The organism is Sphingomonas melonis DAPP-PG 224 (assembly GCF_000379045.1).
GTDB classification, from domain to species: domain Bacteria; phylum Pseudomonadota; class Alphaproteobacteria; order Sphingomonadales; family Sphingomonadaceae; genus Sphingomonas; species Sphingomonas aquatilis.
The window spans coordinates 3,012,514-3,125,857 of sequence record NZ_KB900605.1 but is presented as its reverse complement, the minus strand read 5'-3'; the positions used below and the strand labels follow the sequence as shown (position 1 = coordinate 3,125,857).

Annotated in this window: 103 protein-coding genes and 2 pseudogenes (2 of these 105 running past the window's edge); 45 read left to right on the top strand and 60 right to left on the bottom strand. The window is 64.7% G+C overall.

Translation table 11 applies throughout. The features are described 5' to 3' along the window. The 4 genes from SPHME3_RS0115125 to SPHME3_RS0115110 form a co-directional block, all read right to left on the bottom strand. Positions 1–864: the 5' portion of a globin-coupled sensor protein gene (locus SPHME3_RS0115125; RefSeq protein WP_017978472.1), read on the bottom strand. Its footprint begins 678 nt before the window's first position; 864 of the gene's 1,542 nt are visible here — the first part of the coding sequence; the start codon lies at positions 862–864; its stop codon lies off the left edge, out of view. 461 nt (positions 865–1,325) lie between these two features. Continuing rightward, complete coding sequence (locus tag SPHME3_RS0115120) at positions 1,326–2,540, bottom strand: histidine-type phosphatase (RefSeq protein WP_020486462.1); 1,215 nt, start codon at positions 2,538–2,540, stop codon at positions 1,326–1,328. A gap of 34 nt (positions 2,541–2,574) precedes the next feature. Beyond that, the gene (locus SPHME3_RS0115115; RefSeq protein WP_017978474.1) at positions 2,575–3,672 is read right to left on the bottom strand and encodes a phosphatidylinositol-specific phospholipase C1-like protein; all 1,098 of its coding nucleotides are present in this window, start codon (positions 3,670–3,672) and stop codon (positions 2,575–2,577) included. After that, positions 3,672–6,380: a TonB-dependent receptor gene (locus SPHME3_RS0115110; protein WP_029720902.1), complete on the bottom strand. Its 2,709-nt coding sequence runs from the start codon at positions 6,378–6,380 to the stop codon at positions 3,672–3,674. The genes SPHME3_RS0115115 and SPHME3_RS0115110 overlap by 1 nt, the downstream gene beginning before the upstream one ends. Positions 6,381–6,744: 364 nt before the next feature. On the opposite strand from SPHME3_RS0115110, the gene SPHME3_RS0115100 reads away from it, so the two are divergent. After that, a complete protein-coding gene (locus SPHME3_RS0115100) occupies positions 6,745–9,372 on the top strand; it encodes an ATP-binding cassette domain-containing protein (RefSeq protein ID WP_257785351.1) in 2,628 nt (875 codons plus the stop codon). A 185-nt stretch (positions 9,373–9,557) separates the two neighbouring features. Here the strand turns inward: SPHME3_RS0115100 and SPHME3_RS0115095 are convergent. From SPHME3_RS0115095 to SPHME3_RS0115075, 5 genes and pseudogenes are all read right to left on the bottom strand, one after another. Continuing rightward, positions 9,558–9,827: pseudogene (locus tag SPHME3_RS0115095) on the bottom strand (MarR family winged helix-turn-helix transcriptional regulator); the annotation flags it as partial. A 526-nt stretch (positions 9,828–10,353) separates the two neighbouring features. Beyond that, a complete protein-coding gene (locus tag SPHME3_RS0115090) occupies positions 10,354–10,677 on the bottom strand; it encodes a UrcA family protein (RefSeq protein WP_081609126.1) in 324 nt (107 codons plus the stop codon). A gap of 175 nt (positions 10,678–10,852) precedes the next feature. Then, positions 10,853–11,380: a hypothetical protein gene (locus SPHME3_RS0115085; RefSeq protein WP_145957861.1), complete on the bottom strand. Its 528-nt coding sequence runs from the start codon at positions 11,378–11,380 to the stop codon at positions 10,853–10,855. Between the two features lie 141 nt (positions 11,381–11,521). Continuing rightward, positions 11,522–12,160 (bottom strand): hypothetical protein, encoded by a 639-nt coding sequence (locus SPHME3_RS0115080; protein WP_156002612.1) that lies wholly within the window; start codon positions 12,158–12,160, stop codon positions 11,522–11,524. Between the two features lie 2 nt (positions 12,161–12,162). Continuing rightward, on the bottom strand, positions 12,163–12,435 hold the full coding sequence (locus tag SPHME3_RS0115075; RefSeq protein ID WP_017978482.1) for a PadR family transcriptional regulator: 273 nt from the start codon (positions 12,433–12,435) through the stop codon (positions 12,163–12,165). A 358-nt stretch (positions 12,436–12,793) separates the two neighbouring features. Between SPHME3_RS0115075 and SPHME3_RS0115070 the strand changes: the two genes are divergently transcribed. Further along, positions 12,794–13,951 carry a GGDEF domain-containing protein gene (locus SPHME3_RS0115070; RefSeq protein WP_156487367.1) on the top strand — a complete coding sequence of 386 codons (1,158 nt, stop codon included), beginning with the start codon at positions 12,794–12,796 and terminating at the stop codon, positions 13,949–13,951. Here the strand turns inward: SPHME3_RS0115070 and SPHME3_RS21130 are convergent. From SPHME3_RS21130 to SPHME3_RS0115055, 3 genes are all read right to left on the bottom strand, one after another. Then, on the bottom strand, positions 13,948–14,361 hold the full coding sequence (locus SPHME3_RS21130) for a hypothetical protein (protein WP_145957863.1): 414 nt from the start codon (positions 14,359–14,361) through the stop codon (positions 13,948–13,950). The genes SPHME3_RS0115070 and SPHME3_RS21130 overlap by 4 nt on opposite strands. 66 nt (positions 14,362–14,427) lie before the next feature. Then, positions 14,428–15,216 carry an SDR family oxidoreductase gene (locus tag SPHME3_RS0115060; RefSeq protein WP_017978485.1) on the bottom strand — a complete coding sequence of 263 codons (789 nt, stop codon included), beginning with the start codon at positions 15,214–15,216 and terminating at the stop codon, positions 14,428–14,430. After that, entirely contained in the window at positions 15,213–15,542 is a 330-nt protein-coding gene (locus SPHME3_RS0115055) for a nuclear transport factor 2 family protein (RefSeq protein ID WP_024310518.1), read from the bottom strand. Before SPHME3_RS0115055 ends, SPHME3_RS0115060 begins: the two co-directional genes overlap by 4 nt. A 96-nt stretch (positions 15,543–15,638) precedes the next feature. Between SPHME3_RS0115055 and SPHME3_RS0115050 the strand changes: the two genes are divergently transcribed. Then, positions 15,639–16,550, top strand: coding sequence for a LysR family transcriptional regulator (locus SPHME3_RS0115050; protein ID WP_017978487.1), 912 nt, complete (start codon positions 15,639–15,641; stop codon positions 16,548–16,550). Between the two features lie 758 nt (positions 16,551–17,308). On the opposite strand, the gene SPHME3_RS0115040 is transcribed toward SPHME3_RS0115050, so the two are convergent. The 4 genes and pseudogenes from SPHME3_RS0115040 to adh form a co-directional block, all read right to left on the bottom strand. Further along, on the bottom strand, positions 17,309–17,821 hold the full coding sequence (locus tag SPHME3_RS0115040; RefSeq protein ID WP_017978489.1) for a GNAT family N-acetyltransferase: 513 nt from the start codon (positions 17,819–17,821) through the stop codon (positions 17,309–17,311). Positions 17,822–17,881: 60 nt separating this feature from the next. After that, positions 17,882–19,396 (bottom strand): acetyl-CoA hydrolase/transferase family protein, encoded by a 1,515-nt coding sequence (locus SPHME3_RS0115035; protein WP_017978490.1) that lies wholly within the window; start codon positions 19,394–19,396, stop codon positions 17,882–17,884. Positions 19,397–19,446: 50 nt separating this feature from the next. Then, positions 19,447–20,481 (bottom strand): alcohol dehydrogenase AdhP, encoded by a 1,035-nt coding sequence (gene adhP / locus SPHME3_RS0115030; protein ID WP_017978491.1) that lies wholly within the window; start codon positions 20,479–20,481, stop codon positions 19,447–19,449. A 69-nt stretch (positions 20,482–20,550) separates the two neighbouring features. Continuing rightward, positions 20,551–22,070, bottom strand: a pseudogene (adh, locus tag SPHME3_RS20185) (aldehyde dehydrogenase). A gap of 186 nt (positions 22,071–22,256) precedes the next feature. On the opposite strand from adh, the gene SPHME3_RS0115020 reads away from it, so the two are divergent. Next, complete coding sequence (locus SPHME3_RS0115020; RefSeq protein WP_017978493.1) at positions 22,257–23,294, top strand: sigma-54-dependent Fis family transcriptional regulator; 1,038 nt, start codon at positions 22,257–22,259, stop codon at positions 23,292–23,294. A gap of 83 nt (positions 23,295–23,377) precedes the next feature. Next, the gene (locus tag SPHME3_RS0115015) at positions 23,378–23,914 is read left to right on the top strand and encodes a hypothetical protein (RefSeq protein WP_017978494.1); all 537 of its coding nucleotides are present in this window, start codon (positions 23,378–23,380) and stop codon (positions 23,912–23,914) included. Here SPHME3_RS0115015 and SPHME3_RS0115010 read toward each other — a convergent pair. From SPHME3_RS0115010 to SPHME3_RS0114995, 4 genes are read right to left on the bottom strand one after another with little or no spacing between them, the layout of a single operon-like run. Then, on the bottom strand, positions 23,911–24,621 hold the full coding sequence (locus SPHME3_RS0115010) for a Crp/Fnr family transcriptional regulator (RefSeq protein WP_017978495.1): 711 nt from the start codon (positions 24,619–24,621) through the stop codon (positions 23,911–23,913). The two genes, SPHME3_RS0115015 and SPHME3_RS0115010, sit on opposite strands and share 4 nt — an antisense overlap. 57 nt (positions 24,622–24,678) lie before the next feature. Continuing rightward, the gene (cydX, locus tag SPHME3_RS20805; RefSeq protein ID WP_017978496.1) at positions 24,679–24,795 is read right to left on the bottom strand and encodes a cytochrome bd-I oxidase subunit CydX; all 117 of its coding nucleotides are present in this window, start codon (positions 24,793–24,795) and stop codon (positions 24,679–24,681) included. 14 nt (positions 24,796–24,809) lie between these two features. Continuing rightward, positions 24,810–25,949, bottom strand: a complete 1,140-nt coding sequence (gene cydB / locus SPHME3_RS0115000) for a cytochrome d ubiquinol oxidase subunit II (protein WP_017978497.1) — start codon at positions 25,947–25,949, stop codon at positions 24,810–24,812. A gap of 13 nt (positions 25,950–25,962) precedes the next feature. Then, the gene (locus SPHME3_RS0114995) at positions 25,963–27,531 is read right to left on the bottom strand and encodes a cytochrome ubiquinol oxidase subunit I (protein WP_017978498.1); all 1,569 of its coding nucleotides are present in this window, start codon (positions 27,529–27,531) and stop codon (positions 25,963–25,965) included. Positions 27,532–27,654: 123 nt separating this feature from the next. Here SPHME3_RS0114995 and cydD point away from each other — a divergent pair, with 123 nt between their 5' ends. Both cydD and SPHME3_RS0114985 read left to right on the top strand, forming a co-directional pair. Then, positions 27,655–29,286: a thiol reductant ABC exporter subunit CydD gene (gene cydD, locus SPHME3_RS0114990; protein WP_020486466.1), complete on the top strand. Its 1,632-nt coding sequence runs from the start codon at positions 27,655–27,657 to the stop codon at positions 29,284–29,286. After that, positions 29,283–30,884, top strand: coding sequence for an amino acid ABC transporter ATP-binding/permease protein (locus SPHME3_RS0114985; protein WP_017978500.1), 1,602 nt, complete (start codon positions 29,283–29,285; stop codon positions 30,882–30,884). Before cydD ends, SPHME3_RS0114985 begins: the two co-directional genes overlap by 4 nt. Position 30,885: 1 nt before the next feature. Here the strand turns inward: SPHME3_RS0114985 and SPHME3_RS0114980 are convergent, their stop codons facing one another. Further along, positions 30,886–31,575, bottom strand: a complete 690-nt coding sequence (locus tag SPHME3_RS0114980; protein WP_020486467.1) for a Crp/Fnr family transcriptional regulator — start codon at positions 31,573–31,575, stop codon at positions 30,886–30,888. Continuing rightward, complete coding sequence (gene hemN, locus SPHME3_RS0114975) at positions 31,565–32,887, bottom strand: oxygen-independent coproporphyrinogen III oxidase (protein WP_024310519.1); 1,323 nt, start codon at positions 32,885–32,887, stop codon at positions 31,565–31,567. The genes SPHME3_RS0114980 and hemN overlap by 11 nt, the downstream gene beginning before the upstream one ends. Before the next feature lie 128 nt (positions 32,888–33,015). Between hemN and SPHME3_RS0114970 the strand changes: the two genes are divergently transcribed. Beyond that, positions 33,016–33,717, top strand: a complete 702-nt coding sequence (locus tag SPHME3_RS0114970; RefSeq protein ID WP_081609127.1) for an OmpW/AlkL family protein — start codon at positions 33,016–33,018, stop codon at positions 33,715–33,717. Between the two features lie 632 nt (positions 33,718–34,349). On the opposite strand, the gene SPHME3_RS0114965 is transcribed toward SPHME3_RS0114970, so the two are convergent. The 6 genes from SPHME3_RS0114965 to SPHME3_RS0114935 are packed head-to-tail and all read right to left on the bottom strand — an operon-like array spanning position 34,350 to position 43,745. Beyond that, positions 34,350–35,021, bottom strand: coding sequence for a hypothetical protein (locus tag SPHME3_RS0114965; RefSeq protein WP_231292001.1), 672 nt, complete (start codon positions 35,019–35,021; stop codon positions 34,350–34,352). A gap of 41 nt (positions 35,022–35,062) precedes the next feature. Continuing rightward, positions 35,063–37,237 carry a TonB-dependent siderophore receptor gene (locus tag SPHME3_RS0114960; protein WP_231376766.1) on the bottom strand — a complete coding sequence of 725 codons (2,175 nt, stop codon included), beginning with the start codon at positions 37,235–37,237 and terminating at the stop codon, positions 35,063–35,065. Positions 37,238–37,292: 55 nt separating this feature from the next. Continuing rightward, positions 37,293–38,339: a sulfite exporter TauE/SafE family protein gene (locus SPHME3_RS0114950; RefSeq protein WP_017978507.1), complete on the bottom strand. Its 1,047-nt coding sequence runs from the start codon at positions 38,337–38,339 to the stop codon at positions 37,293–37,295. Continuing rightward, positions 38,336–41,392, bottom strand: coding sequence for an efflux RND transporter permease subunit (locus SPHME3_RS0114945; protein WP_017978508.1), 3,057 nt, complete (start codon positions 41,390–41,392; stop codon positions 38,336–38,338). The genes SPHME3_RS0114950 and SPHME3_RS0114945 overlap by 4 nt, the downstream gene beginning before the upstream one ends. Next, complete coding sequence (locus tag SPHME3_RS0114940; RefSeq protein WP_017978509.1) at positions 41,389–42,429, bottom strand: efflux RND transporter periplasmic adaptor subunit; 1,041 nt, start codon at positions 42,427–42,429, stop codon at positions 41,389–41,391. Before SPHME3_RS0114940 ends, SPHME3_RS0114945 begins: the two co-directional genes overlap by 4 nt. Then, positions 42,426–43,745, bottom strand: a complete 1,320-nt coding sequence (locus SPHME3_RS0114935) for a TolC family protein (RefSeq protein WP_017978510.1) — start codon at positions 43,743–43,745, stop codon at positions 42,426–42,428. The genes SPHME3_RS0114940 and SPHME3_RS0114935 overlap by 4 nt, the downstream gene beginning before the upstream one ends. A gap of 306 nt (positions 43,746–44,051) precedes the next feature. Between SPHME3_RS0114935 and SPHME3_RS0114930 the strand changes: the two genes are divergently transcribed. From SPHME3_RS0114930 to SPHME3_RS0114920, 3 genes are read left to right on the top strand one after another with little or no spacing between them, the layout of a single operon-like run. Further along, positions 44,052–44,921, top strand: a complete 870-nt coding sequence (locus tag SPHME3_RS0114930) for a YncE family protein (RefSeq protein ID WP_231376765.1) — start codon at positions 44,052–44,054, stop codon at positions 44,919–44,921. A 21-nt stretch (positions 44,922–44,942) separates the two neighbouring features. After that, the gene (locus SPHME3_RS0114925; protein WP_017978512.1) at positions 44,943–45,620 is read left to right on the top strand and encodes a response regulator transcription factor; all 678 of its coding nucleotides are present in this window, start codon (positions 44,943–44,945) and stop codon (positions 45,618–45,620) included. Beyond that, positions 45,613–46,962, top strand: a complete 1,350-nt coding sequence (locus SPHME3_RS0114920; RefSeq protein ID WP_017978513.1) for a sensor histidine kinase — start codon at positions 45,613–45,615, stop codon at positions 46,960–46,962. The genes SPHME3_RS0114925 and SPHME3_RS0114920 overlap by 8 nt, the downstream gene beginning before the upstream one ends. A gap of 8 nt (positions 46,963–46,970) precedes the next feature. Here SPHME3_RS0114920 and SPHME3_RS0114915 read toward each other — a convergent pair whose 3' ends face one another. After that, positions 46,971–47,360 carry a phosphatase PAP2 family protein gene (locus SPHME3_RS0114915; protein WP_017978514.1) on the bottom strand — a complete coding sequence of 130 codons (390 nt, stop codon included), beginning with the start codon at positions 47,358–47,360 and terminating at the stop codon, positions 46,971–46,973. 24 nt (positions 47,361–47,384) lie between these two features. Further along, positions 47,385–47,675, bottom strand: a complete 291-nt coding sequence (locus SPHME3_RS21125) for a hypothetical protein (protein WP_145957864.1) — start codon at positions 47,673–47,675, stop codon at positions 47,385–47,387. A gap of 406 nt (positions 47,676–48,081) precedes the next feature. On the opposite strand from SPHME3_RS21125, the gene SPHME3_RS21390 reads away from it, so the two are divergent. From SPHME3_RS21390 to SPHME3_RS0114855, 11 genes are all read left to right on the top strand, one after another. Continuing rightward, positions 48,082–48,279, top strand: a complete 198-nt coding sequence (locus SPHME3_RS21390) for a hypothetical protein (protein ID WP_167692814.1) — start codon at positions 48,082–48,084, stop codon at positions 48,277–48,279. Between the two features lie 28 nt (positions 48,280–48,307). Continuing rightward, the gene (locus SPHME3_RS0114900; RefSeq protein ID WP_017978517.1) at positions 48,308–50,359 is read left to right on the top strand and encodes a S8 family serine peptidase; all 2,052 of its coding nucleotides are present in this window, start codon (positions 48,308–48,310) and stop codon (positions 50,357–50,359) included. Next, positions 50,307–51,041 (top strand): hypothetical protein, encoded by a 735-nt coding sequence (locus SPHME3_RS0114895; RefSeq protein WP_231376764.1) that lies wholly within the window; start codon positions 50,307–50,309, stop codon positions 51,039–51,041. Before SPHME3_RS0114900 ends, SPHME3_RS0114895 begins: the two co-directional genes overlap by 53 nt. 8 nt (positions 51,042–51,049) lie before the next feature. After that, positions 51,050–51,799 (top strand): hypothetical protein, encoded by a 750-nt coding sequence (locus SPHME3_RS0114890; RefSeq protein WP_145957865.1) that lies wholly within the window; start codon positions 51,050–51,052, stop codon positions 51,797–51,799. Positions 51,800–51,807: 8 nt separating this feature from the next. After that, entirely contained in the window at positions 51,808–52,332 is a 525-nt protein-coding gene (locus SPHME3_RS0114885) for a hypothetical protein (RefSeq protein WP_017978520.1), read from the top strand. A 199-nt stretch (positions 52,333–52,531) separates the two neighbouring features. Then, a complete protein-coding gene (locus SPHME3_RS0114880; RefSeq protein WP_017978521.1) occupies positions 52,532–55,228 on the top strand; it encodes a hypothetical protein in 2,697 nt (898 codons plus the stop codon). Positions 55,229–55,360: 132 nt separating this feature from the next. Further along, complete coding sequence (locus SPHME3_RS0114875; protein WP_145957866.1) at positions 55,361–55,861, top strand: hypothetical protein; 501 nt, start codon at positions 55,361–55,363, stop codon at positions 55,859–55,861. Continuing rightward, positions 55,861–56,520: a hypothetical protein gene (locus SPHME3_RS0114870; protein WP_017978523.1), complete on the top strand. Its 660-nt coding sequence runs from the start codon at positions 55,861–55,863 to the stop codon at positions 56,518–56,520. Before SPHME3_RS0114875 ends, SPHME3_RS0114870 begins: the two co-directional genes overlap by 1 nt. A gap of 37 nt (positions 56,521–56,557) precedes the next feature. Further along, complete coding sequence (locus tag SPHME3_RS0114865) at positions 56,558–57,115, top strand: hypothetical protein (RefSeq protein ID WP_017978524.1); 558 nt, start codon at positions 56,558–56,560, stop codon at positions 57,113–57,115. Beyond that, positions 57,112–57,465 (top strand): hypothetical protein, encoded by a 354-nt coding sequence (locus SPHME3_RS0114860; protein ID WP_017978525.1) that lies wholly within the window; start codon positions 57,112–57,114, stop codon positions 57,463–57,465. Before SPHME3_RS0114865 ends, SPHME3_RS0114860 begins: the two co-directional genes overlap by 4 nt. Positions 57,466–57,500: 35 nt before the next feature. Continuing rightward, the gene (locus SPHME3_RS0114855) at positions 57,501–57,989 is read left to right on the top strand and encodes a hypothetical protein (protein ID WP_017978526.1); all 489 of its coding nucleotides are present in this window, start codon (positions 57,501–57,503) and stop codon (positions 57,987–57,989) included. A 452-nt stretch (positions 57,990–58,441) separates the two neighbouring features. Here SPHME3_RS0114855 and SPHME3_RS0114850 read toward each other — a convergent pair whose 3' ends face one another. Next, positions 58,442–60,793, bottom strand: coding sequence for a DUF4238 domain-containing protein (locus SPHME3_RS0114850; RefSeq protein ID WP_017978527.1), 2,352 nt, complete (start codon positions 60,791–60,793; stop codon positions 58,442–58,444). A gap of 232 nt (positions 60,794–61,025) precedes the next feature. Between SPHME3_RS0114850 and SPHME3_RS0114845 the strand changes: the two genes are divergently transcribed. Beyond that, positions 61,026–62,360 (top strand): DUF5677 domain-containing protein, encoded by a 1,335-nt coding sequence (locus SPHME3_RS0114845; protein ID WP_018251010.1) that lies wholly within the window; start codon positions 61,026–61,028, stop codon positions 62,358–62,360. A 13-nt stretch (positions 62,361–62,373) separates the two neighbouring features. Further along, positions 62,374–63,387 (top strand): HNH endonuclease, encoded by a 1,014-nt coding sequence (locus SPHME3_RS0114840; RefSeq protein ID WP_018251009.1) that lies wholly within the window; start codon positions 62,374–62,376, stop codon positions 63,385–63,387. A 165-nt stretch (positions 63,388–63,552) separates the two neighbouring features. Here the strand turns inward: SPHME3_RS0114840 and SPHME3_RS0114835 are convergent, their stop codons facing one another. The 5 genes from SPHME3_RS0114835 to styA all read right to left on the bottom strand — a co-directional run bounded on the left by SPHME3_RS0114835 (position 63,553) and on the right by styA (position 69,723). Further along, a complete protein-coding gene (locus tag SPHME3_RS0114835) occupies positions 63,553–65,340 on the bottom strand; it encodes a site-specific integrase (protein WP_017978530.1) in 1,788 nt (595 codons plus the stop codon). 1,197 nt (positions 65,341–66,537) lie between these two features. After that, complete coding sequence (locus SPHME3_RS0114830; RefSeq protein ID WP_081614872.1) at positions 66,538–67,245, bottom strand: OmpW/AlkL family protein; 708 nt, start codon at positions 67,243–67,245, stop codon at positions 66,538–66,540. Between the two features lie 68 nt (positions 67,246–67,313). Then, positions 67,314–67,856, bottom strand: coding sequence for a styrene-oxide isomerase StyC (styC, locus tag SPHME3_RS0114825; RefSeq protein WP_196801629.1), 543 nt, complete (start codon positions 67,854–67,856; stop codon positions 67,314–67,316). 39 nt (positions 67,857–67,895) lie between these two features. Next, positions 67,896–68,396, bottom strand: coding sequence for a flavin reductase family protein (locus SPHME3_RS20800; protein ID WP_026189122.1), 501 nt, complete (start codon positions 68,394–68,396; stop codon positions 67,896–67,898). A gap of 58 nt (positions 68,397–68,454) precedes the next feature. Continuing rightward, the gene (styA, locus tag SPHME3_RS0114815) at positions 68,455–69,723 is read right to left on the bottom strand and encodes a styrene monooxygenase subunit StyA (RefSeq protein ID WP_018251005.1); all 1,269 of its coding nucleotides are present in this window, start codon (positions 69,721–69,723) and stop codon (positions 68,455–68,457) included. A gap of 117 nt (positions 69,724–69,840) precedes the next feature. On the opposite strand from styA, the gene SPHME3_RS0114810 reads away from it, so the two are divergent. The 3 genes from SPHME3_RS0114810 (at position 69,841) to SPHME3_RS0114795 (ending at position 72,756) form a co-directional block, all read left to right on the top strand. After that, positions 69,841–70,809 (top strand): LysR family transcriptional regulator, encoded by a 969-nt coding sequence (locus SPHME3_RS0114810; RefSeq protein WP_018251004.1) that lies wholly within the window; start codon positions 69,841–69,843, stop codon positions 70,807–70,809. 104 nt (positions 70,810–70,913) lie between these two features. After that, positions 70,914–71,219 carry an EthD family reductase gene (locus SPHME3_RS0114800; protein WP_018251003.1) on the top strand — a complete coding sequence of 102 codons (306 nt, stop codon included), beginning with the start codon at positions 70,914–70,916 and terminating at the stop codon, positions 71,217–71,219. Between the two features lie 34 nt (positions 71,220–71,253). Continuing rightward, positions 71,254–72,756 carry an aldehyde dehydrogenase family protein gene (locus SPHME3_RS0114795; RefSeq protein ID WP_018251002.1) on the top strand — a complete coding sequence of 501 codons (1,503 nt, stop codon included), beginning with the start codon at positions 71,254–71,256 and terminating at the stop codon, positions 72,754–72,756. 61 nt (positions 72,757–72,817) lie between these two features. On the opposite strand, the gene SPHME3_RS0114790 is transcribed toward SPHME3_RS0114795, so the two are convergent. From SPHME3_RS0114790 to paaG, 4 genes are read right to left on the bottom strand one after another with little or no spacing between them, the layout of a single operon-like run. Next, a complete protein-coding gene (locus SPHME3_RS0114790) occupies positions 72,818–73,570 on the bottom strand; it encodes an NUDIX hydrolase (RefSeq protein WP_037476633.1) in 753 nt (250 codons plus the stop codon). Positions 73,571–73,581: 11 nt separating this feature from the next. Further along, on the bottom strand, positions 73,582–74,862 hold the full coding sequence (locus SPHME3_RS0114785) for an AMP-binding protein (protein WP_018251000.1): 1,281 nt from the start codon (positions 74,860–74,862) through the stop codon (positions 73,582–73,584). Positions 74,863–74,889: 27 nt separating this feature from the next. After that, positions 74,890–76,926 carry a phenylacetic acid degradation bifunctional protein PaaZ gene (gene paaZ / locus SPHME3_RS0114780; RefSeq protein WP_018250999.1) on the bottom strand — a complete coding sequence of 679 codons (2,037 nt, stop codon included), beginning with the start codon at positions 76,924–76,926 and terminating at the stop codon, positions 74,890–74,892. Between the two features lie 26 nt (positions 76,927–76,952). Next, the gene (gene paaG / locus SPHME3_RS0114775; RefSeq protein WP_018250998.1) at positions 76,953–77,744 is read right to left on the bottom strand and encodes a 2-(1,2-epoxy-1,2-dihydrophenyl)acetyl-CoA isomerase PaaG; all 792 of its coding nucleotides are present in this window, start codon (positions 77,742–77,744) and stop codon (positions 76,953–76,955) included. Positions 77,745–77,844: 100 nt separating this feature from the next. Between paaG and SPHME3_RS0114770 the strand changes: the two genes are divergently transcribed. The 10 genes from SPHME3_RS0114770 to SPHME3_RS0114725 all read left to right on the top strand — a co-directional run bounded on the left by SPHME3_RS0114770 (position 77,845) and on the right by SPHME3_RS0114725 (position 86,328). Continuing rightward, positions 77,845–79,287, top strand: a complete 1,443-nt coding sequence (locus SPHME3_RS0114770; protein ID WP_018250997.1) for a 3-hydroxyacyl-CoA dehydrogenase NAD-binding domain-containing protein — start codon at positions 77,845–77,847, stop codon at positions 79,285–79,287. Then, the gene (gene paaI / locus SPHME3_RS0114765) at positions 79,284–79,724 is read left to right on the top strand and encodes a hydroxyphenylacetyl-CoA thioesterase PaaI (protein WP_018250996.1); all 441 of its coding nucleotides are present in this window, start codon (positions 79,284–79,286) and stop codon (positions 79,722–79,724) included. Before SPHME3_RS0114770 ends, paaI begins: the two co-directional genes overlap by 4 nt. Further along, positions 79,717–80,919: a 3-oxoadipyl-CoA thiolase gene (gene pcaF, locus SPHME3_RS0114760; protein ID WP_018250995.1), complete on the top strand. Its 1,203-nt coding sequence runs from the start codon at positions 79,717–79,719 to the stop codon at positions 80,917–80,919. The genes paaI and pcaF (SPHME3_RS0114760) overlap by 8 nt, the downstream gene beginning before the upstream one ends. Then, a complete protein-coding gene (gene paaA, locus SPHME3_RS0114755; RefSeq protein ID WP_231376763.1) occupies positions 80,916–81,986 on the top strand; it encodes a 1,2-phenylacetyl-CoA epoxidase subunit PaaA in 1,071 nt (356 codons plus the stop codon). Before pcaF (SPHME3_RS0114760) ends, paaA begins: the two co-directional genes overlap by 4 nt. Positions 81,987–82,019: 33 nt before the next feature. Continuing rightward, the gene (gene paaB, locus SPHME3_RS0114750; protein WP_018250993.1) at positions 82,020–82,304 is read left to right on the top strand and encodes a 1,2-phenylacetyl-CoA epoxidase subunit PaaB; all 285 of its coding nucleotides are present in this window, start codon (positions 82,020–82,022) and stop codon (positions 82,302–82,304) included. Then, a complete protein-coding gene (paaC, locus tag SPHME3_RS0114745; protein WP_018250992.1) occupies positions 82,304–83,152 on the top strand; it encodes a 1,2-phenylacetyl-CoA epoxidase subunit PaaC in 849 nt (282 codons plus the stop codon). Before paaB ends, paaC begins: the two co-directional genes overlap by 1 nt. A 5-nt stretch (positions 83,153–83,157) precedes the next feature. Beyond that, a complete protein-coding gene (gene paaD / locus SPHME3_RS0114740) occupies positions 83,158–83,652 on the top strand; it encodes a 1,2-phenylacetyl-CoA epoxidase subunit PaaD (RefSeq protein WP_026189119.1) in 495 nt (164 codons plus the stop codon). An 8-nt stretch (positions 83,653–83,660) separates the two neighbouring features. Next, positions 83,661–84,737, top strand: a complete 1,077-nt coding sequence (locus SPHME3_RS0114735; protein WP_018250990.1) for a 2Fe-2S iron-sulfur cluster-binding protein — start codon at positions 83,661–83,663, stop codon at positions 84,735–84,737. 7 nt (positions 84,738–84,744) lie between these two features. Next, on the top strand, positions 84,745–85,518 hold the full coding sequence (locus SPHME3_RS0114730; protein WP_018250989.1) for an enoyl-CoA hydratase-related protein: 774 nt from the start codon (positions 84,745–84,747) through the stop codon (positions 85,516–85,518). A gap of 204 nt (positions 85,519–85,722) precedes the next feature. Then, positions 85,723–86,328, top strand: coding sequence for a TetR/AcrR family transcriptional regulator (locus SPHME3_RS0114725; protein WP_018250988.1), 606 nt, complete (start codon positions 85,723–85,725; stop codon positions 86,326–86,328). 156 nt (positions 86,329–86,484) lie between these two features. On the opposite strand, the gene SPHME3_RS21115 is transcribed toward SPHME3_RS0114725, so the two are convergent. Next, positions 86,485–87,357: a LysR substrate-binding domain-containing protein gene (locus tag SPHME3_RS21115; protein WP_196801628.1), complete on the bottom strand. Its 873-nt coding sequence runs from the start codon at positions 87,355–87,357 to the stop codon at positions 86,485–86,487. Between the two features lie 177 nt (positions 87,358–87,534). On the opposite strand from SPHME3_RS21115, the gene SPHME3_RS0114715 reads away from it, so the two are divergent. From SPHME3_RS0114715 to SPHME3_RS0114705, 3 genes are read left to right on the top strand one after another with little or no spacing between them, the layout of a single operon-like run. Continuing rightward, positions 87,535–88,473 carry a 3-hydroxyacyl-CoA dehydrogenase NAD-binding domain-containing protein gene (locus SPHME3_RS0114715; protein WP_018250986.1) on the top strand — a complete coding sequence of 313 codons (939 nt, stop codon included), beginning with the start codon at positions 87,535–87,537 and terminating at the stop codon, positions 88,471–88,473. Between the two features lie 29 nt (positions 88,474–88,502). After that, complete coding sequence (locus SPHME3_RS0114710; RefSeq protein ID WP_037476630.1) at positions 88,503–89,996, top strand: CoA transferase; 1,494 nt, start codon at positions 88,503–88,505, stop codon at positions 89,994–89,996. Positions 89,997–90,049: 53 nt separating this feature from the next. Further along, a complete protein-coding gene (locus SPHME3_RS0114705) occupies positions 90,050–90,952 on the top strand; it encodes a hypothetical protein (protein ID WP_018250984.1) in 903 nt (300 codons plus the stop codon). A gap of 106 nt (positions 90,953–91,058) precedes the next feature. On the opposite strand, the gene SPHME3_RS0114700 is transcribed toward SPHME3_RS0114705, so the two are convergent. After that, positions 91,059–91,895, bottom strand: coding sequence for a pirin family protein (locus tag SPHME3_RS0114700; RefSeq protein ID WP_018250983.1), 837 nt, complete (start codon positions 91,893–91,895; stop codon positions 91,059–91,061). A gap of 38 nt (positions 91,896–91,933) precedes the next feature. Next, positions 91,934–92,530, bottom strand: coding sequence for an NADPH-dependent FMN reductase (locus tag SPHME3_RS0114695; protein WP_026189116.1), 597 nt, complete (start codon positions 92,528–92,530; stop codon positions 91,934–91,936). Positions 92,531–92,594: 64 nt separating this feature from the next. Here SPHME3_RS0114695 and SPHME3_RS0114690 point away from each other — a divergent pair, with 64 nt between their 5' ends. The 3 genes from SPHME3_RS0114690 to SPHME3_RS0114680 all read left to right on the top strand — a co-directional run bounded on the left by SPHME3_RS0114690 (position 92,595) and on the right by SPHME3_RS0114680 (position 94,557). Next, on the top strand, positions 92,595–92,987 hold the full coding sequence (locus tag SPHME3_RS0114690) for a winged helix-turn-helix transcriptional regulator (RefSeq protein WP_018250981.1): 393 nt from the start codon (positions 92,595–92,597) through the stop codon (positions 92,985–92,987). A gap of 123 nt (positions 92,988–93,110) precedes the next feature. Beyond that, positions 93,111–93,680 (top strand): TetR/AcrR family transcriptional regulator, encoded by a 570-nt coding sequence (locus SPHME3_RS0114685; RefSeq protein ID WP_018250980.1) that lies wholly within the window; start codon positions 93,111–93,113, stop codon positions 93,678–93,680. Positions 93,681–93,729: 49 nt separating this feature from the next. After that, the gene (locus tag SPHME3_RS0114680; protein ID WP_018250979.1) at positions 93,730–94,557 is read left to right on the top strand and encodes an SDR family NAD(P)-dependent oxidoreductase; all 828 of its coding nucleotides are present in this window, start codon (positions 93,730–93,732) and stop codon (positions 94,555–94,557) included. 34 nt (positions 94,558–94,591) lie between these two features. Here SPHME3_RS0114680 and SPHME3_RS0114675 read toward each other — a convergent pair whose 3' ends face one another. Continuing rightward, positions 94,592–95,551: an alpha/beta hydrolase gene (locus SPHME3_RS0114675; RefSeq protein WP_018250978.1), complete on the bottom strand. Its 960-nt coding sequence runs from the start codon at positions 95,549–95,551 to the stop codon at positions 94,592–94,594. Between the two features lie 78 nt (positions 95,552–95,629). Beyond that, entirely contained in the window at positions 95,630–96,481 is an 852-nt protein-coding gene (locus SPHME3_RS0114670) for an SDR family oxidoreductase (protein ID WP_018250977.1), read from the bottom strand. 99 nt (positions 96,482–96,580) lie between these two features. Here SPHME3_RS0114670 and SPHME3_RS0114665 point away from each other — a divergent pair, with 99 nt between their 5' ends. Next, positions 96,581–96,994 (top strand): winged helix-turn-helix transcriptional regulator, encoded by a 414-nt coding sequence (locus tag SPHME3_RS0114665; protein ID WP_037476628.1) that lies wholly within the window; start codon positions 96,581–96,583, stop codon positions 96,992–96,994. Positions 96,995–97,096: 102 nt separating this feature from the next. On the opposite strand, the gene SPHME3_RS21710 is transcribed toward SPHME3_RS0114665, so the two are convergent. From SPHME3_RS21710 to SPHME3_RS0114590, 15 genes are all read right to left on the bottom strand, one after another. After that, entirely contained in the window at positions 97,097–97,219 is a 123-nt protein-coding gene (locus SPHME3_RS21710; RefSeq protein ID WP_018250975.1) for a hypothetical protein, read from the bottom strand. 235 nt (positions 97,220–97,454) lie between these two features. Next, positions 97,455–99,722 (bottom strand): NADP-dependent malic enzyme, encoded by a 2,268-nt coding sequence (locus tag SPHME3_RS0114655; protein ID WP_018250974.1) that lies wholly within the window; start codon positions 99,720–99,722, stop codon positions 97,455–97,457. A 184-nt stretch (positions 99,723–99,906) separates the two neighbouring features. Continuing rightward, positions 99,907–101,532, bottom strand: coding sequence for a GMC family oxidoreductase (locus SPHME3_RS20175; protein WP_037476626.1), 1,626 nt, complete (start codon positions 101,530–101,532; stop codon positions 99,907–99,909). Between the two features lie 177 nt (positions 101,533–101,709). After that, positions 101,710–103,167: a benzaldehyde dehydrogenase gene (locus SPHME3_RS0114645; protein WP_018250971.1), complete on the bottom strand. Its 1,458-nt coding sequence runs from the start codon at positions 103,165–103,167 to the stop codon at positions 101,710–101,712. Between the two features lie 13 nt (positions 103,168–103,180). Beyond that, the gene (gene pcaD, locus SPHME3_RS0114640; RefSeq protein WP_231376761.1) at positions 103,181–103,969 is read right to left on the bottom strand and encodes a 3-oxoadipate enol-lactonase; all 789 of its coding nucleotides are present in this window, start codon (positions 103,967–103,969) and stop codon (positions 103,181–103,183) included. Next, complete coding sequence (pcaF, locus tag SPHME3_RS0114635) at positions 103,966–105,168, bottom strand: 3-oxoadipyl-CoA thiolase (protein WP_018250969.1); 1,203 nt, start codon at positions 105,166–105,168, stop codon at positions 103,966–103,968. Before pcaF (SPHME3_RS0114635) ends, pcaD begins: the two co-directional genes overlap by 4 nt. After that, a complete protein-coding gene (locus tag SPHME3_RS0114630) occupies positions 105,168–105,827 on the bottom strand; it encodes a 3-oxoacid CoA-transferase subunit B (RefSeq protein ID WP_018250968.1) in 660 nt (219 codons plus the stop codon). The genes pcaF (SPHME3_RS0114635) and SPHME3_RS0114630 overlap by 1 nt, the downstream gene beginning before the upstream one ends. Then, positions 105,824–106,552: a CoA transferase subunit A gene (locus SPHME3_RS0114625; RefSeq protein ID WP_018250967.1), complete on the bottom strand. Its 729-nt coding sequence runs from the start codon at positions 106,550–106,552 to the stop codon at positions 105,824–105,826. Before SPHME3_RS0114625 ends, SPHME3_RS0114630 begins: the two co-directional genes overlap by 4 nt. 8 nt (positions 106,553–106,560) lie before the next feature. Next, a complete protein-coding gene (gene benD / locus SPHME3_RS0114620) occupies positions 106,561–107,337 on the bottom strand; it encodes a benzoate diol dehydrogenase BenD (RefSeq protein WP_018250966.1) in 777 nt (258 codons plus the stop codon). After that, on the bottom strand, positions 107,334–108,356 hold the full coding sequence (gene benC, locus SPHME3_RS0114615) for a benzoate 1,2-dioxygenase electron transfer component BenC (RefSeq protein ID WP_018250965.1): 1,023 nt from the start codon (positions 108,354–108,356) through the stop codon (positions 107,334–107,336). The genes benD and benC overlap by 4 nt, the downstream gene beginning before the upstream one ends. Before the next feature lie 24 nt (positions 108,357–108,380). Continuing rightward, positions 108,381–108,905 carry a benzoate 1,2-dioxygenase small subunit gene (gene benB, locus SPHME3_RS0114610; protein WP_018250964.1) on the bottom strand — a complete coding sequence of 175 codons (525 nt, stop codon included), beginning with the start codon at positions 108,903–108,905 and terminating at the stop codon, positions 108,381–108,383. Beyond that, a complete protein-coding gene (locus tag SPHME3_RS0114605) occupies positions 108,902–110,254 on the bottom strand; it encodes a Rieske 2Fe-2S domain-containing protein (RefSeq protein WP_018250963.1) in 1,353 nt (450 codons plus the stop codon). The genes benB and SPHME3_RS0114605 overlap by 4 nt, the downstream gene beginning before the upstream one ends. A gap of 30 nt (positions 110,255–110,284) precedes the next feature. Then, on the bottom strand, positions 110,285–111,211 hold the full coding sequence (catA, locus tag SPHME3_RS0114600; RefSeq protein WP_018250962.1) for a catechol 1,2-dioxygenase: 927 nt from the start codon (positions 111,209–111,211) through the stop codon (positions 110,285–110,287). A 58-nt stretch (positions 111,212–111,269) separates the two neighbouring features. Further along, positions 111,270–111,560, bottom strand: a complete 291-nt coding sequence (gene catC / locus SPHME3_RS0114595) for a muconolactone Delta-isomerase (protein WP_018250961.1) — start codon at positions 111,558–111,560, stop codon at positions 111,270–111,272. Continuing rightward, the gene (locus tag SPHME3_RS0114590; RefSeq protein WP_408021007.1) at positions 111,560–112,717 is read right to left on the bottom strand and encodes a muconate/chloromuconate family cycloisomerase; all 1,158 of its coding nucleotides are present in this window, start codon (positions 112,715–112,717) and stop codon (positions 111,560–111,562) included. The genes catC and SPHME3_RS0114590 overlap by 1 nt, the downstream gene beginning before the upstream one ends. 112 nt (positions 112,718–112,829) lie before the next feature. On the opposite strand from SPHME3_RS0114590, the gene SPHME3_RS0114585 reads away from it, so the two are divergent. Next, positions 112,830–113,344, top strand: the 5' portion of a protein-coding gene (locus SPHME3_RS0114585) for a LysR family transcriptional regulator (RefSeq protein ID WP_018250959.1). It continues 412 nt past the right edge of the window; only the first 515 of its 927 coding nucleotides appear in the window; the start codon lies at positions 112,830–112,832; its stop codon lies beyond the right edge, outside the window.

Here is a 113,344-nt window from a genome sequence, read left to right as displayed (position 1 = left end):
CGCGCCACCCTGCGTCGCGTCGGCATGCGCTTCGCTGACCGATCGGTTGACGTGCGCGGCGCCTTCGGCGGTTTCGCGGACGCCGCCGGTCAGTTGATCCATCGCGGCGGCGGTCTGTTCCAGCGACGCGGCCTGCTGTTCGGTGCGTTCTGACAGATCGTCGGAGGCAGAACTGATTTCCACCGACCCAGTGTTAATGCTCTTCGCTGTGTCGGCGACCTGCACCAGCGTTTCGCTGATCTGGCTGCGCATGAACTCGAAATCCTGTTCCACCTTGCGGAACGCTTCGGGCAGATCGTGCAGCGACGCGGTAAAGTCTCCCTTGGCCAGCCCCTCCAGCGCCTCGCCGACTTGCGCGATCACGGCGAGCCTCTGTCCTTCCTCGGCGCGGAAATAGCTCGAGAGCGCGATATCCATGTCGAGTAGCGCGCATTTCACGAGAGTGCCGATCACGCGGCTGAGACGCTTGCCGGCCAGCCGACCGATGGGGGAGGCGGCGACGACCGCATGGATCACCTGCTCCAGCACCATGGCGTAGCCGCCGATATACCATGTCGGCGCCAAGCCTATCCGGGCGTGCACATTGCCGATCTGTTCCGCTTTTTCGAAATAGCTGGCGCCAAGTTCCCGCGAAAACAGCTGCGACCAATGGTCCAACTGCTTGTCGCGCGCATGATCCATAACGGCTTTGGATGTGAAGAAGCCGGAAACTTCCGGCGTCGTCGCAATCTTCTTGTAGAACAGGTCGAGCGCCTTCGGCGCGCTTTTCGACACGACGGACAGGATGCGCGGGAAGTTCGCATAATCCTGTCCGTCGAGACCGTAGAATTGTACGCGCTTCGCATTGGCTGCCGGGTCATGCATGGGATGTCTCCAGTTCGTCGTGCGAATTGGGGCCTCGCGTGGTTTCCAAGCGGTAAATCATCGTAGTTTTACGGTGGTCCCGACACCGGAAGCATCGTAGCCATGGGTTGTCGATCATGACGGAGGTCAAAGCGGTTTCGGAGGGCGCGCATTGTGGGTGCCGAACCAGAATTGACGTCGTTGCGACCGCATGATGCGGGCAAGCGCTGCCATGAGCGAAGGCAGCCCCGGCACGTCAGTTTGGGATCACAGCCATCCGTTTTGCCGCGTGGTGCGGCCCGCCTCGATGCGGTCCACCTTCGGCCGCGTGCTGGCGACCCACCACGTCCTGCCAAGCATAGCCCCCTTCGAGTACCTCGGCGTACTTCCCCTCACTCCGCATGACTGCTGCAGCAGCGACCGCGGCCGTGCCGCCGTCCTGATTGACGGTCTGCGGGGACAGGTGGAAAGCTCTGCCGAAGTTACTTTGGTAGTGTTGTTTCGCGTTCAATGACGCTCTGAAATTGCGGCAGCGAGCAAGGCGTGCCGCACCGTTCGATGGGGAGATGCCGCACGATAATCGGACCGCGCTGTCCAGCTATGCTGAGATGTCGTGCCGCTGAAGGTGTCTGGGCAATATACGATAGCCGGATAACATGGTTGTGGGTGCGACGGTCGGTCAGGCGCTCGAACAGGAGGCCGCCGCCGATGGGCGGGTCGTCGGCGCCATAGCCCGGCATTGTAAAGTGAACGCCAAGGATCGCAGTGACGGCCGCGATCGTGTTGTCGTGACCGACATAGACGCGGACCGCAGGTGCCTTGGGCTGTGACAGGTCCGCAGCGATCGCTCGCGCGATCAGACCACCGACACGCGGCGCCATATAGGCCGAGCGAGCGAAGACGTCGAAGAGGCGGGCATGCAGGAGCGACATCGCCTGAATGTCCTTGGCCGATGCGCGGCCCCAGCCGACCCGCTGCATCGGAAAGCCTTCCGCATATTGCAGCAGGAAAACCTGCGCGGTGCCGGAGGTCAGATCGATCGCGCCCGACAGGCTGATGCCCTTGCCATCGGCGGACGGCGTGATCCGGTTGGGCATTGCCGCGAATGTGCAGGGTGGCACCGACGACGCACAGCCGAGCACCCGCTCCATTGCGGCGAACCCCGCGGCGGTGCCGCGCATCAGGGCGGTCCCATCCTGCAATTCGGCGTTGATACTGGCGGCCGCTTGGGTAGCGTCGAAGGGGACGGCGCGGGCTTCCAGCGCGTTGAACAACGGGTCCGTGTCGCCCTCGCCGCGATGATCGACCGCAACGGGGCAGCCCGGCGCCAGGCCCTCGGCCAGGGCATGGCCGCTGGCGATCGTCCGCGAGAGGCTGTTCGTCCAGATCGTCAGGGCATTCGGGGCTGGACAGCGCCCGGCCGGCAGTAAGCCTTGCCGGAGCAACCGACCCCTTTCGAACTGCGCCAGGATGCGCAGCGCCGCGGCGCCATGCGGGGTCAGATGGCTGGCCGGCGTGTCCCATTGCGGAAATGGTGCGCGGGCGAGGGGAGCCGCCGCGGCTTCACCCTCCAAGGGCGCGCGGATGCCGTGGCGGATCAGCATCACGGCCCGGTCCATCGTGTAGCGGGGCCTCGCCGAGCAGGGACTGGCGACCAGACTGGTCGCCAGCGTCAGTGCGAGCGCACGGACTAGCATGTCGAGCATCTTTCCCAGTCGCACGGCGCCCCTCTCACTTCGGCAGCTTGCAGCCCGCAGGCTGGGTCACCGGGTTGCACCGCTCCATCACCCCGCCCGGCAGGGTCACGATGAAGCCATTGTTCCAGCCCCGCGTTGGCGCGCCGGGATAGTAATCGGTCGACACCGCCTGTGCGCCGCTGTCGATCGCGGCCTGCTGGCGGGTGTGGTCGTTGTCGCGCGCTTCCTTGGTGTCGGCGTCGCTGCGGGTACGGACGACGAAGCCCTGTTTCACCCACTCCTTGATCTTCGCCCCATCGGTGCGCGGATCGCCGACGATCTCGACCGAGGCCTCGGGCTGGTCGGTGTCGTACCAGCCGAAGATCGGGCGACCCTTCAGCGAAGGATGCCCCGTGCGGTAGATGTCGGACACGTCCGAGGGCGTGTCGAGCACGAAGAAGATTTTCCCGCGAGCGCTTTCCAAGGTCGGCCAGCCCTTGGTGGTCACCGCCTCGCGCAGGGTCTTCGCATTCCCGCGCACGTCATCGGGCGTGATCATCCGGTTGGGCTTCAGCACGTCGCGAATCTCGCCGTCCAGCGCATCGAGCAACGGTGCGGTCAGCGGCAGCGGGTCGGTGACGCCGGGCTTGTTGATCGGTCGGTCGGCGGCGTTGATCGTCACCATGATCGGCACGTGGCGCGGGTGCGCGCGCGACCAGGCGTCGATCTGGCCGATGCACTGTTTGAACGTGCCGCAGGAGCGGTAGTCGACTTCCGGGATGTGGAAGACCTTGAAGCCCGGCTTCATCATCGCCGCTTCGTCGAAACCGGTCTGCTCACCCGCCGCCTTCGCGATCGCCTCGCCCTTGGGATGCGCGAAACGGCCGCCTTGCGGGTCGGCGAAGATGTCGATCTCCAACTGGCGCACGCCCCGGTCGAGCTGCTGCGCCAAGGTCAGGTGATCATAATCCAGCGCGGCGGCGAGCTTGGGATCGCGCTGTTCGAGCGCGGCGAAGACTGCAGGCGCGATCCGCTTCTTATAGCTGTTGTGCGAGCCGACCACCTGGATGTCGTTCATCCGAAGGGCCGCCCGCGGCGCCGGAGCGGCGGCGGTCGCGAGGACCGCCGCCAGGGTGAGGAAGACCTTCGTCATCAGAACTCTGCCCGAATACCGAACAGGATCGTCCGGCCATAATAGTTGATCTCGCCGAAGCGCATCTTGCTGTCGTTATAGGTGTCCTGATGCGCGCCCGCGATGTTGATGCCCTCCAGGCTGAGCGTCAGATTGTCGGCGGCGCGCACCGACAGCTGGCCGTCGAGCGAGCCGAAGGCCGCGACATAGGTCGGCGCCTGTACCGTGCTGCCTGTGCTCGACAGATATTTGTCGCGCCAGACATAGGAGAGGCGGGCCGACAGCGGGCCCTTGTCGTAGAAGCCGACCAGGTTGAAGCTGTTCTTCGACAGGCCGATCAGCTGGTCCTTGATGTTGCGCGAACCCGCCGTGTAGTCGGCCTTCACTTCCGTGTGGGTATAGGACCCCTGGACGCCGAAGCCATCGAACGGCGCGGGCAGGAAGGTGAAGACCTGGCTGTATGCGGCTTCTGCGCCGTACACCTTGGCATTGCCGCCATTGACCGAGCTGGAGAGGCGGACGGTGCCGCGACCCGGAATGTTGATCTCGGTATTCGACTGGGTGATGTAATCGTCCATCGCCTTGTAGAAAACGGCGCCCGACAGCATGCCCGACGGTGCGAAATACCATTCCAGCGACCCGTCGAACTGGGTGGCGAGGAAGGGCACCAGCTGCGGGTTGCCGCCGCTGGCGGTCGGGGCGTCGGTCGACACGGTGATGCGTGGTGCGGTGTCGGTGACGTTGGGACGGGTCAGGACCCGGCTGGCGGCGAGGCGACCGACGAGCTTCGGGGTCAGGTCGGCGCGCAGGTTGAAGCTGGGCAGGACGTTGTTGAACGTCTTGGGGTAGCTCACCGGGGTGGCCGTGTTGCCGCTGGTCAGCGTACCGCTGGCGACCTGGTCGGTGTGGACGTAACGCACGCCGACATTGCCGCTGACCGGCACCGACCCTGCATCGAACTGGTAATCGGCGCGGACATAGGCGGCGGCGATCTTCTCGGTCACGACGAAGGACGAGCGGCGATCGCCATTGGTGATCGGCTGACCCTGGATCGCCGGGGTGAAGAAGTTGCCGACATAAGCCGCCGTCACCGGCACCAGCCAGTTGCGGAAGGCATTGCCCGACACGCCCGACAGGAAGTCGTCATAGGGCAGCTGCTGATAGGCGCCCGCGCCCAGATTGGTCAGCGGCTGGTTGGTCGCGGTGTCGATCAGGTAATCGCGACGGAAATAGTCGCGCTTGCGCCAGTGATATTCGCCGCCCGCCTGCAGCTTCGACAGGAAGCCGTCGAAATCATGGCCGACATCGAGGCGCGAATAGAAATCCCAGTCCTTGCTGTCCTTGGGCGCGATGTTGAACTGGTACAGCTTGTAATTGGCCGGGTTGGTGACGTCGACCGGCGTGCTGAAGGTCGGCATGTTCTGATAACCGCCGCTGGCGTCATAGGTCAGCGGCGCGATGAAATAGGCACGGCTGCGCACGGTGCCGGTGCGGTAGTCGGGGTGATAGCTGTGCGCGGCCGACCAGTTGACGTTGGCGGCGACATGCCAGCGATCCGGGTTCCAGGTCTGCTTCAGTCCGATGGTGATCAGGTCATGGCGATTGAGGCTGTATTCGCGCGACGCCATGAAGCGGGCGTTGGCGATCGTCGCCTTGGTAATCGTGTCGCCAACGACGGTATAGCCGGGCTGAAGAATGGTGGGCAGCTGCTTGACGCCACCGATCGAGACGTTGTTGTCGTCCGGATAGATGTCGAGGCCGAACTCGTCATAGGCGACGTCCAGCCGGGTCGCGACCACGTCCAGCGTCGTCTGCAGCTCCGCGGTCGGCTGCCACTGGGCCGAGACGATGCCCGAGATGCGCTTGCGGTCCTCGGTCTCCACGGTGGGACGGGTGCGAGTCGGCGAATAGAGACCCGCAGGCGCGCCGCCGCGCGACGCATCGGTATAGCGGTCGGTCAGCCACCCGAAATTCATGAAGCGGTCGTTGCGGACCGTCTTGCCCCAATATTGCGCGCCCGCCAGGATGCCGAAGGTGCCGTCATTGTTCTTCGCGCTGGTCAGCACGGTGACGTTGGGGCGGACCTGCTTGGTCTGGCTGGTATAGGTGCCGCGCATATTGACGGTCGTCTTGTTGCCGACCTCCAGCGGGTGGAAGGTCTTGACGTCGATATTGCCGCCCAGCGCGCCCTCGCTCATGTCGGCGGTGGGGGTCTTCACCACGTCGATGCTGGAGGTGAATTCGGCGGGCAGCATTTCGAAGCGGAACTGCCGACCGGCGGCGCCGCCATTCTCGATCAGGTCGTTCAGCGCGATGGTGCGGCCGTTCATCAGCGTGTTCTGGAACTGCGGGCCCAGGCCACGCACGCTGACATACAGGCCCTCGCCGCGCGGGCGGGTGATCGCGACGCCGGGGACCAGCTGCAGCGCCTCGGCGACATTCTGGGTCGGGAACTTGCCGATATCGGTCGAGCTGATCGAGTCGACACCGTAGGCGGCGCGGCGCTTGGTCTCGATGCCCGCCGCCAGGCTGCGCGCATAGGTGCCGTTGACGACGATGTCCTGGCCGTCAGCGGCCGTATCAGACGCCTGTGTGGTCGATTGCGCAGGATTTTGCGGCGTGTCCTGCGCAGGGTCAGCCGCGGCGCTCGTCTGCGCTTGGGCGGCGACGGAGCCAGTCACCAGGGTAAACGCCACCGATGCCTTCAAAAGGCTGCGAAATGTAGTCATGAATTTGGTCCCCACCCGGCTGCCTTGCCGGTCCGGCGGGGGCGTTAAGAGCCGCCTGTGTAAGTTTGACGTAGAATTGATGACATTCGTGTGAGCGCTAACGGTTGGTACATGCTGACGATCTGCGGACCGCTGGAAGGATCGCCTGGTTGCCCTAACCCCGCTCCCGGTGGCGCTGCGCCAGATCGACGTCCACGCCGGCTGCCTCGCTCGTATCGTTCAGGAGTACGACCTCGTCGCCGGCACGCTCGCCGATGTTTGTAACGGTGGCTGACACCGTCACCCGATTGCCGCGTTTCATTGCGGCGTCGAAGGGGGTGTCCCGTCAGCGGCTGCCCTGATCCTCTGGCATGCGCGTGGTGTTGTGAATGTAAATAATCGGAAATTGGCCAACGCTAATCAAGCGATAATCCGGAGTATCGGCGTCGGTTTCACCGCCCGGGACGGCGAGGTGTTGATCGTCACCGGTCCGTCAGGGTCGGGTAAGACCACTCTGCTGACGATCCTGGGCGCGCTGCGTCCGTTCGTGGAGGGCGAAGTTTCCGTCAACGGGCTAAGCCTGCGTGATGCGGACATCAACGACATTCTAAATTTGCGCCGCCGCATTGGATTTGTTTTTCAACAGCATAACCTTATGAAGGTGCTGATTCTCTACGAGAATGTCGAGGCTAGCTTGTACATGCTTCCCAAGTCGGAGGAGGGTGCCGAACGTGCGCGCGCTCACGCCATGCTTGCGGCCTTGGGGTTGGGGGATCGTGGGCGCGACTTCCCCGCCAGCCTGTCCGACGGGCAGCAGCAGCGAGTAGCGATAGCCCGCGCGCTCGTACGCCTGCCGGACCTCATTATCGCGGACGAGCCCACCGCATCGCTCGACGCCGAGTCTTGCAATCTGGCGATGAAAGTCATGCGCGACTTCGCGACGCGGCAGGGTTGCGTCATCATCATGGCGACGCATGACGAGCGGGTGTTTCACATCGCCGACCGTGCCTTCACATGGAAGATGGCCACTTGCACGAGGCCGGCCAGTACTCAGGGCGGCAAGCTGGTGCAAAGGTGTCCGGCTTCGAACAGACCATCTAGACGGCGCCGTGTTTGTCGAAGGTCCCAGTCCCTGAAAGGAAGGGTCTGTGACGAACAGGACGGCAAGGACGTCTCGCCTGAGGTGCGCGCATGCCAGGCTAAAAGGACAAGACTGTCGATGCGGCACCGAAATGTAGGGGAGGGCAGGATGCGCAATACGACACGTCGGGAACTGGTCGCAGGCATGGCGGCGATCGGATTCGGCACGCTTGCGAACGCGGCGCCGGTCGGCAGACGCCGCGATCCCGACCTTGGGCCGAACGTCCTGATCGTCGATGGCGACGAGCCGGGTGCACAGGCGGTGATCGACCGCTGGTTCAAGGAACAGGAGCGCGCGCATTTCACCGACCGGCGCCGCGCGATCCTGCTCAAACCCGGCAATCACCGCCTCGACATCAACGTCGGCTTCTTCACGCAGGTGGCGGGATTGGGCCTCACGCCAGGTGACGTCACCGTGGCGGGCCATGTGCATGCCGAGGCGGATTGGGCAAAGGGCATGGCGCTGGTCAATTTCTGGCGCGGCGTCGAAAATCTGACGGTGCGGCCACCCGACAATATGGATCGCTGGGCCGTGTCACAGGCTGCGCCCTATCGCCGCATCCATCTGACCGGCGACCTCGCCCTGGACGATGGCGGCTGGTCGAGCGGCGGCTTCATGGCGGATTGCCGGGTGGACGGGACGATCCGCTCCGGTACGCAGCAGCAATGGTTCACCCGCAACAGCCGCATGCAGCGCTGGGAGGGATCGAACTGGAACATGATGTTCATGGGGGTTGCGGGCGCGCCCGCGTCGAGCTTCCCGACTCCACCCTATACGACGGTGGCGACCGTGCCGGTGGTACGCGAGAAGCCGTTCCTGTGCGTCGGGCCGGGGGGCGAATGGACGATCTTCGTCCCGGCGCTCCGCCGTGATGCGCGCGGCATATCCTGGGATCAGGCGCCCGCCGGACGCCATGTGCCGCTGGACGCCGTGCTCATCGCCGATCCGACCACGCCGGTCGCGACCATCAACCGCGCGCTCGCGGCCGGGCGCCATCTGCTGCTGACGCCCGGCGTGTATCGTCTGCGCGAACCGTTGCGGGTGGTGCGGGCCGATACGATCGTCCTCGGCCTCGGTCTCGCGACCCTTCTGGCCGAAGGCGGATCGGCCGCCATCACCGTCGCCGACGTGCCGGGGGTGACGATCGCCGGACTGCTGGTCGACGCCGGACCGCAGACGACGCCGGTGCTGGTGCAAATCGGGCCGCGCGGCGCGGACGGCGATCATCGTGACAATCCGACACTGCTCGCCGATCTCTTCTTCCGCGTCGGCGGGGCTGCCGTGGGGAACGCCGGGACCTGTCTGGAAATCAACAGCCACCATGTCATCGGCGACCATCTCTGGATCTGGCGCGCCGACCACGGCGATCGCGACGGCGGCCGCGTCCACGTCGGCTGGGACGAAAGCCGGGCGACGCACGGCCTCGTCGTCAACGGGGATCACGTCACCTGCTATGGCCTGTTCGTCGAGCATTTCCAAGGTTGGCAGACGCTGTGGAATGGCGAGGACGGCCGCACCTTTTTCTACCAGAACGAATTGCCGTATGATCCGCCTAGCCAGCGCGCCTGGCGTTCGGATTCGCCGCGCGGGTGGGCCGCGTACAAGGTCGCCGATCACGTCCGCCAGCATCAGGCGGTCGGCATGGGGATCTATGCCAATTTCACCGCCGATCCGTCGATCGTGCTCGCAAGCGCCGTGGAAGTGCCCGATACGCCGGGCGTGTGCGTCTCGAATGTCACGACGATCTCTTTGGGCGGCGGCAAGGGCACGATCGCGCATCTGGTCAACGACGCGGGAGAGGCCGCCCGGCCGGGCAGCATCCGGCAGACGCTGACGCGATACGGCGACGCACGGGATGGTAGTGCAAGCTGATCAGCGAAGGGCGGTGGTGGCTATCTGCACACATTTCGCGGCGTGTCGCTTGGCAAATGCGGAGCGCGGGCGACATTCTCGATAATAGGGGAGATCAAGCCGGCTCGGCGCTATGCATAAGCCTGAGCACCGCGCGTGGTGCCGGCGTGGCCTCTGCTTAGATCGCCGCATAGATCGCATCCGCCGCGCGCGCGCGCATCGTCGTCCCGCCGCACACGCGCGATCCAGCCGCGCTTCTCGAAGCGCGCAACCAGGCGGCTCAGATAGCCCGCGTCCATGTCGAGCGCATCCTGCAACACGGTCGCGGTGACGGGTTCGCGCGTCGCAATCTCGAACAGCAGCCGCGCCTCGGGCAGGGTCGCCTCGGTCCCAAGAAACCGCGCATCGAGTGCGCCGATCGTCTGCGTGTAGAAGCGGTTGAACCGGCGGATGGCGGTTATGTCTGCATCTTCCATATCCGCCATGCTGACTTAGAATAGTTGATGGAGTCAAGTATTGCAATGGGAGCTACGGCGTGGGGGGGCGGGACCTCCAAGGCACCGAAGATAATTGGGATTGCCACTTTCGCCCTCAGCTGCCTTCTCGTGAGACGCTTCTTTCGCCGGACATTCGGAAATCGGGACGCTCACTTTCAGGTGCCCGATGCAATGAAACGGCTTTCTTCATTAGGGCAAAAGCGTTTTTCAGCATGAAAGGCGGAAAGAGCGTCATTGGTATTAGCTCTGATTATCGTCGAAAAGGATCGCTCGCAGCTTGGCGGATTGGCATGGCATCCCGAAGCTCGCTAGTTCCATAAATCGGAGGGGGACGGATTTCTGTGTTTGACGCACTTGCTATAAGTCCGAAGCTCCAAAAATAGAGCGCGAAAAGGTGAAATGCTGAGCCCTGAAAGGCCATGACCGCCTTTGATTTCTGTAAAATATCCCATCCGAAAACCTTGGCATCGCTGCTCGCTCGCGATCTGAAGCACCTCTTACCGGTTTACTTGCTGCCGACACCTTCACGATACGCGCGGCGCACGGAAGCAGGCGCTTTGTTCATGAACAAAAGGATCGCATAACCGGGGCAGTATCGAGCGCTGGCAAGATGCGGGTCAAAGATCGCAGTGTCGTCCTGCGGGTCGTAGGCAGCACAGAAGTCTCGAGCCGCCCGGTCTACGCGCTCCACGAGCTTGGTCCGCCCAGCCGAGGTCTCGAGCGCGAGGTCGGCGTAGCGCACCACCATGTCAGGAGGTGGATGCGGCGTCGTGCGGGGCGTTGCACAGGCGGACAGCAAAAGTGCGTTCAGCACCCATGATCGTTTCATGGCTTTGCCTTTGTATGAGGGCCGACAGTCTCCGTGGCGTGGCACGCACGCGGCTGAAGACGGATGATTGTGATCGATGCCGCTCTGACGAACCGGCGCGCGGTTCAGACGGCTGGTCGCCGACTCCGACCCTGTCGCCCACTTGGGTGGTCGGGCCGGCGTCGCAGCCAGTACTTCAGCGTAATCGCTTGTAGTGGAAGTTGCGGACGAACGGCTCTCCCTTGTCGGTGAGGCCTGCTGCAGACTCGGTCATTTCGTTGCTGTTCGCCGACACGATGTAGACGCGCACCGATCCCAGCCTCTTCGCCTTCGCGATATTGAGAACGAGCACATTGGGTGTCGGCGTCATGACGGCCACGCTGTCCGCCTCGCTCGTTTCTCCCTCGCTGGGCGCCATCGTTCCATCGGGACGATAAGATGCCGCCATGTGCCGGACGTGGCCGTCCTGACCGGTGATGTCGACGACCATCCGCCACTTGCCTTCACCGATGTCCTGAAAGCTGTAGACGACCCGCCTGGGAGGCGGTCCGTAGGTGCTGGGCATGCGCGTCAGGTCCAGTTCCCATCGTCCCATGAAAGGCGACGGCGCTGCTGCTTCTGATCGAGCGCTTTCCGGTTGGGCGACGGCTTCGCTGGCAAGGCCCGCGATGGTCGCGGCAGCCGCCAGAAATATAGTCGAGCGATGTAAAGGCAAACGCAGCATGCAACCTCTCCATGGATAGCCGAGGCATCGCCTCAGCGTGGGCAATGGCTGTGGTGGGCAGCGCAGGCGCGCCTTCACCGTCTCCGGGATCATGACCCCGAAGCTTCGCATCCGATCGTCCGTTTTTCGTCGGCTAGAGGATCAGCCGGGATGCTCGGTTGGAGCGAAGCGGTGAAGCTCGGCGTGCCGACGCATGATGACGAGGAGGATGGCCAGTTCGATCCCGACCACGCAGCCCTGCATCAACGCCTGACGGCTATCGAGGAAGAACACACCCATGAAGATGACGAGCGTGGTCATTCCGGCCAGCGTCCACAGCGACCAGCGAAGCGCGCTGGACCAGTCGCGTTCCAGCAGCGACCATGCGAGCCGCAGGTGCCCGGCCCCTGCCATGAGTTGAATGAACGCCATTGCCGGAATGGCTCCCAGATAGGTGGGCCGCAGCAACGCCTCATGGGAACCGCCGACGAGGAGCGCACCCGGAAGGCCATGCTGGTCGGGATAGAGATAGGGGAAGCCCAAGACCGCGCAGCCGATCTCGATCGTGGCCATCGGAACCATGATGCCCAGCGCGACGGCATAGCTGGTGAGGACGAACCGCCCTGTCGCGCTGCCCAACATTTCCCGCCACGCCGCAACGAAACAGCCCGCCGCAAAGGATAGTCCCTGCCCCTCGGCGGCTGCGGCATGGTATTCGGCCTTCATCGCCTGGGACCAGGTTTGACGGTCCTCGCCCATGCAGGCGGTGGCGACCGCCATGATCGCCTGGGACAATGACATCCTCATGCCAGCATCTCCTTGCCGGAAAGTGCTGCGTCGCCGCTGGCCAGTTCCATCGCCAGCGCGAAGCCGTTCGCGGTCAGTCGATAGACATGGCGGGGCGGGCGCCCGGGTTGCGCAGGCTCGCGCCATTCGGCCTCGACCAGCCCGTTGTCGCTCATCCGCATCAAGAGGGGATAGAGCGTGCCCGACGACAACCCCGTGTCCTTCAGCAGGTCATAACCGTGGCGCCATTCGCTGCGCTGCTGCGACAGGACCGCGAGAAGGAGGCGCATCTGTTTCGAGGGTTGCCTGTTCCGTGCCATGCCGAATGACAACATATGTAGAATTAAGAGTCAACGGGATTTGTTCGTTCGACGCCGCGGGGCCGCCGGGGTTCGGAATGCTGCCGGAGCGGGGGGGGCCGGCAAGGGCGGCTACCTGAAGCTCGAACGAATGTGGCATAGCATGCGCGTGCGATAGGCTGCGGATGAGCATTTGTGGGTCTCTGCGGTCGGAAAGCTGCCAGAAGCTAGCCGCCGACGGCCGATCGTCCGTCCGGACGGATCGCGCGCCGGTCGACGCTCGCGCCCACGCAGGATTGATTAACCTGGATCGGGTAACGCGTGCGTGACGAGGCATGGGAGCAGACGATTGCCGCTCGATCAAATGACAATCTACGTATTGACGGCGTTGTTCACGATCGTCGCAGGGGTCGTCACGCTGGCCTCGGGCACGCGCGAGGGCGTGGCAGGCTGGCGGAGTTTCTGGGGCGGCGGCTATGTCATGCTGGGCATTGGCATGGCGGTCTTCGACTTGCCGGCCCTCGATCGCGCCTTTCGCGTTTCCGCCGGCGCCATCTTGTCGCTGTGCGGGGCGGTGCTGGTGACGCAGGGCGTGCGGCTGCTGGCCGGGCGCAATCCCCATTGGCCGCGACTGGTCGCCGCGCTTCTGGCCGTCTCGCTGGTGCCCCTGCTGTCGCATGATCCCGCGCATCGCCTGCAGCGGATCGCCTATATCGATTATACGATGATGATCGCGGACATCTGGGCCGCGGTGACGGCCTTGCGTCTGGCTCGGAACGAGCGCCTCCGCACCGCCTGGATGCTTGGCGGCACCTTCGTCCTGACCGCCGTGATCGGCTTCGGCCGCGGCAGCCTCTCGACGGCGTTCGCGCTCGGCATGAATGCGCACTTCGATTTCATCAACAATATCTGGATGGCGATGGCGCTGGCCACCTGCTGGCCGATGCGCGGTAACCTGCCGACGCTGGTCGCGGCCGAGCGGGCCGAGCGCGCGCTGCTGCGCCTCGCCACCGAGGATGCGCTGACGGGCGCGCTGAACCGCACCGGCCTCGATCGGCTGCGGGCGCGGATGACGGGGCGCGCCGGGCTGATCCTGATCGACCTCGATCATTTCAAGGCGCTCAACGATCGGATGGGTCATGCCGAGGGCGATCGCACGCTCCAGCTGGTGGCCGCGGCGGTGCGCGAAGTGGGCGGTCCGGGCTCGCGCTTCGCCCGGCTGGGCGGTGACGAATTCCTGCTCGTCCTGCCGGGCCGCTCGCTGGCCGTCGCGGCGCAGACGGCGGACCGGGTGTGTGCGGCGGTCGAGGAAGCGGTGCTGACCCACCGGCGGAGCGAATGGGGCCGGTTCGGCGATCTGCCGCCCGTCACCGCCAGCATCGGCGTCGCCAGCGGCGATGTCGCGGGCGAGGGCTTCGCCGCCCTGCTCGCCGAGGCGGACGAAGCGCTGTATCGATCCAAGCGCGCCGGCCGCAACCAGGTCAGCCTCGTGCGGGATGCCGCCTAGGGCCGCAGGTCGGGGATGCTTGGCGTACGGACCCAACGATAGCCGGCAATCGCCTTGGCGTTCTTGTCGAACGTCGTCGCCGGCCGCCTGAAGCATGCCCCGAACATGTCGCTGCGCGGATCGAGTGTGTCGGTGCCGTGGAGGATCGGCCGATCGAAACGACCTCGCGCGTCGGCGCCGGGTTCTGCGGTGACCATCGCGGTCCATTTTGCGTTGTCGAACCGCTCGCCCGCCGCCCATGCCGATAGCACAGTTACGATCAGCGATCTGAAGTGTGAAGTGGAAGCTGCTAGCGGTCGTGTCTTGTAATCGCTCATCATGCGCTTGGTATATGGTGAGCCGCCGCTGCCGCCTGACTCAGGAATAAACGTCCGCTCGGCATAAGCTGCGAGACGAAGCTGAATGACCATAACTGGGTCAGGGCGAAGACAGCGTAGGCCGTCACTCGCCGTAGGGGGCGAGCAACGACCAGACGGTCAAACGGTGCGGATCGTCCCGCCGTCGATGACGAACTCTGCGCCGTGGATCGCGGCGGCGCGGTCGGCGGCGAGATAGGCGATCAGGTCGGCCACCTCCTCAGGTTCGGCTCCCCGGCCGATCGGAATCCCACCCAGCGCGTCGAGCACCGACCGGCGGGCGTCTTCGATCGTGCCGCCGTTGGCTGCCTGAAGCATGGCGAGAAAGTCGCCTGTGGCGTCCGTCATGATCCAGCCGGGCGACACGGCGTTGACCCGCACACCCTTCGGCCCGAGCTCCTTAGAGATCGACTTGCTATAGGTCCGAAGCGCAGCCTTCGCGGCGGCGTAACCGGTCGTCGAATCCGGCATCGGAAGAACGGACTGGATTGAGGTGACGTGTACCACAACGCCGTCGCCCCGCTCGACCATCTGCGGGATCAGCAAGCGATCGAGCCGGACGGTTGCCAATAAATTCAGGTTCAGCTCGGCAAGCCAGTGTTCGTCGGTCAAGGCGATGAAGCCACCAGCCGGCGAGGCCGAACCACCGACGACATGAGCGAGGATATCGATCCCGCCCAGCCGCTCGAGCGCTTCCCTGGCCAACGCCGCGCCGCCGTCAGGCGTGGTCAGGTCCGCCTGGACGTAGTCGACGCCATCGATCCTATCCTTGATGGCCCGCGCGGCCGTGATGACCCGTGCGCCGCCGGCCAGGAAGCGCTCGACGGTCGCGCGGCCGAGGCCCTTGGTTCCCCCGCTGACAAGCACACGCTTGCCGGCGAATTCCGTGGGATCGATCGTGATGCTCATACGGTGATCTCCAAGGTCTCGATGGCACCGTTCGTCAGCTGGAAGCGGTAGGTGAAGCGGAGCGGACTGCCCGGGAAGTCACCGTGCGCGGGACCTTCGACGACGACGGCGCCGCCCTCTTCGCGGACACTGTCGGGCGTGAAGATCGCCTTCACCGGGATCACGTCGTCTTCGAGCAGCTGCCGAATTGCCGGCCGTCCTTCGAACCGCTTGCCGTTATCAATGATGACGGCGTCGGGCTGGAAGGGCGTCAACATGCTGTCGACATCAAGGCGGGCGTTCGCCTCGACATAATCGGCGATGGGGCTGGGTAAGTCCATGGACATGGTCATCTCCTCGCTGGTGATGACCCCGATCTAGCGATGGACATTCCAAGTGATAATTGAGACAAATCGGCATAGCGTGTCACGGAAAACGGGATAATGGGTCGTCAATCGCTGATCGAACTCGAGGCGGTGCTCGCCATTGTCCGGTGTGGCTCGTTCCGTGCGGCGGCGCTCGACCTCGGCCTGTCGACGACCGCGATCAGCAACGCGGTGGGCAAGCTCGAACGCGAGCTGGCGGTGCGGCTGTTCAACCGCACCACCCGCAGCGTCTCGCTCACGCACGCCGGGCGGATTTTCGTCGCGCAGATCAAGCCTGCGCTTGAAGACATCCAGAAGGCGATGAACACTGCACGCTCGCAGCAGGAGGTGCCATCGGGCACGTTACGCATCAACGCCTTTGCGACCGCGGCGCGGGAAATCATGGCGCCTCTCGTCCTGGCCTATCTACGGCGTTACCCGCAGGTGCATATCGATCTCGTCACCGAGGGACGGCTGGTCGACGTCGTCGCAGCGGGCTTCGATCTGGGGGTGCGTAGCGCTAACTTGGTGCCGAGCGACGCGATCGCCATCCCGCTAGGTCAAGTTCGCCGCATGGCCGTCGCGGCGTCACCCGCCTTCTTCGAAAACCGGACGATACCCCAGGTGCCGCAGGAACTGCTAAGCTACCCATGCCTGCGCATCCGCTTGCCGAACGGCGCCCTGTTCCAATGGCGCTTTGAGAAAGACGGCGAGGAGCTGCAGATCGACGTCGTGGGACCGATGACGCTCGACGAGGCGTCGCTGTCGCGGATTGCAGCGACGAATGGCATCGGGATCGGCTATTTCATGGAAGTGGACGTTCGCGACGATATCGCAGCCGGCCGGCTCGTGCGCATCCTCGAAGACTGGACGCCGCCGCTTGAACCGCTGTGTCTGTACTATTCCAATCGGCGCAATTCCTCGGCGGCCTTACAAGCTTTCATCGCGCTTGCCCGTGACTTCGCCGCTGGACGCCTCGTGCGGTCCTGAGCGTGACTGCTGCGGGTGCTGAGATAAACACCCTCCCACAGATATCACGGGCCACGATGTGCGATCCGAAGCGGCTTGTTTGCTTGCGGTAATGTCGTCCGACGGACCAGGCGGGTGGTGTCCGCCTGTCGTCGTCAACTGACATGAACTGACGAGCTATCTGGTCAACGATGACGGACAGCCGTTCACTGTGGCGGGGCTGGGTAACAAGATGCGTGAGTGGTGCGACGAGGCGGGCCTGCCGCAATGCGCGGCGCATGGCCTGCGGAAGGCCATCGCTCGGCGGACGGTAGCGGTGGAGGCGACGCAGCAGCAGATGAAGGCTGTGGGTGGCTGCAAAGGGGATGCGGAGGTGGCTACTTACGTTGCGGATGCCGCCCAGAACAGCTTGCTGAAGCGGCTATCGCCAAGGCCGTCAGCCAGTTTTCGGACGAGCGCGGGTCGTGACTTTGCCTAACCGCCTTGCCTACCGTTTGTCCAACCCATCCCGGATCGCGCACATCGCCATTCCAGCGACCGGCTGGTGACCCCTACGGGAGGGATGTCACAAACATAAAAGGCGCGGTTTTCCGGGCTTTTTGTGTTTCACGATCAGCCACGCTGTACCTACTCGCTGTACCAACGCGGTTGAAAATGATGGGATGTAAATACGATCGGAAACGTCAAATTCAACCGCTTTTGGCGTTCATATGTACAATGGGAGAAGGGGTGATTGGCATCGTATTCGGGTAGGATCTTATCGAGGCGGCGCGCGTCGATCAGACGATATCGCGCGTTAGCCTGACCAGCATGGGATCGCTCTCGACTGGATGAGGGATAAAACCCATTTCCTTCTCGATCGTGATGGCGGATTGGTTGTCGCGATCCTCTAGCGCTTCGATCGTGTGATATCCCTTTCGTTTTGCATGACCGACCAGATGGTCGAGCAACGTCCAGCCGATACCTCGCGCCTTCATGTCGCGCCGGATGGCGACGGCGACCTCTGCGGTTTTCGCGATGTCGTCCCCGGCCAGCATCGCCGCCGCAACGATCGATCCGCCGTCGTCAAAGGCGATCAGGCTTTCGCTGGTTGCATCATTGGCACGGATCATGCCGGACAGCCGCTCGTGACTCACTACACGCACGCTGGTCAGGAAGCGGAAGCGCAGATCCTCGGGCGAAACCTTCGCGAAGAAGGCGGCGAGCGCGGGCTCGTCCTCTTCGCGGGCGGGCCGGACGTGCAGCACTGTGCCGTGGCGGGTGACGAGCATCTCGGTATCGGCGGCGATCATGGTGTCCTCCTGGGTTGCCGTACCGATGAATCGGTGGCACGCGTGCCGCATTGACCGCGGTCAAGAGGGCAGCATCGTCCCCGTTTCCATGAAGCGCCGATGCCAGGACAATGCCTCGCCAGGAAGCGCGGGGGCATGGAGGCCATAGGAACCGCCCTCGGCCCGCATCGCATAGTCGGCGAGCATCGGGCGGTAATCGGGATGGGCGCAGCGTTCGATCACGGCCCGTGCGCGCTGGCGCGGCGACAGGCCGCGCAGATCGGCGAGGCCCTGTTCGGTCACGATCACCTGCACGTCCTGCATGATGTGATCGACATGCGAGGCCTGCGGCACGATGGCGGAAATCTTGCCGCCCTTGGCGGTCGAGGGCGTCATGAAGATCGAGACATAGGCGTTGCGCGCGAAATCGCCCGACCCACCGATGCCGTTCTGGATGCGCGATCCCATCACCAGCGTGGAATTGACGTTGCCGTAGATGTCCGCCTCGATCAGCCCGTTCATCGCGATGCACCCCAAGCGACGGACAAGTTCGGGATGGTTGCTGATTTCCTGCGGGCGCAGGATCATGCGGTTCCGGTACGCGGCCATGTCGGCGTTGAGCCGCGCCGCCGCCTGCGGGCTGAGCGAAAAGGCGGTGGCGGAGGCCATGCGCAAGCGGCCGGCATCGAGCAGGTCGAGCATCCCGTCCTGGATCACCTCGGTATAGGCGGTCATCGGCTCGAACGGCGCATCGATCAGGCCCGACAGAACGGCATTGGCGATATTGCCGACCCCCGACTGGATCGGCAGCAGCGCGGGTGGCAGGCGGCCGCGCGAGACCTCATGGGCCAGGAACTCGATGATATGCCCGGCGATGGCGCGCGCCGTGTCGTCGGGCGCGGCGAAGGGCAGGTTGCGGTCCGGCGCGTCCGTCTCGACGATGGCGACGATTTTGTCCGGATCGCAGGCGAGATAGGGCGTGCCGATCCGGTCGTCGGGGCGCACCAATGGGATCGGTACGCGATCCGGTGGTAGGCGGGTGCCGTAATAGATGTCGTGCATCCCCTCCAGCGCCGCATCCTGCCAGCGATTGACCTCCAGGATGACGCGGGACGCGCGGTCCAACCAGGTCTTGTTGTTGCCGACCGAGGAGGAGGGGATCAGCGAGCCGTCCGCGCGGATGCCGGACACCTCGACGATCGCGGTGTCGAGCGGGCCCAGCACGCCCTCCCACGCCATCGGCGCGACCTGGCTCAGGTGCATGTCGAGATAGTCGATCTCGCCGCGATTGATCTTCTCTCGCGCGACCGGATCGCCGCTATAGGGCAGGCGCTGGGCGATGCCGTCGACCGCCGCCAGTGCGCCGTCCAGTTCGGGTCCGGTCGAGGCGCCGGTCCACAGGTTGACGCGGAACGGGCGCCCCTCCTTATGATGGGCTGCGATCCGTCGTCCCAGTGCTTGCGGGACGGCCTTGGGATAACCCGATCCGGTGAAGCCGCTGGTCGCCACGGTTTCGCCCGGACGGATCAATGCGGCTGCGGTATCGGCATCGGTGATACGCGAAAGAAGGGCAGGGCAGGCGATACGATCGGTCATTGTCACTCCCAAGGCGGCGGGCGGGGCCGAAGCCGCCGCCCGCCGGGGTTTCAGGCGGCGAGGTCGAGGACGACGCGGCCCTCGATCTGGCCTTTGCGCATTCGGTCGAACACCTCATTGACCTCGGTTAGCGGCGCGGTGGAGACGGTCGCCTTCACCTTGCCGTCCGCCGCGAAGTCGAGCGACTCCTGCAGGTCGAGCCGGGTGCCGACGATCGACCCGCGCACCGTGATGCCGTTCAGCACCAGCCCGAAGATGTTGAGCGGGAAGTCGCCGGGCGGCAGGCCGTTCAGCGCCACCGTGCCGCCGCGCGCCATCATGCCGACGGCTTGCGTAAACGCCTTTTCGCTGACCGCGGTGACGAGCGCGCCCTGCGCACCGCCGCCGGTCTCGCGCTTGATCGCCGCGGCCGGATCGGCTTCGGTCCGGGCATTGACCGTCACCTTCGCGCCCAGCCGCCGGGCGAGGTCGAGCTTGGCGTCGTCGACATCGACCGCCGCGACGTTCAGGCCCATGGCAACCGCATATTGCACGGCCATATGGCCCAGCCCACCGATGCCGGAGATGACCACCGTGTCGCCCGGCTTGGTGTCGGTCATCTTCAGCCCCTTGTAGACCGTGACCCCGGCGCACAGCACCGGCGCGATCTCGGTGAAGCTGATATTGCCGGGCAAATGGCCGACGAAATTGGGGTCGGCGATGACATAATCGGCAAAGCCGCCATTGACCGAATAGCCGGTGTTGAGCTGGCTCTCGCACAATGTCTCCCACCCCCCCAGGCAATGCACGCAGTGGCCGCAGGCGGTGTAGAGCCACGGCACGCCCACCCGGTCGCCTTCCTTGATATGCTTGACGCCCTTGCCGACCGCCGAGACATAGCCGACGCCCTCATGCCCCGGGATGAAGGGCGGGTTGGGCTTGACCGGCCAGTCGCCCTCGGCGGCGTGCAGGTCGGTGTGGCAGACGCCCGACGCCTGGATCGCGACCTGGATCAGGCCGTCGCCGACCTCGGGAACGGGGACTTCATCGATGGTGAGCGGGGCACCGAATTCGCGGACGACGGCTGCCTTCATGGTCTTGGCCATGGATATTCTCCTCTCGAATGATGATGGAGCGGGGATGGGAGTGATCGACCGTCCCCGCTTTGACCGGGATCAAAAGAAGCCGAGCTTCTTGGCCGAGTAGCTGACCAACAGATTCTTGGTCTGCTGATAGTGATCGAGCATCATGCGGTGCGTCTCGCGTCCGATGCCGGAGCGCTTGTAGCCGCCGAACGCCGCATGGGCGGGATAGGCGTGGTAGCAGTTGGTCCACACGCGGCCCGCCTGGATCGCGCGGCCCATGCGATAGGCGCGGGTGCCGTCGCGCGTCCACACGCCCGCGCCCAAGCCGTAAAGCGTGTCGTTGGCGATGCGCAGCGCTTCCTCATCGTCCTTGAAGGTCGCGACCGAGACGACGGGGCCGAAAATCTCCTCCTGGAACACCCGCATTTTGTTGTGGCCGCTGAGCACGGTTGGCTTGACGTAATAGCCCTCCAGCCCTCCAGCCCTTCGGGCCGGTTGCGGGTGCCGCCGGTCAGCACCTTGGCCCCTTCGTCCCGACCGATGTCGAGATAGCCGAGGATCTTGTCCATTTGCTCCTGCGAGGCCTGTGCGCCGACCATCGTGGCGGGGTCGAGCGGATCGCCCTGGATCATCGCCTCGACCCGCGCGACCGCCTTTTCCATGAAGCGGTCGTAAATGGACTCGTGCACCAGCGCGCGGCTGGGGCAGGTGCAGACCTCGCCTTGGTTTAGCGCGAACATGGCGAAGCCTTCGATGGCCTTGTCGAAGTAATCGTCGTCCTTGGCGGCCACGTCGGAAAAGAAGATGTTGGGGCTCTTGCCGCCCAGTTCGAGCGTGACCGGGATCAGGTTTTCGGACGCATAGGACATGATGAGCTGCCCGGTCGTCGTCTCGCCGGTAAAGGCGATCTTGGCGATGCGCGAGTTCTGCGCCAGCGGCTTGCCCGCCTCGACGCCATAGCCGTTGACGATGTTGAGCACGCCCTCAGGCAGCAGGTCGGCGATCAGTTCGGCCAGCACCATGATCGAGGCAGGGGTCTGTTCGGCGGGTTTCAGCACCACGCAATTGCCCGCGGCCAGCGCGGGCGCCAGCTTCCAGCAGGCCATCAGCAGCGGGAAGTTCCACGGGATGATCTGACCCACCACGCCCAGCGGCTCGTGGAAGTGATAGGCGACGGTATCGTGGTCGATCTCGGAAATCCCGCCTTCCTGAGCGCGGATGCATCCGGCGAAATAGCGGAAATGGTCGATGGCCAGCGGCAGGTCGGCGGCGGTCGTCTCGCGGATCGGCTTGCCATTGTCCCAGGTCTCGGCGGTCGCGAGGAGCGACAGGTTTTCTTCCATCCGGTCGGCGATGCGGTGGAGGATCAGCGCACGCTCGGCGACACTGGTGCGGCCCCAGCCGTCCTTGGCCTTGTGCGCGGCGTCGAGCGCCAGTTCGATATCGGCCGCCTGACTGCGCGCGACCTGGCAGATAACTTGCCCGTCAATCGGCGATCTATTGTCGAACCAGCGCCCATCGACCGGATCGACCCAGCGGCCGCCGATGAAATTGGCGTAGCGTTGTTTGAGCGGCGCGGTGCGGGCCTTGATGGCTTCCTGGATCGTCATGCAACCTCTCCTTCGTTTCGTATGAAACAAAGGCTCTGCCTGTCCCCAGCCGACGACAAGCCGATCCGCGACGAAGTGTCTGTGCGATGATGGACTTTCTGCGGGCTAAGCGTAGCATGTGTCGCATGGCGCAACGCGAAGGCGCGCCAGTGTCGCAACTTGCGACAGTGGGAGAAGGATGCGGCGATGGACGGCGCCGGAATAGAGCAGGGGCGACGCGCCTATTTCGACGAGGGGCAGTTGCCGCTGGAAAGCGTGCGCCAGCCGGTGTTGCGCTCCTGGTTACGATGCACCGACATGGGCCTGGCGCAAGGACGGCGACGTGATGGCGGTCCGCTGACCGAGAGCGACCTCACTGCGCTTCGCCAGCGGCGAGAGTCGCTGCGCCGTCTGTGCCGCCCCGAACTGGAGATGCTGGCGGGCGAGGCGCGCGATACGGGCAGCGTCGTGATCCTGGCCGATGCGGACGGCATGATCCTGGACAGCATCGGCGACACCGGCTTCCTGTCGCGCGCCGCGCAGGTGGCGCTACGCCCCGGCGTGTCCTGGACCGAGGCGAGCACCGGCACCAACGCGATCGGCACCGCTATTGCCGAGCGTCGCCCGATTGCCGTCCATGGTCCGGAGCATTTCTTTGCCGAGCATGCGGTATTGAGTTGCGCTGCAACCCCCGTACTCGACCCGCGCGGCGCGATCGTCGGCGCGCTGGATATTTCGGGCCCGTCGGTAAATGGCCATGGCCATGCGCTGGGTCTGATCCGGCTGGCGGTCGATCAGATCGAGCATCGCCTTTTCCGCTCAGGTTTCACCGATTGCCGCGTGCTGCGGATGCACGACGATGCGGCGATGCTGGGCACCGCGCGGGAGGGGATATTGGTGTTCCGCGACGAGCAGTTGGTCGCCGCCAATCGCCGTGGCCTGTCGCTGGTCGGGCGCAGCTGGGAGGCGTTGGACGATACCGCGCTGGGCGAGCTACTTGATATGCGCGGTCAGGCGGCGCGGGGACATCTGCGCCTGACGAATGGCGCGACGCTGATCGGTGGTTGGGACGCCGATGTTCGGGGCGGCGGCATCGAATTATCGGTGGCGCGCCCACTGGCCTTCGAGCGGGCGGAGGCGATCGACGCGGCACTGGCGGCGCATGACGGCAATGTCTCGGCGGCGGCGCGGCAACTGGGCGTCCATCGCAGCACCATCCACCGGCACCTCGCCCGCCAGCGCTGAGGGCTGCGGCCCGGTGCTTTGACCATCGTCAATGCGGGGTGCACCGCCCTTCGTCATCAGGGGGACGAAGGAGAAGACCCGCGATGGATCGCAACCCGCTTCAAGGCAGCGTCGTGTCGTTCGCGCGGCGCTGGCACGTCATTCAGGAAATCGACCTGATCCGCCTGGTCCAGGAGCATCGTCGTCGGCTGGCGCTGTGCGGGCAGGCGGAGGCGATGGCGGACGCCTTGCCCGATCGTCCCGACGCCGCGACCATGACGCTGTTCCTGCAGGCGCTGGAGGCGCTGGTGACGCGGGGGGCGCAGGCGGACGGCGTCTATCTGGAGGCGATGCTGTCCAACGGACGGGCCGATCCGCTCACCGACACGCTCCTCGACCATGTCCGCCACCGGCATGAGGCGGATGCGGCAGCGGCGCGCGAAATGGTCGCGGCCTTTGACGAGGCGGATGCCTTCGCCGCGCCCGAGACGCTGGGCCATATGCTGCGCAGCTTCTTCACCGGATGTCGCCGCGCGGTCGATTTCGAGCAGTTGGCCATCATCGCGCTGGCGGGGCACCGGCTGACCCCGGAGGCGCGCGGCCTGCTGGTCGATGCGCTGGCGGAAAGTTTGGCGGCTTAAGCGGCCTCGGCACGTGCCGCCAATGCCTCACGGTCGCTGATCGTGATGGCGCGGCCGCCGGGCAGGCCGATCACGCCGCTTTGCTTCATCCGAGTCAGCTGGCGGCTGACCGTTTCGATCGTCATACCCAGCACATCGGCGATCTGCCCGCGCGTTAGCGGCAGATCGAACGTCACCGGCCCGTCGCGGCTGGCCCGGCACCCGCTGGCCCCGGCGCGTGCCGCCATGTCGAGGAGGAAGCCCGCCAGCTTCTCCCCCGCCGACTTGCGCGCCAGCACCAGCATCCGCCCGCGCGCCTCGTTCAGCGATTCGAAGGTGCGCTGGAGCAGCAGGCGCTCCATGCGCTGATGATCTTCCAGCACCCGCTCGAACGCGGCGCGGGGAAAGACGCAGAGTTCCGCCTCGGTCAGCGCGGTCAGGGTGAAGTCGACATCGCCCGCATAGGGCTGTCCGAAGAAGTCGGCGGGGTAGAGCAGGCCGACCGTCTGCTCGCGGCCGTCGGCGGTGGCGGCGACCAGCTTCAGCACGCCCGTCAGCAGGTTGCCACAGATCACCGCCTCGTCGCCTGCCCAGGCGATGGTCTGGCCGCGCGCGACCCGGCGGCGCTGGCCGATGGCGTTCAGGGCGAGCAATTCCCGGTCGTCGAGGCTGCCGCACAAGGCCCGGTCGCGCACCGCGCAATCGGCACAGATGTCGTTTGGGATCATGGCCTTGCCCTATAGCGCCGCCATGATCCCCTGTCGTCGGACGGATTGTCCTATCTGTCAGTGTCGCGGTGACACGTCGTCCTCGTGCGGCAGATGGAATTCGTGCCAGATGCCGTTGAGGATGCCGAAGCCGATCGCCAGGCCGAGGCCCAGGACCCAGGAGAAATACCACATGGGTCGTTCCTTTCTCAGTAGAAGTCGGGATTGGTGCGCACCGCGTCCGCCGTCACGCGGCCGAACATCACCCGATAGGCCCAGGCGGTGTAGGCGAGCACGATCGGCAGGAAGACGAGCGTGACGAACAGCATGATGCCCAGCGTCTTCTGCGTGGACGAGGCGTTCCACACCGTCAGACTGCTATGCGCGTCGATGCTCGACGGCAGGATGAAGGGGAACATTGCGCAGCCGACGGTGGCGATGATCCCCGTCGCGGCGAGCGACGATCCGGCAAAGGCCAGCGCCTCACGACCGCTGCGGATACCAATCAGCGCCAGCGCGGCCCCGGCGAAGCCCAGTGCGGGCAGCGCCATCATCCAGGGATAGGTCGCATAATTGTCGAGCCATGCGCCGCCCGCTTGCTCCGCCGTCATGCGCAACGGGTTGGACGGGCCGAGCGGATCGACCGCGCCGACGATCCGATAGCCCATATCGCCCCATGCGACGAAGGCGAAGCCGACCGCGAACAACAGGATGGAGGCGATGGCCGCCGCCGTACCGAACGCCCGCGCCCGGTCATGGACGGGACCATGCTCGACCTTGATCGACAGCCACGCCGCGCCGTGTAGCACCAGCATCGCCACCGACAACAGCCCGCAGACCAGCGTGAAGGGCGTGAACAGCCCAAGCAAAGTGCCGTCGTAAAAGGCGCGCAGGTCTCCATCCAAGCGGAAGGGCGCGCCGAGCAGCACATTGCCGACCGCGACGCCGAAGACGAGGGCTGGCACCAGTCCCCCGACGAACAGCGCCCAGTCCCAGCGGGTGCGCCAGGCCGGGTCCGGCCGCTTCGAGCGATATTTGAACCCCACCGGCCGCAGGATCAGCGCAGCCAGCACCAGGAACATCGCGAGGTAGAAGCCCGAAAAGCTGACCGCATAGACGAACGGCCAAGCCGCGAAGATCGCGCCGCCGCCCAGGATGAACCAGACCTGGTTTCCCTCCCAGGTCGGCCCGATGGAATTGATGACCATCCGCCGCTCGGCATCGCTCCTCGCGACGAAGGGCAGGAGGGCGGCGACCCCCAGGTCGAACCCGTCGGTCAGCGCAAAGCCGATCAGCAGCACGCCCAGCAGCGCCCACCATATCAGGCGCAACATCTCATAGTCGAACATGTCCTGGCCTCCTTCAGGCGGTGACGGGAGTGGCGGCGGGGATCGGTCCGGGTGCGGGCTGGTCGTCTCGCTCCTCTGGGCCGTGTGCGATGGCGGCGAGGATCAGGCGCACCTCGATCACCGCCAGCACGCCGTAGAGCGCGGTAAACCCGGCCAGCGTGGTCCACAGCGCCCCGCGCGACAGCGAGCTGGTCGCGAGGAAGGTCGGCAGCACACCCTCGATCGCCCAGGGCTGTCGTCCCAGTTCGGCGACCAGCCAGCCGAGCTCGATCGCCACCCAGGGCAACGGGATCGCCGCCACCGCGAGGCGGAGGAACCAGCGGGCATCCATGTGCATCCGGAGCGAACACAGGATGAAGGCGGTGGCGAACAATGCGATCATTGCAAAGCCGATCGCGGCCATGATGCGGAAGCTCCAGAAGAGCAGGCCGACATTGGGGACCGTGTCCCAGGCCGCCGCCTCGATCTGCTTCGCAGTCGCGGCGCGCGGGTCGGCCATCTGCCGCTTGAGCAGCAGCGCATAGCCCAGGTCGCGCTTGTGGGCCTCGAACCGGGCGCGCTGGGCGACGTCGTTCGGGTTCGCCTTCAGCTGCTGCACCGCGTCATAGGCGATCACGCCCGAGGCGATGCGCTCCTGCGCCTTGAGCACCAGTTCGGACATGCCCGCGACCGTCCCGTCCAGGCTGCGCGTCGCGATCAGGCCCAGCACCCAGGGGATTTCGACCTTGTAGCGCGTCTCGCGCGCGACCGTATCGGGCAGGCCGAACAGGGTGAGGCCCGAGGGGCCGGGCTCGGTGTGCCAGACCGCCTCGATCGCGGCGAGCTTCATCTTCTGGTTATCGGTCAGCGCATAGCCGCTCTCGTCGCCCAGCACGACGACCGACAGCGAGGAGGCCAGGCCGAACGCCGCCGCCACCGTCATCGACCGGCGCGCGATGGGCACGAACCGCCCCTTCAACAGCCAGAAGGCCGACACACCCAGCACCACGACCGAGGCGCAGACATAGCCCGCGCTCACCGTGTGGACGAACTTGGCCTGGGCGACGGGATTGAACAGCACCGCGCCGAAATCGGTGACCTCCATGCGCATCGTATCGGGGTTGAAGCTCGCGCCGACCGGGTTCTGCATCCAGCCATTGGCGACCAGAATCCACAGCGCCGACAAATTGGTGCCCAGCGCCGTCATGAAGGTGACGATCAGATGGCCGAGCTTCGACAGCCGGTCCCAGCCGAAGAACATCAGCCCGACGAACGTCGCCTCCAGGAAGAAGGCCATCAGCCCCTCGATCGCCAGCGGCGCACCGAAGATGTCGCCGACATAATGCGAGAAATAGGACCAGTTGGTGCCGAACTGGAACTCCATGGTCAGGCCCGTGGCGACGCCGAGTACGAAGTTGATGCCGAAGATCTTGCCCCAGAAGCGCGTTGTCACGCGCCACACCGGGCGGTTGGTCATGACATAGACCGATTCCATGATGACCAACATCATCGACAGGCCGAGCGTCAGCGGCACGAACAGGAAATGATAAAGCGCGGTGGCCGCGAATTGCAGTCGCGACAGGTCTACGACGCCGGGGTCCATAGCATGTCTCCATAATAGGAGCCGCCCCCGGCCCCTTGCCGAGCGACTCGCTAGGCCTGGCGCGCCGTGCCGACATTGACCGCGGTCAAAGACAGGTCGGCCAGTCGCGGCGACGGTCGGGCCATGACGACGATCGCCCATGACGCCTCGACCCCCGGAATGCGGAACCGCTGGTTGAAGGACGCGGCCGGGGGGCGGGACGGGGCGGTGGGCCTGTTGCTTCTCGATACGCTGGCCGCGGTCGGCTTTGCGGGCGGGATCGCGGGGGCCGTGGCGGCGGTGGCGGGGCGAGGGGCATTGTGGCCCTGGGCTCTGCTGATGGTCGGCATGGGGGCCTTGCGCGGACTGTTCGCGATGCTGGCCGTGCGGCGGGGTGCCGCGCGGGCGGGAATGATCAAGCGAGCGCAGCGGCGGCGGGTCGTCGCCGCCACGCTCCATCGGCAGGCGGGCACACCGATCGACAGCGGCCTGTTGGCGACGCAGGCGGTGGATGCGGTCGAGGCGCTGGACGGCTATGTCGCGCGCTTCATGCCCGCACGCCGGGCCGCCGCCATCGCGCCGATGCTGGTCCTGGCGGCCACGGCCTGCGCGAGTTGGGTCGCGGCCGTCATTCTGGCGGGCACCCTGCTGCCCTTCGTGGCGGCGATGATTCTGGCGGGCGGTGCGGCGGCGGACGAATCGCGACGACAGTTCATCGCCTTGCATCGTCTGTCTGCCCGTTTCGCCGACCGGGTGCGCGCTCTGCCCGTCGTGCTGGCCTTCCGCGCCGAGATGCGCGAGACCGAGGCGATCGGCGCGGCGGCTGAGGAACTGGCGGAGCGGACGATGCGTGTCCTGCGGATCGCCTTCCTGTCCTCCGCCGCGCTGGAGTTCTTCGCGGCGCTGTCGGTCGCCTTGGTCGCGGTCTATTGCGGCTTTTCACTGCTCGGCCTGTTGCCCTTTGCGGCCCCCGAGACGCTGACCCTGGCGCGGGCCTTCTTCGTGCTGGCCCTGGCGCCCGAATTCTACGCGCCGATGCGCCGCCTTGCCGCAGCCTATCATGACAAACAGTGCGCCGATACGGCCGCCGATACGCTGATGCCGCTGGTCGAGCCGGTGCGGGCGGTTCCCGTCGTGGCGGCGGCCCCCCTGAGCTTGCGCGATGTGACGATCCATTATCCCGGCTGCTACACGCCCGCCGTCTCGGGCCTGTCCTTCTGTGTCGAGGCGGGCGAGACGGTGGCGCTGCTGGGTCCGTCGGGCAGCGGCAAGACCAGCGTGCTGCATCTGCTGCTGGGTCTCGCGCCGCTGTCGGCGGGAACGGTCGAGGCGGGCGGTGTACCGCTCACTTCGCTGGCGGGGCAGGCGAGCTGGGTGGGGCAGCATCCCCTGCTGGTCGCGGGCACGATCCGCGAGAACCTGTTGCTGGCCTACACCCATGCGGATGACCTGGCGGTCCGGCGCGTGGTCGCGGCGGCGGGGCTGGGCCGGATGCTCGCATCCCGACGCGGCGGGCTGGACGCGCCGCTGGATGCGCGGGGGAGCGGGTTGTCGGGGGGCGAGCGACGGCGGATCGCGCTGGCCCGCGCGCTTCTCAACCCCGCCCCGTTCCTGCTGCTCGACGAGCCGACCGCGCATCTCGACGCCGGTGCCGAAACCAGGCTGATCGCGACCATCGCCCGCGCGGCGCGGGGGCGTACGACGCTGATCGCCACCCACAGCCCTGCGCTTGCCGCCATCGCGACGCGGGTCATTCATCTGGGACCTGCCGCATGACCTTGCGCACGCTGATCGCCGCCGAACGTCGCAAGGAGCGCCGCCGTTTGCGACAGGCGGGAGCGTGCGCCGCGCTGGTCGCTGCTGCCTCGGTGCTGCTGCTGTCGCTGTCGGGCTGGTTCCTGGCCGCCGCAGCCTTGGCGGGCGGGGCAGGGATCGTCGCGGCGCAGGCGTTCAATTACATGCTGCCCTCCGCCGCGATCCGCTTGCTGGCGATCGTGCGGACCGGCGCGCGTTATGGCGAGCGGTTGGCGAGCCATGGCGCGGCATTCGGGGCACTCGCCCGGCTGCGCCCCGCGCTCTATCGCGCGATCACCGCCGCGCCGCCCTCGGTCGCGCTGGCGCTTGGGCGGGGCGAGGCGACGGCGCGGCTGATCGGCGATGTCGATGCGGTGGAATGGCGCTTCGTCCGTCTGTCGGGGCCGTGGGGTGCCGTGGCGGCGTTGGCATCGGGGGCGGTGTTGACGCTGCTCGGCGGATGGCTGACGATGGGGGCGGCACTGGCCTGTGCCGGGGGAATATGGGCTCTGGCGCGTTATGGGGCGGGTCGGTTGGAGCAGCCCGGCCGCGCGGTGCAACAGGCGACCGGTGCCTTGCGCGAGGAAGTGGCGATGCTCGGCAGCGCGGCGGCGGAGTTGCGTTGCTTCGCGCTGGAGGATTGGGCGACGGCGCGTGTCGCGGCGGCGGGCGATCGCCTGTCCGAAGCGCAGGTCAGGCAGGCGGCGGTCGCCGCGTGGTTCGAGGCGTTGCACGCGAGCGGCGTGGCCGTGGCGGCGGCCTTGGCCCTGACGTTTTCATCCGGCGCCGGCGCACCGATCGCCGCGCTCGCGGCGCTGGCGGCGGCGATGACCGTCGATGGCATCGCCCCGATCCTGCGGGCGTTGACCGAGAGCGGACGGCTTCGCGAGGCGGAGGCACGGCTCGACGCGGTGTTCGATGCGGTGGAGGACGCGCCCTCCGCCATCGGATCGCGCGGCCCGTCGATCCTCGTCATCGATGGCGAGCGGTTCATGCCGGGCAGCCGGATCGCGCTGACCGGACCATCGGGCTGCGGCAAGACGACATTGGTCGAAGGCTTGCTGGGGCTGCGTCCCCTACAGCCGGGCCGGATCGGGATCGATGGTCGGGATGCCGCTGATCTCGCGCCCGCGACCCTGCGCGCGATCTTTGCCTGGGCGCCGCAGGATGCCGCGCTGATGGCGAGCACGGTTCGCGACAATCTGCGGATCGCCGAGCCTCACGCGAGCGAGGATCGGCTGTGGCAGGCGCTGGGCGATGCAGCGTTGGAGGCGGTCGTGCGGGCCTTGCCCGACGGGCTCGACACATGGCTGGGCGATGATGGAGCGCGGCTGTCGGGTGGCGAGCGGCGGCGGCTGTCGCTGGCCCGCGCCTATCTGGGCGATGCGCCCTGGTTGTTGCTCGATGAACCGGGCGAGGGACTGGACGCCGATGTCGCGGCCGAGGTCGCCGGCCGCCTGGATGCGCGCGTCCGGCGGACGGGGCAGGGAATGATCCTGGTCAGCCATCGCCCCGTGCTCACCGTGCTGTGCGAGCGGCAATGGGCGGTGGATGAAGCGTCCCGCCGATCCGCCGCCTGACCTAGCCCGCGATGATGGCCAGGCGTGTCCTGTCGATCAGGCGCACGCCGCGCAGGCCGGATAGCGCGATCAGACCGTCCTGCTGGAATGCGGTCATGTGACGGCTGACGGTCTCGACCACCAAGCCCAGTGCCTCCGCCATCGCGCCACGCGACAGGGGCAGGCGGAACATGTCTTCACCGTCCGCCGCGCACCGCCGCGCCATGTCGAGCAGCAGCGCGGCGACCCGTGCGTCGGCCCGCGCGCGCGCCAGCATCGGCATCCAGCGCCGCACCTCGCCCAGCGTCGCCAGCGTCCGGCGCAGCAGTAATCGCCCGGCGGCCGGGTGGCGGACCAGCATCTCCTCCAGCGCCCGGCGCGGATAAACGCACAGATCGGCCTCGCTCAGCGCCGCGATGGTGTCGGCGGAGCGATCGGCGAAGAGCGTGCCGACGAAATCGCCGGGATAGAGCAGGCCGACGATCTGGATGCCGCCGTCCGCCTCCACGCGAGACACTTTCAGGACGCCCGAAATGAGATTGGCGCAACTGCTTGCCCGATCGCCGAACCAGCCGAAAGCCTGCCCGGCGCGCAACCGACGGCGGCGCCCGATCTGATGGAGCGCGGCGAGGGCCGTCTCGTCCAGGCCGTCGCATAAGGCCATATCCCGCGCGGCACAGGCGGCACATCGCAGCGGCAGGTCAGACGGCATGGCTGAACCGCATATCTTCCTCGTTGCGCCAGGCGTCGAAGGCGGCCGCGATGCTGCGGGCATAGGGCAGGGCGTCGGCCGCCAGCCGCAGGCGCGCGCCGTCCCAGGCGACCAAACCCACCTGCTCGAAGCGGTGGAGGCGTCCGCGAATGGCGCCCCGTTCGGGCAGGCCGTCGAGATTGGCGACGCCGTGGCACAGCAAAGCTGCGATGGCCTGGCCTCGGCGCTGGTCCAGCGGACTGCGATGGATGCCGCGTGTGGTTGCAAACCGACCCGCACCGATCGCCTGATGCCATGCGCCCGCACTCTTGGCGTTCTGGAGCAGCCGGTCGGGAAATGCGCTGATCGCGCTGGCCCCCAGTCCAATCACGATGTCGGCGGGGTCGTCGGTGAAGCCCTGGAAATTGCGGTGCAACGTTCCGTTCGCCGCTGCCCGCGCCAGCGGATCATGTGCTTGTGCGAAGTGATCGAAGCCGACCGCCCGGTAGCCTGCCTGCGTCAGCCGGTCATGCGCCAGCGCCGCCTGGACGAAGCGTGCCGCCGGGTCGGGGAGAGCCCGGGCGTCGATGCGGCGCTGGCGCGGGATGAGGTGCGGCACATGCGCATAGCCGAACACCGCCAGCCGTTCCGGGGCCAGTGCGATGGCCTCGTCGAGCGTCGCGGCCAGTGTTGCCTCGTCCTGACCGGGCAGGCCGTACATCAGGTCGAAGTTGATTGATCCGACCCCGACGGCGCGCAGCAGCGTGACGGCGCGGATAATGTCCTCGCCGGGCTGGACCCGACCGATCGCCGCCTGAAGGGCCGGGTCGAAGGTCTGCACCCCCAGGCTGACCCGTGCGACACCGGTGTCCGCGATGACGCTCGCCCAGTCCACGTCGAAGCCGCGCGGATCGATCTCCAGCGAAAGGATTGCACTATCGCTGGCAAAGGCGGCGCGCAGATGGGCGACCAGCGCGGCAAAGGCGGCGGGCGGGATCGCATTGGGGCTCCCGCCACCAAAGGCGATCCGCCCGATCCGTCCGCGACCCTCCAGCCGGGCGGCCACCAGATCGATCTCGCGATGCAACCGCGTGAGATAGGCATCCAGCCGCGCGGTCCGGTTCGCCGCCCCGGTATTGCACCCGCAATACCAGCAAATCGCCCGGCAATAGGGGATGTGCAGATAGAGCGACAGGATTTCGTCCGTACCGACCGTACCGAGTGCTGCAGCCATGTCGGCATGACCCACATGATCGCCGAATTCGGCGGCGGTGGGATAGCTGGTGTAGCGCGGCACGGGCCGGGCGAGCAGATCGGGATGATAGGGCCACATGGCCATGCCGTGCCCCGAGCGTGCGATCCTGCCTTTGACCGCCGTCAAACCGGCGCTTGTCGGTAGTCAAGGCGACGGGGCAGGGGCGCTCCTATCCGGACCTTCTGTACGCTAACAGGAGACAAGGGATGACCATTATCAGAACCGCCACCGTCCTGCTCGCGCTCGCTGCGACGGGTATCGGTACGTCGGCATGGGCGCAGGATACCGCAGGGAACGATCCTCGGGTCGGGATACGCGCTGGAGACGTATTGCTCCGCGCCCGCGCCATCCTGGTCGCGCCGAACGAGCGGTCGGGCAGTATCCTGCCCGCCTTCCCCGGCGAGCCGGTGAAGGTCAACGACAGCGTGATGCCGGAGGTCGATGCGACCTATATGGCTACCGACCATATCGGCATCGAACTGATCGCCTCGACCACGAAACATTCGGTCGGCGGGGTGCGGGGCACGACCGGCAGCATCGGCAAGCTCGCCTCCACCTGGGTCCTGCCACCGACCCTGACCGCCCAATATCATTTCATGCCGACGCAGCATGTCCGCCCCTATGTCGGTGCGGGTGTAAACTATACGATCTTCTGGAACGAAGCGGCGTCGGACGGGCTGCAAAGGGCGGTGGGGCCGACCAGGGTACACCTCAATGACAGTGTAGGCTGGGCGGCGCAGGCGGGCGTCGACGTGGACATCACCCGCCGGGTCTTCCTGAACCTCGACATCAAATATATCGATATCGACACCACCGCCCGGCTCTACAATGCGACACTGGGTCGCCAGCGGGTGAACGTCTCCCTGGACCCGCTGGTGTTCGGGATCGGTCTTGGAGTTCGGCTGTAATGAGAGGCGATCGGATCGAAAAAGCGTCGGCCTATTGTGACCGGAGATGAGGAAATTCAGGCGCAACAACGCAAATCGGCGGCCGGGCCGCCAATTTGCTGGTGCGCGCGCTCGGTCAGGAGCGACCGAGCGCGGTGTCCTCCAGCCGCACGCGGCTTCCGGAAGGCGGGAGGGATGTCATAGTCACAAAAAGCGCGGATTTTCGGGCTTTTTGTGTCTCGCGACCAGCCACGCTGTACCTGTTCGCTGTACCAACGCGGTTGATCTCCCGATCATAGCGAAGCAGGAGCGCGATGCAATTGTTTGGTACTGAGCCACTGCGGCCAGCTGCTAGGTCCCGTGCCGCGCACAAGTCGCCCACCAGCCCCTTGACACCCCGCCGCCAGCAAACGTTGCGTCTGCTGGCACATTGTTGCCTGGAGCGGAAGGTCGGCGGGCATCCACCGCCACGGTGAGTCCGTTCTTCAGGACTTGCAGAGACCGTTGAATACCTCGTGCAGACCATGGGCGCGCTGGCCCGCATCCTGACAGACGTTCTTCTCGGCGCATCCCGGAAGACCCGTGACACGCGGCACCGGTCGACCATCACTGAACGGCCATACTACATCTAGGTTGATATTCGCAGGATGGCCTCAGCGAGAGCCATATCGGCTACATGCCTTCATCGATCCGATGGCCCAGTCGATCGCGGCGTCGAACAGCTTCAGCCCGTCGGGCGAGAGATTGGTAAAGCCGTCGTTGCCCATGAACAGCATAACGCGCCTGGCCGGTGCGAGCGCTTCATAGTCCATCGTTGCGCCGGTCTCATAGCCGAAGATCGCCACCTTTTCCGGCTGGCCGTAGATCGTCGCGATGATCGTGGCGCCCAAGCCCGGTTTGCCCCAGCTCATCGGGGCCTGACGGGCGTAGACGTCGACGATCCCCGCCGGCAGGCCGGCGGCCATCGGCTGCGGCGCGTTGACGATCCAGAGATAGCGTTCCTTCTCCGCCTCGCCGAAATCGCTGTCGTGTCGCTTGCCGGTCATGGCGAGATCGTCGAGCAAGTCGTTTTCCCAGGTGACCAGCGGCACCGCCAGGCCTCGCCAGCCGGGTTTGACCGACTTGGCCGACACCGTGGCCGAGATCACGACCAGCGCCGCTTCGCGCGCGGTCAGCGGGTCCGCCGACTGGTCGGCGAGGCGAACCGTGAACCCTCGTGCAGCCAGCCGGTCGCGGACCGTCAGGTCGCTAGCCATCGACGGGCCGCCTTGCTGGACGACCAGCATGGCGATCCGTTCGCGCGCCGCCGCCGGGGTTGCGATCATCGGGGCACAGAGCGCCCCCAGGACAAGGCCGTACCAGCGCATCAGAAGGCGAAGCTCATCGTGCCGATCGCCCGGCGCGGGTCGCCGATCGCGACGCCGTACTGGTTGACCGCCGAGGTGTAATAGGTCTTGTCGAAGACGTTCTTCAGGTTGAACTGGAACGTCACCCGCCGCCCGGCGAGACGCGTGTCATAGGTCACGAAGGCATCCGCGACGACGTAATCGGCCAGCCAGAAGCTGTTGGCGCTGTCGCCCGGCCGCCGCCCTACATAGCGCCCGCCCGCGCCCAGCCGCAGGCGATCGTCGCCTGCGATCGCGCCGACGTCATAGGCGGCCGACAGCGACGCGGTATGCGGCGCGACATTGGCGAGCTGCTTGCCTGCGAAGACCGGGTCCTCGGTGGTGCGCGCATAGGTATAGGCATAGCTGCCAATCAGGCTGAAGGTCCGGGTGACCTGCCCGGACACGTCCAGCTCGACCCCGCGCGAGATCGCCCGGCCCGAGGTGCGATAGTCGTTCAGCCCGGTCGCCGGATTGAACTGCGACACCAGCACGTTGCGCTTGTCGATGTCATAGAGCGCTAGCGTGCCCGAGATGCGATCGGGAACGTCCAGTTTGGCCCCGATCTCGAACGAGCGTCCCCGTTCGGGCGCGAAGCTGGAGGTGATGGTGACGCCGCTGCCCAGCGGGGCGATGGTTGAGGTGGGTTTGAGCGAGCGGGTATAGCTGCCGTAGAGCGAGAAGATGTCCGCCGCGCGCCACACGAGGCCCGCCTGCGGTACGAACGCCCATCCGGTCAGGTCGGTGTTGGCGACGAAGGGCCGCTCGCGTCCGGCACGCTGGTCGAAGCCGATCAGTCGTCCACCCGCCACCACGATCCAGCGGTCACCGAGATGGATCGAATCCTGCCCGAATAGCGAGTAATTGTAGAGCCGGTCGGTCTGGTCGCTGTCGCTGGGCGACACGCGGGTGGGGAAGGGCTCCAGGCCGTAGACGGGCTTGAGATAGCTGAAGGTCGCGCGCACCGGCTGGCGGATCAGGTCGCGGCGGTAATAGCGCCGATACTCGCCCTCAGCCCCCAGGATGACATCGTGCCGCGCGCCGAACAGGTCGAAGCGGCCGTCGACATAGGTCTGGAGATAGGCGTCGGTGCTGAGCGCCCCGACCGTCGCGTCATTGCTGCGCGACAGCGTGCCGCGCTGGACGTTGATGCCGTTCACGCGCAACTGGCCGGCGTCGTAGCTTTCGCTGTTGAAGCTGGTCGCCAGATGCGCCGCCCAAGTGCCGCCCAGCCGGTGGTCGAGCGCGAGCTGGACAAGGTGGCTGACCCCAAACATCCGGTTGCTGAGATCGTCGAGCCGTTCGCGGCGCGGCATCGCCAGCGGCGTCATCGTGCGCGGATCGAGGATCGTGCCGCGATCGAAGGGCGTGTCGAAGCGGCGAAATTCGTACCACAGCACCGCCTGCGTGGTGCCGCCATACCAGCCGATCGAGGGGGCGATCAGCGTGTCGCGTCGCTCGCCGAAATCGCGCCAGTAATCCTCGCTCTGCTGGTCGAGCACCAGCCGCCCGGCAAGGTCGCCCGCGATCGGCCCGGTCAGGTCCGCCATCGCCTCCAGCCCGGCGCGGGCATTGGCATAGCTGGAGCCGATCAGTGCGACGGTCAGATGCGGGTCGAGCAGCGGCTTCTTCGAGACGATGTTGATGACGCCGCCGGGGTCCATGATGCCGTAGAGCAGTGAGGCAGGACCCTTCAGCACTTCGACGCTTTGCGAGGCGGCGTTGAACCCGCGCCCCTGGACCAGCGGCATGCCGTTGTGCATCACCGACCCGTCGCGATTGCCGCCGAAGCCGCGCTTCAGAACCGTGTCCTGGGTGCCCGCCAGCGTGTTGCCTTGGGTGATACCGCTGACATTGGTCAGCACGTCGTCTAGATAGCGGGGGCGCTGGTCGCGGATGACTTGGGCGGGGACGATGTTCACCGTTTGTGGCGTGTCCAGTGGATCGGCCGACGAGCGGAGCGTCGAGGCGTCGGGCGTCGGCTTGTAGCGATCGTCGGCCGCCTTGGGCGCAGGCGAGGCGCGGCCGGTGACGACGATGTCCTGGCCCATGGTGTCGCTTGCCGATGCTGGTGCGTCCCGCTCGTGCCCATGAGCGGGCGTGATGGACGCGACCGTCAGGCCCGCAGCCACAAGGCTGCCGGTGATGATCCTCATGATGTATGATCCCCTTCGCGGGGCTTCATACATTAATGCTAAGAAGTCGCAATAGCTATCGCGCGGGTCGTCCGTCTGCCGTCAGTTCGATCTGGTACAGCTTTCCGTCCCGGCGCCAGTAGATTTCATAATAGGCCGGGTTTCCGTGAACCCGCTCAATCAGCACTATGTGGCCGCTTCCGATAACGGTCGGCAGGGCGGCGCGGACGGCGGCGGGGAGGTCTCCGATGGAAATGCTGTGTTCGACCGCGAAAGCGCCATTGCCTTCGCGTTCGATCGCGGCGCGGGGCGTGCCGCCCCAATAAAACTGGAGTTCCGGCTCGTCGCCCGGGGCGACATAGGCGACCCAGGCCTGGTGGATCGACAGGATCCGTTGCCCCGACAGGCTGAACATCGCGACGCCCGACGCCACCATCGCCAGCAACCCGATCCGACGGAACAGGCTTTCGTGCATCAGCGCGAGCACCCGCTTGGAGGCGAAGGACGCGAGCACCGCCGCCGCAGCGACCAGGGCTCCCGCGATCCAAGCTGATCGTGGCAACAGCCCGAACGCCGCGTAGAGCGCAATCTTCAGCAGGTGGAGCAGCACCTCGTTCATCGCGCGGGTGGCGACGATCTCGTCTTTCGACAGGCCGATGCGATAATAGGCGCGGTTGAACACGACGCCGACCGCGCCGGTAAAGCCCGACAGCAGTCCCGCCGCGGCGCCCAGCCAGGGCAGGCGGTCGAGCGCTAAAGGCGGCTCCGATCCGGCGGGCGGTGTGCGGCGAAACAGGCTGGGCAGGTTGAGCAGCAGGAAACAACCAAGCAGGAACTCGACATAGACCGGCGGAAAGCGCGTGAGCAGCCATGCTCCGAGTGCAGCGGCGGGCAGGGCGGTGGGCAGGAAACGGCGCACCACGTCCCACCGGATGCGGGTGCGGAACAGCCAGATGCGCGACAGCGAACTGGCCGCCGTTCCGATCGATAGCGCGCCTGGGATCGACGCCACTGGCACGATCAGGCGAAGCAGTGGGACCAGGACCAGCCCGGCCCCGCCGCCCGCCACCGCACTGACGATGAACGCCAGAAAGGCGGCGAGGAAGACGAGGCCGACGATCATGCCGGAACAGCGCGCTCGTCCCGCGGCGGCAGTAGGCCGAGCAGGACCGGCAGGGCCAGCAGCACCAGCGGATATTGCAGCAGCAGTCCGGCGATGATCGCGATCGCCAGCGGTTGCTGGATTCCTGCGCCCTGACCGAGCGCCAGCGCCAGCGGCAAGAGCGTCAGGATCGCGGCAAGCGTCGTCATCGTGATCGGGCGCAGGCGATTGCGGCTGGCTTCGCGCGCAGCCTCACGCGGAGGAAGACGGTGCGCCAATTCCTCGTACTCGCTGACATAGAAGATCGCCATTTCGGTGCCGATGCCCAGGATCATCGTCATGCCCATGAGCGCGGTGATGTTGAGATCTACCCCGGTGATCCACAGCGCGGTGAACACGGCCGTGGTCGACAGCAGCGAACAGCCGATGATGACCAGCGGCACGCCCAGGCGGCGATAGAGGATCAGCAACAGGATGAACTCGGCGACCAAAGCGGCGAGGAACACCTTGAGAAGCCCGGCAAAGGCGATCTGCTGCTGCTGGTACAGGCCACCCAGTTCGTAGCGAACGCCAGGGGCCAGCACGCCGGGCCGGGCCAGCGCATGGGTGATATCGGCGATGGTCGCACCCAGCCCGCGGCCCTGGATGCGTCCCGTCACCGCGACCATCGGCTCCAGATTTTCGCGTGCGATCTGTGGTTGGCCGGTGACGACGCGCAGATCGGCGACACGCGACAGCGGGAAGACATGGCCATCGCCGCTGCGGATCGGCAGGCGTGCCAGTTCGTCGCGGGTGATCGTCATGGCATCGGGCAGGCGGATGCGCACGTCCATCGCCTTGGTCGGCAGCGCCAGCGACGTCGCGATCGTGCCGGTTAGCGCGGCATCGACTGCCGTCTGGACATCGGCGGGGGTGACGCCCTCGAACCCAGCACGGATCGGATCGATATGCAGGTCGATCGCATCGCCCGCCAGCTGCACCCCGTTCTTCACCTCGACGACGCCCGAGATTTTCTGGATCAGCGCGGCGACCTTCTGCGCTTGGTCGGTCAATATGCCGGGATCGGCGGAGAAGAGCTTGATCTCGATCGGCTGCGGAACTGCGGTCAGGTCGCCGATCAGGTCCTCCATCAACTGCGCCACCTCGACCTGAACGCCGGGCACCTTCGCGGCGACCTGATCGGCGATTATGGCGGCGACCTCTTCGGTCGCGCGAGCATGATCCGCCTTCAGTCGCACGAAATAGTCGCCGTGATAGCTCTGACCGAGATCGCCGCCGAGCCCGGTGCCGAGGCGACGCGAGAAGGTCAGCACATCCGGGTCGGCGCGGAGCAGCGCGTCGACCTGCGCCATGCGCCGCTCGGTTTCGATCAGAGAGGTGCCGGGTGGCGTGTAATAGTCCATCACGAACCCGCCCTCGTCCACCTTGGGCATGAAGCCCGTCGGAACACGGGTATAGCCGACATAGCCCAGCACCAGCAGCGGCACGGCGATGACCGCCAGCCACCACGGCCGGGCGACCAGCCTGTCCAGCGACCGGTCGTGCCAGCGCCCCAGCCGCCCCTGACCCGCCGCGTGCGGATCGTGCAGCGTGTCGAAGTTCACCAGCCGCCGGGTCAGCACCGGCACGACGAACGCCGTCATCGCCCAGGAGATGGCGAGGGCCGCCGCCATGGTGATCGACAGCGCCTGCGAAAATGCGCCCGTCACCCCGCTGAGGAAGGAGAGCGGCAGGAAGACGATCAGCGTCGCCAGGCTCGATCCGGTCAGCGGCGTCAGGAACTCGCGCGCGGCGGGCAGGACGGCGTCGCGGCCGGTCGGGGTTCCGTCGCTGGGCGGCGCGGCGGCGCGGCGAACGATATGTTCGACCATGACGATGACGTCGTCGATCAGCAGGCCGACGGCGGCGGCGATGCCGCCCAGTGTCATGATGTTAAAGCTCATTCCGAGCACGGTCAGCACCAGCACAGTCGCCGCCAGCGTCGCGGGAACCACGATCGCGGCGACCAGCGTGATCCGCCAGTTGCGCAGGAACAGCAGCAGCACGAGGGCGGCGAGGACTAGGCCGATCAGCACGGCATCGCGCACGCTGGCCACTGATTGCGTCACCAACTCGCTCTGGTCGTACCAGCTGACCAGCCGGGTGCCGGGCGGCAGGCGGGTCGCGGCCAATTTAGCCTGCACCTCGCGGGCGATGCGCACCGCATTGCCGTCGGGCTGTTCGTAGATATTGAGCAGCACTGCGGGCCGCCCATCCTCGCTGACGTGCAGCCATTGCGGCACCACCCCCTGCTGCACGGTGGCGACATCGCGGACATGCACGACGCCCGCCGCATCGGTGCGGATGACGACATCGCCGACCGCCGCGATGCCGGGCAGGCTGTGGTCGGCGATGACCAGCGACAGGCGACCACGATCCTGCACCCGCCCGACCGCGCTCAGCACGTTGCCGTTGCTGATCGCAGTCGCCACGTCGCTCATCGCCAGACCGTGGCTGGCGAGCCGGGCGGGATCGGCCAGCACCTCCACCTCGCCGGTGTCGCCGCCCTGCACCTCGACGCGGGCCAGGCCCTGGATACCGCTGAGCAGCGGCACGAGTTGATAGCGGGCGAAGTCCTGAAGCTGGACCGGCGAACTGGCGGGGGATTGGAGCGCATAGGAGATGATCGGAAAGACCGTCGGGTCCATCCGCCGGACATTATAGGTCGTGCCGGGCGGCAGGGTGCCGAGCGCGCGCGACATCGCCGCCTCGACCAGCAGCGTGCTAGCTACCATGTCGCGGCCCCAGCCGAAGTCGATCGAGATCTGCGCCGAGCCGCGGGTCGTTTCCGACCGGACGTCCTGAACGCCCTGCACGGCGCGCAACGCCTGTTCGACCGGCCGGGTGACGATCAGCGCGGTCTGGTCGGCGGGGCGCGATCCGGCATCAATGTCCACCAAGACGCGGGGGAAGGCGACCTGCGGGAATAGTCCGATCGGCAGCGAGAGGGCCGCCACCGCGCCCGCCAGCGAAAGCGCCAGCGCGACGACCATGATCGCCAGCGACTGGCGCCGCAGGAAGGTCGGATAGCTCATCGCGGCCGCTCGACCCGGACGGCATCGCCATCCGCCACCTGATACGCGCCGTCGACGATCACAGGTGCGTTGGGATCGAGCGCGCCGGTGACGAGATCGTCGGGCGTGCCGCCGACCGTGACGGTGACGGGCACCGCCTTGGCCTTGCCGTTTGCGATCTGGAACAGCTGCGCGTTGCCGTCGCTGGTCATCACGACGGCGCGGTGGGGGACCTGCCAGCCATCGGCGCTACCGGTGGCGATGGCGACCTTCATCGCTTCGCCGGACAGGATCGCGCCCGCCGGATAGGCGATATCCACATCGATCTGCCGGGTGCGCGGGTTCAGCACCGCGTCGATGTGCTGGAGATGGCCCGAGACCGGGGCGCCGCCGTCGAGTCGGGAGAGGGTGACGGGCGCGCCAAGGCGAAGTTCGGCGCGGCGGCCGGGGTCGACGCCTACGGTCACGATCAGGCCGCCTGCCCGTGCGATCGTCGCCAGCGCCTGGCCCGGCTGGGTGCGGTCGCCGAGTGCGACGGGCAGCGTCGCAACGACCCCGACAAAGGGCGCGCGCAGCACGGTGACGGTCGCGCTGGCACCGTCTTTGCGCAGCGCGGCCAGGGCAGCGCGGGCGTCGAGGACCGCCTTGTTCGCCTGGACGAGCTGGTCACGGGTGGCGAGCTGGTGGGCAAGAAGCTGGGCGGTGGTGGCGCGCTGTGACTCCGCCGCGTTCACCGCATCCAGCGCCTGCTGGTAGCTGCTGCGCGCCGAGGGGGCGAGGGTGAAGACCAGGATCGGCTCGCCCGCACGGACTTGCGCGCCCGCGACGACGTGGACCTGCGTGATCTGGCCCGGTTGCGGCATACTCAGCGTGGCGACGGCATTGCTGGCCGGGGTCGCCTCGCCATAAGCCTGGATGGTCCGGGTGGCTGAGCCGTGACGCGCGGGCACGGTGGTGACGAGGGTCGTCGGGGACGCGGTTGCTTCGGTATCGGACGCCTGCGACCCGCAGGCCGATAGGCCCAGCAGCAGGAGCGGCAACAGACCGTTCTTCGTCATCGTGCGGCGCCACGCGTGCCGGGATCGACGAGCCCCAGCGTCTCGACGCCGGGCAGGCCGAGCCCCAACAGGGTCGACACCGCCACCTGACGGTCCAGCAATGCAAGCCGAAGTGTCGCCAATTCCTGTTCCTTGGTGAAGCGGTTGGTGATGAGGTCGACATAGGCGCGCTCGTCCAGCGCGGCGGCGCCGAAGGCGGCGGCGGCGCGAGAGGCGGCGAGGCGCGCGGCGGGCAGGTCGCGTTCGACCAGGTCCAGCTGGCGTTGCAGCTGGGCCATCTCGTCCAGCAACGCCCCGATCTCGCCGGTCGCGTTGGTCAGGCGGGCGGCATATTCGGCCCGAAGCTGCGCGCGGGTGGCGCGGGCGATGGCGATGTTACCCTGGTTGTGATCGAACAAGGGCAGTCCGACCTGCGCATTGGGGCCGACATTGATGACCTTGGAACTGTCGCTGGATCCGGTGGCGCCGAGGATCAGGTCGGGGAATTGCGACAGGATCGCCGCGCGCAGCCCTTCGTCCTGCGCCGCATAGCCGAAGCGGAGCGCGAGCAGGTCGGGGCGCCGGTCGGCCAGCGTCGTCACGCCCGCCCGCGCCGCCGTCAGGTCGAAGGGCGGGAGGTCGACCGCAGTCCGGAGCGAGAGCGGCGCGTCGGGTGCAAGCCCGAGCAGCGCGTTGAGCTTGTGCCGGTCCTGCAATTGCGTCTGGTCGAGCGTCTGGAGCGTGGTGCGTGCCTGCTGGAAGCCGACCGCGCTCGGGGCTGCCGTCACCAGCGTGGCATTGCCCGCCGCCAGTGCCGCTTGCGTCACCCGCTGGCGGTGGCCGAGGATGCGCACGGCCTCGTCGAGCAGCGGCCGTGTCTGTTCGCGCGCGATGATGTCGACGGCCAGCTGGCGCGCCTGGCCCGCCACCTGCCATTCCTGCCATAGCAGGTCGGCGCGGACTTGACCGACGCTGTCGCGCGCGGCGCGGCGCTTGGGTTTGTAGACGAGCAGCGACTTGATGTCTTGTGCCAGCCCCAGGTTCCACGCGGGCACCGTCCCGGCACCGGCGACCAGCGGCAGCAATGCCCCGGTCAGCGATGGATTGGGCAGCACGCCCGCCTGAATGAGCTGAGCCTGCGCCACTCCGGCCTTTGTCCGCGCCGCGACCAGGTCGGGATCGCGCGCCACGGCGAGCGCGACGACATCGGCGACGCCCAGCGGACCGGCGGGATTATCGGCAGTCGCGGGCAGGGTCGCCGAAAGCATCGGGGCCTCGGCCAGCGGTGCAGGGCTGTAATGGGCGCAGGCCGTCAGGATCACGGCCAGCAGCGGCATTGTCCGGGATGGCGCACCCACGATCGTCTTGTCCCATTCAACCACGCCGGGTCGGCGCAGATGTGCCTTAGCCGCCGGATGTCCCGACCCGACATTGTGTCTTCCCAATGTTGCACGAACGGGGTGGCGTGGCGGGCCGGGGTTCGCGCAAGGGAGCGGCGAAGGAGACCATCCATGTTCTTGTCGCTTCGCGCCGCCATCCTCGCTGTCGCCATGATCGGACTTCCGGTCACCGCCGCTACCATTGCGGGCGATGCTCCCCGGTCGATTGCCGTGCCCGGCGATGGCGGATGGGATTATGCCCGCGTGGACGAGAAGGCGGACCGCCTTTACATCGCGCATGGCGATACGGTCGCGGTGATCGATCTGGCCAGCGGGCGTGCCCTAAAGCCGCTCGGGCCGGTGGCGCGTGCCCATGCCGTGGTGCCGCTCTCGAATGGCGAAGTCGCCGTGACGAGCGGCGATGACGACAGCGTCCGCTTCTTCGATCCCGCCTCCGGGCGGCAGATGGCCAGCGTCGGCGTTGGGCGGAAGCCCGATGCCGCGATCGTCGATCCGGCCAATGGCCATCTGTTGACCATGGATGCCAAGAGCGGCGTCGTGTCCGACATCGCCATCGGAACCCATCAGGTCGTGCGGACCATCAAGGTGGCGGCAGGCCTGGAATATCCGGCCATCGTCGGGCGGATCCTGTTCGTCAACAACGAGGACCGGGGCGAGATGGACGTGGTCGATCTGGCCCGGGGAGTTGCTGAAGCACCGATCGCCCTGCCCGGCTGCAAGGAGCCGAGCGGCCTGGGGCTGGACGCGCCGCATCACCGGCTGATCGCCGCCTGCGCCAACGGGATTGCAGCGGTCGTCGACGTGCCCTCGCGCCGCCTAGTCCAGCGCGTGGCCGTGGGGCGCGGGCCTGACGCGGTCATCATTGATGCCCGGCGGTCGCTAGCCTTGCTTCCGGCAGGCAAGGACGGGGTGCTCGACGTGTTGTCGACTGAGGGGCCCTCGGTCACGCATAAGCGCGCGATCCGGACGGAGGTGGGAGCCCGGACCGGTGCGCTGGATGCGCGGACCGGTCTGGTCTGGCTCCCCGTCGCACGCACCCTGCCTGCGGTCGGCGGCGCCAAGCCGCACGCCGTACCTGGCACCTTCCACGTCTTGGGCGTTGACCCGGCCTGATCGGTCGCGGAAACCCGGCGGATGCGAATCCTGCTTGCCGAAGACGATGGTGATACCGCCGCGCAGGTCGTTCGCGGCTTGACCGCGCTCGGCCATGTGGTGGAGCGTTTCGATGACGGGCGTGCGGCGCGCGACGCGGGATTGGCCGAAGCCTTCGATCTGGCCATCCTGGACCGGCTGCTTCCCGGCGTCGACGGCGTGGAGATCGTGCGCCATTGGCGGGAGGAGGGGAACCACGTGCCGGTCATCCTGCTTACCGCGCTGGGCAGCATCGCCGACCGGGTGACGGGGCTGGACGCCGGCGCAGACGACTATCTGGTCAAGCCGTTCGCGCTGCCCGAATTGTCTGCGCGGGTCAGCGCGCTGCTCCGCCGCCCGCCGATCGCGGAGGTGCCGACGCGGCTTCAGGTCGGCGATGTAGTGCTCGACGCGATGCGGCGCGAGGTCCGGCGAGGGGCCCGTCCGATCCGCCTTCAACCGCGCGAGTTCCGCATCTTGGAGGAACTGATGCGCCATGCCGGACGGGTCGTGACGCGCAAGATGCTGCTGGAAGCGGTCTGGGGGTTCCATTTCGACCCGCAGACCAACATCGTCGAAAGCCATCTCAGCCGGATGCGGTCCAAGCTGAATGAGGGCTTTGCCCATGACCCGATCGAGACGCTGCGCGGCGAGGGGTATCGGATGGGCGGCGATGCCTGACCGGCGGCGCAGCGCCGCCTATCGCATTGCGCTGACCCATTCGGCTGCGTTCGCGCTCGCCATCGCGATCCTCGGCGTGCTCGTCTATTTCGCCGCGGATGCTGCCTTCCGTCGGCAGCAAGACACCGCCCTGGCGGAGGCGAGCGCTGATCTGGTCCGACAATATCATGACGAGGGCGCGCACGAACTTGCCGAGGCGGTAGCGCATCGCGGGGGAGAGAACGGCGTCATCACCTTCGGCTATGCGCTGTTCGATAAAGCCGGTCGCCGCATCGTCGGGGATTTCGATCTGGCGTTGCCGCCGCCCGGTTATGCCGATGTGCCCTTTCACGATCCGGTCGAGGGCGATGATGACGCACGCGTCCTGACGACCCGCCTGCCGGATGGCACCTATCTGGTGGTGGGGATCGACTCGCAGGCGGTCGAGCAGCTGGACGGCGTGATCCTCAGCCTGTTCGGCGGCGCCTTCTTCCTCGTCCTGATGATCGGGGCAATCGCCGCGCTGGTGCTGGGCGGCTATCTTCACCGGCGCCTGGAACAGGTCACTGCGACAGCCGAGGCGATCATGGCGGGGGATGTCCGCCGCCGCGTGCCGTTTTCGCCGCGCGACGACGAGTTCGACCGCCTGGCGATTATCCTCAACAGGATGCTGGAGCGGATCGGCCGCCTGCTCGAAAACCTGCGCCAGGTATCGGCCGACGTCGCGCATGACCTGCGCACGCCGCTCGCCCGGCTGCGCGGCGACCTAGAACTGGCGCTGGACACGCGCGACCCCGACGCGCAGCGCGCCGCCATCGGCAAGGCCCTGAGGCAGAGCGACGCGCTGCTCGCGCTGTTCGGCGGCATCCTGCGCATCGTCGAGGTGGATGCGGGCGATATCCGGCAGGGCTTCGTGCGGATGGATATCGGAGCGCTGGCGGAGGATATCTGCGACAGCTATGCGCCCGCCGTCGCTGACGGCGGGCGCAGCCTGTCCTGCGATATCCAGGGCGGGCTGACGATCGCCGGCGACCGTGAGCTGCTGTCCCAGGCCCTCATCAACCTGCTCGACAATGCCCAGGCGCACACGCCGCAGGGTACGCATATCCGTGTCATTGTCGTACCCGAAGAGGAGGCGGCGGTCGCGGTATCGGTGATCGACAACGGCCCCGGCGTCGCCGAGGGTGATCGCGAACGCATCGTCGAACGCTTCGTCCGGCTCGACCGCACCCGCTCGGCGGCAGGACATGGCCTTGGCCTCAATCTGGTGGAGGCGATCGTGCGGGCGCATGGCGGCACCTTGACCATCGGCGATGCGAGGCCTGGGCTGGTGGTGACGCTCCACCTGCCGTGTGCCGCATAAGGTGGCGATCAGCTGATCCCCGCTGCCTCCATTTCGGCGCGGGCGGCGTCGAACTGGGCGCGGAACGCGGGCTTGCTCATCAATCGCTCGGCGATCACAAGCCCGAGCGCTTCCCCAGCCGTCACGTCGCTGCGCCAATGCTGTTCGCAGGTGATCCGCGTTTCGGCATAGGTGGCCGCCCGGGTGAGCAGGGCAGGCGCCTTGCCGGGCACCAGCCTCGCCAGCACGCCTGCCATCGCATAGGCGTTGGTCGTGTGGCCGCTGGGATAGCTCGACAGCGGTTCGTTGCCGGGTTTGCAGGTCTTCAGCGTGGGGTCGACGATCCAGGGGCGCGGCCGGGCGAAATGATCCTTGCCGCGTGCGATCACCTCCTTCTCGGTGGCGCGCACCATCGCCATCAGCCGCGCCGTGGCGGGCGGGTGCTACAGATCAAAACGCGGCCCCAGCACGCCCGCAAAGATCGTGGCGGTCGTCGTTTCCCCCGCCTCGCGGGCGGCCTTTGCCTGTTCGGACGAGCGCGACGTTTCGACCGCTTTGAGCTCAGCGATTTCGGCACTTGCCTGCGTGCTATCGCGGGCGGGCGGCGGGGGTACCATCGGTGGGAAGATCCGCTTTCGCTTGTGACTGTTCCCCGGCAGATGAACGAACGGCGGAATCTGGGAAGCCGGGTCGGGGCCCGAGCGTCGGAGTGTGGGTCTTTTGCTCGCCAGCATCCGGCCCTCATCTCTTTATAAGCGGGAGATTGCACCACCATCCCGCCTTGCCGAATGATTCGTAATTTCGTCAGCACGTTACGCTTGGCAGCGTCAAAGCCGCAGTTCAGCGCTTGAGATTGTTAACCCGCCCGGCGTAGAGGTGGACTGTTCGCCAGCAGGCGGACCGAGGCGTCAGAACCTTGTCGTTGAGTAGCCGAAGCCCGGCCCGAATTCTATTCGGCCGGGGAGCGGGTGTGCATGTCCAGGGCGCAAGCCTAAAGACACTCGCGCCTGTCTCAACGCAGGATTCTGAATCCCCGGCTCACGGGCCGGCACCGCCTCGTCAACAGGGGCGGTGCCGTCGGCTGGGGTCAGCCTGTCAGCACCGCGCGAACGGGGGTTCGGGCGTGAGTGCAGATCACAAATGCCGCAGCAGGCGGCTTGCCATCATCAGGAATTCGACCGCGGCAACGGCGGCGCTGTTGCTCGCCGCATGCGGCGGAGGCGGCAGTGGCGTGAACACGCCCGGCGGGAATGCGCCGCCAACCGGTACGCCTTCGCCAACCCCAGCGGCAACGCCAACGCCGTCTCCCACGCCAGCACCGACACCAACAACTGCTGACACCGCCGAATACCAGTCATCCGCCGCGGTGGTCAGCGCAAAGGCAGCCTATGCGTATGACCGCGGGATCACCGGCAAGGGCGTGACGATCGCGATCATCGACAGTGGAATCGTGCGGTCCTCGCCCGAGTTCGCCGGTCGCATCTCGGCCGACAGTGCCGGCTTCGAGCAGCGCATCGCCCGTTGCGCGACCTGTCCGGGCGAGACGGTGCCGCCCTTCGCGATCGACGACAATGATGGCCACGGCAGCAAGGTCGCCTCGATCGCGGCGGCGGCGCGCAACGGCTCCGGCATGCAGGGACTGGCACCGGATGCGACCATCCTCGCGCTCAAGGTGGCGGGGCCTGACCTAGACGGCGTGACGGCGGGCAGCACGACACCGATCCGCGAGGGTACGCAGCCGAACGCAGGTCTGATTGCACCGGCGCTGCGCGAAGCCATCGCCAGGGGCGCGTTCGTCACGGTGATGTCGCTGAACGGCTTCGGCGGCGGACAAGTCGCGACCGAGCAGCGTGCGGCGATGGACGGCTTGCGCGCCGCCGACCGGCTGCTGGTCGAGTCCGTCGCGAATGAGACCGGAAAGGACAGCTTCGCCGGCCAGTTTGCCGAGACCCTCGTCGGCAGCGACCGCGCCAACGCCGACTGGTTCCTGTTCGCGATCGGGGTGGACGCCAACGGCAACCCGCGTTCCGCCAATGGTAACGCAGGGGTGCTCGCCGACCGTATGATCGCGGCGGTGGGCGTGAACGTGCAGGCGGTCGACAAGGACGGCAGCATCACCACCGTCACCGGCAACAGCTTCGCGGCCCCTGCGGTCGGCGGGGCGGCGGCGCTGCTGAAACAGTATTGGCCGCAGCTCGGCGGCAAGGCGATCGCCCGTATCCTGCTCGACACCGCCACCGATATGGGCGCGCCCGGTGTCGATCCGATCTATGGCGCAGGGCTACTCAACGTCGAGAAGGCGATGCAGGCGCAGGCGCCTGCATCGTCATTCGCGGCGGCGCAGGCGGTGCTCGCCCGTTATTCATCGCTCGACGTCTCCGCACCGTTCGGCGGCTCGGCAACCGCGTCGATGATCGCGATGGCGGCGGGCAGCATGAGGGTGTTCGACCGCTACGGCCGCGACTTTGCTATGACGGGCGCGACCGGCATCCGTGCCTGGTCATCGGGGCTGCTGGCCGGCGGCATGACCGGGTCGGTCGATCCGCTGCCCGTCCGCCGCTGGTCGGCGAGCGAGGCACGGCTGGGCTTCGCCGGGCAGGACGCGGTCGGTCCATGGCAGGGCACGACAGCCAACCGACCGGCGGTGGCGAGCTTCTCTCCGGCAGCGGGGCAGACGGTGACGGTCGGCGCGAACACAGCGGTGGGCGGTAGCGGCTTGTCCCTCACCGGTTCCCCACTGCGCGGTGTGGTCGGCCAGCCCATTGGCCTGTGGTCGTCGTGGAGTGGCGGCGGCTGGTCGGCATCGTTCTCGTCGGGCTCGTCGCGCGACCGCAGCGCGGACCTGCGCGGCGTCACCTTCGCCACCCCGTTCGGCATCGGCCTGGAGGTAACCGACCTCACCGAGCACGGCCGGGTGCTGGGGTTCGGCGGTGGCATGGCTGCATCGGGCTTGCGTGGCGGTCGGACGACGCTCACCACCCTCGTCGCACGCCGCACCGTGGCGGGTGTCTCGCTCACCGCGCGGGCTACAACGGGAAGCACCAGCGTCGACGGTGGTGGCGACGGCCCGATCCGCTTCGACGGTCGCATCGTCAGCACCGCCTTCGCGGTAGAGGGCGCGCGTCCGCTGTTCGGCGGGTTGGCGACGCTCGGGCTGTCGTCGCCGTTGCGCGTCGAGCGGGCACGGGCGTCGCTGCTGGTGCCGGTCGCGTACGACCTGATGTCGGGTGTGCTCGCCGAAGAGGGCCGGACCTTCGACCTGTCGCCGACGGCGCGGGAACTCGATCTGGAGTTCGGCTGGTCGACCGCGCTGGCGTCCACCTCGACGCTGCGGGTCGGCGTCGCGCGGGCTTTCGACGCCGGTCATGTCCGCGGCGCGTCCGACGTCGCCGCCTTCTTCAATTTCGTCGTCCGCTGAACCGCAAGGAACACCCATGTCCAGATCCACTGCAGTGCCCGCCTCTGTCCTGCTCTTCGCCGCCGCCACGGGCTTGAGCGGGTGTGGCAATTCCAAGGCCCCGAGCAAGGCGGCGTTCGCCGCCGCGCTCGAACCTGTCGTCCGCGACGTCTTCTGCCACCCCATCGATGTGATGCGGTACGAGGTCGAAGGCGAGCCCGGCGGATCGGGGTTTCCGATCGTCACCTCGCCGAAGCCGACGCTCGCGGGGCCAGGTTCTGATGGAAAGGCGGTCGCGATGCTGGACGGTCTGGCCGGCGTCGGGCTCGTCACGCGCACGACGTTCGAGAAGCCGGCGCGGTGGAGCGGGTCAACCAACGCATTCGTGCGGCAGCCGCTGATCTCCTACGCGCCGACGCCGAAAGGCGCGCCCTATCTGCATACGGTCGAGCGCAAGGCCACGAACGCCATGGTTTCGGTGCCGTACTTCTGCCTGGCAAAAGGCGAGGTTGTCGACGTGGTGCGCTGGACCGAGCCGACCGACTTCGCCGGTCATCGGGTCAGCCAGGTCACCTACACCTATCACGGCGTCGATCCGATCCCGGTCATGCCGCCGGCGGAACAGGCGCGCATCGCCGAGCCGAAGGAATCGACGATGCCGTTCGAGCTGCAGAGCGACGGCTGGCGACCGATGCCGCGCTGACGATCGACGTGACCATCACCATCCCATCCATTTCGGCCAACACCATGACCCGAGCGCCGAGCGCCGGGTCGTCAAGGAACACCATGATGAAAATGACCAATGCTGCTGCCATCGGTGCCGTGATGGCGTTGTCGCTCGCCACCGCTCCCGCCATGGCGCAGAAGGCGCGATTGGCCGCACAACCCGCGTCTTCCGCTACACCGCTGGCGATGGACGTCGCCGGCGTTCGCCTCGGGATGCCGCTGGCCGCGGTGCAGGCAGCGCTGGCGGGGACCTACCGTTGCTCGACCTACCAGTCGGCCTCGTTCCGGCAACTCGTCGAGCGAGAGGTCCGCAAGCGCAAAGGCATCCCCGATGGCTTCGGCCCTGATGGCACTGCCGTTGGAGACCTGACCTGCCAGGGTCCTGCTGGTGAATATCTCCGCCTGTTCATGGCGCAGACGCCGGCGGGAGAGATCGTCGACCGGATCGACCTGACGGTGTCGACCAAACGCGTTGATCTGGCCACGCTGGTCGGCCAAGTCGAGGCCAAGTACGGGCGGCCAACTGAGGGCGTCCCGTCGAACGGATCGTGGTGCATCACCCGATGCGGCGGCGATCTGACCATGGAGCCCGATCCGCGCATCACCGTCAGGTCCGACGCCTGGTCCCTCAAGATATTCGGCACCCGGGGAAGCAACGCGCGTCTTGCCGATGAGGCGGCGGTGAAGGCGGCCGCCGCGCGCGAAGCACCGGCTGCGGCGCGCGGCGCCTTTTGAGGTCGGGCATGATCACGGCCGCGGTATCGCTTCTCGCGCCCGTAGCCGCGTTGTCGCTGTTGGCCACCGCGCCAACGCTCGCGAACATGCCGGTAGGCGTCCCGCGAAACGGCGTCGGGGCCACTGAGCCCGTAGCACCGCTGCGGCCGCTCTCGATGGCGATGGTCATGAAGGCGGGAGCCGCGGGGACCGGCTGCTCGTGGTCGTTGGCGAAGGACAGACGCATGCGCTTCGCCGCGGCCGACGACCGTGCCGTGGTCCGTCTCGACAGCGGCATGGTGCACCTTCGGCCTGCGGCTGGCGCTGGCGACCTGTTCCCGTTCACCCATGATCGCTGGGTCGGCGACAGCATCACCGTGACGGTGACATCCGTCGGTCGATCGACATGGCGGGGCACCGAGGTGAACGAGGGGGCGGCCGATATCGACGTTCGCACTGGCGACCGTCGATGGGTCGTGCGGGGGGCGCCTGACCTGCGGATCCTGACCCTCGCCGATCAGGATCGAAGGTCGTATGCCCTTCAGATCCGATAGGAGAAAACAGAAGAGGCCCGGGCAAGATTTTAAGGCGCAACAGCGCAAAAAGGTGGTGACCACCTTTTTGCGGGGACTGACCGACCGCAGTTCGGAGACATCCCCCATGTCCTCCACCTTCGGCTCCGGAAGGCATTTTTGTTCGAGGGCAGGGGGCGCCCCCTTGAGAATGGGGCAGCGCCACGAGACACTATACGCCATGACCAGCGGTGCCGACCCACAACCTGCCTATCCGCAATATGCGCATCAGCTGCAGGCGCTGCTACGGCGGCTGGCCCGCGAGGATCGCGAGGCGATCGGCGCGAATTTGCGACGCGGCGGCTTCGGCAAGCGGGAGATCGAGCCCGGGCCAGCTGTCTCACCTGGTCGCGTGCGGGGAACATCCGACGCCGGCTCGCATACGCAATCGCCCTCGCGCGAAGCCACGGGAACGCGCCGACGTATCACCGATGCGGGCGGCAATGGTGGGCGGACGACGTCGGTCGACTTCTCGCGGACCAGCCCGCTTTCGCTGAGCCCGCGCCAGACCGGGCCTGTGCGAATCCCGCATTTCGACATGGTGCGGATCAGTCGCACCGTCGTTCCCCGCGCTAAGGATGGCCGTACTCACCCGCGCTATCCCGACCGAAGCGGCATCGCCGCGGCCCACCACAGCTATGTCACCCGCGGCGGCGTCGCCGACTTCGAAACCCATCTCGACTATATCACCCGTACCACCGCCGTGGAGAAGAATGACACCGCGCGGCTGATCGACATGCTCGACATGGACGAAGATCGCCGGCTGCAGAATCACCTCGCCATCATCAGCAACATCCCCGGCGGGCGCGAGCGGGAACGCAGCCTGTTCGAAGCGGTCGAGCGCTGCGAGCGGCAAGCCAAGGGCGGGACGCTGTACGTCTCGACCCAATATGCCGATGACTGGATGCTGCTGGCCACCCGGCAAGATGCGCCGGGATGGGTGCGCAAGGCTGCGGTGACGCTGCAGCAGAAGCGGCTCGCCCAGGAGGCGAAGGCGAAAGCTGAAGGCAAGGCCTTTCTCGACGCCATCGTCGACATCGCCAAGGTCAACCTGGAAGATGCCTATGACCGGCTGGTGTGGTGTGATGACCAGCCTGGCTTGCCCGCGGCTGCGCGACCGAACTGGAAGGCGGGACCATGCGGGCGCACCCAGACCCGCTTCGTCGGCGAGTTTCCACGCGGACTGAAGCCAGCCGAGCGGCGCCTGGTGCTCGAACGTTTTTGTGAGACGCTTAACGCGGAAGGCTGGATGTACGTCGCCGCGATCCATCGCCCTGATGCGACGAACGACCCCGACAACTTCCACTTCCACATCGATGGCTATGATCGGCCGGCACGCTGGCTGACGGCGAAGGAGATCAATGACGAGCGCAACCCCCGCAAGCCGGTCGAAGGCGAGGGTTGCTGGGATTTCGAATATTCCGAGCGCAAGCGGAACGGCAAGTTCTGTTACCCTTATCGCCAGGACAAGATCGCAGAGCCGACCCGGGACGTGCCGAAGGACGGCGAAAAGGCCGTTTCCCATTTTGTGGCTGGTCGACGCTACGTCAAAGCGTTGCGCAAGCGCTATGTCGACATCGTCAACAAGGTCGTGGATGGTCGGGCTGGGAGCCCCATCTACGCGCCGGGGCCTTATCGGGATGCCAGGATTCGGCTGACACCGATGGAGCATCTCGGCTCCGCCATCACCGCCAGCGAGGCCAGGGGCGATGTAACGGCTGCTGGAACCCGAAACGCCCATATCCGGTTCAATGATGAGATGCGGCTGCTTCTGGAGCAGGCCGATTTCGACCGGAATGAGAATGGTTTGAAGGCCGCGATCCCACTCGGTCGACGGGCTTCAGCCGCTTCCCTGAAGGCGACTGCACACTGGCGGCAACTCGCAAACGCCGCCGTAACGCGGCGCTGCCAGGCGGGGCTGGTCGCCATCGTCGAGCGGATGGTGCGCTCACGCGCCGAGACGGTGCTGCGTGTCGGCACCGCAAGTCTAAAAGTCCAGGACGAGGCCCGCGCGTGGCTGGGCGAAATCGACGCCATCGTGGCACCGACCCCTCAGCAGGTCCGCGCGGCGGCCCGGCTAAAGGACCTCGACGGCAAGGTCGAGAAGGCGTGGGCTGAGGTTGTCGCGGCCACGGGCAATGGGCGTGAACGGCTGCGATACGTACCAGCCGATCACGCCAAGCTGGCGCCCCTTAATCCGATCTCGCCGGCCTATCGACCGCAGGTCGAAAAGCGCCTGCACGCATGGCTGATCAAGCATCGCCGAAGCCATGAACACCTGCGTTTCGTCTCGGGCGGATATGTAATCGACAAGACGGTCCCGCTCGCGATCCACCGGTTGTTCCGCCTGCTCGGCGACGAACCTGAAATCCAGAAGTTGCTGTTGGCCGAGCGCGAGCGTCGCGAGATCGCGGCGGCATCGGCAGCTGTGTCCCGTGACCTGATGCATCAGGACCATGGCGGCAGATCGGTCCTGCTCGGCGAGGGATTGGGGCACGCGCTCACCGTCGCGGATCGTGGTGCCGACGGCGGACAATCACGCACGCTGGCAAATATCGACAGTCTGCAGGATGTCGAACTGCTGCAGACGCTGTCGACAATCCAGGCCAAGCGCCGACGCAAGGCGACGGGTGCACCGCCTGCTGGCCCCGAAGAGCTCGCCGCCACGTCGCCCGTAGACGTTCCGAAGCCATCGCCCGCCGATCCTGCGTCGAGAGGCAAGTCGAGCGGCTTGCTCGGGCAGGCGGTCGCAGCCGTTGGCGACCGGCAAGCGGCTCATCCTCAATCCGGTATGTCGGGTGGAAAACGACATACCGGAAGCAGAGGCCCTGCCGTTGGCGTGACAAGCCAGACGAGTAAGAAAGGACAGGAAAGATAGGCGCTGCAGTAAGGGGGAAGCTGGGCTTTTGAGCCGCTGAAGATCGATGAAAAAGATTGGAGGTGCTTGTCCGGATCGCTCGGTCCGCGACCCTTAAGCTTCGGAACCACAATGGATTTCCTGACTACCCCCGTGCACTCGCTCCCGCACGTGCTTCTTCACTATATCGCCTCCGGGTTCGGCAAGCCCGAGGTGCCCATCCTGGTTTCGGGCGGCGGTATGCCCGCCGACAGCGTTCTGTACGACGCCCAGTCGGTCGTCGTGGCGCTGACCTGTGTCGCCGCACCCATGTTCCGCAGCAAGATCGAACGGCTCGCGGCCGATCAGTCGATCGACGTCATGCTGGTGCGCTGCTGCCTGACCGGCGGTGACCTGCTGCCGGTGTCGATCGATGTCGTTTTGGCGGGCGGTGGCCTCACCACCTTCAAGCTGGAGGACCTAGCACTTTACCGCCATGATGATGGCGGCCTGTGGCTGGTGCCGTTCGGGTTCGGCGGGGCGATCCGGCTGGAGGCGCACGGCCTCGAACTCTATCTGGTGCCGCCCTACGCAACGCTCGCCGAACGCGCCGACGGCATCTACCGCGCTGCGTCCGATCTGGCCGAACGCCTCTACCCGCAAGGTGCGTTCTGATGCGGACCAAGGCCAAGCGCGCAGCGGCAACACCCAGCGTCGAGGTCAACCCGGGCTGCCTGCCGGATCCGGCGAACCCGCATAGCTGGCTGGTACTGACCGGCGATGACGCCGATCGCGATGCGACCCGTGTCATGTATGGCTGCCTGCGCCCCAGCTTTCGCGGCCACCTGAACAGCGCGGCGGCTTTTGCCGCTGCCAAACTGACCGTTGGTGCGCCACCCGACACGCCGCCATGGACGCTGACCGCCGCACGCGCCGAGGTGTTGCTGCCGCCGGGGGCCGATGACCGGCTGTCCGACCCGCGTATCCTGATGGAGACGGTCGACGCAGAACTGCCGGTCAAGGCCAAGGCGCTGCTCGCCTATCTGACCTTCACCTTCCCAACCGCGCGACTGCATGAGCAGTATGAGCTGGTCCGCGCCTTCACCGGCCGGTGGATCGTCGATCCGTTCGAGGTCGCCGCATTGCTGGTCCAGCATGCCCCCCACCGGGCCGGCAGCGCCAGCCCGCCGCATGTTCATGTTCTCCTTGCTGGACCCAGGCGATTGACGCCGCTCGGCTTTGGCGAATGGGTGACGCCGCTTGCCACCGACAAGGCCCATGCCCTGGTCGGCAACGCCTTTCGCCAGTTCCAAGCCGACTGGCGGCAAGCCTGACCACGCCGGCGCACCAACACCATCATCGGGAAACATCATGAACGATAACGAACCCTGGCCGCGGATCGGCCAGGCGATGAACTCGCACGTCGTGCGGACACTGGCGCAGGCAGCGGGGTGGCGGCTGACCGACATGCCGGCCGACCTCGGCCTGCCGCTCGCCGGCTGCCTGTACAGCGAGGCGAACCACCTGCTGGTCACGACGATGAACGGCAATCTCGCCGCGTCCATCGCCGTGATGGACAGTGCGCTGCTCGCGACCCGGTCGGATGCGCTGATCGTGAGGACACCGTCGGCGGACGCGATGCCGGGCTTCGCCCTGGGCCTGTGGCACAGCGGGCGGGTCACCTGGCACTGGATGCTGACGCTTTGGGTCGATGTCGACGCTGGCCTGTGGCTCGTGCCGACACCGGACAAGCGGGATGGCACCGCTGCTTCGGGGTTCCGGCTGACGGCGCGCCATCTTCGGGTTGAAGAAGTGCCGTGGCGAACGGCGCACGAACGCGCCGACGGATTGGTCCGGGCCATCCGCCTGTTGGTCCACGGCGAGCGCGGCACGACATCCGGCCCTGCGGGCGGGGAGGATCGGTCATGACGGTGCCGATGCCGCGCCTGCTGCGGCAGGCGTGCTGGGCGCTCGTCATCGCCTTTCCGCTGCTCGTGCTGGCCGGCCAGCACTGGCAGCACGCGGCGGCGGGCCCCGGTACACGAGGCGTGACGGCGGTCGCCGCCGTCATCTGCCCGGCGGCCGTCGAGCCGGTCCTAGCGGTGCGCGTCGCCGACGGCGCGCACGCGCTCGACCGCGCCGTTCTGCGGCGGATCGTGGTGCAGCTTCACATAGGACCGGGGTGCTCAGTCCCGGTTGAACCGCCCGCCGTGCGGGCCGATCGATGGCGCGATCACGGTGGAGGGGAGAAGAAGAGGGGGATGGGCAAGTCGATGTGATCCCCGTGGTGGGGATGAAACAAGGAAGACAGACCATGAACCCCGACCAGACCGCCCATGTCCGCGCCCATGTCGCTGCCGTTTCCAAGCTCCTGCTCGGCAACAAGATCATGAACCCCGGCCTGATGATCATGGCCGGAGGTCCGCTCGATCCCCACCAGCGAATTGCGTTTGGTCGCACAGCGGTCGAAGCCCAGGTCGATCTCATCTATCTCGAATTCGCCGTCGGCGAAGACGACGTCCCCGTGATGACCGGAATCACCGTCATGCTGCCGCGCGACACCATCTGCTATGTCTCGACGGGATGCCGCCTGTCGCTCGTCCCCGGCAAGGCTCGCGCGGTGATCGTGCCGCAGGACGGGGCTCAGTCCCACTTCAAGGTACTGCCGGGCGAGATCGTGCAGGTGCGGGGGCGGCCGGCCTCGCTGGCAGCCGGATGTGACCGCGCGACCGCGAAGCTGGCGATGCTCGTTCGCGATGGCGCTGACCTAGGAAACCAAGTCAATCTGCAGACGTGGTGCTGATAGTTCAGAGGTTGCCATGCAAAAGGCGGCAACCTCTTCAACCCAGCTCAGCTGCCTCGGCCTTGCCATCACGGGCTGCGTGCATTTCCGAATAACGGCCTCGAAAGTCGTTATCGAAAGGGATCATATCCTGGTATGATGAGACCCTTCTGTAAGGCGATGATTGGGACTTTGCTGCCGTTCGCCTGCGGCGTGTCGAACGGCGCCTCTTGTCAGAAGCCGACGTTGAACGTTCGCCCGTTCGGCATCTGGGAACGTCGAAAGCTGGGCCGTCTTCCACCTGTCAGCATTCAGGCGGAGCGCTTCGAAAAGCTGACATTTGATAGAGCCATCGCCGGGCCAGCAGTCACTGGTATACCGACCCTTCCGAGTTTCAGCATTCCCGATGGTTGTAGATCATTCACGCGTCCGCGCCGGCTCCCCAGTTTGAAACGGGAAGCAGGCGATCAACATCAAGCACTCATGCGCTGAATGTAGAAGGCCATCGGCACCATCGGCAGGTGATGCTCAGAACTCGACATAAGCAGCAGGCGATTAATCGTATTGTCCTGGATGCCCGTCGGCGCGAAAACGCAGGAGATTCTGCCGTCATTTCCGACGTCTCCCCGCTTGCGAAGCGCGTTCTGGGCGGCTGTGTGCGTGCTGACGAACCGGGAAGCAAGCCCCGCCTCGAAATTCGGCCGGGGACCGTGATCTTCGACAGCGGCAAGATATCGGAACATCTCGCCGAACAGCTTATGATAGCCCGACAATATGCCTTCCCGCGCCAACTGGATGATGCGATCCGGGTTGTCGGGGAACAGAAAGGTGGCGTCAGCGAATTTCTCGGCGAGCTGCCTGAGACGAGCCGGCGGCGCTCCTGCCCTCGGTCGCGCCGCGCGAAGAATCTCCCGCCAGCGGAAGGCGCTGTCGGTCACGATGGAGGCCCCGGTCGCCTGTGCCAGATACATGGCGATCTCGAAGTTTGGCTTCATCTGCATCAAACGCATCTGGCCGCCTTCCTTGCCGCCGTCGAAGATGCCGCCCTGCAGCGCCGTCAGCGGGTCTTCCTCCTTCAGCCGGTCCAGCTCGGACCATATGCCAGCAATCTCGGTCGCATCGAGGCCGGGAAAATTCTCCCGCAGCCGGGCCTCCTGCGCGTCCTGGGGCCACATAAGCGTATCGCGCATGAAGTCGGCGCGCATCAATTCTTCCAGCCGCGGTTCTCCGCGGAGACTGATGTCGATGCCAGCGGCGCGCTCCTTGGCCATCGCCATGGTTTCGCGGCGGAGATGATAGTCGAAGGTCCATGGGTCCGGGATGAGGTTGATCAGTCCGGCGTCCACAAGCGGCATGACGTTGAGGAAGAAGGCCACGGCCTTCAGAAATTCGAGATGATAGCTGCGCGGATGCTCGGTCGGCCGGAACTTCTCGGCGATGGTGCCGGCGTGGACGAACGGGGTCTCGACGATCAGCTCGCCGAAATAGAGCGACGCACCCAGCGCGAATTCGACGATGGACTGCGGATGGAGCGATCCGGTGTAGACCGCGCGCGGACGCCCGTCAGGTTTGGGCAGTAGCGCGAGCAGGTCGGTTTCGAGCGGCCATAGCGCCTCGTAGAGAAAGTAGACCTCTTTAGTCTGGTCATCGGTCAACTCGCGCCTGACCGCCGTCCAGTCCTTGCCCGCGTCGAGACCCAGGATCGACAGGATGCCGCGATGAAGGACCAGATTGCGCTCGCGAATGCTACGCTCTGTCCAGCTTGGCCGCAGCGCAGGTGACCTTGTCTTGCAACAGATGCGGTAGGGACGTCCCGACCCGCAACCGCAGGGGGCGCTCGGAGCCAGTTCCTTTGCCGGTGGGACCTTCTTGAGGGCTTCCCGCTCCTTCTCGGTCCGGCCGTAGGCATCCTGGTAGCGGACGCTGCCGTCCTCGAAGCTCACATAGGTTTCGCCGCCGTAATGCCAAAGCTCGTCACGCGGCGGGAGCAGAGTTGCGGCAAGGTCGGCCCATGATCCGCTCGCGTGCTGTTCGGGATAGAGCCATTCGCGCTTGCCGGCGGCTATATGGCGCTGAGCCCGCGCTTTGAGCACATGGTTGACGCGTGCCACCTCGATGTCGGTGAGCCGCCGCGTGCGTATCATCTTGTCCGTGCGCACCATCGACTGGCGGAAGTTGCGCGCGAAGATCCGCTTCTCCAGCGGTGGTACCGACGGATTTTCGGCATATTCGAGGTTCGTCAGGATGAGACAGTGGTCACGGCTCATCGGGAACAGGGTCTGCGATGCTTTCAGTGCGATCCCCGGATCATGGGGAAAGGCGCACTGCGGCGCTTCGGGTGGTAGGGCGTGATTGTAGATCGTCACCGGATGGTCGGTCAGGAGAAACTTCACCCCGGCATCCTCAGCGGAGACGATCTCCCGCACGCACTCGGTCCAGATCGTGGTGTGGAGCATGCGGATGCCTTGCATCTCCATCATCAACTCATTCTGGTGAAGCGCAGGATAGTGTGCCCGCAACCACGCCAGGCCCTTCGGCGTCCGCAGCTTCTGGATGTCGATATATTCGAAGAATGTACCGAAATGCTCGTGCCAAGCGGCGATGTCAGTTCCCGCGAAGGCCCTGACCGCCTGCGATCCTCGCGTGTCGATATCGCCGAACAGCTTCCGCTCGATCTCGTCATTCACCTCGGTCAGGAAGAAGGTCGAGTATAGGTCGGTTTGGAAGAAGCAGCGCTTTGTCGGCGCATCGAACAGCGATCGTTCGTGAATGACGCGCCCGTCGGCAAGAAGCTTGGTGGGCGGTTTCAGGTCGAGATAGGCCAAGGTCGAGCGACCTGGTTCGAGGAAGCCCCTTTGATGCCATTGCGGTACGAAGTGATTGTCTCTCGTGATCACCATTTGCGATCGCGATCATATAGTCCGGGCGGCAAGCGGACAACGTCGCGCCGCCGTTTCTGATGGATGATCGACGATGGCGCGTGCATGGCTGCGCCGTTGTCGTTTCCCTTTCGTTCCGCTACGTTTCCACCCCATTTGAGACAGTGGGAATCGGTTGATGGGTTCGTTGCAATCCGTGCTTGAAGAGCAACTGGCAACCATGCCGCGGATCATCGCGATGGAGCTAGTACGAGACAAGCTCAAGGCAGCCGGGCATGCCGAGAATGAAAAACTGGTCGAGCAGATAGTTGATCAACTGCTTGGTGCCGGCTCTGACAAAGAGGATGGCGACGACGGGGATGTCCTCGAATTCGAGACCGACGAGGAGATCGTGCTCGAATTTACCGACGCTGACATCGCCCGCGCGCAGGAATATGTCGACAAGATCAGTGAAACGATACCTGAGTTGATCCACGGCGCGGCTGAGGCCGCGGCGGTCACGATGTTGCGCCAATACGAACGCGACTGGGCGGCTTGGCGCGAGGCGACGGACATCCAGATGGATCAGTTTCGGTTCAACCTTCAGGCGCGCTGGGGAAAAGGCTTCGACGCGCTTCGCATGCTGATTGAGCTGTCGCGCGACATCGGCACCGATTTTTATCGTCGGGCCAGTCGCTCGCGATCGCGCCGTCGCGCCCATCTCAACAAAGCGCTCTCCCACCTTCATGTCCGCGCCATCCAGATCGCGTCCGAGATCATGGTGCTGATGGAGAATGGCTATGCCGACGGCGCCATGGCGCGGTGGCGCACGCTGCACGAGGTCGCCTGCGTCGCGATGGTGCTGGGCGATGGCGGCGAAGCCTTGGCCGAACGCTATCTCGCCCACGAGATCGTCGAGGCGAAAAAGGGGCTCGGGCAATATCAGCAATGCCATCCGAAGCTCGGCTATGCGCCGTTCTCGATCCGCGCGGCCGCGCGGATCGAGCGCGACTATGCCGATGCGATCAGCCGTTACGGCAAGGATTTCGGCGGCGACTATGGCTGGGTCGCGGCGCATCTGGGCAACCCGAGACCCAATTTCAGCAATATCGAGGATGCCGCCGGCCGGGCGATGATGCGATCGCACTACAAAATGGCGAGCCATAATGTGCATGCGAGCACCAAGGGCATCGCCTATCGACTTGGCTCGCTCGACCGCCAATATGCCGTAATCGCGGGCGCCAGCAATGTAGGGTTTGTCGAGCCCGGCCAGAATCTGGCCTTGAGTCTCATGCACATCACGATGCTGTTGCTGCCGACGTCGTGGACGCTCGACAAGATCGCGCAATTGATGGCGCTCAACAAGCTGCATGACCGCATCCCGCGCGCGCTGGCGCAGTCCGAGCGGGCGATCGCCAAAGACGAGAAGGCGATCCGCGAGGCCGCGGTCGCTCGCCGCGCGAGCCGCTCGCGCGCAAAACCCAGATCGCGGTCGCCGCGCCGCGATCGATCCGGCGCTGCTGCCACGACATAGATGAAGATGGAGAATGGTCTTGTCCACGCCCCCTGATGCGACGCTCGACTGCCCTGACTATGCGATTGTCGCCATGGTCCAGGGCAGTTTGGGCGAGCCGGGCGTCACGTTGGGCACGAAGGGGCGTTGCCGGTTCTGCGGAGAGACCGACCCCCGTACGTTTCGCAACGTCGCTCATACGCTGCCCGAAGCGTTCGGCAATAAATGGGTGACGTCGCTCGACGAATGCGATGCCTGCAACGCGCGGTTCGGCGCATTCGACGACGCGCTGGTCAAGAGCATGGGCGCGATCCTCACGGTCGGCGGCACACAGGGCAAGGGCAACAAGGTGCGCCAAACCGGACGCACCAACGGCCCCGCATCGATCCGCCACCAGATCGTCGATGGCCAGCGGTCCATCTCTATGCGCGCCAACGGCACGCCGTTCAGCGACCATTTCGGCGTGAACTTCAAGACTGGCGAACTTGTCTTCCGTATCTCTGGCGGGACCGAGCGCTTCGTTCCGGCCAAGGCTTACAGGGCGCTGGTCAAAATGGCAGTGGCGCTGCTGCCGGACGACGAACTGCCGAACTTCACGAAGATCATCGACTGGCTTGGCTCACCCGACGACGATCTGCTGCCGCACATGGCCGTCGGAATCTCCTTCTCGATTATCGGCAATTCTCCGCCGCTGCTTGCCGCAGCGCTATTGCGACGGGCCTCCGTCAGCCGGGACACCCCCTATATGCTGTTCGTCACCACTATGGGTTCGGTTTGCCTGCAGATCGTGCTCAAGGCCAACGCACTGGACGGGGCGTGGCCGTCGCGCCTGCGCACCCGCCCCAACATCCGCTGGACCAACTTGCTGGCGCCGCCAGGCGAGGAGCCGCTTGCGCTCGCCTATGACGCGCCTGTCCATCTTGACTGGGGACGCGCGGGGTTGGAACCGCCTGTGATCGAGGCGATCGTCACCGCCGTCCATCCGCAAACTGCCCAAGGGCGGATGACCGCCGTACTTCGGCAAAGCGCGCTCGCCTCGCCGCCATGATCACGGCGTTCCGATCATGCCGCGCGCTTCGTCGGAAAGCGGACCCGCCGGTTTGCGCGACCCGAATGGTGAATTACAGCAAAAGCCGACGCTGACATCAACGACGTTGAAGGTCTTGAGCTGGTCGAAAGCTGTCAGCTTGACAGCGGCTCAGGCGACGGAAATTTATTCGAACCGCTTAGTCCAGTCTACGTCGGCGCTTGCCTGAGCCAATGCGGCCCAATCGAGAAACGACCAATCGACTTTATGAAGCTCGCGGTTCAGGATCGCCAAGCGAACGCCTTGACCATATTTTCCCCCGACTGTGGTTGCGGCGTGACCGCAGATCTGGTCGACGATCCGTTCCAGCACGCCGGCTTCCAGAGCGAGATCCTTGAAGCCATGGCGGAAACTGTGGAAGACCAACCGGGCGTCGGTCGAGACGTATCGATCGATGACACGGTTGGCGATGCGCGAGGCCTCCTTGGTCCGCTTGCCGAAGCCGTTGGGAACCAGATCGGGGAAAAGTCGAGTGTGTCCGGCCTTCTTCACCGCGTCGACATAGTCGCGAAAGCCCAGCTGGATCAGCTTGGCATGGACAGGTACGAGCCGGCGTGACGTTGCCGTCTTGATCGATTTACCGTCACCGCTGGCCTCGGCCGCATAATCGTCGATGTCGATATAGGTGATGGTGCCATCGGCCTTCACATCGGCGATCATGGCCTGGCCGACTTCCTCCAGTCGGGCACCGGTCGTCAGGCCGAGCAGGAACAGCCAGTACAGCGTCATGTCGCTTACCAGACGATCCTGCTTCCACGTCGCGGGGGCGGTGAACAGAGGACTGGCGAACAGCCGTTGCAACTCCTCTTCCTGAAAGGTCTGGCGAGCGGCGGCACCGGTCTTGGAATAGCCGAGGATCGGCACATCGCGGCCCTCGTTGCGGCTGATCCACTTCTGGCCCTTGGCGAAGCTCAGCAGCGCCTGGATCGCGCCCACCCGTTTCTTGAGCGTCGCAGGGCTGATCCGGGGCGTATCGGAATGCCGATGGCGATCGAGGCGTTCGGTAAAGCTCAGCCCGCGATCGGCGCGCGGCATGGAGGCAGGCAGATGGGCCGCCTCGTCGCGATAATCGAGGAGGTCGTTGTTGACGACCTCCTCGACGGGGATGTCGCCGATGAAATCGATGAAATCGCGTGCAGCACCCTCATACTCGTGCGCGCTCTGCAGGGAGGGCTGCATCACCGCCTGCCAGTCCGCGAACAATTCCATCAGGCGCACGTCGGGGCGTAGACGGCCCGAGGTCGGACGACGCTTGCGGGCCTTGGGCGTTTCGACCGGGACCGCGTCGAGATAGGTCCTGATCGCGGCCTCGATGCCTTCGGGGAGATCGGATGCTGTAGTGTTATTGTGCCGGGCGATCTGGCTGACGATACGGCCAATCTGTTGGTTTCTGGCATCAGGACGGAAGCTTTCATCGCCCCAGCGCCAGATCGTACCGGGCGCATGGCCTAGGGTCGGCTTGCGTCCGGGATGATCGCGGAACAGTGCGGCGTTATTCGCCATTTCCCACCATTGCTGGTCATGCAGTGAGGCAGGGGAACTGCATCCGGTCGGGGTCGCGTTCCACAACCCACGATCGAGTTCAAGCCTGGCCAGTAGCAGCCGTTCTTCACCATCCAGTCCGCCAGCCCTAAACTCGGGACCTTGGAAATAGGCCGCGACCATCTCGTCGGCACGGTCGCGCGCGGAAGGGCAGGGGCTGCCCGTTGCCTTGAGCCGGGTCCGTGCCTCTTCGAACCGCTGTTCGAGTGCGGCATTGGCTTGAAGGAATAGCACCGTGGCATCGTTGCTATTCTTCGTGCCGAGCGAAACCTTCCACAGCGCCTTGCCGTCGAATGCGGGGCGCAGCTTCTCGGGGATCTGCCGGCGCAGGTAATAAACGCCGGTCGAAGGGTGTTTCCAGGGTGTCGCCATTAGGGCCATTAAAATGCTCGCTGTACCTGTGCGCTGTACCAGCGAGCGGCAAAGAATGGCTTAATCGCGCAATTCTGCGCTGTTGAGCGCAGATGGTGAGCCGCCTTGGACACGTATCGAACTTTTTCAAACTTAGAACGAGTGAATCGTTCGCAGCTATTGAACGTTACCGCGCCTTGTTGGCTGCAGCCATCTGATAGGTCAGGAGAGCGGAATCAATCGGTCATCAAACTTTATCCACAGGATTGACGCACTTGCGCCGCGTCGCTCGGCAGGGGTTTTCGGTCGAACATAAGGGGTGGCAATTGCGAAACGGTTCCTCCCTCGGCGAACGACCCGATCCTCTGTCGCAGTGCTTGCAGCTCAATCAGGACGCTTCGGGAGTCGATCGAAAATGCTCTTTATAAGGACTATGCGGCCGGCTGATCGATGCGGCCCGGTGCCGCCCCCATTCACATCAGGCAGACGAACATGACCTCTGACGGTTACCGCTGCGTCGATCCGCTGCGCTTGATTTTTCTACCCAGCCAATAGAATAACGCGCCACCACATCCTGCTACGAGCGGCGCACGCAGTGCAGAATGTTCCGCGATGTGCAAGGCGTCCAAAGTGACCAGGACGAGGTATGCGAGAGCTCCGACGGCGAGCGGGGCAAATATTCCTAATCTCATGCGATCCTCTGGTAGTGTGACGCTTCAGCTACGCTTTGGACCCAAGGTGCCGGGCAGAAAAGCCCTTTTGCATCATTCCCGGCGGTTGAGCTGCATCGGCACCTTGCTACACAGCGGCCGTCATTCGCGTCCGCCTTCGCGGAAGGGAGGAGCGTCGGCTCACTTGGCAGGGAGGAGAATGACAAGCTCGCCGCCAACTTCGTTTCCGCCGTCGCACTCGCACCCGCTTTTTCCTTTGTTCCCGAACGAGGCTCAGCTAATCTCGGCACTCGTCCGCAAATTTGGTTTCGCCCGGCACCCCACAGGCAGCGCAATAAAGTCGCACATCGCCGGCCCTCCATCCGATCTGGACTTTGCGAAATCCCTCCGGCGGGAGAAATTTGCGCATATCAATATTATCGTTCCCCGCAGTGGAAACCGGGGGGGAGGCTATGCAGCCCCGGATGCCACATTTGGGACAGGATATGACGATCATGATATCCTTATCTTCTGAACCGGCTTACCTTCGTCGCGCCGAACCCGCTTGTCAGAAATGGAAGCTCAGCCCCCCTGTCACGATCAGCGGATTGATACGGATGTTGGCCTTCGCCGGAGCGCCCGCCACCGTACCGCGAGCGGTCGTGTTGAGGAAAATCTGCTTGGCGTCGACAAAGAGGCTCAAGCGGTTGCTCAACCAGCTCTCGATGCCGCCCTGGAGTACTACGCCCACCGGGCTCTTGACCTTGAGGTTCTGAACCGTTGCATCGTGATTCTTGAGCACGATCGTGTAGTTGATACCGGAACCCAAATAAGGCTGAAAATGCTTGCCGAAGTTGGTGATGTGATACTGGACGGCGGCGACGGCCGGACCGTAGGTCACCTTGCCCAGCTTGAGCCCGGTTAACGGGCCGGTGCCGTACAGCGTAGCGGTAGGCGGTGCGCCGACCGTCAGGGATACGGAGACGTTCGGGTTGAAATAATAACCACCCTCGATCTCGCCGGTGAAATTGTTCTTGACCCGAACGCTGGCACCGGGGACCTGCTGCCCCCCAACAGAAATCTTGGCACCCTCATCGTAAATCACTTCGGCCGGCCCGGCGCGGACGAACCAGTGCTTGAAAGGGGGCTCTTCCGCAACGGGTGCGGGGACGTCCGCCGCTCGGGATGTCGCGTCGGCACCGGGCTCCGGCGTGTCGGCCAGCGCAGGTACCGCTATGCAGGCCGCGCACACCGCGACTACCATTTTCACTTTCATCGATCATCCTCCCATGGCGCAATGTGCTGCGCTCTACTGAATCGTATTCCGATACGTGTCTGGGCAGTTCAGCGCCGAGCATCCTGGATCGCGCGCAGCCCGATCATGAACAGCGCGACCATCACCAGGACACCGAACAGATAGGCAGGAGCTAGCGCGAGGAAGCTGAAGACGTTGGCATCGCCCCATTTGTTCGGGCCGAATGACAGGCCGCGGTTCGGCGCCCAGTTTCCGAAGAAATAGAAACCGGTGTTCGACCAACCGTCGAGAACGACGATCCAGCCCCAGAGGCGGGCCTGCTTCGGCGTGAAGGAAAGCAGCGGCAGGATAAACGCGACCGCGATCACCATCAGTCCGTTCATAACAGGTCCGGTGTGGGCGCGCGCCCAGCCTTCAGCCGAGCCGGGGAGCTGGAACTTCCAGTCGATGCCGGGGAGCGGGAAAATCCCGCCTAGCAGATACATCCACAGGCCGAGGCCGCCGACGAGCGCCATGAAGATCATCAGGACGCCGTTGCCAAGCATGACATTGCGCAAAGCCACACGATGAAACGCATCGTCCTTGTCCGTTGAGGAAGCCGTTGCTTCCGGGCGGGACGCCAAAGTTGCCATGTAATCCTCTCCTCTTGTTGGTCCTGGGTGTTTTGCACCTCAGGCGGCGGCGGCGATCGGAAGCGCGTGGAAGCGTCCACCGTGAAACAGCAATGGCGGATGATCCGCGAAATAAACGCCCTGTATGACGCCGAAGAATACGAGATGGGTGCCGGCCTGCACCTGATGATCGACGCGGCATTCGATCGCCGCCAGCGCGGTCTGAAGGATCGGAAGGCCATGGACGTCGCCCGCAGTCCAGTCGCCATGATCGAACCGGTCGTCGCCCTGCAGGCCGTTCCGGCCCGCGAACACCTCCGCTACGGGCTGATGATGGTGCGCCAGCAGGTTAACCGCGAACAGACCGGTTTCCTTGATCATCTGGCACGTGCCGGTCGCCGTGTTGACGCAGGCGAGGATGGTAGGCGGAGACGCCGAAACCGAGCAAACGGCTGTTGCTGTCACTCCGCGTCGATCGCCCTCACGTTGCGTGGATACGATGCTCACACCGGCCGCGAGACAGGAGAGGGCTTTGCGAAAAATGTCATCGTTTACGGACATGGGTCGTCTCCGAAGAAGGTGAAGGCCGGCCCGCACCCCAGCGGCCGGCCGACCTTCCTCATTCAGCTGCAACTGTAAGTTCTGCGTCGTTCGCCGGCACCGAGAGGCGCTGCTCGATCCAACGCTGGACGCGCTCGGGGCTGGAGAAACAATCCCACTGCTTTTCCGGGAAGTTGAAGTTCTCCGTGAACTCGTCCGCAAGTGGAGGATTCTGGCTGATCGCACCGATGAACTGCAGAAGCTCGGGAGCGAGCGTGTTGAAGCCGCGGAGGATGTAGTTGGTCCAGCGGGTAGCGCTGAGCACCCGGTCGCGGCGACGTGCGTCGACCTTCTCCATGAAGCGTTCGTCGAACACCTCATTGGCCACGATTTCTTCGCCGAGGACCACGCCGGCATAGGATGCCATGTTCGCGCCCTGGCCCAGGACCGGGTCGACCACGGCCTGAACGTCGCCGAGCGCGACAGCGAGCTTGCCGTTCGACAGCCTGGTGTAGCTCGCGCGCACGGTTGGCGTCACGCCGCCCTGGAGAATGTCGAGCGGGCCGTTGGCGAGATCGAAAGTATCGAGATCGATACGCTCGTAGCAGGTCGGATAGTGTTTCTTCAGCTTTTCGAGAAGAAGCGCGATAAAGGCCTTCGGATCGTCGTCATATTTGGTCTTGGCGAGGATCTCGAGATCGCCGCCGATATGATTTTCCATGACGAGCGCGGTGACCATGCCATCGAACGAGAGGGTAGGAATTTCGATCATCTCGCCTTGTCCCGGCGAAAAGAACATCGTGACCGCCCGTGTTTCCGTCTCGCGGATACCCTTGTAGAGGCCGACGCACAACGCACGCTGGGGACGATCGAAAGGCGAATAGGCAGGCTCATGGGCGAACATCTGCCCGAACGGCCCCTTGCCGGTGCATATCACGATGAGATCGTGCTTTTCGGAAAGCTCCGGCAGATCTTCGTGCGCAATTGGCTCGTAGACGATGGTGCCGCCGCGCGCTGCGAAATCCTCCATCAGTGCGGGCTGGTAGATGCGATAATCCACCGCGCGGCTCGGTTTCTCGAGCTTGCCGTAGAACTCCAGCGGCTGCGGACCGCCAATATAATAATAATGCCCTGCATAGCCGGCATCAGGCCAATGGTTGACGCCGAGCTTGTCCTCGCGGGACACGGTGACATGATGGTGAGCCACGGTGTTGAGGAGCCGCATGGAAGCATATTCCTCAGGCCGCCGATCGGTGTAGATCGTTGCCTCGACGCCGTTCTCGATAAGGTGAAGGCCAAGATGGAGGCCTGCGGTGCCGGCGCCGACGATGCCGATCGATTTCGTCATATCCTCTTCCTTTCGCGGTGAGCGGGGATTGCTTGTTTTGTTTTATCCTATTTACCGACCGAGCGTTCAGGCGTAAATCGCCTGATCGTTCTAGTATATATTCCAATTGGAATAAGCATGACAGACCGCCTCGAAGCCTACGCCGCCTTCGCGAAAATGATGGAACTCGGCTCTTTTTCCGCCGTTGGTCGGCAGCTTGGCGTCGCCCAATCGACCGTCAGCAAACACATAGCGGCGCTCGAAAAGGAATTTGGTATCCAGTTGTTCCACCGAACGACTCGCCAGATCCGGCCCACGCCTGAGGCGGGACGCATTCATGAGCATGTGCAGCGCATGCTCGATGCGGCCGAGATGGCTCACGCCGTCGTGCATGGACAGCAGCCGGAAGCGAGCGGACTTTTGAAGATCGCTGTCCCGCACACCCTGGGACGGTGTCTCGTACGGCCGCTGGTCCACACATTTCTCGAGCTCAATCCCCAGGTCTCGGTTGAGCTCATTGTCGCCGAGCAGGCGCCAGACCTGGCCGCCGGCGGGTTCGAACTCGCGGTGGTGACGGACGCGCCTTCGGAAGGTCCCCTTATCGTACGAACCGTCAGGCGGTTCGAATGGCTCGTGGTGGCGTCACCGGAGTACCTCTCCCGCAACGGGACGCCGGAAACCGCTATCGATCTCGAAGACCACGAGGTGGCCTGCGCGCCCTGGATGGCCGATGGTGTTCTGGCATTTGATTCGGAGAACGGCCGGCAGGCCATCAAGGTCAGCGGGCGTTTTATCACCAACAGCGACGACACCGCCTGTGAAGCCGCGACGGACGGTCACTGCATCGCGATCGTGCCGGCGTGGTTGGCGATCGAGGGGTTCGAACGCGGATCGCTGAAGATCCTGCTGCGGGACTATTTCCTGCCTTCAATCGCGGTGAGCATCGTCTATCCCCAGTCCCGCTACCCGTCGCGACGGGCGAGGGCCTTCATCGACTTCGCGGCGGCGAGTATGATGCAGAGCCGTGACCTTCTCGCCCGCATCGATCCTGCGCTGGCCAGGCCACAGCCGCCTTTCGTCCGGCCGGACGAGCCAATCTCGAACTAGCCATCCATCCATTTGGCCATGCCGATGCCATAACGCTTGCGATTGGCCGTCCGACCGTTCATGCTATTAATGATCATCTGCACACAGAAAGCGGGAGAGATTCCATGAAGAAGATGCTTGCCCTTTATCGGGCCCCGGAGGACGCCGAGGAATTCCTGCGACACTATCGCGAGGTGCATATGCCGCTGGTGCGCGCGTTGCCCGGCCTCGTCGACGCGGCCATTACCCGGATCAACAGGACGCTGGTCGGAGAGGCGGGTGTCTTCCTGATGGCGGAGATGAGCTTTGCGGATGACGCCGCATTGGCGGCGGCGCTCAAGAGTCCGGAAAATGCAGCGTGCGGGAAGGACGCCATGGAATTCGCGGGCAAGCTTGTGACCGTGATGACGGGGGAAACCCTCGCGCTCTGACCGGTATTACCGGCAAGATATACAGGAGAGAGATATGGCAACCGCTTCCAATATCGTGACCCCCCTCAACGACGTTACCGCCTTCCTGGGCACCGAGCATGGCCTGTTCATCGACGGGGCCTGGCGAGACGCTCGCAGTAGCGACCGGATCGACGTCTACAACCCCGCGACAGGCGAGCGGATAGCGTCTGTTGTCAACGCGAACGCTCGGGATGTCGACGACGCGGTGCGCAGCGCCCATTCGGCCTTCGAGAGCGGCGCCTGGTCTGCGCTCGCCCCGGCGGAGCGCGAGCGGCTACTGTTGAAATTCGCGGATCTCGTCGAACAGAATGCCGAGGCGCTGGCCCAGTTGGAAACCCTCAACCAGGGCAAGTCCATCAACATTTCCCGCTACGTCGATATCGGCGGCGCCCCTTCCTATATGCGCTATATTGCGGGCCTCTCCACCAAGGTCACGGGCGAAACCTTCGATGTCTCGATCGGTGCCATTCCGGGCGGTCGGTACAATGCCTCGACGCGGCGCGAGCCCATCGGCGTGGTCGGCGCGATTTCGCCATGGAACTTTCCGATGATGATCGGGCTGTGGAAGATCATGCCGGCGCTCGCGGCGGGCTGCACGGTCGTCCTCAAGCCGTCCGAACTCACGCCCTTGACCAGTATCCGCCTTGTCGAATTGGGCCGGGAAGCAGGCCTACCCGATGGCGTCCTCAATCTCGTGACCGGTGACGGTCGCGCTGGAAAGGCCTTGGTCGATCATCCACTGGTGTCGAAGATCAGTTTCACCGGATCGACAGCGACCGGCAAGGCAATCGCGCGAAGCGCGGCCGAGCGGATGCTGCGAACCTCGCTTGAGCTCGGCGGGAAAAATCCGGCGATCTTCCTCGCCGATGCTCCGATCGAGCAGGCGGTGCAGGGCGCGATCCTTGGCGGCTTTTTCAACAATGGCCAGGTCTGCGCGGCCTCCTCGCGGCTCTATGTGGCGCGCGACATCTACGATCCTTTCGTGAAAGCGCTGGCAGCTGCGGTCGACGGGATGGCGATCGGGCCAGGGCTCGATCCCACGGCCCAGATCAACCCGGTCGTTTCGGCGGGCCATCGCCAGAAGATCCTGGATCATGTCACCAAGGCTCGGGCAGAGGGCGCCAGGATCGTGGCTGGGGGCGATCAGCCCGATCTTCCGGGCTATTATGTACGCCCGACCGTCGTTGTGGACGCGGATGCGGGTATCGCCATCTCGCGCCAGGAAGTGTTCGGTCCGCTGGTCACGGTAACGCCCTTCGACAGCGAGGACGAGGCGATCAGGCTCGCCAACGACAGCGACATGGGGCTGGCCGCCTCGCTCTGGACCAACGACCTGAAGAAGACGATGGAACTCACCCCTCGGATCAAGGCCGGGACGGTGTGGGTGAACTGCCATAATCTGATCGATCCGAACATGCCGTTCGGCGGGTTCAAGGAATCCGGCATCGGCCGCGACTTCGGCATTCGTTCGCTCGATCCCTACACCGAGGTGAAGTCGGTCTGCATCGCCTATTGATGATTATACGCCTGGCATCGACTGCCGCTTCCCCGCAGTGGCAGTCGATACCAGTAGCCGATCAGCCCAATATCGCCTTGTCGAGACGTTCCGTCGTCACGGGATATCCCAGATTTTCGGGAATGCAGAGATAGGGAATGCTCGCACGCTCCTCGATCCAGGGGGCCACCGTCCTTATAGGATGCTTTGCAGCATCCTCCCAGGCCTCTGCGAAGCTCCCGAAACGTGCCAATCGCTCGATATTGCGGCGGGTGGGAAAGATAAGCTTTGTCGTCCCCTGATCCGCGCTGTCGAGCAAAGCTTCCGCACTCGCCCAGAAGACACGGGCAACCTCCGCACCGTCGGGGACCGGCAGCGGGAGATCCTCCGGGGCCCGAGCGAGGAAAAAATGCGTGTCGAAGGGACGCTTCTGTAGGCCCATCGGGCACCAGCGCGCAAACGGGACTAGGTCCGCGATCGTGAGCCTGGCTTTCTGCTCCACCAAGACGGTTGACAGGGAACTGCCAGCGCGAAGCGCCGCCCCGATCTCGAACATAGCCTGTTTGCACGGTCGGGGTTCAGCCGCTATCAGGATGCCCGTTTCTTCCGCCGTCTCGCGGATTGCGGCGACCTTGGCCGCCGCGTCCAGCGGGTGGTCAGCCCAGGCGTGGTCAGCCGGATCGATCCGACCGCCAGGGAAGGCGACCGCACCGCCTGCGAAACGCAATCCCGCCGCGCGTTCGACGACGAGCAGTTCGGGAGCTGTCGGCCCGTCACGCATGACGATCAGGGTCGCGGCAGGTATCGGTGCTTCCGCCTCCATCGGGTACGTCAAGGCGCGAGGCTTCAGGCGCGAAGCGCCTGAAGCCTCAGATCGCGAACGTGAGAGGCTTTGCCGGTGGATCGCGAAATCTCGCCAGTCCGCCGCAGATTGATTCGGGCCGTAATGCCGATGACTTCCTTCACATAACCTGCAAGCAGGCTGCACTGAGCGGCGCCTGTCTCCTGGTCGAGGTCGCCGCGCGGCTCGACTTCGATCAACACCTCATCCATTCGCGAAGGCCGGCTGACCTCGATGAGAAAATGTGGCGCCAGGCCCGGGCATTTGAGAACCTGCTCCTCGATTTGGGTTGGGAACACGTTCACGCCGCGGATGATCAGCATGTCATCGCTCCGGCCGACGATCTTGGCGATGCGCCGATAGGGAAGCCCTTCGCCGGGCAGCAAGCGGGTGAGATCGCGAGTGCGGTAGCGAATGATCGGCAGCGCCTCCTTGGTGAGCGACGTGAAGACGAGTTCGCCTTCCTCGCCTTCGGGAAGCACTTCTCCGGTCTCGGGATCGACAATCTCCGGGATGAAATGATCTTCCCAGATCGTCGGGCCTGACGTTCCCGCGATCTCCTGGGCAACGCCCGGACCCATGACCTCCGACAGACCGTAGATGTCGCTTGCCCGGATGTCGAACGCCTCCTCGATTTCGCGCCGCATCGCTTCGGTCCAGGGTTCTGCGCCGAAAATCCCATAGCGCAGGGACGTCGCGCGCGGATCAAGGCCTTGCTTGCGATACTCGTCGAGGATGCAAAGCATGTAACTTGGCGTCACCATGATGATCTCGGGCCTGAAGTCCTGGATCAACTGGACCTGCTTCTCGGTCTGCCCACCGGACATCGGAATGACCGTGCAACCAAGCGCTTCAGCCCCGTAGTGGGCACCGAGACCGCCGGTGAACAGCCCATAGCCATAAGCTATGTGGGCCTTCATACCGGGTCGGCCGCCCGCGGCGTGAATGGAGCGCGCGATCAGCCCGGACCATGTCTTGATGTCGTTGGCAGTGTACCCGACGACAGTGGGGCGACCGGTCGTCCCGGATGAGGCATGAACGCGCGAGACCTGCTCCTGCGGAACCGCGAACATCCCGAAGGGATAGGCCGCGCGCAGGTCCGCCTTGGTTGTAAAGGGCAAAAGAGCGATGTCGGCCAGCGACCGGATGTCGGCCGGGCTCACGCCCCTGAGCTCGCATTTGGCTCGGAAACTCGCGACGTTGCGATAGGCATGCGTGACCGACCATTGCAGTCGCTCAAGCTGGAGCGCCTCCAATTCGTCTCGTGTGTTTGGGCCGTAATCCATATTCCTCTCCCATCGTCCTCTTATAGCTCAGAAGGCATTCATCGTGAGCAGCTCGTAGGCAGCAACTGTATCCTCCGCCGTGTCGGTCACGTTCACGGCCCAACGAACCTCGCCATAGTCGTCGTTGCGCCGGGTTTTGGCCTTCACCGTCAACGAAACCTTGATAGCCTCGCCGGGCGAGACGGGCTTTACGAAGCGAAGTGAATCAAGCCCGGTGTTGGCCAGCACAGGGCCGGGAGCCGGGTCGACGAAGAGCCCCGCGGCGAAGGACAGAAGCAGGTAGCCATGCGCCACGCGGCCCGGAAAGAACGGGTTCGCCGCGGCCGCTTCTTCGTCCATATGGGCGTAGAAGGTGTCGCCCGTAAAGGTCGCGAAATGTTCGATATCCTCGAGCGTGATCGTGCGCGACGCGGTGTCGAAGGTCTTGCCGATCGCCAGCTCGTCAAAGCGCAGCCGAAAGGGGTGCTCGCCTTCGACCGGCTTGGGCGCGCCGGGCAGCCATTGACCGACGATGGCCGAGATTGTCCGCGGACTACCCTGCAAAGCGCTGCGTTGCATATAGTGCTTCACGCCCCGAACGCCGCCCATCTCCTCGCCGCCGCCGGCACGTCCGGGGCCGCCATGGATCAGCATCGGCAGGGGCGAGCCGTGCCCGGTCGATTCTTTGGCGCAGTCCCGATCGATGAAAATGACACGGCCGTGATAAGCGCCCGCACCAAGAATGAATTCGCGCGCGATATCCGGGGCATAGGTGAAGACCGAGAGTACGAGGCTGCCCTTTCCGCGATTGGCGAGCGCGATCGCATCATCGAGATCCTTGTAGGGCATCAGGGTGGAAACAGGACCGAACGCCTCGACGTCGTGAATCAGATTGGCGCTCCAGGGATCGTCGGCCCGGAAGAGCAGCGGGGAAATGAAGGCGCCGCTCCCGACTGCATCGCCGGTGACCTCGACACCGTCGATGGTGCCGAAGGCGAGGCGCGCCTCTGTCGCAAGTTCGCGTGCCTTGTCGCGCACATCAGCCAATTGCGAGGCGCTGGCGAGCGCCCCCATGGTAACGCCCTCGATCCGGGGATCGCCGACGACGACCTTCGCAAGTCGGGCCTTGAGCGCGGCTTCGGCATCGTCGAGCAGGGCCACCGGCACGAAGGCGCGCCGGATGGCGGTGCATTTCTGACCGGCCTTCACGGTCATCTCACGCACGACCTCCTTGATGAAGAGGTCGAACTCGGGGCTGTCCGGCGTCGCGTCGGGACCGAGGATCGACGCATTGAGGGAATCCCGCTCGGCAATGAAGCGGACCGACTCTTCAGCGATCGTCGGATGCGACTGGAGCTTCATCGCGGTCTGGGCGGAGCCGGTGAAGGACACGACGTCCTGGCAGGTGAGATGTTCGAACAGATCGCCGGTGGAGCCCATGATGAGCTGCAGCGCGCCCTTGGGCAGGACGCCGGCTTCCAGCATGATCCGCACCGCTGCTTCCGCCACATAGCCAGTCGATGAAGCCGGTTTCACAATGGCCGGAACGCCTGCCAGAAGGGTGGGTCCGAGCTTCTCCAGCAAGCCCCAGACGGGGAAGTTGAAGGCGTTGATGTGCAAGGCGACGCCCTGGAGCGATGTATAGACGTGCTGGCCGATGAAGGTGCCCCGCTTTCCGATCGGCTCCATGGGCCCGTCGATGAGGATCGTGTCGTCAGGTAGCTCGCGCCTGCCCTTGGATGACGTCGTGAACAAGGTTCCCGCGCCGCCCTCGATGTCGATCCAGCTGTCGGTACGTGTGGCGCCTGTCTGGTAGGAGAGCTCGTAAAGCTCATCCTTCCGCTCGATGATCGCCTGCGCGATGGCCTTGATCATGAAGGCGCGCTGGTGGAACGTCATTGCTCTCAGAGCGGGCCCCCCGACCTCACGGCCATGCTTGAGCATCGCCTCGAAATCGAGGCCCTGGCTGCCCGTAAGCGCGACCGTCTCGCCGGTGATCGCGGAACGCACCTCGGATAGGTCTCCTGCCGCCGTCTTCCACTCATCGAGCGCGTAATTCTGCAGGGTGATCGGAAAGTTCGTCATATAATCCTCTTGCTCGAAATCCTGGTTCAGCGTCCCGTGAACTGCGGCTTGCGCTTCGCCATGAAGGCGGCGACGCCTTCGCGATAATCCTCGGAAAAGCCGAGTTCGCGCATTGCGTCACGTTCCAGGTCGAGTTCGTTCTCGAGCGACTGGAGCCAGGACTGGCGAATAAGCTTTTTGGTCGCGGCCAGGCCTCGGGTGGGGCCGGCCGCGAAGCGCGTCGCCAGCCCATCAACTTCGGCCACTAGGGCATCGTCATCGACGCATTTCCAGATCATGCCCCAGCGCTCGGCCGTGTCGGCGTGAAGAGGCTCGCCCGTGAGCGCCAGCCCGAGCGCCCGCGCCTGGCCGACGAGGCGCGGCAGGACCCAGGTGCCCCCGGAGTCGGGAATGAGCCCGATATTGGCGAAGGACTGAATGAATTTGGCACTGCGCGCGGCAATGACGATGTCGCAGGCGAGCGCGATATTGGCTCCCGCGCCGGCGGCGACGCCGTTGACCGCGCAGATGGTGGGTTTTTCGAGATCCGTGATCCGGCGGATCAGGGGCGCATAAAATCGCTCGACGGAATCTCCCAGATCCACGGCCTCGTCTCCCGGCGCGACCGCGCGATCGGCAAGATCCTGGCCGGCACAAAAGCCACGGCCGGCGCCGGTCAGCACGAGCACGCGGGCAGTCTTGTCCGCGGCCGCGATGTCGAGCGCGGCCGCGACCTCCTCGTGCATCTGCGTGGTGAAGCTGTTCAACCGATCCGGCCGGTTCAACGTGAGCTTCGCCACGCCGTCCGCCAGATCGAAGTCGATGGTCTGGTAACTCATCAACACCCTTTCCGATTCATCCTCTTTAATAGACTGCCCGGTCGGACTATTATTGGCAAGCGGGAAATTGCTGGCTAGGAAAGACCCCAAGGAGATTCGGATGAACATGAAGGTTGCGGTCATCGGCGCGGGCACGATGGGTAGCGGGATAGCGCAGGTAGCCGCGACGGCGGGGCACGAGGTGGTGGTGATCGACCGCGACGCGAGCGCGCTCGATCGCGGTCGTCAGATCCTCGCAAAGTCTTTCGCTGCGCTGGTCGCACGCTCGCGGCTCGAGCAGCATGATGCCGATATGATCGCCGGCCGTGTCCGATGGTCGCAGGACCTGGCCGACGTCGCAGGTGCGGGCCTGATCATCGAGGCCGTGCTCGAAGACCTCGAGGTCAAGCAAAGGCTCTTTGCCGATGTCGGCGCTGTCGCAGGGCGGGATGCGGTTATCGCCAGCAACACCTCATCGCTCTCGATTTCCGGAATGGCTCTTAGCCTGCCCTATCCCGAGCGTTTCGCGGGGCTTCATTTCTTCAACCCGGTGCCCGCGATGAAGCTCGTCGAGGTGGTCGCGGGTGCAGCGACCGACTCAATGATTGTCGAGCGCCTGACCGGCCTCATGGCGGCTTGGGGCAAGCACGCGGTCGCTGTGAAGGATGTGCCCGGCTTCATTGTCAATCGCGTGGCGCGGCCCTTCTATGCCGAGGCATTTCTGGCGCTCGACGAGGGAATCGAAGCGGCGTTGATCGACGACGCGGTCAGCGGCGGAGGCGGGTTCCGGATGGGGCCGCTCACGCTCGCGGATATGATCGGTCATGACGTGAACTATGCGTCTGCCTGCTCGGTCTTCGAAGGGATTTCCCCTCACGCGCGGTTTCGGCCGCAGCCGGCGCAAGCGCGGCTGCTGGACGAAGGACGTCTCGGCCGCAAGTCGGGCAGGGGGGTCTATGATTATGGCTCCGCCGACGGAACAGGACAGGCCAATCGGACGGCCGCCACCCAGAAGCCAGCGCCTCAAATCGCTGCCGCCCCGAACGCGGACGACTTTCTTTGGCTGCGCGACAGGTTGCCGACCTCGCCCGCGAGGGGAATACCGGCCGACAGCATTTCGGTCGACGGCGTCGTCATGGCGAAGGGAGATGGCCGCACGCTCGATGAACGAGCGGACGTCGATGTCCTGCTCGATCATGTTCATGATCATTCCGTCTCGCCGGTCCTGATCGCATCGGCGCGCGATGAGCGTTCGGCCGCGGCCGTTGCCAGTCTTGCCGGGGCTCTCGACAAACGGCTTCTTCTCATTCCCGACCGACCCGGCCAGATCGTTCTGCGCACCCTGGCGCAGATTGCCAACGGGGCGGCGGACGCTGTCGAGGATGGCGTCGCGCCTGCCAAAGCCATCGACGAGGCGATGCTCCACGGCGCCAATTATCCGCGCGGGCCACTGGCCTGGGCCCGGGATTTCGGGCCTGCAAGGCTGAAGCAGACACTCTCCCATATCGCTGCTGCCACCGGCGATCTCCTCTACGCCCCATCTCACGGGCTCGACCGCCTGTGAGCGACGCGCAAGCAAGAGCGATCGCCGACCTGCTGCGGACGCGCGAGACGATGGGAGCCGAGTGGGGGATCGAGATCGAGGAGGTGCGCACCGGATACGCCCGTATCGCCGTCACCGTCAGCGGCCTTATGCTAAACGGTTATGACACCGCTCACGGCGGCGCCATCTTCACGCTGGCCGATCAGGCCTTCGCCTATGCCTGTAACTCCCATGACGCCTTCACCGTGGCGCATGCCGCCTCGATCAGCTTCCTCGGTCCTGCCAGACGCGGTGACCGTCTGATCGCCGAAGCCCGCGAAGTCATGCTGTCCGGCCGCAGCGGCGCCTACGCGGTGACGGTGCGAACGAGCGAGGGGCGCGATATTGCGTCCTTTCACGGCCTTTCCCGCACCGTCGGCGGTGCGATCCTGCCATCGGAGAACCAAGACCATGCCTGACGCTTTCATCTGTGACGCGATCCGTACACCTGTTGGCCGCTATGGCGGCAGCCTCGCCGGCGTGCGCGCCGACGACCTCGCTTCGGTCCCGATCCGGGCCCTTGTCGCGCGCAATCCCAGGGCGGATTGGGCGGCTCTCGACGACGTCATCCTCGGCTGCGCCAATCAGGCCGGGGAGGACAATCGCAATGTCGCCCGCATGGCCGCGCTGCTCGGAGGTTTCGGTGAGCAGGCTCCAGGCACCACGGTCAACCGCTTGTGCGGCTCCGGGATGGACGCGATTGCCATGGCTGCCCGCGCGATCAAGGCAGGCGAGGCCGAGTTCATCGTCGCAGGCGGCGTGGAAAGCATGACCCGCGCACCGTTCGTCATGCCCAAGGCGGACGGTCCCTTTTCGCGGTCCAATGCGGTTTACGACACGACCATCGGCTGGCGCTTCGTCAACAAGGCCCTCAAGGCTGAATTCGGTATCGATTCGATGCCGGAGACTGCGGAGAATGTCGCGCAGGATTTCCATGTGACCCGCGAGGACCAGGATCGGTTCGCGGCCGAAAGCCAGCGTCGTGCGGCGTCAGCCCAGGCGTCCGGGCGGTTCGATGCCGAGATCGTTCCGGTCGCGATCTCGCAAAAGAAAGGCGATCCCATATTCGTATCCCGTGACGAGCATCCACGCGAGACGAGCGTCGAGACACTCGCCAGGCTGAAGCCGATCGTACGTCCTGACGGGACGGTTACAGCCGGTAATGCATCCGGTGTGAATGACGGCGCAGCCGCAGTGATCGTGGCAAGCGAGGCGGCCGCCGCGAAATATGGTCTCGCGCCGCGCGCGCGCGTAGTGGGCGGCGCGGTTGCGGGCGTTCCCCCTCGCATCATGGGGATCGGTCCTGCGCCGGCCTCCGAAAAGCTGCTCGCGCGGCTCGGGCTGGCGATCGGCGACATGGATATCGTCGAGCTCAACGAAGCCTTCGCCAGTCAGGGCCTGGCTGTGTTGCGCCGGCTCGGCCTGCCCGACGATGCGGAGCATGTGAACCCGAACGGCGGCGCGATCGCGCTCGGCCATCCTTTGGGCATGTCGGGCGCGCGGCTCATGCTGACCGCGACCGAGGAACTTCAGCGCCGCGGCGCCCGCTATGCCCTGTGCACGATGTGCATCGGGGTGGGGCAAGGCATCGCCACGATCATCGAGCGGGTTTGAAACGAACGAAATTAGTTGACCGTCCGGTCGGTGAATTATATACGAGATTCGTACTGAGAAGGAGACAGTCGATGTATACCACCGAGCTCAAGGAGCAGGGCGGTAAGGTCGCCCCCGTTTCGATCGTGTCGGAGGATCCGGAACTGGTCGCCGCCTTCGAGGCGCGGGTGGCGGCCGACGAATTCATCGAGCCGAAGGACTGGATGCCCGAAGCATATCGCCGGACGCTTGTTCGTCAGATCTCGCAGCACGCGCATTCCGAAATCGTCGGCATGCTGCCGGAAGGCAACTGGCTGACACGTGCGCCGTCGCTGCGACGCAAGGCGATCCTCCTTGCCAAAGTGCAGGACGAGGGCGGTCATGGGCTCTATCTCTATTGCGCGGCTGAGACCCTCGGTACGAGCCGCGAGGAGATGATCGAGGCGCTCCACGCGGGCAAGGCCAAATACAGCACTATCTTCAACTATCCGACCCTGACATGGGCCGACATCGGCGCCATTGGCTGGCTAGTCGACGGGGCCGCGATCATGAACCAGGTTCCCCTGCAACGGACGTCCTACGGCCCTTATGCGCGTGCGATGGTCCGCGTCTGCAAGGAGGAAAGTTTTCACCAGCGTCAGGGCTATGAGATCATGATGACGCTCGCCGCCGGCACGGCCGAACAGAAGGCGATGGCACAGGACGCGCTCAATCGCTGGTGGTGGCCCTCGCTGATGATGTTCGGTCCGCCCGACGCGGATTCGCCGAATTCCGCGCAAGGCTTCCGCTGGCGGATCAAGCGCGACAGCAACGACGATCTCCGCCAAAAATTCGTCGATGCGACCGTGCTGCAGGCGGAGTTCCTGGGCCTGACGATCCCCGATGCCGACCTTCGCTGGAACGCCGAGAAGGAAGGCTATGATTTCGGCGAGATCGACTGGGAGGAGTTCTACGCCGTGGTTCGCGGCGAGGGACCGACCGCCAAGGAGCGGATGAAGGCTCGACGCGACGCTTGGGAGCAGGGCGCGTGGGTCCGCGAGGCGGCCGACGCCCATGAAGCCAAACGCCGGGCAAGGTTTGCCGCCTGAGGCCACTCGACACCATAAACAAGGACGATTTTGATGAGCCACGATTGGCCGCTCTGGGAGGTTTTCATCCGGTCGAAGGGCGGGTTGAGCCATAAGCATGTCGGGTCGGTGCACGCGCCCGATGGGGAGCTTGCCCTGCGTCATGCGCGCGACGTCTATACCCGGCGGCTGGAAGGCGTCAGCCTTTGGGTCGTGCAGTCGAGCGATATCGTCGCCTCCGATCCGGATCAGTCGGGCCCGATGTTCGAGCCCGCGGAGACGAAGATCTATCGCCATCCGACTTTCTACGACATTCCCGAAGCTGTGGGGCATATGTGATGGCGCCGTCGCTTCCGACCATCCAGCCGAGTGATGTTGCCGCGGCCGAAAGGGCGCAGGCGGGCGGCAGCTTCGACGCGGGCGCAGTGGTCGAGCGTCATGGTGCGCTCTTCGACTATCTGCTGCGCCTTGGCGATGACAGCCTGATCCTCGGCCAACGCCTCACCGAATGGTGCGGGCATGCGCCGGCACTAGAGATCGATCTCAGCCTCGCCAATATCGGCCTCGACCTGATCGGTCAGGCGAGCCTGTTTCTCAACCTCGCGGGGGAGGTGGAAGGCAAGGGCCGCGACGGCGACAGGCTCGCTTTCCACCGGGATGTTCTTGCCTTCCGCAACTGTTTGCTTGTCGAGCAACCGAACGGCGATTTCGCGCAGACCATCGCGCGGCAATTCCTGTTCTCCACCATGCAGTTGTCGCTGTTCGAGGGGCTTACCGGTTCGTCCGATCCGCGGGTTGCGGAGATCGCCGCCAAGGCGGTCAAGGAAGTGCAGTATCATGCCGAACTTGCCTCCGACTGGGTGATCCGTCTCGGAGATGGTACCGAGGAAAGCCGGCGGCGCATGATCGATGGCCTGGACTGGTACTGGCGCTTCGTCGACGAGATGTTCCAAAGCGATGAGGTCGAGGAGTCGTTGATCCGCGCGGGCATCGCGGTCGATCGGGCCGAGCTTCGCCAGTCTTTCGACGCGACCGTCGGAAATGTGCTGCGCGAGGCGACCTTGCCCCTTCCCGAATATCCTCGTGCCCTCACAGGCGGCAGGGTGGGCCATCATGGCGAGCATCTCGGCCATCTGCTCGCGACGATGCAATATCTGCCGCGCACCTATCCTGACGCCGTCTGGTGATCGAGATGGTTTCGGAGGTCGTTGACGACACCGTTGTCGACCGGATCATGACGGTTCTCGCTGCCGTTCCCGATCCGGAGATACCGGCGGTGTCGGTGACGGACCTGGGCATCGTCCGAGGGGTGCGTTGCGACCCTCCGACCGTGACCATCACGCCGACCTATACCGGTTGCCCCGCAACGCAGGTCATCGAGGCCTCCGTCCGCGCGGCTCTCGATGAGGCCGGCTTTGCCTATGTGGCGATCGAGACGGTCCTGTCGCCGCCCTGGACGACCGACTGGATCAGCGAGGAGGGGCGCGAGAAGCTTCGGGTCTACGGCATCGCACCGCCGCCCCGGGGCGCGGGATCGCGATCGCTTCGCACCGAAGCCCGCGCCGAATGTCCTCGCTGCAGGTCACTACATACCCAGGAAGTCAGCCGCTTCGGATCGACTCCGTGCAAGGCGCTGTGGCGCTGTCTCGACTGCCATGAACCCTTTGATCGCTTCAAATGTCATTAGGAAAAACGATGTCGACCGCTTTCCATCCTCTCAAGATCCTGGACGTCGCCCGCGAAACGGACCAGGCGATCGCGGTGACGCTCGAGCCTGATCCGGCACTTGCCGAGACCTTCATCTTCCTTCCCGGACAACATCTGACCTTTCGCGCCGATATTGGGGGCGAGGACGTGCGTCGCAACTATTCGATCTGCGCGGCTCCCGGTAACGGGCCGTTGCGGGTAGCGATCAAGCATGTGGAGGGAGGACTTTTCTCAGGCTGGGCGCTCGAATCCTTGCAGGCGGGAGATATTATCGAGACGATGGCCCCGCGCGGCCATTTCACCTGGAAATTCGAGTCCGAGGCTCGCCATCATTATCTGGCCTTTGCCGCAGGCTCGGGCATCACCCCGGTTCTTTCGCTCATCAGAACGGGCCTGATGACGGAGCCAGATAGCCATTTCACGTTGCTCTATGGCAATCGGAGTTCCTCCTCGATCATGTTCCTTGAGGAACTAGCCGCGCTCAAGGACCGCTATCTGGGCCGGCTTCAGATCTATCATTTCCTTACCAGCGAGTTCGACGATATCGATCTGTTCAACGGTCGCCTCGACGAGGCGCGCATCGCCAGGGTGTTGGACTCGCTGGTCGATCCGGCCGCGATCGATGTCGCCTTTATCTGCGGCCCGGGCCCGATGATGGACGCCGCCGAGCGGGCGATGCTGGATGCGGGGCTGGCGCCCGAACATGTTCTGACCGAGCGCTTTTCCACCGGCGAAGAGAGCGAGGCCGAACGGCAGTCAGATCGTGAGATCCGCCGGAAAGCGCAGGGCCTGCAGATGGAAGTTAGGATCGACGGACGACGCCGGGCGATCGAGTTCGATGCCGAGAAGGGCAATATTCTCGAAAGCGCCCGGGCCTCGGGCCTCCCGGCCCCCTATGCCTGCAAGGCGGGCGTGTGCGCGACCTGCCGGGCCAAGCTTGTCGCCGGCGAGGTCACGATGAAAAAGAATTACGGTTTGAGCCCACTGGAAGTCGAGCAGGGCTATATCCTTACGTGCCAGTCGATCCCTGCTGGCGAGGGTGTGGTTGTCGATTATGACAGCTGAGGCCGACATGCTGCTCGCGTCGCGGCCTTCCGATGGAGTGTTGCTCCTGACCCTCAACCGGCCGGCAAGTCGCAACGCCCTTGCAACGCCCCTGCTCGATGCGATTGTACGAGAACTGGTGGGCGCGGTCGACGACGACAGGGTTCGCTGCGTCGTCATCACCGGGAACGAGAAGGTGTTCGCGGCGGGCGCCGATCTTGGGGAACTGGAGCGATCGGACGGCAAGGAGCCGATCGCCGGCCCGCGCTGGAACGCCTGGGCCTGTATCGCCGGCTTCCCAAAACCGCTGGTGGCGGCCGTCGAGGGCTGGTGTCTCGGTGCGGGCTGCGAACTGATGCTCCGCTGCGATATCGTGGTCGCGGCCGAAAGTGCCAGGATCGGCCAGCCCGAAACCAATCTCGGGATCATTCCTGGGGCAGGCGGCACCGCGCTCCTGCCGCGCCTGATAGGACGTGCCGTCGCCATGGATATGGTGCTGACGGGCGAGCCGATCGACGCCAGACGCGCTTATGATCTCGGGTTGATCGCGCGGCTGGCGCGTGACGGCGAGGCCTTGCCCGATTCCTTGCTCCTCGCCGGCAAAGTTGCCTCACGCGCGCCTTGCGCGCTCAAGGCTGCGAAGGCCAGCATAAGAGACGTCGAGGATCGTCCGTTGAGCGAGCATCTCTGCGCCGAGCGCCAGCGCTTCCTTGCATTGCTTGCCGGTCCGGAGAAAACCGAGGGAATCGCAGCCTTTCGGGAGCGACGCGATCCCATCTGGCCGGCTGTCTCCTGTCGATGAGAGCTGGCGCTGTAGTTCAGCGATCCGAAGGCCGCCGAAGCGGATAGCGACTTGAAGCGCTGTCTACCATTGCCGTGGACGGAAGTCGTAACAATCCTATGCGTCCTTGACGCCGACCGATCGGTCACCCATTGCTTGAGAAACTCGGGCGGGTCCGCATAATGTGACCAGCCTTTAGATTCTGAAAGTGGATTGGACAGACGGATGGCGCGGACCCAGGCTCCCGATTATGAAGAGCGCCGCATAGCGATCATTGACAAGGCAGCGGAGCTTTTTGCCCGGCGTGGGTTCATGGGTGCATCCGTGGCCGATCTTGCCGCTGCTTGCCAGACGTCCAAGTCTCTTATTTATCATTACTTCCCCTCGAAGGAAGACATCCTTTTCGAGGTTATGTCATCTCATATCGACCAGCTTGTCGAAGATACCCATCAGGTGGCACGGGAAGGGGGGCGTGCCGCTGATCAGTTCAACAGGCTGATCCACGCCTTCCTGAGCCACTATATGGGTGCGGCAAGTCGACAGAAGGTTTTGTTGAACGAGCTGGCGCATTTACCTGAGAACATGCGTGAGACCATCGTGGGCAAGCAGCGGCAAGTCGTGGAAGTCACCCAAAAATTGCTCACCGCTCTTACCCCCGGTCTGGCCGGCGATCCGAAACGCGCGCGCGTCCAGACCATGCTGCTCTTCGGGATGATCAACTGGACCCATACCTGGTACGATCCCGATGGCGCCATTAAGATAGACGAATTGGCGGAAATGGTGCTCGAGCTGATCGGCAAGAAATCCGCGAGCGGCAAACGGGCAGCGTAGCAATCTGCTGTCATCACGTTCGCGATTGTAACGGCACGATTACGCTGAGCGAAGCTCTTCGCTTACTGACATACGGACTGCCCAGGCCGATGATGCGGGGCAGGCCCCCGGCATGATCGTGGCCGGTGAGCCGACCACCGGGCATGGGCTGTACGACTAGGCCCGCCATCCCTTTCGCACAGCTTCCATCAAATGCCTGGAGCGGGATGCGTTCTTGGGTCGGTAGCCGATCATGAGCGGGATTGGGGAAGGTCCGTCGACGAGAGGACGCGTGATGACGCGCGGGAGCAGGAGCTGGTCGGCATATTTCGGCAAAAGCGAAAAGCCTCCGACCGTGAGGATGAGCGACAGCGCCGAGGCGATGTTGGCGGCCGTGTGGACGGGGCGCAGCGGCAGGTCCTTGCGCTGAGCCCAGGCGTCGATGGCGACACGCAGAGCGGGGGCAGACCGCCGCCCGACCGACACATAGGTCTGATCGATCAAATCCTCGAAGATGAGCTCTGGCTTCGCGGCGAGAGCATGGTCATCCCGCAGAAACGCGGTGATGCCGTGATAACCGGCAATCTCGAAATGGATGTCCACCGCGTCTTCGTCCTGACGCATGAATGCCATATCGATGTTCCCGGCACGAAGTTCCTCGATCAGCCGGGGCGATGAGGCGCTCATCACGCGGATTTCGGCGTCCGGTGACTGCTGCCGGGCAAGTTCGACCACCCTGGGCAGTGTTGAAAGTTCAAGACCAGGCAGGACGCCGAGCCTCAACACAGCCGGAGTGTTTCTGGCAGCAGCAGCCGCTTCATCAACCTCTTTCAACACGCGCCGGCTTCGTTCCAGGAATACCAGACCTGGGTCGGTGAGCACCACACCACGGGACCGTCGTTCGAAGAGCTTTACGCCCAACTCATCTTCGAGCTCGAGCAATTGCCGGCTGAGCGACGGCTGCGACGTATGCAGCCGGGATCGCGCCGCCGTGCTGACACTTCCGGATTCCGCGACGGCAACGAAGTATCGGATGTGGCGTAGTTCCAACCATGCCTCCTGAGCATAGCTGATAGCGTTAGCAAGTCTTGGTACGTCTAGCAACAACGGCCTAGATGAAGGGCCAGAGATTGGCGGATGCGCTGATCGGGCAAGCGCCCCCTTCGAATATCTTCGGATTACCCGCCTCTCGCGAAGACCGTCCGCAATAGAAAACGGAGAATTGTCGTGAAAACACCTCAAAAGATCGGTATCGTCGGCTGCGGCGTTATTGGCGCAAGTTGGGCCGCTTATTATCTCGCGCGCGGATTTGACGTCGGCGCGACCGACCCTGCCCCCGGCGCAGAGCAGAAGTTGCGTGATCTGGTTGCACAATATTGGCCAGCACTCGTCAAGATCGGGCTCGCGCCCGATGCGTCCCAAGACCGGCTGACGTTCGATGCCGACCCCGCCAAGGCACTCGCCGGCGCCGGCTTCGTGCAGGAGAACGGACCCGAGCGCGTTGACGTCAAACGCGTGCTTCTCGCCGAGATCTCCGCTGCCGTGGCCGATGACGTGATCATCGCCACGTCCTCTTCGGGAATTCTCATTTCCGATATCCAGGGCGGTGCGCGCAATCCCGAGCGGGTCGTGCTCGGTCACCCCTTCAACCCGCCGCACCTGATCCCGCTGGTCGAGGTTGTCGGGGGTAAGGATACCACCGATCAGACAATCGAACGGGCGATCAATTTCTATCGGGAAATCGGCAAGAAGCCGATCCATATCCGCCGTGAGGTCAAGGGCCATGTCGCCAACCGGCTGCAGGCGGCTTTGTGGCGCGAGGCCTTCTACCTGGTCGATCAGGGGATCGCTTCGGTGTCCGACATCGACACCGCCATCGCGCATGGGCCGGGTCTGCGCTGGGCGCTGCTCGGACCGTTCCTCAACCTCCATTTGTCCGGCGGCAGCGGCGGCATTGGCCATGTGATCGACCATCTCGGACCGCCGATCGAGTCCTGGTGGCGCGATCTCGGCGACCTCTCCTTCACGCCGAAGGTCAAGTTCGAGGCCATGCAGGGTGTCGAGGACGAACTGGGCGGACGCTCGCTTGAGGCGGTCCAGGAGGAGCGCGACGACACGCTGATCCATCTGCTCGCGCTCAAAGCCCAGGCGCTGGAGCTGCCCTGAGCTTCTTCCTCAAGAGATTGGATACCGTTATGAACAGTCAAATCCAAGACCGCATTGCCGCGGCGCTCTCGGCGCCGCTTATATCAGACGATCGCATTGATCCCGCCAGGGAGTTGGCGGAGGTGCTGAGCGGGGTCGGTCTCGACCCTGCCGATGCCGGAGGATCGATCACCTTCGCCGGCAAGGATCCGATCATATCCAGCCCGTGGCCGCTTGCCACGATGGCGGGCGTGTCTCTTATGGCCAAGGCCGTCGCCTTTGCCGGGATCTGGAAGACGCGGACCGGCGAGGGGCAGGACCTGTCGGTTGACCTGCGCCAGGTACTCCACCGGCTGTGCCCCTTCTACGACAAGAAATGGGAGATGTTGAACGGATATGCGCCGGGCACACCGTCCGACCCGGCCAATCCGTTCATGCCAAGCCACATGTACCAGACACGCGACGGCCGCTGGCTGCAGCTGCTCAACATCTATCCCCGAACGAAGTCGGCTGCGCTCGCCTTGCTCGGGTGCAGCGACAGCGTCAGCGCCATCGCGGCCGCTGTCCGCAAACATGACGGGCTCGCGCTCGAGGAGCGTTTCAACCAGGCCGGTCTGCAGGCGACGCTGGTGCGCACCGCCGAGGAATTCACGCAGACCGAACAGTTCGGCTATCTGAAGGACATGCCGCTCGTCGAGATCACGAAGATCGGCGACAGCGATCCAATTCCGTTCACCGCCGATCCGCGCACGCCGCTCGACGGAATCCGCGCGCTCGGTCTCGGCCGGGTGATCGCCGGCGCCGGCCTGGGCCGGGCTCTCGCCTATCACGGCGCGGACGTCCTTAACCTGTGGGGACCGGGCGACTTCGAGATGGACCTGACCTATTATACGGCGAACGTCGGAATGCGGTCCGCGACCATGGATCTCAAGCGCGCCGACGAGATGACGCGCTTCAAGGCGCTATTGGGCGCTGCCGACATCTTCTTCTCCAACCGGCGCCCGGGCTTCCTTGGCCGCTACAATCTGACGGCCGAGCAGCTCGCCGAGATCAAGCCCGGCCTCATTCATGTCGATATGTCGCTTTATGGCTGGCGCGGTCCATGGGCCGATCGTATCGGGTTCGACCAGAATGCCGGCGGGGTGAGCGGCGTGTTCGCCCGCGAGGGCACGGCCGAGCGGCCGCAGCTGACCGAGATCTTCGTCGTCAACGACTACGCCATGTCGTGGATCGCCAGCGTTGCGGTCGCGGCCGCGCTTCAGCGCCGCGCAACCGAGGGCGGCAGCTATCGTATCCGGATCTCGCTCGCGCGGCTGTCGATCTGGCTCCTTCACATGGGCATCTTCGACAAGGCCTATGCCTCAGCGATCGCGGGCACGGCCGGCGACCACGAATATCTGTCGCCAGAACTGTTCGAAGCGGACACGCCGTGCGGCCATTATCAGGGCGTCACCGACCAGGTGCGGATGTCGCGTACGCCCGGCTTCTACGCAACGCCGCTGGTGCCTCGCGGCTCGGGCAAGCCCGAATGGCTCGCGCGCTGAGATCCTTACCGCCCGCCAGATGAGGCGGGGTCGGTTTCAATCGGAGATGTGAGATGAACGAAGAAGCGGCTGCGCAGGGCCGGCTGGCCCTGCTCGACGTCTACAAGCGGCAGTTGGTGGTGATCGAGCGCGGTTCTGGAAAAGTCCTCCTCACCGTGGAGAATGTCGGCCACCCTGACGGCATCCAGGTCGATGCGGCAAAAGGTTATTTCTACTGGACCGACATGGGCCCTCATCGCGAGGGCGAGGACTTCTTCGAGCCGGACGGCACGATCCGGCGCTGCCGACTGGATGGCACCGAAAACACCCAGTTGGTGGGCGGCGGCGTGATCTATACGCCCAAGCAACTGCAATTGGATCATGACGCCGGCATGCTCTACTGGTGCGACCGCGAAGGCGGCCGGGTCATGCGCAGCAGGGTCGATGGCAGCGGGCTGGAAACGCTGGTGGAGCGGGGCAGTGGAGGCGCCTATCCCCGCGACAAGCTCGACCAGTGCGTCGGTATCGCGCTCGATCCCGCGCACGGCAAGCTCTACTGGACCCAGAAGGGCCCCAAGAAAGCCGGTCTCGGCCGCATCTTCCGCGCGGGCATCGACCTTCCCGAAGGCGAGCAGCCCTGGAACCGATCCGACATCGAACTGCTTGCTGACGCGCTTCCTGAACCCATCGACCTTGAAATCGACGAGGAGCGGGGCCTGCTCTACTGGACCGACCGCGGCGCTGAGCCCGATGGCAACTCATTGAACCGGGCTCGTATCACCGCCGCTGGCCTCGAGGCGCATGAAATTTTGGTGCGCGGGTTTGAGGAAACGATCGGCCTGGCGCTTAGCCCTCCCGAAAATGTCGCCTATGTTTCGGACCTGTCGGGCCGCGTCTACCGCATCGATCTTGAAACGCTGGAGCGGACCGTGCTTTACGACAAGGGCCAGGCCGTAACAGGTCTCGTGCTTTTCTGAGCAGCATTGGCCCTCCCCAAGAGCCGCACTTTTGGGGAGGCGATACAGACCGGAAATCAGGATTGTGCGCAACGCCGGGATTGGATTTCCGGTGCCCCCGTTCAGATCACGCGAACAGCCCTGCCTGATAGTCGCGCGCGGCCTGCATCAGCTCAGCGGGCGAGGTCATGACGAACGGGCCACGCGCAGCGACGGGCTCGTTGATCGGAGGGGCATGGCCGTAGATGATCGTTCCGCCATCAGCCGACGTCACGGTGATCCGGTCGCCCATGTCGTCAAACATCACACGGCTGTACTGCTCGACCGTCTCGCCGCCTATGTTGACTTCCCCTTCTACGACGTAGAGGAAGAGGCTGCGTCCCTCCGGCGCGGGCAACACGGCTGTTCCGCCCGGCGCCAGGTCCACGACCATCATTGTCGCGTCCGTCAGCGAACGGATCGGGGCCATGATGTCCTCGAAGCGGCCAGCCACGAGGTTAATGGTGGCGCCGTCGATCGCGATCGACGGGATGTCTTCAGCCTCCAGCCCGACATAATGCGGCGCGGCGCCCTTGAGCGTCGAGGGAAGATTGAGCCAGAGTTGCAGGACTTCGAAGGGGCCGCCGCTCTTCCTCAAAGCCGGCGGAGCCGACTCGTTGTGGACGATGCCCGAGCCGGCCGTCATCCATTGCACGCCGCCGGCATGGACGATCTTGGGCGATGATCGGCTGTCCTCGTGCAACAGTGCGCCGGTTCGAACGAAGGTTATCGTCTCGAAGCCGCGATGCGGATGCGGCGCAAAGGGCAGGCCATGATTATCCGGCGGATAGACTTGCGGACCGTGATGGACGATCAGCAGGAAAGGCGTGGGGCCGGCCATGGTCACCGGAGGGATGCGGGTGATCAGGTCGTGATTGTCCTCGCGCCGCGCGACGCCCTTGCTGACGATCGTCCGTTCGGTCATGCTTGCTCCGTGCTCTGATAGTACAACCCGCGACCGGGTCAGCCGGCTTTCGCCTGCTTGCCTTCGCGGTAACTCTTGAGCGCGCCGCCCCAACCGACCAGTTCATCGAACAGCGTATTAAGTGCGGTTGCCTGCACGTCGCGCGGTTTGAACGTGGAGAAATTTTCAAAGTCGTCGAACAACGACAGCGCGACCTGCGACCGCACATCCGCGATGTGCAATTCTCCGACGATACCCCGCAGATGCTCGACGGCGCGAACACCGCCGGTGCTGCCATAGCTCACGAAACCGGCAACCTTGTCGTGCCACTCGTAAAACAGGAAATCGATCGCATTCTTCAGCGCACCTGAGGTGGAATGGTTATATTCCGGCGTTACGAAGATGAAGGCATCGAGCGGAGCGATCGCGGCCGACCAGGCTTTGGAATGTTCCTTGGTGAAGGGCTGGTGAAGCGACGGCGGGAATGGCTCGTCGAGCACCGGCAGGTTGAAGTTCGCGATATCGACGAGATGGTAGACAGCGTCATTGCGCAGCGAGGCGAGTTCATGAACCCAACTCGCCACCGCTTCACCATTGCGGCCAGGCCGCGTGCTTCCGATGATAATTCCACATTCAGCGTCATGAGGCCGCTCCAAGGTTACAAAAGAGAAGTGACTCTATATTGGTAAGTTCCCCGAACGGCTGCAAGGAGGCACATGCATGATAGTTACGAAAAGTGATGCCCGCGATCAGCTCCAGCAAGTCGCCGAAGGCTGCGAAATCACGCGGGACGTGTTGCAGCGGATCGGAGACAAATGGACCGTGCTGGTCATCATGAGCCTGGCTGGCGGGTCTCGTCGCTTTTCGGAAATCGCGCGTCTTGTGCCGGACATCTCGCAACGCATGCTGACCTTGACGCTTCGCGGGCTGGAGCGGGATGGCCTGCTCACGCGGACGGTGACACCAACGGTTCCGGCGCGCGTCGACTACGCGCTCACGCCGCTTGGGCGCTCCTTGCAGGAGCCTGTTGCAGCGCTTGGCAAATGGGCGCGCGCCCATCAGGACGTCATCAAAGCTGCCCGGGTAGCCTTCGATGGACGGAGCCGCGAATGATTCCAGGCGCAGGTTCGCCAAGCCACAGTTCGTCACGCGCGCTTTGATTGACAATCCGACTAAATGTGTCAAATCTGTAAATTCCAGCTGGCCATTCCGAAAAAGCGCATTGCAGAGAAACCCATGAAAACCGAGCCCGCCGACAGGCATGACACGATCCTCGCGGCTGCGCTTGAGGTCTTTCTCCGGTACGGCTTCGCCAAAACATCGATGAAGGATCTCGCGCAAGCGGCTGGCCTGTCACGGCAAGGTCTGTACCTGCATTTTGGCAGCAAGGAGTCCATTTTTGATGCGATGGTCGCTGAGAATCTGCGCAATGCGGGCGATGCGGTGCGGCAGGCGCTCCGTCGGGCTGATTGCAGCGTTGAAGACAGGCTGACCGAGGCATTCGAGGTCGCGCACGCCGCAGGCATCGGCTCCACATCGCTGGACGAACTCATAGAGGAGAGCCGGAAACGTTGCCCGGTTGCGGTCGGCGCATTCGACACGGCGCTCCTGACGGAGGTTGCCGAGGCCTTGTCGGTGGCGCGGGTTGCGGATCGATGGAAAGCGGAAAAGCTTTCGGCAGCCGAACTGGCGCAGCACCTCGTTCACGCCTCGGTCGGCATAAAGCACGAAGCGGCATCGCGGGATGGCTATCGGGCAGGAATTCGCCTGGCTGTACAGATCATATGCCGCAGCCCGCATGGCTAGACCCGGTCAGGCCATCACGGAACCGATCGTTCCATGAGAAAGAACCACCATGCAGAAGACCATCATCATAACCGGAGCCAGCGATGGGATTGGAGCGGCAGCGGCGCGGAAGCTCAAATCGCATGGCCACACCGTCATCCTGGTGGGCCGATCACGGTCGAAGACCGAAGCGATTGCCCGCGAACTGCGTGCACCCTTCCATCTGGCGGACTATGCCAGGCTGGGCGATGTGCACAAATTGGCCGACGAACTGCAATATTATGATCGCATCGACGTGCTTGCGAACAATGCGGGCGGAATCATGGGGAACCGCGAACTGACCGAGGATGGATTCGAAAAAACGCTTCAAGTGAACCATCTCGCCCCATTCCTTCTCGTCAAGCGGCTGATTCCCAAACTGATCGCAAGTCGATCCAGCGTCATCCAGACCGCAAGCGAAGCCGCGAACATGTGGGGCGGCGGCTTTGATCTCAGCGACCTCAATAACGAACGCGACTATGCACCGCAGAAAGCTTATGGCCGGGCGAAGCTGGCAAACATATTATTCACTCGGGAACTCGATCGTCGGCATCGATCAGACGGCATTTCCGCCGTGGCGTTCCATCCCGGTGTCGTCCGCTCCAGCTTTGCGAGCGACACCACGCATTTCATGCGCTTTATCTATCATACGCCGCTGAAGTACCTCATCACGATAAGCTCCGAAAAGGCGGCAGCGAACTTGGTCGATCTTGCCGAGGGAGTTCCGGGCAGCGATTGGGAATGTGGCGGGATGTATGCGAACGGGAAGCCAATGAATGTAGCGTTCAAAGACAATGGATCGATTGCCCGGGGATTGTGGGACCGGAGCGAGGCGATGCTTCAGCCGTGGCTTGACTAACCCTCGCCAATCGTAGGCGCTTTTTGAGACGTAGCTAAGAAAGCTTTTGCTGGAGGAAGGCACCCGCCCGTTCGGAGGCCCCGACTGCGGTGCTCAGAACGCCGGCCATCTCGATGAACCCGTGCACCATGCCGGGGATCTCGACATAGTCTACCGGCACTCCGGCCGATTGGAGCGCGTCTCGATACAGGCGACCGTCATCGCGAAGTGCGTCGCATTCCCCGCTGAAGATCAGGGTCGGGGGCAAGCGATCGAAACCGGAGGCGAGGATGGGGGAGACCTTGGGATCGCGAGGATCGATATCGGAAACGAACGGGTCGGACATGGCGTGCATCGCGTCCAGCGTCAGTGGCGGGACGTTGCCATTCTCGAACCGGGAGGGAAGCGCCCAGCCGGTGGAGGAAAGATCCATGGCCGGATAGAACAGCACCTGCGCGCGAAACGGAACCTCGTCGCGCAGTTGCTGGGTCGCGACGGCGGCAAGGCTGCCTCCGGCGCTGTCGCCTGCGACCGCAAGTCGCTGGGGATCCAGAGCGAACTCGCCGGCATGTTCCACGAGCCATCGGATAGCGGCGACGACATCGTCGGGGCCGGCAGGGGCAGGGTGTTCGGGCGCCAGACGATAGCCGACCGCGATCAGGGTCACGCCGCTATTGTGGACGAGCCGCCGACAGACCTTGTCGTGACTGTCGAGGTCGCCGAGCGACCAGCCGCCGCCGTGGATGTAGACGGTTGCAGCTCCCGGGGAGATCAGGGTCTGCGGCTCATAGAGCCGCAGCGGGATCGGTCCCGCAGGCCCCATGGCCTGGATATCACGAACCTCGCCGACGGGCAGCGCCTCGCCGCCCAACGTCGCGCCGATCTGCTTGTATGCCTCGCGCATCTCAGCGATCGGCAGAGAATCGAGCGGCGGCGCCCCGGATTGGCTCATCGCCTCCAGGACTGCCCGGACGTCGGGTGCCAGTCGCGCCGGATCGAAGGGTTTTGCCTGCATATCGTCAATCTCCGTTCAAGTGCAGCGGTGCGCTGGCGTCGTTGCTGTCGGTTCCAGAATGATGCGATCGCAGATCGCTCAGAGGGACTTGAGCGCGCGTTCCACGCTCGTTGCCAGCGTCGTCGTCGGACGCCCGATGAGCTGCGACAAGGTGCGCTCCGATCCATAAAGGGCGCCCTGCGCGGCACTGACGTCATAGGAGGCGATGGCCGCGGCCAACTCCTTCGGCAGGCCGGCACCTTCGAGCGCTGCGGCATAGTCGGCCGCGGGCAAGTCGCGATAGGGGATGTCCTTGCCGGTCTGCCGCGAAATTTCGGCGGCAAGGTCGGTCAGGGTCCAGGCTTCGTCGCCGGCCAGTTCGTAGGTCGCGTTCTCATGGCCGGGCGTGGTCAGCACGGCGACGGCGGCTTCGGCAAAATCCTCCCGGGCCGCGGAAGATATCCTGCCATCGCCTGCGCTGCCGATCAGCGCGCCATTGGCGAGGGCGGGGCCGATCGAGCCCGTATAGTTCTCGGTGTACCAGCCGTTGCGCAGAAGCGTGTAGGCGAGACCAGATGCCTTCAATTCGGCTTCGGTTGCCCGGTGCTCGTCGGCCAGGCTCAAGCTGGACTCGTCCGCATGAAGGACGCTCGTATAAACGATGCGCTCGACGCCCGCTTTCTTCGCGGCCGCGATCACATTGGCGTGCTGGACGGCGCGCTTGCCGATCTCGCTGGAGGAGATCAGCAACAGGGTGTTGACCCCGCGGAGAGGCGCATCGAGAGTTGCAGGCGAGGAATAGTCGATCGGCTGGGCAGCAACCCCAAGGACGTCGGTCTGCTCAGGTCGCCGCACGAGCGCAAGAAGATTAGCCGCGGACACCTTCTGCTTGAGCTTGTCGATGACAATGTGGCCCAGCTGGCCAGCGGCACCCGTTACTGCGATCGTCATGGCAAATATCTCCTGCGCTTCAGTCGGGATAGAAAGACTTGCCTTGATATAGCGTCTACCATTATTCCTGGTAAGTACATACAAAAAGGTAAGTTAAGGATGGCGCTGGAAAAGCCTGCTCGCACGCCCGAACCATCGGATCGGAGAACCCTGCCCGAGAAGCTCATGCACGGCGATGTCCTGACACCGGCATGCCCTTCCCGCGAAATCCTCAACCATCTCACCAGCCGGTGGGGCATATTGGCGCTCATCGCGTTGCTCCCTGGAACCATGCGGTTCAGCCAGTTGCGTCGCCGGATCGGCGGGGTCAGCGAGAGGATGCTGGCACAGACGCTTCAATTGCTCGAAAAGGACGGAATGGTGGAGCGTCGCGCCTTCAATGTCGTTCCACCGCATGTCGAATACAGTCTTACACCGCTGGGCACGCAGGCGGCCGTCAAGGTGCGCGACCTCGCTGACTGGGTGGAATCCAATCTGGAGGCACTTCTCCAGGCGAGAAGCGAAGACGATTGATGCCGCACGGGAAATGGCTGTCGGTAGCATTTCCGCAGGAGGGGCTCCTGACAAAGCCGGTTGCCGGCACGCGTCGGAACCAGCATGACCCCCGCCCAAGGGCTATTGCCCGAGACGCAGGATCGGCCTGACGGTCTTGCCGCTCTCGCTCTCCGCGACCGCCTGGTCGATATCGGCGAAGTCATAAAACTGACCCTGTCCCGGAAATACATCCGGCCAGAACATGAGATCTGGCCTTCCGGGCCAATCACCCATCGCTTTGAGAACAGCCCGGGCGTCTGGCGCTAATCGTGCTGGATCGAATGGCTTTTGCCTGCATATCGTCAAACTCCGTTCAAGGGCGGGATAGGCATTGAGGTCGGCTCGGGTGCACCGGTGGAAACACAATCTCGCTTTGGTCGTCAGCGGTAAATCACGGCCTCTCCTCCGCGGGTCCTGTCGATGCCGGGCAGTAGCGCCGCTAAGTGTTCTGCATCTCATCGGCGGCGACGATCGCCGTGAGATTGAGGATGCCGCGTGCCGTCACGCTGGGGGTAAGAACATGAATCGGCTTGGAGAGGCCCATAAGCATCGGACCAACGATAGGCGAACTCGATGAAGCGGAGAGCGCCGTTAGCGTAATGTTGGCGGCATCGAGATTGGGCATTACCAGCAAGTTCGCCGGTCCCTTCAGCGGGCTGTCGGTAACCAGCCTCTCCCGCAGACGGTCTGAGAGCGCGGCATCAGCGTGCATTTCACCATCGACGATGAGTTCCGGCACTTGCTTCCGGACGAGCGCCAGGGCTGCCCGCATTTTGCGCGCGCTCGGACTGTGCGAGGCCCCGAAGTTGGAATGCGAGAGCAGGGCGATCCGTGGGTCAAGTCCGAACCGACGAACGCGCTGCGCCGCGAGTAGCGTCATTTCGGCGACCTGCTCGGGCGTCGGATCGGGCACCATATGGGTGTCAGTGATGAACAGGGCTCCGGCATCGAGAATAAGGCCGGACAAGGCATAGGCCCGCTGCAGGCCCGGGACGAGATCGATGATGCGCAGCACATGCTCGACCTGGCCCCAAAACTCGGCATTGCCGCCTACGAGAGCGGCATCCACGCGCCCGGTTTGCAGCAACATGGCTGCGGTCACGGTCGGTCGCCGGTAGATGTGGCGCAGTATTTCCGATGATGCAACACCGCGGCGCGCGGCGATTACGCGGTAGGCTTCGGCGAGCGATTCCATGATTTCGTGATCGGTTTCGGGATCGATCACCGTGACGTCGCGATCCAGTTCGAAGCGCAGGCCCAGCTCAGGCAGCTTCTGCGACAGGATGCGCCGCCGCCCGATGATTGTTGGATGCACGATGCCATCATCCAAAGCGTCTTGAATTGCGCGCAAGATGCGTTCGTCCTCGCCCTCGCCATAAACCACGCGCCGGCGACTCCCGCGCACCGCCTCGAACACCGGCAACAGCAATTGCGCCGAGCGCAGATTTTGTTGGGCCAATGCGCGGCGATACTTCTCAAGATCGACGGTGCGCCGGGCCACCCCGCTGTCCATCGCGGCCTTGGCGACCGCCGGGGCGATCTCTGAAATGAGCCGGGGATCGAACGGGGTGGGAATGATGTAGTCAGGGCCGAACGCGAGCCTGCGTCCGCTATAAGCCCGGGCAACGCTTTCATGCGCGGGCAGGCGCGCCAGCGACGCAATGGCCTCGGCGGCAGCCATCTTCATCTGTTCATTGATGGTCGTTGCCCCCACGTCCAGCGCGCCGCGAAAGATGTAGGGGAAGCCCAGGACGTTGTTGACCTGGTTCGGATAGTCCGATCGGCCCGTTGCGATGATCGCGTCAGGACGTACCGCACGCGCCGTCTCGGGCAGGATCTCCGGTTCGGGATTGGCCAGCGCGAATATCAGGGGCCGGTCCGCCAGTAGCGAAAGCCATTCGGGTTTCAGGACATGCGGCGCAGATAGGCCGAGAAAGATGTTCGCGCCGGGCAGCGCCTCGGGCAGGGTCCTGGCATCGGTCGCGCGCGCATAGCGCGCCATATTGGGCAGCATGCCCTCGCGGCCCGATTGGATCACGCCATCCCTGTCGGTCAGAATGACATTCTCCTGAGGCAGGCCCATCGCAACCAGCAGGTCGACGCAGGCCAGCGCCGCGGCGCCGGCACCCGAGGTTACCAGCTTCGCGTCGCTCAGCGGCTTGCCCTGGAGCACCAGCGCGTTTTGCACTGCCGCCGCGACCACGATGGCGGTGCCATGCTGGTCATCGTGAAAGACGGGGATGTTCATCCGTTCCTTGAGGCGGGCTTCGATCGAGAAGCATTCAGGGGCCCTGATATCCTCCAGGTTGATAGCGCCGAAGGTCGGCTCCAACAGCGCGACGGCATCGACGAAGGCATCGGGATCTGTGGTATCGACTTCGATGTCGAACACATCGATATCCGCGAACTTCTTGAAGAGGACTGCCTTGCCTTCCATCACCGGCTTGGATGCAAGAGCGCCGATCGGGCCAAGCCCCAGCACGGCCGTCCCGTTGGAAATCACCGCAACCAGATTGCCGCGCGCGGTATAGTCGAGCGCCTTGCCAGGGTCGGCAGCGATTTCCTCGCAAGGCGCGGCGACGCCTGGCGAATAGGCCAGCGCCAGATCGCGCTGGTTGACCATCCGCTTGGTGGGCTCGATCGCCAGCTTGCCGGGCTTGGGATGGCGGTGGTAGTCGAGTGCGCTGCGATAGAAATTGTCGTCCATCTATGACCCATTATCTCTTGGGCTGACAGGCCGCCCGCACGGTCCTGGCGCCACCACCCATCACACAAACTTGAAGTTCACGATCACACGCGAGGATTGCGTGATGTTGCGATCAAGGCACCCCAGGCCAATAAACGATTGGCACGATCTCGCCACCGAGTTTGATTGCCAACGATTGGCAGTCCTACGCCGGCCGACCGCTTGTTCCGACATTGGGAAAATAGGTCTGAACCAGCATCTTTGCGGCGTGCAAGGCCAGCGCTTGCGTCGGCGCGTTGGTGTTGCCGCTCGTGATCGTGGGCATGATAGATGCATCGATCACATGCAGTTGTTCCGTTCCTCTGACCTTGAGCCTGGCATCGACCACGGCGCCTTCGTCTAGGCCCATTCGGCAGGTGCCCACCGGGTGCCACATGGTGGTGGCCACGCCTTTCACGAACTCACCGATCTGTTCGTCGCTCTGCTTGTCTTTCCCGGGAAGCACTTCTTCGTCGACGATTTCGGCCAGCGATTCCTGTTCCATCACCTTGCGCACGGCTTTCACCGCGTCGATGCCGACCTTCAGATCATATTCGTGACCGATGAAGTTCGGGTTGATGAGCGGCATCGACGTCGGATCGCTGTCCGCCAGGCGCACCCAGCCGCGGCTTTTAGGCTGCAATACGACGGTGGCAAACGTCACCCCGGAGCGCGAGCCGGTGGGATTCAGTCCGTCCGCAGCGATGATCGGCTCATGGTAGCATTGCACCGTGGGCTCCTCGCTATCCAGGTCCAGCGGGTTCCAATAGGAAACCGTTTCGATCCCGTTCCCCGACGCCGGGCCGTCACGGGTCAGCATATAACGCATCCCCGCGACCAGGGAGCCGATGCCATGGGCTGAATTCTGATAACCCATCTTTCCCTTCACATAGGCTGTGATGGGAATGATCGGGTGATCGTGCAGGTTTTCTCCAACCCCCGGCAGATCCAGCTTGACCTCCAATCCGAATTTCTGGAGCTGCTCGCTTTGACCGATGCCTGAGTGCATGAGAATCTTCGGCGATTGCACCGCACCGGCAGACAGGATCACGAGACCGGCATCAATGTCCTGTTCGGTTTTTCCGTTGAGAGCCCTGACACCGACCGCGCGTGTCCCGTCCAACAGAATTTTCGTAACCGTGTAGCCGGTGAGCAGCTTCACGCGCCCGCTGTCCACATGCCTGTGGAGATATGCGACGGCAGCGCTGCAACGCTTGCCGTTGAGCGTGTTGGTCTGAACGGGAGAAACACCGTTCTGGTAATCTCCATTATAGTCAGCGTTATAGGGAAGGCCATATTCCTGGAATGCCTTCATGCAACGCTGATTGAGCTCGTTGATCCCCTTGGGCAGCTCAACGGACAAATCTCCGTGAATGCCATGGTGCGCGTTGTGGAAGGTATCGTTCTTCTCCTGCTCGATATAGGCCTGGATCATCGTTTCCCACGACCAGTCTCCTGTATCGCCGACGGCAGCCTGCCAGGCGTCAAAATCCTGCTTCTGACCACGGACGTAGCACATGGCATTGATCGAGGAGCCGCCCCCGACGACTTTGCCCATGCGAAAACGCCGGGGCGTCCCGTGGATCGGCACCGTGTCATAGGCCCAGACATGCCGGTCATGTGCGAGGATGTTCGAATATCCGGCGGGGATATGGATCATCGGATCACGATCCTTATCGCCTGCCTCGATGACCGCAATGCTGGCTCGGGTGTGACGGGCGAGATAATCAGCCACAACGCATCCGGCAGCGCCACTGCCTACGATGACGACATCGAACTCTTTGGTAGACATTGACGGGCTCCTGATTGCTTTGCTGTTGTTTGCTCTGGGTGGGTGGCGGCTCGATCAGGCCGCTGACCGGAACGTTGCCTTGGCAAGATCTCGCTCCTGACGGCCTTCTGACGAGCGGCTGGTTCGGCGCTCATCCGGATCGCTCTTACTGGTGGAAGAGGCGTTCCGGACCTGGGCTCAGAGTGGATAGGTGGGAGGGGCATTCTTGATCGTTACCCACTGCCAATGGGTGAACTCCTCCCAGTTTGCAGGACCGCCGATCGCGGTGCCGTTGCCGGATGCGCCGACGCCCCCGAAAGGGTTGACGACATCGTCGTTGACCGTCTGATCGTTGATATGGAGGAGGCCTGCATGAAGGCGCTCGCCCAGCGCCATGGCGCGGCCGACGTCGCGGGAAATCACCGCGGCCGACAGGCCATATTCGGTATCGTTGGCGAGCGAAACCGCTTCGTCGTCCGTCTCGAAGGGGACGAGCACGGCCACCGGCCCGAAAATCTCTTCCGTGTAGGCCGGCATCGTCTTCGTCACGCCGCCGAGCACGGTGGGCGCCATGCACAGGCCCGTGGCATCGCCTCCCGCCAGCAGGGTCGCGCCGGCCGCCACGCTGTCGGCGACGACGTCGAGCGCATGATCCAGCTGGGGCTTGTTGATGATAGGTCCGATCGCGACGGTGCCGGACATCGGATCGCCGACCGGGAGCGCCTCTGCCTTTTCGGCGAGCTTGCCCGCGAAAGCATCGAGGATCTTCGCCTGGACGAGGATGCGGCCCGCCGTCATGCAGATTTCGCCCTGATGGAGCCAGGCGCCCCAGGCGGCGTTGCGCACCGCAAGATCGAGGTCGGCGTCTTCGAGGATGATCAGGGAATTTTTGCCACCGAGTTCCAGCGACACCTTCTTGAGGTTGCGGCTTGCCGCCTCGCCGACCTTGCGCCCGGCGCCAGTCGAGCCGGTGAACTGGATCATCGCGATGTTGGGATCTGCGCAGAGCGCCGCGCCCGCGTCGCCCCCGCCGGGCAGGACGGCAAGGACGCCGGCGGGGAGACCGGCGAGCTCGAACAGGCGCGCGATCACATAGCCGCCGCACACCGCCGTGCGCGGATCCGGCTTGAGCACGACGGCGTTGCCGACGGCGAGCGCGGGCGCCACCGCCCGCATGGCGAGGTAAAGCGGGAAGTTGAAGGGGGCGATAATCCCGACCACCCCATGCGGCCGGCGCCGCGCGAGGCTCAGTCGGCCGGCCTCGCTGGGGAGGACGAGACCCTGGGCAGCTTGGGGCATGCCGCCGGCAAGCTCGATCGCCTTGATCGAGAGGGTCAGCTCGAATTCGGCCTTGGCGCGGACAGATCCGCTCTCGCGCATGATCCAGGTGACGATCTCGTCCCAATGGGCGCGCCCGATGGCCGCGGCCTTGGGAAAGACAGCGGCGCGACTGTCGGGAGAGCCGGCGGCCCAGGCAGCCTGCGCCTTGCGCGCCGACGCAGCCGCCACACGGACAAGAGCCGCGTCCGCCTGACCGGCGCGGCCAAGCGTGTTGCCGGTTGCGGGCTCGATCACTTCGTAGGACGCGGCGGCCTTCTGCCAGCCACCGTCGAACAGCCTTCCGTCGAGATGGGCATCCTCCAAGAGAATCGACATTTTTTGTCCTTTTCTACGCAGCGAAATGGTCGAAAAGGGCGCCGGTGAAAGCCTCCGCTTGTTCGACATTGGAAAGGTGAGCGGCCGGCAGCATCACAAGGCGCGCGCTCGCGATGGAGCTGGCCAGCAGTTCCGAATGGGGAGGGGGCGTCGCCGGATCCTGGGAACCGCCGATCACGAGCGTCGGCGTGGTGATCAGGCCGAGCATCGGACGCATGTCCATGTCGCGAATGGCGGCACAGCAGCCCGCATAGCCCCCGGGATCGGTGGCGGTGAGCATCGCGCGCACCGGCGCGATCTGTTCCTCGCCTGTCGCGAGGAAGGATGGCGTGAACCAGCGTTCCAGCACCGCGTCGACGAGGCCCGCCATGCCGCCTTCATGCACCGCTGCGATCCGACCGTCCCACGACGAGGGCGGCCCCATGAAGGGCGAGGTGTTGGCGAGCACGAGGCATTCGAGCCGTTCGGGCGCGCGAATGCCGAGCCACTGCCCGACCATGCCACCCTTCGAGAGGCCGCAGAAGCGGACTTTCGGAATGGCGAGCGCATCGAGCAGTTCGATCACGTCGCGGCCGAGCCGATCCATCGAATAGGCCCCGGCCGGCGCATCGGACTGGCCATGGCCGCGGCTGTCGTAGCGCAGGACGCGGAAGGACCGTGCGAGCGCCGGCATCTGCGGCGCCCACATCTCCATGGCGGTGCCGAGCGAGTTGGAGAGGAGCAGGACCGGCGCGGCTTCCGGGCCGTCGAGCCTGTAGGCGATGCGGCAGCCATCGCCGGCGGTGATGAAATCGCCCATCATACCCGCTCCAGCAGCAGCGCGATGCCCTGGCCCACGCCGATGCACATGAAGGCCATGGCATAGCGGCCACCGGTCCGGTGCAGCTCCTCGGCGGCGGTGAGCACGATGCGCGCGCCCGACATGCCGAGCGGATGGCCGAGCGCGATCGCGCCGCCATTGCGGTTGACGCGCGCGTCGTCGGGCTGGAGGCCGAGGTCGCGCAGCACCGCGATGGCTTGCGAGGCGAAGGCCTCGTTCAGCTCGATCACGTCGAGCTGGTCGATGGTGAGGCCGCCCAGCGCGAGCAGCTTGCGCGCGGCGGGCACCGGGCCGACGCCCATCACGCGCGGGGCCACGCCCGCCGCCGCCATCGCAACGATGCGCGCGCGTGGCGTGAGGCCGTTGGCCTTCGCGGCCACCTCGGAGGCGATCAGCAGCGCGGCGGCGCCGTCGTTGACGCCCGACGCGTTGCCCGCCGTCACCGTGCCGTCGGGGCGGACGACCGGCTTGAGTTTCGCCAGCGCCTCCAGCGTCGTCGCGCGGGGATGCTCGTCCTGCGCGAAGAGGATGGGCTCGCCCTTCTTCTGCGGGATGGCGACGGGCACGATCTCGGCGGCGAGCCGGCCATTGGCCTGCGCGGTGGCGGCCTTCTGCTGGCTCGCCAGCGCGAAGACGTCTTGGTCCGCGCGCGACACCTGCCATTCTTGCGCGACATTCTCGCCCGTCTCGGGCATCGAATCGACGCCATAGGCGGCCTTCATCGCCGGATTGACGAAGCGCCAGCCGATCGTGGTGTCCTCGATCCTCTGTCCGCGTGAGAAGGCGGTGTCCGCCTTGCCCATCACATAGGGGGCGCGGCTCATGCTCTCGACGCCGCCCGCGATCATCAGTTGCGCGTCGCCCGACCGGATCGCGCGCGCGGCCAGCCCCACCGCGTCGAGCCCCGAGCCGCACAGCCGGTTGACGGTCGAGCCGGAGATCTCCTTGGGCAGTCCGGCGAGCAGGGTCGCCATGCGCGCGACGTTCCGATTGTCTTCGCCCGCCTGGTTGGCGCAGCCGAGGATGACATCGTCGACCGCCTGCCAGTCGGCGTGCGCGTTGCGCTCGACCAGCGCCTTGATGGGAATCGCGGCAAGATCGTCGGCGCGGACGGCGGCCAGCGTGCCCCCGAAGCGACCGATCGGCGTGCGGATCGCATCGCAGATGAAAGCCTCGGCCATCACGCGGCTTGCCTGTCGAAGGCGCTGATGTCGAGCGCGGCGCCTGTCTTCGCCTTCACCTCGTCCAGCGCGACGCCCGGCGCCAGCTCGACGAGACGGAGTCCGCCCACTTTCCTGTCGCAGGCGATGACGGCGAGGTCCGTGATGATGAGGTCGACCACGGCCTTGCCCGTGAGCGGCAGGGTGCATCGCTCCAGGATCTTGGGCTCGCCCGCCTTGTTGGCATGGTCCATCACCACCACAACGCGCTTGACGCCGGCGACGAGGTCCATCGCGCCGCCCATGCCCTTCACCATCTTGCCGGGGATGGTCCAGTTGGCGAGGTCGCCGTTCGCGGCCACTTCCATGGCACCCAGCACCGCCATATCGATATGGCCGCCGCGGATCATCGCGAAGCTGTCCGCCGAGGAGAAGAAACTGGACGTGGGCAGGGCGGTAATGGTCTGCTTGCCGGCGTTGATCAGGTCCGGATCGGCCTCGCCCTCATAGGGAAAGGGGCCGATGCCGAGCATGCCATTCTCGCTCTGGAGCGTCACGTTCACGCCCGCCGGTACATGGTTCGCAACCAGCGTGGGGATGCCGATGCCGAGATTCACATAATAGCCATCGCGCAGTTCCTGTGCGGCGCGCGCGGCCATCTCATCGCGGGTCCAGCTCATGCGACGGTCTCCCCCTTCGCCGCCTCGCGGGGGCGCGTGGTCAGTTTTTCGATCCGCTTCTCGTTGATCGTGCTCTTGACGATACGGTCGACATAGATGCCGGGCGTATGGATGCAGTCCGGGTCGAACGTGCCCGCCTCGACGATCTCCTCCACCTCGACCACAGTGATCTTGCCGGCGGTCGCCATGTTCGGGTTGAAGTTGCGCGCGGTCTTGCGGAACATGAGGTTGCCCGCCGGATCGGCGCGCCACGCCTTGATGATGGCGAGATCGGCGCGCAGCCAGGTCTCGCGCACATATTCCTCGCCCTCGAAGATATCGACCGGCTTGCCCTCGGCGACGACCGTGCCGACGCCGGTCTTCGTATAGAAGGCCGGGATGCCCGCGCCGCCGGCGCGGATGCGCTCGGCGAGCGTCCCCTGCGGGTTCAGCTCCAGGTCGAGCTCGCCCGAAAGATATTGCCGCTCGAACAGCTTGTTCTCGCCGACATAGGAAGAGATCATCTTCTTCACCTGCCGGCTTTCCAGCAGCATCCAGAGGCCGAAGCCGTCCGCACCGGCATTGTTGGAGATGACGGTAAGATCCTTCACACCCGCCTTGCGGATTTCAGGGATCAGGCTTTCTGGATTGCCGCTTAGGCCGAAGCCTCCCGACATGATCGTCATGCCGTCGAACAGGATGTCCGCGAGCGCGGACGCTGGATCTGCATATATCTTGTTTGCCATGATGTGCCCTATCCGAGATCGCCACCGGCGACGGGAAGGACCGATCCGGTGATATAGGAGGCTTCGTCCGAAGCGAGGAACAGGATCGGTCCGACCTGCTCGTCGATGGTGCCGTAGCGCTTGAAGAAGGTAGAATCTGTGACCTGGCGGACGGCTTCGGCCATCCAGCGCTGCTCGTCGGCGCTATCGCCATTCGGATTGCGGGCAACCCGGCGGGGCGGCGCCTGCGTGCCGCCCGGCGCCGCGGCTACGACGCGGATATTGTGCGCGGCATATTCCATGGCGAGACTCTGCGTCAGCGCGTTCACACCGCCCTTGGCGGCGGAATAGGGGACACGGTGAATCCCGCGGGTCGCATTGGAGGATATATTGACGATCGTGCCGCCCCCTCGCGCCAGGAGATGGGGCAGGACGGCGTGGCAGCACCAGAGCGTCGGCATCAGCGAACGGCGGATCTCCGCCTCGATCTGGTCGGGCTCGAACTCGGCGAAAGGTCGCATCCGGATCGCACCACCCACCCCGTTGATCAGGATATCGATCCCGCCGAACCGATCGACGGCGGCGGCGAGGGCGGACGCTGCGCCGTCATGGGTTTCCAGATCGCAGACGTAGCTTGCCGTATCGCCGGGCGCGCCATCGGCGACCTCGGTCACGAAACTCGCCCGGTCGACGAACAGCACCCGGCCCCCTTCAGCCGCGGCACGCTCCGCTATCACGCGTCCGATACCCTGGGCGGCGCCGGTGACGACCAGCACCTTGCCGGCGAAACGGTCCTTGAAGATCATGCCGGTAGCGCCTCGCTGGCGGCGAATTTCTCATAATGGAAATGGGTTGGTTTCACGCCCTTCTCGATGAAGAACTGGCGCACCGCCTCGACCATCGGCGGCGGGCCGCAAAGATAGATGTCACAATCGCCGGCATTGACATGCTCGTCCTTGAGATGGACGGTGACATAGCCCTTGAGGGGGTGCGCGCTCTCGGGATCGGCGACGCACGACGCCCAGGTGAGCGTCGGCAGACGCTTGGCCAGCGCCTCGATCCGGTTAAGCTCGACGAGATCACCATCCTTGGTGACGCCGTAGATCAGGTGGATCGGCTGGTCCGTCCCTTCGTCCGCCAGCACCTCGAGCATCGACAGCAAAGGCGCGAGGCCGGTGCCGCCGGCCAACATCAGTACCGGTCGATCGACTTTGCGCAGGAAAAAGCTGCCCTGTGGCCCGATGAACGTAACCGCGGCGCCTGGCTGAGCTTCTTCGGCGAGCCAGCCGCTCATCAAGCCGCCTGGCACATTGCGGATCAGGAAACTGGCCTGCGCCGCTCCTGGTTTCGAGCTGAACGAATAGGAGCGATGTTCATTCGTGCCAGGGACGACCAGATTGACATATTGGCCGGGCAGGAAGCCAAGTTCCTCGGGTTTGTCGAGGTCGAGTGTCAACAAGATGGTGCTGTCGGAGACCATCTCGATCGCGCTGATTGTGCCGCCATGCTCGGCAGGTTTGATCTTGCAGGCGGTGGACGGCACCGGCACGTCGATCACGCAATCGGAGGAGGGTACCATCTGGCAGGTGAGGACGAGACCCTCTTCCGCCTCGTCCGCGGTCAGTGCGTCCTCGACATAGTCGTCGCCGAGGTCATAGTCGCCCTGTTCGCAGCGACACTTGCATGTGCCGCACACGCCGTCGGAGCAATCCATCGGCAGGTTGACCTTTTGGCGATAGGCGGCATCCAGTACCTTCTCGCCCGTGTTGCAGTCGATGAAACGGGTGACGCCGTCCTCGAAGTTAAAAGCGATACGATAACTCATTCTATCCTCTCCGGCAGGCCAGCGTCAGATGTGATAGACGTCGATGACCTGGTGGATGTAATCATTCTTCAGGACCACTTTCTTGCGCAGGATGACGGGCTCCGCGCCGGTGGTATCGAGCGTGTAGAAGGAGGTGCCGAAAAAGCTGTCCGTCACCTTGTAGCGATGGCTGAGCGTGTTCCAGTTGAAGCGCAGGTCGAGTTCGCCGTCGCGCTCCTGCAGGATCTCGACATTCGCGATGAAGTGGCTGGTTCGCGGCTCCGGCATGGATGCGCCGGAGCGCTCGGTCTTGATACGGAAAACCCGGTCCTCGAGACCCTCGCGGTTGGGATAGTAGATCAGGGAGATATGCTTGTGGGGATCTTCGACCAGCTGATCGTCGTCATCCCAGGCGGGCATCCAATATTCCGCCTTCGGCGAATAGCAGTCGAGCCATTCGTCCCATTGACGGTCATCGAGCAGCCGCGCCTCGCGGTAGAGAAAATCAACCACGCTCTGGCGATCGATGCCGGATGCGCGGGTCGGCTCGGGGGCGAGAAGGGTGCTCATTCAGCTGCCTCCAGCACCGGCGCGTTCTCGTGGAGAAGCGCCGTCTTGAGCGTCTCCGCCCAATATTCGTGCTGGCGCACGAATAGCCCTTCATCCTCACTGCGCTCGCCGCTGAGAATCGGTTCGAGACCGATGGCCCTGGCATTGTCGTCCGGCCCGTCGATCCAGCGCAGCGCGCCGCGGCTCAGGTCGTTCCACACCCCGTCGGCGGCCTGATAGGCGGTCTGGCAGGCGCGGAACTCTTCCAGATCGTCCGGCGTGCCCATGCCGCTGACATTGAAGAAGTCCTCATATTGACGGATGCGCAGGGCGCGCTCCGTGCTGCTCTCACCCTTGGGCCCGAAGCAGTAGATGGTGATCTCCGTCTGATCGACGCTGATCGGGCGGACGACACGGATCTGCGTCGAGAACTGGTCCATCAGATAGACATTCGGATAGACGCCGAGGTTGCGCGTCTGTCCGACGATAAAGCCGGCCCGCTCCGCGCCCAGCCGTGCCGTCAGTTCCTCGCGATGGGCGAAGACGGGGCGCACTTCCGGATTGAGCAGATTGGTCCAGAGCAGGATATGGCCGTTCTCGAAACTGTAGACGCCGCCCACGCTCTTCGACCAGCCATTGGCATCGACGGTGCGCGTGCCGTCCGCTTCGTAATTGCGGTGGCCCATCGTCGCGGCGTAGTTCCAGTGGACCGAGCTGACGTGATAGCCGTCCGCGCCGTTCTCCATCTGGAGCTTCCAGTTGCCGTCGTAGATGTAGGAGGAATTGCCGCGCAGAACCTCCAGCCCGTCCGGCGCCTGGTCGACGATCTGGTCGATGACGGCCTTCGCGCCGCCCAGATGCTCCTCCAGCGGGAGGACATCGGGATTGAGGCTGCCGAACAGGAAGCCGCGATAATTCTCGAAGCGTATCCGTTTGAGGTCGTGCGAGCCATCGGTGTTGAACCCGGCCGGATATTCGCCGGTCTTGCCGTCCTTCACCTTGAGCAGCTTGCCGGCATTGTTGAATGTCCAGCCATGGAAGGGGCAGGTGAAACTCCCCTTGTTGCCATGCTTGCGCCGGCAGAGCATGGCGCCTCGATGCGCGCAGGCATTGATGACGGCGTGCAGCTCGCCACCCTTGTCGCGGGTGATGACGATGGGCTGGCGGCCGATCGAGGTGGTGAAATAATCGTTGGGCTCGGGGATCTGGCTCTCATGCGCCAGATAGACCCAGTTGCCCTCAAAAATATGCTTCATCTCCAGCTCGAACAGTGCCTCGTCGGTGAAGATGTCGCGACGGCAGCGGTAGATGCCGCGTTCCTTGTCCTCGACGACGGCCTGATCGAGCCGCTCCAGCAAAGTGGTGCCCATCATCATTCTCCTGTTTGCGTTTTCAGGCGTTCAGGCGTCCTGCAGGGCGCGTGCGCGGCTCGATTCCTGCTCTTCGTTCGTCTCTTCGGCCGGGTTCAGCACGAAGTCGAAGGCGATCTCCGCATAGGGCGCGTTGAGACCGGCGGCATGGATATCGCTTGCGACGCTGTGGCGAATGACCGGAGGGATCAGCTCGTCCCTGGTCGCATAGGCAAAATCGTCATGCACGAAGGGATCACCTTCGATGTTGATCTGCGTGGTCAGATGGCGATAGCCGTGCGCGGAGATGAAGAAGTGAACATGCGCGGGTCGATTGCCATGGCGGCCGACGGAAGCCAGCAGCTTCTCGATATTGCTGCCGCCCGGCACCGCGTAGCCCGAGGGCAGGACGCTGCGGAAGCGATAGCGACCCTCGGCATCGGTCTCGATCCGACGGCGCAGATTGTAATCCGTCTGGGTCTTGTCGAAATAGGAATAATTGCCCTTGGTATTGGCGTGCCACACATCGACGATTGCGTTGGCGATGGGCTTTCCATCCACATCGCGGACCTGGCCGTGCATGATCAGCACCTCGCCGTCATCGCTGCCGTCGTCCAGCCGTGCCTCGCCCTTGAGGAGCGGCGCGCCGGCCACGTAGAGCGGGCCTTCGATCGTACGCGGCGTACCTTCGGTGATGCCCTCGGCCTGGTCCTTGAGATCGGCGCGGACATCGAGGAAATGTTCGAGGCCCAGGCCCGCCGCCCACAGCCCGAATTCCGGCGCGCCGGCGGCAATGAAGTTGAGCGCATGCCAGAATTCGTCGTCGGTCACGTCGAACTGGTCGATCGTCTCGAACAGGTCGGACACGATCTTGCGGACGATCGCCTTGAGCCGCTCGTCGCCGGCGCTCGGCTGGTCGGCGCCCGCGATCCGATCGAGGAAGCCCTGGATATCGGGAGATTGCGTCAACTGGGTCATTTCAAATATCCTCTCGACTTGAAAGAGTTTCTTGGGTCCGCCTGCAGGGACCACATGATCAGCGATCATCCTCCCGGATGGAGGAGGGATGGCGGCACAGCGGCGACACCCGGATCTCCATGAACGGGAACAGCGGCAACGTGCTCAGCAGGTCGTGCAGCTCGCCGGGGCTATCGACATCGAAGATCGAGACGTTCGCGTAGCGCCCGGCGAGGCGCCAGATATGCCGCCATTTGCCTGCTTCCATCAGTTCCTGGCAGCGCGCTTTCTCGGTTGCCTTGAGCGTATCGATGCGCGCCGGATCGGCATCGGTGGGGATGCGGACATCCATCTCGACGTGGAACAGCATCAGCGGCCCCCCGTGACGGCGTGCAGGACGGGACTGGTGCGGTCCCGGCGGAAACGGGCCACCTTGTCTTCGTCGAGTGCGACGCCGAGGCCCGGGCCTGCGGGCACCACGAGCGAGAAATCCTCGTAGCGAAGCGGCTCCGCGAGGATCTCCTCGGTGAGCAGCAGCGGTCCGAACAACTCGGTGCCCCAGTCGAGGCGGGGGAAGGTCGCGAAGAGCTGCGCCGAGGCGGCCGTGCCGACGCCGGCCTCGAGCATCGTCCCGCCGTAAAGGCCGACGCCTGACGCCATCGCGATCGCCGCGACGTCATAGGCCGGATGCAGCCCGCCCGACTGGGCGATCTTCACCGCGAACACGCGCGCGCCGACCGAGGCGGCGACCGCGAAGGCGTCGCGCGGGCCATGCAGAGCCTCGTCCGCCATCAGGGGGATCGCATGGCGCGACGAGAGCCGTTTCATGGCGGGCAGGGCATCGCGCGCCACCGGCTGTTCGACGAGATCGCATCCGCAATCGGCGAGCAGCCCCATGCCGAGGTCGGCCTGCGCCTCGTCCCAGCCCTGGTTGACGTCCACCCGCACGCTGCCGCGCTCGCCCAGCGCCTTCTTGATCGCGGCGACATGCGCCACATCCTCACGCACGCTGCGCTTTCCGATCTTCAGCTTGAAGATCGCGTGGCGGCGCTGCTCGATCATCGCTTCGGCTTCTTCGATGTCGCGCGCCGTATCGCCGCTCGCCAGCGTCCATGCGACCGGCAGCCGGTCGCGCACGCGCCCGCCGCCGATCAGCTCGGACACGGGAACACCGAGGCGCTTGCCGGCCGCGTCCAGCAGTGCGGTTTCGACCGCGCATTTCGCGATGTGGTTGCCCACCACATGGCGCCGGATCTTGGCCATCGTCTCGCCGATGCGCGATATGTCGCAGGTTTCGAGGACGGGCGCGATATAGGTGTCGATGGCGAGCTTGATGCCTTCGGGGCTCTCGTCGCCGTAACTCAGGCCACCGATCGTGGTCCCTTCGCCAACGCCCTCGATGCCATCGTCGGCGTGGATCCTGACGAGGACGACGGACTGGCTGTGCATGGTCGCCATGGCGAGCACATGAGGCCGGATCGTCGGCACATCGACAATCAGGGTATCAATGCTGACAGATCGACTCACCACGCAGACCATCCTCAAATTAGCTTGTGTGCGGTGATATCTACGTTAAGCTAAGGGGCAGAGGCAAAGATCATTCGGGTCTAGGCATTATACCCGTAAGGTATGACGACGCATGGACCTTCGGCAGCTTCGCTACTTTGTAACGCTTGTAAACGAACGGAACTTCACCCGCGCGGCCGATAGGTTGCGCATCGCCCAGCCGCCGCTGAGCCGGCAGATCCAGCAACTCGAGGCGGAGATCGGCGCCGAACTGATCGACCGTTCCGCGCGGCCGCTTCGACTCACCGAGCCCGGGCGGCTTTTTTACGAGCAGGCCGTTCAGGTACTGGCCCGCGTGGAGGAAATGCGCTCGATGATGAGCCGGGCGCTGGTGATCGAGAAGCGCCGCTTCGTCATAGGGTTCGTGGCCTCGACGATCTATGCCCATCTACCCGAGCTCATCCGCGAATTTCGCGCGGAGGCCCCGGATGTCGAGTTGAGCCTGATCGAGCTCGTCAGCCTGGAGCAGATCAGCGCGCTCAAGGAGGGGCGTATCGATGTCGGGTTCGGACGCGTCCGCTTCGAGGACGAAGAGGTGCGCCGGACGGTGTTGCGTGAAGAGCAACTCGTCGCGGCGATCCCCGCCGG

Bases quoted from the DNA above. Each gene is read 5' to 3' on its own strand.
- SPHME3_RS0115120 (WP_020486462.1), bottom strand. From the start codon at position 2,540: ATGCTAGTCCGTGCGCTCGCACTGACGCTGGCGACCAGTCTGGTCGCC.
- SPHME3_RS0115115 (WP_017978474.1), bottom strand. From the start codon at position 3,672: ATGACGAAGGTCTTCCTCACCCTGGCGGCGGTCCTCGCGACCGCCGCC.
- SPHME3_RS0115110 (WP_029720902.1), bottom strand. From the start codon at position 6,380: ATGACTACATTTCGCAGCCTTTTGAAGGCATCGGTGGCGTTTACCCTG.
- SPHME3_RS0115090 (WP_081609126.1), bottom strand. From the start codon at position 10,677: ATGAAACGATCATGGGTGCTGAACGCACTTTTGCTGTCCGCCTGTGCA.
- SPHME3_RS0115085 (WP_145957861.1), bottom strand. From the start codon at position 11,380: ATGCTGCGTTTGCCTTTACATCGCTCGACTATATTTCTGGCGGCTGCC.
- SPHME3_RS0115080 (WP_156002612.1), bottom strand. From the start codon at position 12,160: ATGTCATTGTCCCAGGCGATCATGGCGGTCGCCACCGCCTGCATGGGC.
- SPHME3_RS0115075 (WP_017978482.1), bottom strand. From the start codon at position 12,435: ATGCGCCTCCTTCTCGCGGTCCTGTCGCAGCAGCGCAGCGAATGGCGC.
- SPHME3_RS21130 (WP_145957863.1), bottom strand. From the start codon at position 14,361: ATGGTCATTCAGCTTCGTCTCGCAGCTTATGCCGAGCGGACGTTTATT.
- SPHME3_RS0115060 (WP_017978485.1), bottom strand. From the start codon at position 15,216: ATGAGCATCACGATCGATCCCACGGAATTCGCCGGCAAGCGTGTGCTT.
- SPHME3_RS0115055 (WP_024310518.1), bottom strand. From the start codon at position 15,542: ATGTCCATGGACTTACCCAGCCCCATCGCCGATTATGTCGAGGCGAAC.
- SPHME3_RS0115050 (WP_017978487.1), top strand. From the start codon at position 15,639: ATGGGTCGTCAATCGCTGATCGAACTCGAGGCGGTGCTCGCCATTGTC.
- SPHME3_RS0115040 (WP_017978489.1), bottom strand. From the start codon at position 17,821: ATGATCGCCGCCGATACCGAGATGCTCGTCACCCGCCACGGCACAGTG.
- SPHME3_RS0115035 (WP_017978490.1), bottom strand. From the start codon at position 19,396: ATGACCGATCGTATCGCCTGCCCTGCCCTTCTTTCGCGTATCACCGAT.
- adhP (WP_017978491.1), bottom strand. From the start codon at position 20,481: ATGGCCAAGACCATGAAGGCAGCCGTCGTCCGCGAATTCGGTGCCCCG.
- SPHME3_RS0115020 (WP_017978493.1), top strand. From the start codon at position 22,257: ATGGACGGCGCCGGAATAGAGCAGGGGCGACGCGCCTATTTCGACGAG.
- SPHME3_RS0115015 (WP_017978494.1), top strand. From the start codon at position 23,378: ATGGATCGCAACCCGCTTCAAGGCAGCGTCGTGTCGTTCGCGCGGCGC.
- SPHME3_RS0115010 (WP_017978495.1), bottom strand. From the start codon at position 24,621: ATGATCCCAAACGACATCTGTGCCGATTGCGCGGTGCGCGACCGGGCC.
- cydX (WP_017978496.1), bottom strand. From the start codon at position 24,795: ATGTGGTATTTCTCCTGGGTCCTGGGCCTCGGCCTGGCGATCGGCTTC.
- cydB (WP_017978497.1), bottom strand. From the start codon at position 25,949: ATGTTCGACTATGAGATGTTGCGCCTGATATGGTGGGCGCTGCTGGGC.
- SPHME3_RS0114995 (WP_017978498.1), bottom strand. From the start codon at position 27,531: ATGGACCCCGGCGTCGTAGACCTGTCGCGACTGCAATTCGCGGCCACC.
- cydD (WP_020486466.1), top strand. From the start codon at position 27,655: ATGACGACGATCGCCCATGACGCCTCGACCCCCGGAATGCGGAACCGC.
- SPHME3_RS0114985 (WP_017978500.1), top strand. From the start codon at position 29,283: ATGACCTTGCGCACGCTGATCGCCGCCGAACGTCGCAAGGAGCGCCGC.
- SPHME3_RS0114980 (WP_020486467.1), bottom strand. From the start codon at position 31,575: ATGCCGTCTGACCTGCCGCTGCGATGTGCCGCCTGTGCCGCGCGGGAT.
- hemN (WP_024310519.1), bottom strand. From the start codon at position 32,887: ATGTGGCCCTATCATCCCGATCTGCTCGCCCGGCCCGTGCCGCGCTAC.
- SPHME3_RS0114970 (WP_081609127.1), top strand. From the start codon at position 33,016: ATGACCATTATCAGAACCGCCACCGTCCTGCTCGCGCTCGCTGCGACG.
- SPHME3_RS0114965 (WP_231292001.1), bottom strand. From the start codon at position 35,021: ATGATCGCAACCCCGGCGGCGGCGCGCGAACGGATCGCCATGCTGGTC.
- SPHME3_RS0114960 (WP_231376766.1), bottom strand. From the start codon at position 37,237: ATGAGGATCATCACCGGCAGCCTTGTGGCTGCGGGCCTGACGGTCGCG.
- SPHME3_RS0114950 (WP_017978507.1), bottom strand. From the start codon at position 38,339: ATGATCGTCGGCCTCGTCTTCCTCGCCGCCTTTCTGGCGTTCATCGTC.
- SPHME3_RS0114945 (WP_017978508.1), bottom strand. From the start codon at position 41,392: ATGAGCTATCCGACCTTCCTGCGGCGCCAGTCGCTGGCGATCATGGTC.
- SPHME3_RS0114940 (WP_017978509.1), bottom strand. From the start codon at position 42,429: ATGACGAAGAACGGTCTGTTGCCGCTCCTGCTGCTGGGCCTATCGGCC.
- SPHME3_RS0114935 (WP_017978510.1), bottom strand. From the start codon at position 43,745: ATGCCGCTGCTGGCCGTGATCCTGACGGCCTGCGCCCATTACAGCCCT.
- SPHME3_RS0114925 (WP_017978512.1), top strand. From the start codon at position 44,943: ATGCGAATCCTGCTTGCCGAAGACGATGGTGATACCGCCGCGCAGGTC.
- SPHME3_RS0114920 (WP_017978513.1), top strand. From the start codon at position 45,613: ATGCCTGACCGGCGGCGCAGCGCCGCCTATCGCATTGCGCTGACCCAT.
- SPHME3_RS0114915 (WP_017978514.1), bottom strand. From the start codon at position 47,360: ATGGCGATGGTGCGCGCCACCGAGAAGGAGGTGATCGCACGCGGCAAG.
- SPHME3_RS21125 (WP_145957864.1), bottom strand. From the start codon at position 47,675: ATGCTGGCGAGCAAAAGACCCACACTCCGACGCTCGGGCCCCGACCCG.
- SPHME3_RS21390 (WP_167692814.1), top strand. From the start codon at position 48,082: ATGCCGCAGCAGGCGGCTTGCCATCATCAGGAATTCGACCGCGGCAAC.
- SPHME3_RS0114895 (WP_231376764.1), top strand. From the start codon at position 50,307: ATGTCCGCGGCGCGTCCGACGTCGCCGCCTTCTTCAATTTCGTCGTCC.
- SPHME3_RS0114885 (WP_017978520.1), top strand. From the start codon at position 51,808: ATGATCACGGCCGCGGTATCGCTTCTCGCGCCCGTAGCCGCGTTGTCG.
- SPHME3_RS0114880 (WP_017978521.1), top strand. From the start codon at position 52,532: ATGACCAGCGGTGCCGACCCACAACCTGCCTATCCGCAATATGCGCAT.
- SPHME3_RS0114870 (WP_017978523.1), top strand. From the start codon at position 55,861: ATGCGGACCAAGGCCAAGCGCGCAGCGGCAACACCCAGCGTCGAGGTC.
- SPHME3_RS0114865 (WP_017978524.1), top strand. From the start codon at position 56,558: ATGAACGATAACGAACCCTGGCCGCGGATCGGCCAGGCGATGAACTCG.
- SPHME3_RS0114860 (WP_017978525.1), top strand. From the start codon at position 57,112: ATGACGGTGCCGATGCCGCGCCTGCTGCGGCAGGCGTGCTGGGCGCTC.
- SPHME3_RS0114855 (WP_017978526.1), top strand. From the start codon at position 57,501: ATGAACCCCGACCAGACCGCCCATGTCCGCGCCCATGTCGCTGCCGTT.
- SPHME3_RS0114845 (WP_018251010.1), top strand. From the start codon at position 61,026: ATGGGTTCGTTGCAATCCGTGCTTGAAGAGCAACTGGCAACCATGCCG.
- SPHME3_RS0114840 (WP_018251009.1), top strand. From the start codon at position 62,374: ATGGTCTTGTCCACGCCCCCTGATGCGACGCTCGACTGCCCTGACTAT.
- SPHME3_RS0114835 (WP_017978530.1), bottom strand. From the start codon at position 65,340: ATGGCGACACCCTGGAAACACCCTTCGACCGGCGTTTATTACCTGCGC.
- SPHME3_RS0114830 (WP_081614872.1), bottom strand. From the start codon at position 67,245: ATGAAAGTGAAAATGGTAGTCGCGGTGTGCGCGGCCTGCATAGCGGTA.
- styC (WP_196801629.1), bottom strand. From the start codon at position 67,856: ATGGCAACTTTGGCGTCCCGCCCGGAAGCAACGGCTTCCTCAACGGAC.
- SPHME3_RS20800 (WP_026189122.1), bottom strand. From the start codon at position 68,396: ATGTCCGTAAACGATGACATTTTTCGCAAAGCCCTCTCCTGTCTCGCG.
- styA (WP_018251005.1), bottom strand. From the start codon at position 69,723: ATGACGAAATCGATCGGCATCGTCGGCGCCGGCACCGCAGGCCTCCAT.
- SPHME3_RS0114810 (WP_018251004.1), top strand. From the start codon at position 69,841: ATGACAGACCGCCTCGAAGCCTACGCCGCCTTCGCGAAAATGATGGAA.
- SPHME3_RS0114800 (WP_018251003.1), top strand. From the start codon at position 70,914: ATGAAGAAGATGCTTGCCCTTTATCGGGCCCCGGAGGACGCCGAGGAA.
- SPHME3_RS0114795 (WP_018251002.1), top strand. From the start codon at position 71,254: ATGGCAACCGCTTCCAATATCGTGACCCCCCTCAACGACGTTACCGCC.
- SPHME3_RS0114785 (WP_018251000.1), bottom strand. From the start codon at position 74,862: ATGGATTACGGCCCAAACACACGAGACGAATTGGAGGCGCTCCAGCTT.
- paaZ (WP_018250999.1), bottom strand. From the start codon at position 76,926: ATGACGAACTTTCCGATCACCCTGCAGAATTACGCGCTCGATGAGTGG.
- paaG (WP_018250998.1), bottom strand. From the start codon at position 77,744: ATGAGTTACCAGACCATCGACTTCGATCTGGCGGACGGCGTGGCGAAG.
- SPHME3_RS0114770 (WP_018250997.1), top strand. From the start codon at position 77,845: ATGAACATGAAGGTTGCGGTCATCGGCGCGGGCACGATGGGTAGCGGG.
- pcaF (WP_018250995.1), top strand. From the start codon at position 79,717: ATGCCTGACGCTTTCATCTGTGACGCGATCCGTACACCTGTTGGCCGC.
- paaB (WP_018250993.1), top strand. From the start codon at position 82,020: ATGAGCCACGATTGGCCGCTCTGGGAGGTTTTCATCCGGTCGAAGGGC.
- paaC (WP_018250992.1), top strand. From the start codon at position 82,304: ATGGCGCCGTCGCTTCCGACCATCCAGCCGAGTGATGTTGCCGCGGCC.
- paaD (WP_026189119.1), top strand. From the start codon at position 83,158: ATGGTTTCGGAGGTCGTTGACGACACCGTTGTCGACCGGATCATGACG.
- SPHME3_RS0114735 (WP_018250990.1), top strand. From the start codon at position 83,661: ATGTCGACCGCTTTCCATCCTCTCAAGATCCTGGACGTCGCCCGCGAA.
- SPHME3_RS0114730 (WP_018250989.1), top strand. From the start codon at position 84,745: ATGCTGCTCGCGTCGCGGCCTTCCGATGGAGTGTTGCTCCTGACCCTC.
- SPHME3_RS0114725 (WP_018250988.1), top strand. From the start codon at position 85,723: ATGGCGCGGACCCAGGCTCCCGATTATGAAGAGCGCCGCATAGCGATC.
- SPHME3_RS0114710 (WP_037476630.1), top strand. From the start codon at position 88,503: ATGAACAGTCAAATCCAAGACCGCATTGCCGCGGCGCTCTCGGCGCCG.
- SPHME3_RS0114705 (WP_018250984.1), top strand. From the start codon at position 90,050: ATGAACGAAGAAGCGGCTGCGCAGGGCCGGCTGGCCCTGCTCGACGTC.
- SPHME3_RS0114700 (WP_018250983.1), bottom strand. From the start codon at position 91,895: ATGACCGAACGGACGATCGTCAGCAAGGGCGTCGCGCGGCGCGAGGAC.
- SPHME3_RS0114690 (WP_018250981.1), top strand. From the start codon at position 92,595: ATGATAGTTACGAAAAGTGATGCCCGCGATCAGCTCCAGCAAGTCGCC.
- SPHME3_RS0114685 (WP_018250980.1), top strand. From the start codon at position 93,111: ATGAAAACCGAGCCCGCCGACAGGCATGACACGATCCTCGCGGCTGCG.
- SPHME3_RS0114680 (WP_018250979.1), top strand. From the start codon at position 93,730: ATGCAGAAGACCATCATCATAACCGGAGCCAGCGATGGGATTGGAGCG.
- SPHME3_RS0114675 (WP_018250978.1), bottom strand. From the start codon at position 95,551: ATGCAGGCAAAACCCTTCGATCCGGCGCGACTGGCACCCGACGTCCGG.
- SPHME3_RS0114670 (WP_018250977.1), bottom strand. From the start codon at position 96,481: ATGACGATCGCAGTAACGGGTGCCGCTGGCCAGCTGGGCCACATTGTC.
- SPHME3_RS0114665 (WP_037476628.1), top strand. From the start codon at position 96,581: ATGGCGCTGGAAAAGCCTGCTCGCACGCCCGAACCATCGGATCGGAGA.
- SPHME3_RS21710 (WP_018250975.1), bottom strand. From the start codon at position 97,219: ATGTTCTGGCCGGATGTATTTCCGGGACAGGGTCAGTTTTATGACTTC.
- SPHME3_RS0114655 (WP_018250974.1), bottom strand. From the start codon at position 99,722: ATGGACGACAATTTCTATCGCAGCGCACTCGACTACCACCGCCATCCC.
- SPHME3_RS20175 (WP_037476626.1), bottom strand. From the start codon at position 101,532: ATGTCTACCAAAGAGTTCGATGTCGTCATCGTAGGCAGTGGCGCTGCC.
- SPHME3_RS0114645 (WP_018250971.1), bottom strand. From the start codon at position 103,167: ATGTCGATTCTCTTGGAGGATGCCCATCTCGACGGAAGGCTGTTCGAC.
- pcaD (WP_231376761.1), bottom strand. From the start codon at position 103,969: ATGATGGGCGATTTCATCACCGCCGGCGATGGCTGCCGCATCGCCTAC.
- pcaF (WP_018250969.1), bottom strand. From the start codon at position 105,168: ATGGCCGAGGCTTTCATCTGCGATGCGATCCGCACGCCGATCGGTCGC.
- SPHME3_RS0114630 (WP_018250968.1), bottom strand. From the start codon at position 105,827: ATGAGCTGGACCCGCGATGAGATGGCCGCGCGCGCCGCACAGGAACTG.
- SPHME3_RS0114625 (WP_018250967.1), bottom strand. From the start codon at position 106,552: ATGGCAAACAAGATATATGCAGATCCAGCGTCCGCGCTCGCGGACATC.
- benD (WP_018250966.1), bottom strand. From the start codon at position 107,337: ATGATCTTCAAGGACCGTTTCGCCGGCAAGGTGCTGGTCGTCACCGGC.
- benC (WP_018250965.1), bottom strand. From the start codon at position 108,356: ATGAGTTATCGTATCGCTTTTAACTTCGAGGACGGCGTCACCCGTTTC.
- benB (WP_018250964.1), bottom strand. From the start codon at position 108,905: ATGAGCACCCTTCTCGCCCCCGAGCCGACCCGCGCATCCGGCATCGAT.
- SPHME3_RS0114605 (WP_018250963.1), bottom strand. From the start codon at position 110,254: ATGGGCACCACTTTGCTGGAGCGGCTCGATCAGGCCGTCGTCGAGGAC.
- catA (WP_018250962.1), bottom strand. From the start codon at position 111,211: ATGACCCAGTTGACGCAATCTCCCGATATCCAGGGCTTCCTCGATCGG.
- catC (WP_018250961.1), bottom strand. From the start codon at position 111,560: ATGCTGTTCCACGTCGAGATGGATGTCCGCATCCCCACCGATGCCGAT.